The sequence below is a fragment of the Nonomuraea sp. NPDC004580 genome, assembly GCF_040609855.1.
Classification (GTDB): Bacteria; Actinomycetota; Actinomycetes; order Streptosporangiales; family Streptosporangiaceae; genus Nonomuraea; species Nonomuraea salmonea.
The window spans coordinates 1-88,449 of record NZ_JBEXLH010000035.1 but is presented as its reverse complement, the minus strand read 5'-3'; the positions used below and the strand labels follow the sequence as shown (position 1 = coordinate 88,449).

Here is an 88,449-nt window from a genome sequence, read left to right as displayed (position 1 = left end):
CGCCAGGGAGGCCGAGCACAAGTTCCGCCAGAAGGTCTCCTGGGGCGTGGTGTGCGGTGGCGAGACTGTGATGTTCACCACACTGTCGGTGCCCGCGAGCTGGGCGAGCAGTGGTGGAGCAGGCCGCGCGGCGGGAAGCTGCCGCCGCCCGACGAGGTCGTGCGCACCGCCGTCGCCATCGAGCCGTGGACCGACCTCACCGCCCTGGAGATGCTCGCCGCCTGGATCGCCGACGACGCCGCCGACCGGCTGTGGGGCGCGCCCGTCGCGCAGGTCGACCTCAACTCCTGGCAGGCCGAGGACCGCTTCGCGCTGCCGCCCGGCGTCAAGCCGGGGCAGCGGCTCGTCGTGCACTTCGACGCCGGAGGCAGGCTCGACGCGGTCGTCACCCGGCGCGCCGACGGCGACCTCGGCTCCAACCTCGACTTCCACTCCCTGCGCTACTCCCGGCCCGCCGAGGCGCAGTGGAGCTGGGGGGTCGCGGCCGGGCTCGGGCCGCACCGGCTGCCCGGCGAGGACCCCGACCCCTACGCGCGCGAGGTCTCCGGCTCGGCCGCCGGCATCCTGCGGGCCTGGGCGGTGCGCCACGGCGCCACCCGCGAGCAGCTCGGCGAGCAGTGGCGGACGGTCGGCGACGTGGTGGCCGCCATCGAGCGGGTCGACTGGATGTGGCGCAGCGGCGAGTGGTTCGGCTGGTGGCGGGGGGCGTCGGCGCTGGTGGACGACTCGGCGTACCTGACGTACCGGCTGGAGGAGCTGGCCGCCGGATGAAACAGGAATCAGGCAGGTCGGCAGGCGGTTGTGGACCGGCATGAAGGTCGAGATCTTTTCCGATGTCGTGTGCCCCTGGTGTTACATCGGGCACACCAGGTTCGACAGGGCCGCCGAGCGGTTCCGCGCCAAGGGCGGCACCATCGAGGTGACGATGCGCCCGTTCCAGCTCGACCCCGACGCCTCCAGCGACGGCGAGCCGGTGATCCCGGCGATGCAGCGCAAGTTCGGCCCCAACGCGACGCAGATGATCGACCGCGTCGTCGGCGTCGCCGCGGAGGACGGGCTTGAGCTCCGCTACGACCAGGCCATCAGCGCCGGCACGTTCGAGGCGCACCGGCTCATCGAGGTCGCCACCCGGCAGGGGCGCGGCAAGGAGATGGCCGAGCGGCTGTTCCGCGCGTACTTCACCGAGGGCCGCAACGTCGGCGACCCCGCCGCGCTGGCCGAGCTGGCGGCCGACGCGGGCGTCACCGACACCGGCGAGGGCGCCGACGAGGTGCGCGAGCAGCTCGCCAGGGCGCGCTCGCTGGGCATCAGCGGGGTGCCGCTGTTCCTGTTCGAGGGCAAGTACGCCGTGTCGGGCGCGCAGCCCGAGGACGCCTTCGCCGCCGCGATCGACGAGGTGGCCGAGCGGACCGGGCAGACCCCGATCACTCAGCTCACCGCGCCCGCCGACGGCTGCGACGACGGGACCTGCGCGGTCTGACCGCCCAGTGCGGGCCGTGCGCCGTGGCGGGCGACGTGAGAGCCCTCCCCGAGCCGGCCCGCGCGGTGGTGGCGGCGGCAGAGCACCTGATAGCGCACCGGCGCGTCGTCGGTGTCGCCGATCACGACCTGCTCACCCGTACGCACCATCGTCCCGCCCACGACGCGTGCGTTGAGCTGCCCGGGACGCCCGCACCAGCACAGCACCTCGACCTGGAGCCTGGACACCTCGTCGGCCAGCTCGAACAGCCGCTGCGCGGCGGGGAACATGACCGAGCGGAAGTCCGACGCCAGCCCGAACGCGTAGACGTCCACGCCGTGCTCGTCCACGAGGTCGGCGAGCTGCTCGATCTGCTCGACGGCGTAGAAGCAGGCCTCGTCGCAGATCAGGTAGTCGACGCGGTCGTACGCGGTGACCAGCGCGACCAGGTCGAGACCGTCCTCCACCTCGATCGCCTCGCGGCCGAGCCCGATCCTGCTGGTGACCTGCGGCTCGCCCGAGCGGTCGTGCTTGGTCAGCACCAGGCCCCGCCTGCCCTGCCGCGCGTGGTTGTAGTTCATCTGCAACGCCAGAGTGGACTTCCCGCAGTCCATGGGCCCGAAGTAGAACTTCAGCACGGCATCTCTGGCGCCCGACGGCGCTGGCGACAAGGCAGACAGATCAGTCACGGGCCGTCAGCTTAGTGGCTTGGCTTGTTCCATGACCTCGTGGGACATTTCTCCCCACGAGTTACAGGAGGAAAATCTGTGGTCACCGACAAACCAGCCTCGCTCGACGCCATGATGACGCAGGACGACCTCTCACCGGCCCAAGCCGACGCCACCCGCTGGCGCTATGGTTTCCTCGTCGTCGTGGCGGGCATCGTCGCGGTCCTCGCCGCCTTCGGCGCGGCCGTGTTCGCCAGTGCCGAGTTCGGTGCGTTGTTCGCCGGCGTGGCGGGGGTGATCGGTACCATCATCGGCGCTTATTTCGGAGTTCAGGCGGGCCAGTCGGGGAAGGCCAGGGTCGAGGCGGAACTCGCCAGGTCCCAGGAGATGGTGGTGCGCCTGGCCGCGTACGTCGGCACGGAGAACGCGCCCCGAGTCATCGACGAAGTGCTCGGCCGGCGCCGGAGCTGAGGAGCCCATGCGTAGCGTCCGTATCGGAGTGGACACCGGAGGCACGTTCACCGACGTCGTGGCGGTGGACGAGCAGACCGGTGAGATCCTCACCACGAAGACCCCCTCGACCCCGGCGAACCCCGCCGACGGCTTCATGGCCGGGCTCGGCAAGCTGGGTGGGCCGGAGGTCGCCTCGATCGTCCACGGCACCACGGTGGCCACCAACCGGCTGCTGGAAGACCGCATCGAGAGCCTCGGGTTCATCACGACCGAGGGCTTCGAGTTCATCCTGGAGATCGCCAGGCAGAGCGTGCCCGACGGTTACGGCAACTCCTACTTCTGGGTCAAGCCGCCCAGGATCGTGCCCGTGCACCTGGTGAAGACCGTCGGCGGGCGGCTCGACCACCTGGGCGAGGAGGTGCGGCCGTTCTCGGAGGAGCAGGCCGTCGAGGTGGCCCGCTGGTTCCGCGCCAAGGGCATCACCGCGATCGGGGTCTGCTTCCTGCACGCCTACGCCAACCCCGAGCACGAGCGGCGGATGCGCGAGGTGCTGGCCCGCGAGCACCCCGAGGCGGTGGTCTCGCTCTCCAGCGACGTGCTGCGCGAATACCGCGAGTACGAGCGCTCGGTCACCACGCTCGTGGACGCCGCCGTCAAGCCGGTCATGCGCGGCTACCTCGCGAACCTGTCCGGCCGCCTCGGCAGGTCGTTCTCCGTGATGAAGTCGAACGGAGGCGTGCTGTCGGCCCGCGAGGTCGTCAACCAGCCCATCACCACCGTCCTGTCGGGCCCGGCGGCCGGCGCGCTGGGCGCGGCGCTGCTCGCCGGCACGGCGGGCCACACCTCGGTGATCACCCTCGACGGCGGCGGCACCTCGACCGACGTGGCCGTGGTGATCGACGGCGAGCCGTCCATCACGACCGAGGGCACGATCGGGCGTTACCCCTGCAAGATCCCGATGATCGACATCGTCACCGTCGGCGCGGGCGGCGGCTCGATCGCCTGGATCTCGCCCGAGGGCGCGCTGAAGGTCGGCCCCCGCTCGGCCGGCGCCGACCCGGGCCCTCTCTGCTACGGCAAGGGCGGCACCGAGGTGACGGTCACCGACGCGCACGTCTTCCTCGGCCGCATCCCGCCGCACCTGCTGGGCGGGGAGATCCCGCTGGACGTGGACGCCGCGCGCGGCGGCATCGAGGCGCTGGCCGACAAGCTGGGGCTCACGCCCGAGCGCACCGCGACCGGGATCCTGGAGATCAGCGCGTTCAACCAGAGCAACGCGATCCGCAGGCTCACCGTCAAGCGGGGGCTGGACGTGCGGGACTTCCCGCTGGTGACGTTCGGCGGATCGGGGCCGCTGCTGGCGTGCCGGCTGATCGACGTCCTCGGTCTTCCGTCGGTCGTCGTGCCCCGCGACCCGGGCAACGTCTCGGCGTTCGGGCTGCTCACGGTGGACGTCAAGAACGACTACGTCCGTACGTACGTCACCCGCGACCTCTCGCTCGGCAAGGCCGTCGAGATCTTCCACGACCTGGAGCATCAGGCCGCGGAGGCCCTCGACCGCGAGGGCTTCTCCGAGCCGGTCTACCAGCGCGGCGCCGACCTGCGTTACTCCGGCCAGGCGTACGAGGTGCGGGTGCCCGCCCCGGCCGGCGAGATCGACGAGTCCTGGCACGACGAGGTCGTCTCCCGCTTCCATGACGCCCACGAGAAGCTGTACGGCTACGCCTACCGCGACGACCCCCGCCACGGCGTCGAATGGGTCAACCTGCGCGTCTCCGGCATCGGGCCCATCACCCGCCCGGTCATCCCACGCCTGGACAAGCCGGGCCCGGGAGCCACGTCGGTGCGTCCCGTGCACTTCGACGAGACCCGCGACACCCCGATCCACCAGCGCGCCGCGCTCGGTCCCGGCGCGACCGTCACGGGCCCGGCGGTGATCGAGGAGTACGGCTCCACGATCCCCGTCCACCCGGGCTTCACCGCCAAGGTCGACGAATACGGAAATGTGGAGATAAGTCGTGACTGATCCGATCCTGGTGGAGATCGTCGAGGGCACGCTCGCCTCCGTCGAGAAGGAGGTCGAGACCGCGATCGCGCGGACGGCCCGCTCGCCGATGATCCGCGACGCCCACGACTTCCGCGCCGGCATCCACGACGCCCGGCTGCGCAAGCTCACCGGCCGCTCCTACAGCGCGCTCGTCCAGCCCGTCGTCCGCGACTTCCCGATCGAGACGATGAAGCCGGGCGACGTCTACTTCCACAACGACGTCTACCTGTCGGAAGGCGGCATCGGCCACCTGCCCGACCTGTGCGTCACCGTGCCCGTCTTCCACGAGGGCGAGGTGGTCGCCTTCGTGCAGGCGTTCGGCCACCACGACGACATCGGCGGCGCGGTGCCGGGCTCCATGCCCTCCCACGCCCGCTCGGTGTACGAAGAGGGCCTCATGGTGCCGCCGATCAAACTGCGCGACCAGGGCGTGCCCAACGAGGCCGCGCTGCGCATCATGACCCGCAACTCCCGCATGCCCGACTCGCTGGCCGGCGACCTCGACGCCGAGTGCTCGGCCTGCCTGATGGGCGCGCGCAGGCTCGGCGAGCTGTTCGAGCGCTACGGCAGGCAGGCCGTCGAGGAGTGCTTCGACGCGATCATCGGCAAGACCACCGAGACGTTCCGCAGGGAACTGCTGGCGAAGATCCCCGAGGGCACGTACGTGTGGGAGGACTACGCCGAGCACGACGGCGTGGACGAGCCGCGCCTGCACGCCCAGCGCATCACGCTCACCGTGGACCACGCCGCCGAGTCACCGCTCACCATCGACTTCACCGGCACCTCGCCCCAGGCCAAGGGCCCCATCAACCACGCGGGCGACTACGCCGACGGCGTGTTCCTGAAGAAGTGGCTCGCGCCCGTGCTGCGCAACCTCGCCGACACCCCGGAGCGCATGGCGGAGCTGGAGGTCAACGAGGGCGTCGTGCCGCTGATCACGATGGTCTTCCCCGAGAAGGGCACGCTGCTCACGCCGATCTTCCCGGCTCCGACCAACGCCCGCACGTTCGTCATCCTGCGCCTGCTCGGCGTGCTGGCCGGCGTGCTGGCCAAGGCCACAGGCGGGCGCATGCCGGCCGACCAGGAGACCATCCGCTACACCGGCGTGCACGGCATGGACGCCGACGGCGTCCCCTACCTGATGCGCGAGGTGCTCGGCGGCGGCTCCGGCGGGCGCTGGTACGCCGACGGCGAGGACACCATCCACGTGGTCCCCGACTCGCGCAACATCCCCGTCGAGTTCGCCGAGGCCCGCTGGCCGCTGCGGGTCGAACGGCTCGGGCTGGCCTGCGACTCCGGCGGGCCCGGCATGTTCAGGGGCGGGCTCGGCTACGACAAGCACATCAGGATGCTGCGCAACGCCTCGTACATGTCGATCGCCGACCGGTCGATCCTGTCCTGCTGGGGCGTCAACGGCGGCCTGGCCGGGCGGCCGTTCCGCGTCGAGATCGCGGGCCGCGAGATGGAGGGGCTGGTGGACGACCATCCCGTGCTCGCCGGTGAGCTGATCAGGATCCGCACCACCGGGGGCGGCGGATGGGGATCCCCGTACGACAGGGACCCTCGGGCGGTGGCGGCCGACGTGCGCGACGGGAAGGTGTCGATCGCGGGCGCGCTCGGTGACTACGGCGTGGTGCTCGACGGCGACCGCATCGACGAGCAGGCCACGGCCGAGCTGCGAGCCCGCCTGCGTCCTCCGGCCGACCGCTTCTTCGACCGCGGGCCCGGCTACGCCAAGCTTTCCGGCGGCCGCAGCCACGCCGAGGTGGACGACCTCTGACCTTCGAGGACTCACTACGCCGCGCCCCCGGCGGACTCGCCCGCCTCGACGATGAGGCGGGTGTCCTTCTCGGCGTTGCGCACCGAGAACGACGGCGTGAAGTCGCCCTCCAGGATGGCCTTCGACTTGGCCATGGGCAGCCCCATGAGCCCCGTCCCGAGAACTGCGACAGAAACCATGAGATCACCATGCGATCACCCCCGAAGCCGTCCCGTGTGAGGATGGCGGTATGCGACCGTCCGTCATCATGGCCGTACGGCACGGCGAGAGCGAGGCCAATCTGGCCCATCGGCTCGCGGGCGACCGGCCGCTGGTCTACGAGCGCGGCGACGACGAGGTGACGGTGACCGAGCTGGGGCGGGCCCAGGCGGCGGCGTTCGGCCGGCTGCTGGCGACGCTGCCTGAGGACGAGGCGCCCGAGCTGGTGTGCTGCTCGCCCTACCGGCGGGCACGCGACACGTGGCGGATCGCCCAGGAGACGTGGGGCGCGGCGCCGCCGCCCGTCATCGTGGACGACCGGCTCAGAGACCAGGAGCAGGGCGCGTTCGCCGGGCGCAACCTGGCCGCGCTGCGCGAGCGGTTCCCTGACGAGCTGGCCCGACGGGAGGCCGCCGGAGCCTACGCCTTCCGCCCGCCCGGCGGGGAGTCACTCGCCGACGTGACGGTCAGGCTCCGCGCGTTCCTGGCCGATGACCTGGGCGGGCGCGCCGACGGGCGGCGGGTGCTGATCGTCGCGCACGACTCCGTGGTGCTGGGGCTGCGTCACGTGCTCGGCGGGCGGCCCGACACGGAGCTGTCGGCGGTGCTGGCGTTCGCGCCGGTGCTGAACGGGTCGGTGTCGGTGTGGCGGGCGGGCGAGCTGGTCCGCTTCAACGACGTCGCCCATCTCACGTCCTGATGACGAGGTCGGCGCGTTCCTTCGTACGGTCGGCCGCGAACCAGGCGCGTTCGGCCGCGAACCACTCGCGCCAGCGCGGCTCCAGCTCAGGCCCGTCGCGCTCCAGCACCCGCCGCAGCCGCTCGGCCTCGTCTGCCTCCATCCACACCGTGTACGCCAGCATCCCGGCCGCCGACGCCCGCGCCGTACCGACCCCTTCGATCACCAGCACCGGCGCGGGAGGCACGGACACCTGCTCGGCATAGACCCCGCGCACCCAGTCGTACCTGCGGAAACCGCCTGGCAGGCCGCGCTGGAGCGGCCGCAGCACCTGCGACTCCAGCAGGTGGAACCAGCCGCCCGGCCCCTCCTCCCACGGCACGGGGAAGTCGTCGCTGCCGATCACCTGGCAGCCCAGCAGGGCGCCGAGCCGCCCCGCGTACGTCGTCTTGCCCGACCCGGCGGGCCCGTCGACGGCGACCACCCGCACGGGACCGCAGGACGGCGGCAGGGTGGCGATGCGGGCAGGCAGACCGATCACCGCACCCAGGGTAGAGGAAGGGGGGTGGACGCCTGCGAGAATGTTCATTCACCCCATAACGCGCAATGGGAGGTTGGGATCGTGCTCGGACCCCTCGGTGGCCCTCTCGGTGGCTCTCTTGGTGGCCCTCTCGGTGGCCCTCTCGGTGGCTCTCTTGGTGGCCCTCTCGGTGGCTCTCTTGGTGGCCCCCTCGGTGGCATCGTCGTGCTCGATCTGTCCAGAGCGCTGGCGGGGCCGCACGCCGCTCAGCTGCTCGGCGACCTGGGCGCCCGGGTGATCAAGGTCGAGCATCCGGACGGCGGCGACGAGTCACGCGGGTGGGGCCCGCCGTTCGTCGGGCCGGATCACGACATTTCCACGTACTTTCTGGCGGCCAACCGCAACAAGCAGTCCATCGCCGTCGACCTGAAGTCCGACGAGGGCAAACGGCTCATCGAGCGGCTCGTCCGCCAGAGCGACGTCCTGGTCGAGAACTTCCGCACCGGCGTACTCGACCGCCTCGGCTTCCCGGTCGAGCGGCTGCACGAGCTCAACCCCCGCCTGGTCATCCTGTCGATCACCGGCTTCGGCCACGACGGCCCCGAGGGCGGCCGTCCTGGCTACGACCAGATCGCCCAGGGCGAGGCCGGCCTGATGTCGCTGACCGGCCCGTCGGCCGACGAGCCCTACCGCGTGGGCGCGTCCATCGCGGACCTGCTGGCCGGCATCCACGGCGCGTACGGCGTGGCCGCCGCACTCTACGAGCGCGAGCGGACCGGCGAGGGCAGGGTCGTGCGCACGTCCCTGCTCGCCGCCGTCACCGGCGTGCACTCCTACCACGGCACCGCCTGGACGGTCGGCGGGAAGGTGGCCGCCCCCACGGGCAACCACCACTCCTCCATCACCCCGTACGGCGCCTTCCGCTGCGCCGACGGCATGCTGCAGATCGCCGCCGGCAACGAGGCCCACTGGCGCAAGGTCGCCGAGCTGCTCGGCATCGACGCCGAGCAGCCACGCTACGCCACCAACCGCGACAGGTTCCTGCACCGCGACGAGCTGATCGCCGACATGGAGAAGGCGCTGTCCGCTCACGGCCGCGCCCACTGGCTGGCCGAGCTGAGCGCGGCCGGCGTGCCCGCGGGCGCGATCAGGACGCTCGACGAGGTCTACACGTGGGAGCAGACCCGTTCGCAGGGCCTGGTCGTCCAGGTCGATCACCCGGTGCTCGGCCCCATCGAGCTGCCGGGGCCGCCGCTGCGCTTCGACGGCGAGCCCCCGATGACGCACACCGCACCGCCCGCGCTCGGCCAGGACGGCCCCGCCGTGCTGGCCTGGCTCGAGGAACGCGAACGATGAGCGGCGTTCTGCGGCACCGGCTGGGGCGCTCGTGCGTCACCATTGCATCGTTGGCAGACATCTAGGGAGCGATAGTGAGCCGACCGGACGCGCGCACGCTGATTGACACGGTCCTCGACCGGGGGTCGTGGAAGTCATGGGATGCGCCGCCCGCCGATCCGGCCGAGCCAGGCTCCTCCTACGCCGACGAGCTGGCCGCGGCCCGGGTCAAGTCCGGCTACGACGAGGCCGTGATCACCGGCGAAGGGCTGCTCGACGGCCGCAGGGTGGCGGTCGCGGCGTGCGAGTTCTCGTTCATGGCGGGCTCGATCGGGGTGGCCGCCGCCGAGCGTTTCGTGGCCGCCATCGAGCGCGCCACCCGCGAGCGGCTGCCGCTGCTGGCCGCGCCCGCCTCCGGCGGCACCCGCATGCAGGAGGGCGCGCTGGCGTTCGTGCAGATGGTGAAGATCACCGCGGCGATCCAGGCGCACCGCGCGGTCGGCCTGCCGTACGTCGTCTACCTGCGGCATCCGACGACCGGCGGGGTGTTCGCTTCGTGGGGGTCGCTCGGGCACGTCACGGCGGCCGAGCCAGGGGCGCTGATCGGGTTCCTCGGGCCGCGGGTGTTCGAGTCGCTGCACGGCTACCCTTTCCCCGAAGGGGTGCAGGTCGCCGAGAACCTCCACCGCAAGGGCCTGCTCGATGCCGTCGTCTCGGCGGAGGAGGCGCGGGAGGTGGCGATCAGGGCCCTGTCGGTGCTGGCCGACGACCGTACCGGCGTGGTCGCGGGCGAGCCGCCCGAGGAGGACCTCCGGCCCGTCGAGGCGTGGGAGGCCATCACCAGGTCACGGCGTGACGACCGTCCAGGCGTACGCGCGCTGCTCAAGCTCGCCGCCACCGACGTCACCCCGCTCAGCGGCACCGGCGAGGGTGAGAACGAGCCGGGGCTGCTGCTCGCGCTGGCCAGGTTCGGCACCGCGCCGGCCGTGGTGCTCGGCCAGGACCGCCGCTTCCAGCGCACCACCTCGCCGCTCGGCCCGGCCGGGCTGCGGGTGGCCAGGCGCGGCATGCGGCTGGCCGCCGAGCTGGGCCTGCCGCTCATCACCGTGATCGACACCGCGGGCGCCGACCTGTCGAAGGCGGCCGAGGAGGGCGGGCTGGCCGCCGAGATCGCGCGCTGCCTGGCCGAGCTGGTCATGATCGACGCGCCCACGGTCTGCCTGCTGCTCGGCGAGGGCGCCGGAGGGGCCGCGCTGGCGCTGCTGCCCGCCGACCGGGTGCTGTGCGCGCAGCACGCGTGGTTGTCGCCGCTGCCGCCCGAGGGCGCCTCCGCCATTCTCTACCGCTCGGTCGACTTCGCCCCCGAGATCGCCCAGGCGCAGCGCATCCGCGCCACCGACCTGCGTGGCGACGGCATCGTGGACCGGGTCGTGCCCGAGCTGCCCGACGCCGCGTACGAGCCGCGCCAGTTCTGTGAGCGGGTGGGGCGGGCGCTGGAACACGAGATCGCCAATCTGCTGCGGCTGAGCCCGGAGGAGCGGCTGGCCGCCCGCCACGCCCGCTACCGCAACCTCCGCTGACCCCGCGCTGACCTCCCGGCGTCAGGGCACCGGGATGCGCTCGACGCGGAGGGAGAAGACCTCCTCGCGCGGCACCACGACCTCGTAGGCGCCGTGATCGACCATCCAGTAGCCCAGCGCCTCGGCCTTCATCCCGCTGTGGCCGGTGTAGGCGATGTGCAGGCCGTCGTCGTCCTCGTCGAGCACGATGCACGGCTCGCCGCCGAACGCGCCGACGGTGCGGATCAGCACCAGCCACTCCACCTTCGAGCGCGGCACCACCCGCCGCCAGTAGCCGGACGCGGGTTCGAAGCCCTCCAGCTCGGTCTCGCTGAACAGCACCACCTGGTCGCTGTCGGGGCCGAGCGCGGCGGGCAGCGTGTGCTCGCCGTAGCGGGCCACGAAGCCCGAGGCGATGGGCGTGATCTCGTCGCTCATGCGGCGGGCCGCCAGGTCAGCCCGTCGTAGTCGGCGAAGGGCCGCTCGCCATCGACGGTCACGTGGACGATCTGCGCCCCGGCCGGGATCGGCATCGGGACGGTGTGGAACTGGGGCACGACGTGCTCGGACGACGTGGTGAACCCGTTGCCCGCGAACGGTGGCGCGTCGCTCCAGTCACCGCCCATGTGGGGCCCGTAGGGCACCGCGTAGGTGTCGACGTCGCGCGCGTGCCAGCGCATGACATAGAGCTCCGGCACCTCGGCGAACAGCTCCGAGCCGTCGAAGGACAGGTCGAGCCCGTAGTAGAGCGCCTCGGGAGTGGTCAGCCGGACGCAGTCCTGCACCCGGTAGACGTAGCCCGATATGACCGTGCGCTTGCCCGACAGGTATGGCACGAGCAGACGCGGCGGGACGACCTTCTGCATCTGCGTTCCGCTCACGGGTCTACTTTACGATCGCTTGACCCCCGGATGGACCACTCCCCGGTTACAGAACGCGATGTTCGAGGCAAGGGAGGGTGGCGCGGGCGGTCGCGGTCCACTCGTGGTCGATCTCGACCACGCGGGTGCCAGGGCCGGTGCCGAGGTCGGCGCGCACCACGCCGAGCGGGTCGACCAGCATGCTGCGGCCCACGCCGTAGCCGTCGGACGACTCGGCCGGGTTGGGCGCCTGGCCGACGGCGGCGGTCCACATCGTGTTCTCCAGCGCGCGGGCCCTGACCAGGGTGATCCAGTGGTCCTCCTTGAGCGGCCCGGACCCCCAGGCGGCGATCACCGCGAACATCTCGGCGCCCTTGTCGACCAGGGCCCTGGCCAGCTCGGGGAAGCGCACGTCGTAGCAGGTGATGAGCCCCACCTTGAGCCCGGCCAGCTCGGTCACGACCGGCTCGGCGCCCGGCTCGACGAGATCGGACTCCTTCGCGCCGAACGAGTCGAACAGGTGGATCTTCCGGTACGCCGCCGTGATCGCGCCCTGCGCGTCGATGGCCACGGCCGTGTTGCGGACGCGGTCGCCGCCGGTCTCGAACGTGCCGGCGATCACCGCCAGCCCGTGGGCGCGCGCCGACTCGGCGAGGCCCGTCACGAAGGGACCGTCGAGCGGCTCGGCGAGACTCGTGACGCGCCGGCCGTAGCGGGTGAGCGTGGCCTCGGGGAAGATCGCCAGGTCGGCGCCTTCGGCGGCGGCCAGCGCCTCCCTGGCCCTCTTGAGATTGGTGGACGGGTCAGGGGAGACCGGGATCTGGCAGAGGGCGATGGTGGTCACGATTCGACTCTAGCCGGTTGGGCACCGGACGGAAGAAGGTCAGGCACCGCCAGACCCACTCCAGCGGACCGTACCGGTATCGGTCCAGCCACCACCGGCTGACCAGCACCTGCACGACCAGCGTCACCGCCGTCAGCGCGAGCACCGACCAGCGGGTGGGGTCGGCCTTCAGCAGCGGCAGGGCCAGCACGATCACGACGGTGCCGGTGACGTAGTTGGTCAGCGCCATCTTCCCGAGCGGCTCCAGCGCCGCCGACAGGCGCGGGCGCAACACGAGCAGCAGGCCCAGCGAGTACGCCGCCGCCCCCGTCACCGCCGCCAGGTTGTAGACCAGGCCGTCGCCGGTCATCCGCCCGGCCGCCGTCAGCAGCGCCGTCGCCAGCGCCGTGACCGCGAACCCCGGCAGCAGCAGCTCGCGCGGCGGCCGCAACCGCCACACCGCCATGCCGAGCAGGAACAACCCGGGGATCAGCAGCACCCCGCCGCCCACCATCAGCCCCCAGACCGTGACGACCAGGCCGAGCAGCAGCACCGGCAGCCCGCCCGGCAGGAACGAGGCGGGCAGCAGCACCAGCGCCCCGAAGAAGGCGTAGTCGGTCAGCACCTCGCCCTCGTAGAAGGCGTGCTGCACCTTGCCGAGGCAGAACAGCCAGAACAACCGGCTGAGCAGCGCCCACCGGCTGTTGCCGCGCAGGAACAGCAGGAAGCTGATGCCGAACAGCATCGAGAAGATCGGGTAGAAGCGGCTCTGGAACAGCGTCTCGATCGTCCAGTCGAGCGGGACGCGCACCTGCTTGTCGGTGTGCTGCCACGTGTTGACCAGCATGATGCCGCCCACCGCGAAGCCGCGTAGGGCGTCGAGCTCACGGATGCGCGTCACAGGAACCAGGTGAACCACCATATGAGGAATACGCCCGAGATGGCGGCCGCGGTCGTCTGCGGCCACTCGCGGTTGTGCAAAAACGCCGCCACGGTGAGCGCGGCGGAGACGACCGCGAGCCACGCGTACCACTCGGTGATCGCGGGCACGCCGACGGTCAGCGCGCCGCCGTGCTCCTTGGCGAGTTCGTAGACGGACTGGCCGGTCAGGCCCGCGAACGCCACCCCCGCCAGGCCGCCGTACGCGGGCAGCGCCCGGCCCTTGAGCGCGGCCGTGACGAGCTGGATCAGGCAGGCCAGCGCGAAGATCCCGAACGGCGCGGCCAGCCAGGGGGTGCGCGCGATCGCGTACGGGGCCGCCGTCACGTGCAGCTCGACAGGCCGCGCTTCGGGGCAGGGACCGGCCGGCCTGAGGCCCGCGACGAACGCGGCGGCCGCGCGCCGGGCGCAGGTGTCCCCGGGGAAGGCGGCGGGCAGGACGTGGACGGGCGCCCGGGGCGCGGTGCTCGCCAGGGTGACGGGCTCCGGAGCCCTGGGCAGGTTCCAAGCGTCGCACACCGCCTTGTCGCCGCTGACCGTGAAGAGCGGTGACCCGGCAGGGGGAGGCGCGTCCTGGCAGCGTACGGCGTGGTACGGCCCCGACGCGCGCCCCGCCAGCTCCTCGCCCAGCCGCTCCACGAGCGGGCGCAGCAGCTCGTCGCGCCCTTCGGCCAGGGCGTTCATCAGCGCGGGCGTGCCCGCGTCGCGCGGCGCCGCGCCGAGCAGCGCGGTCAGGTCGTAACCGCTCACCCGGGCCGCGAACTCCCTGCCGAGCAGCGGGTCGAGCGCCGTCACCGAGGCGGGCCGCGCGTTCAGCCGGGCGACCGCCCTCTCGTACGCGTCCCCCGGCCGGGCCGGCACGACCCCGGGGGCCTCCGGCGGGGGCTCCAGCACCACGGAGCGCGTCCCCGCGGGGTCGGCCGCGGCCACCGCCGCCATCACGCGCGCGGCGTGGCCGGCGCCGACGAGGTTCCATGCGTCGTACCCGAGCAGGCCGCGCAGCGCCACCACGTCGGCCACGATCTCGCCCGTCCGGTAGCCCCGCAGGTCGACGCCCTGGGCGGCGAGCCGGTCGCGGCAGCGTACGGCGGCGGCGCCCACGTCGGACGGCGGCACGCGCAACCGCCCGAGCAGCGCCTGCGCCGTCTCGGGGCAGGCCACGGCGGGCCGCGACGCCCCGCCGCCGCGCTGGTCGACCGCCACCACGTCACGCTCGGGGAACATCCCGGCCAGCTCTTCCATGAGCGGGATCGCCGACGCGCCGCCCATGAACACCACGGGGTCGGGCCGCCGGTCGGGGGCGAGCGAGTGGCGCACCGCGTACGCGACCTGGATCGTGCGGCCGGGGGAGTCTCTGCGCTCGGGCACCTCCAGGAAGCCGCAGGCCGTGCCGGCGGGCACGGGGACCCGGCAGGGCCCGGGATCGGCTCGGTCCGGTGTCACGACGGGCGGCGCGGACAGGGCGAGGGCGAGCACGACCCGAATGAACACGGCACGAGACTAATAGTGTGGAGCCGTGACCGAACCACTTGTTGCCAGGATGCGCGCCTTCGGCACGACGATTTTCGCGGAGATGAGCGCGCTCGCCGTCCAGACCGGATCGATCAACCTCGGGCAGGGCTTCCCCGACACCGACGGCCCAGCGGCGATGCTCGACAGGGCGGTGCAGGCGATCGGGGCGGGCGCCAACCAATACCCGCCCGGGCCCGGCGTGCTGGAGCTGCGGCAGGCGGTCAGCGAGCACCGGGCGGCCCACTACGGGCTCGCGTACGACCCGGTCAGCGAGATCCTGGTCACGGTGGGCGCCACGGAGGCGGTCGCGGCGAGCGTGCTCGCGCTCTGCGAGCCGGGTGACGAGGTCATCGCTTTCGAGCCCTACTACGACTCCTACGCCGCCTCGATCGCCCTGGCCCAGGCCAAGCTGGTGGCCGTCACCCTGCGCCCGGCCGAGGGCCGCTTCACCTTCGACCCCGACGAGCTGCGCGCCGCCGTCACGCCGCGCACCCGCGCGATCCTGGTCAACTCCCCGCACAACCCCACCGGCACCGTCTTCACCCGCGCCGAGCTGACCGCCATCGCCGAGCTGTGCCAGGAGCACGACCTCGTCGCCATCACCGACGAGGTGTACGAGCACCTCACGTTCGACGGGGTCGGGCACATCCCCATGGCGACGCTGCCCGGCATGCGCGAGCGCACGGTGATGATCTCCTCGGCGGGCAAGACGTTCTCGGTCACCGGCTGGAAGACCGGCTGGGTCTGCGCGCCGCCCGCCCTGGTCAGGGCGGTCTCGACGGTCAAGCAGTTCCTCACGTTCACGGCGAGCGCGCCGTGGCAGCTCGCGGTCGCCTACGGCCTGCGGCACGAGATGGACTGGGTCTCGGCGCTCGCCTCCGGCCTCCAGGACAAGCGCGACCGGCTCATGGAGGGGCTGTCGGCGGCCGGGTTCTCCGTGCTGCGGCCGGCCGGCACCTACTTCGTCCAGACCGACATCAGGCCGCTGGGCTTCACCGACGGGCTCGAGCTGACCCGGCGCCTGCCCGAGCTGGCCGGCGTGGTCGCCATCCCCACCCAGGTCTTCTACGACCACCCCGAGCGCGGCCGCCACTTCGTGCGCTTCGCCTTCTGCAAGAAGGAAGAGGTGATCGACGAGGCGGTGGCCAGGCTCAAGCGGCTGTCCGCCTGAGCGGGTCACCACTCCCGATAGAGCACCAGGTGCTCGTGGTAGAGCACGCCGTCGCGCACGTCGCCCGTCGCGGTGAAGCCCAGGTCGTCGAAATAGTCGATGTGGTCGCCCGTGACGGTGTACCTGCCGGTGTAGGCCTTGGGGCGGCCGTCGCGCTCCTCCTCGTACCGGCCGTCGGCCCGCAGCTCCTGGCGGATCCGACCGTCGGCGGTCACCCACATGCCGACGTGCGGGTGCGCCGGGAGCTGCGGGGCCGTCGCGTTCGACTTGCCGCGCGTTCCCGCGTCGGCGCAGGCCGCCATCGCGGCCATGACGCCCAGCGTGAGCAGCACTCTGCCGATCATGTACGCACTCCCTCGATCAGCGGAGACGGACCTCCCGCCCCCTGACCAGGGAGTCTGCCGGGATGCGGCGGTCCGCACGAGAGGCGGGATCCTCCTGGGAGCGCCACACCCAGGCTCCGCTAGGGGCGGGGCGACGGCTCGCCGTCCAGCGGGGTCAGCGCCGCCGTGGCCTCCTCGTGCTCCATGCCCGTGGCCTGCAGCAGGTCCACCACCACCGAGCGCAGCTGGGCGATGATGACGTGCGCGGAGAAGCCCAGGCCGTGCGGGCGCTCCCTGGCGGCCACCGCGAGGAGCGCCTGGCGGGCCAGCGTCGGGTCCCGGCCCGCGCCCAGCTCCAGCTGCAGCAGCAGCGCCGCCTCCGACACCTCGCGCATCGCCTCGGCCAGCGCCGCAGGGGGCGGGCTCGCCTCGCCGAGCGACGCCAGCGTACGCCTGACCAGCACCCGGACGTTACGCAGCGCGAGGTCGACCGGCACGGCCGCGGTCTCGTAGCGGGCCAGGCGGGCGCGGCGGTGCCAGTGCAGCGGGGAGATCATGGTGATCTCCTTGCTGGTCTCCAGCGCGGCCCCGAACTCCTCCACCGCGGCCTGCGTCTCACGCGCCTCCTCCAGCGCCTCGGCCGCCAGCTCCACGTCACGCTTCTCGATGGCCTCCGCGGCGCGCTCCATCACCGTGGACAGCGCGTCGAGCACCCCCGACAGGTGTTTCGCCGCGATCGAGAACGGGCTCGCGGGCAGCAACGCCACCGCCACGATGCCCACGATGCCGCCGGTGAGCGCGTCGGCCATCCGGTCGAGGCCGCCCACGTCCTCGCCCGGCACCAGCGTGGCCACCAGCACCGCCGACGAGCCGGCCTGCGCGACGAACAGCGCCCCGCTGTTGAGCAGCACCGCCACGGTCATCGCCAGCGCCACGATGAGCGCGAGCTGCCAGGCGCCCGAGCCGATCCAGGACACCAGCAGGTCGCCCACGCCGACGCCGAGGCTGACCCCGACGACCAGCTCGACCAGCCGGCGCAGGCGCTGGCCGAGGCCGACGCCGACGCAGATCAGCACGGAGATGGGGGCGAAGAAGGGACGGGGGTGGCCGAGCAGCTCGATGGCGATGATCCAGGCGAGGGCCGAGCCGACCGCGCACTGCGCGATGGAGGGGGCCGTGAGGCCGAAGCTGCCCAGCCGTTCCTTGACGAGATCGCTGAGCCGGGTGCGCACCCATCCTAGGATGGCGGATCTTTATGACAGTAAGGTCACGTTTGCCCCATGAAGCCCGCTTTTACCGAGGGGCTTCGTCGAGGAACGCGTCCACCACCCGCAGGAACTCCTGGCGCGCCGTCACGTGGATCAGGTGCCCCGCCTCGACCGTCACCAGCCGCGCTCCGGGGATGCGTCGCGCGACGTCCGCCGCGTCGAGCTGGCTGGCCGTCCCGCCCGACAGCACCAGCGCCGGCGTCCCGATCGTCCCGAGCCCCGCCACCCAGGCCGGGTCGGGGTCGATGAGCTGGGCTTCCGTCTGGTGCATCATCCGCCAGTCGAAGCTCGCGGGGCCGTCCTCCACGATCGGCGGCCGCCCGGTGATCGCGTACGCCTGCGGCGGGTCCTCCAGCACCAGCCGCGACACCAGGTCCGGCCGCGCGATCGTCACCCGTGTCGCCACCAGCGCGCCCAGCGAGTGCCCGATCAGCTCCACGGGCCCGGTCCTCAGGTGGTCGAGCAGCGCGGCGACGTCGTCGGCCATCTCGTGCAGGGCGTACGCGCCCGGGTGCTCGCTTTCGCCGTGCCCCCGCAGATCCGGTACGAGGACGTGGCGGCCCCTCCGAACGAAGTGCTGGGTGATGCCGTTCCAGTCGTTGTGGTCGGCGGTGCGGCCGTGCAGCAGCACGAGCGGCCGGTCATCAGGGCCGCCCTCCTCCCTGTAGCGGAGCCTGATGCCGTTGACGTGCGCGTCCCGAATCACATCCGGGACCCTACCGCCGCCACACGTTGACATCACCGCCGGTCCACGTGGGCAGACATTGACCATGAACCCCGCTGGCCGGCTCGGTAGCGTCAGCGGAAACCTGGGCAGAGGAGGGCAACGCATGCCGGACCCGATCGAAGTGCGCAAGGTGCCGATCGAGAGCGTCACCGACGCCTCCGGCCTGTCACGTCTCATCGCCGACGGGGTGATCGAGGCCGAACGGGTGCTGGCCGTCATCGGCAAGACCGAGGGCAACGGCGGCGTCAACGATTACACCCGCATCCTCGCCGACCGCGCCTTCCGCGAGGTGCTCGCCGGGAACGGGCATCCGTCGCCGGAGAGCGTGCCGCTCGTGTGGTCCGGCGGCACCGACGGCATCCTCAGCCCCCACGCCACCATCTTCGCCACCACGGCCGACGCGCCGCCGTCCGACGAGCCGCGGCTGTCGGTCGGCGTCGCGATGAGCGAGGTCATCCTGCCCGAGGACATCGGGCGGCCGGCCATGGTGGAGAAGGTCGCGGCCGGCGTACGCGAGGCCATGAAGATCGCCGGCATCGACGACCCGCGCGACGTGCACTACGTCCAGACCAAGACGCCGCTCCTCACGCTCGCGACCATCACCGACGCCAAGAGCCGCGGCCAGGACACCGCCATCGAGGAGACCGGGCCCTCGATGGACCTGTCCAACTCCACCACCGCGCTCGGCATCGCGGTCGCGCTCGGCGAGATCGAGATGCCGAGCGCCGACCAGATCCACAAGGACCTGTCCCTGTACTCGTCGGTGGCCTCCTGCTCGTCCGGCGTCGAGCTGGACCGGGCCCAGATCGTGCTGGTCGGCAACGTACGCGGGATCGGCGGGCGCTACCGCATCGGCCACAGCGTCATGAAGGACGCGCTCGACGCCGACGGCATCTGGGAGGCCGTCAAAGACGCCGGCATCCCGCTCCCCGACCGCCCCCACCCGTCGGACCTCGGGGGGCGACTGGTCAACGTCTTCATGAAATGCGAAGCCGACCCATCGGGCCGCGTCCGTGGCCGCCGCAACATCATGCTGGACGACTCCGACGTCCACTGGCACCGCCAGATCAAGGCCGCAGTCGGCGGCGTAGCCGCCTCGGTGACCGGCGACCCGGCCGTCTTCGTCTCGGTGGCAGCCGTCCACCAGGGCCCGTCGGGCGGCGGCCCAGTCGCCGCCATCGCCGACCTCGGCTAGCGCCTCAGACCGGTCTCCGGCCCCGCCACGTGCTTCGGCGCGGCCGGATCTCCGGATGGCCCGGTGCGTTCGGACGGGCTCGGTGCGTTCGGACGGGCTCGGTGCGTTCGGACGGGCTGGGTGCAGTGGTCGGGCGGGGGCGGGGTGGGTGGCGGATAGGCTCGGGCTTTGTGCCGAACATCCCGCAGCCACTCGATCCGCAAGACGACGGCTCCGCCGCCCCGGCCGTGGCCGCCGCCCTGGCCGCCTACGAGGCGGGCACGGCAGGCCCCGCCGAGGTGCTCAACGCGCTCGGCGCGGCACGCCTGCTGGTGCCGGTGGTCGCCCTGCTGACCGAGACCGAGGTCGGCGCCCACGGGCTGCGGCAGGAGAAGGAGAGCGAGATGGCGCTGCCCAAGCTCGTCGGCCAGGACGGCAGGCAGGCGGTGCTCGCGTTCACCGGCACGGAGTCGCTGGCGCGGTGGCGCCCCGACGCCCGCCCGATCCAGGCCACCACGCTCCAGGTGTGCGGGGCCGCCGTCCAGGAGCAGGCGGCTGCGGTCGTGGTGGACGTGGCGGGCCCGGTGCAGTTCGTGATCGAGGGCGACGTGCTGGCCGCCCTGGCCGCCGTCGAATCCGGCACGGTGGGCCGACTGACCGGCGTGACGGTCGCCAAGGTGACCCCCGCCCAGCCCAAGCCCAAACGCCGCTGGTTCTCCAGAAAGCCCAGCTGAGCACCCCAAGCAGCCTCCGCGAGTTGCGCTGACGCCGTGCCCGCGCATGGGTCCTGACCGCCCTCGCGCATCGCCCGCGCATGGGTCCTGACCGCCCGGCGCGTCGCGCCGGGCGTTCGCGGGATGCCGCGCCCCCGCGTCGGCCGCCTCTCGCCCCGCGCGTCGGCGTCATGCCGGTTGTGCGTATCGGCCCTCCTGGCGCGGAGGAGCGGGTTAGGTTCTGCGGCATGGTCGGGATCATGGCGGTGGTGGGGCTGGTCTGTGGGGCTCGCATCAGAGCGCTCGCGGGGTCCTACGACGAGGGGCCGACGTGGGCGCCGGCCCCGGGGGCGGTCGAGCTGACCTGTGCCGCCGTGGTGGTCGTGCTGGCGTGGCGGGCGGGGCCGCCGTACGCGTGTTTCGCCGTCATCGGCACCGCGCTGGCGGTGATCGACTGGCGGACCTGCACGTTGCCCGACGCCATTACGCTGCCCGCGTACCCGATCATGGCGCTCGCGCTCCTGCCGACCGGCGAGCTGGCGGGCGCGCTGGCAGGAGGGGCGGCGCTCATCGCGGTCTACGGCGTGTTGTGGCTGGTCAGGCCGGATGCGATGGGGTTCGGGGACGTGAAGCTGGCCGGGCTCATCGGCATGGCGTGCGGCACATTGGGCTGGGAGGCGGTCGCCGCCGCCGCGCTCGCCGGGCAGGTGCTCGGCGCCCTGTACGCCCTCGTCCTGCTGCTGACCGGGCGCGGCACGAGGCACACCCAGTTCCCGTTCGGCCCCTTCATGCTGCTCGGCGCGTTCACGACACTCTGTCTCGCTGGGTGAGCGGAGGGACAGCCCACTCGGCGGCACGTGGAAGACTTGTACGCATGTTGCGCTGGTTGACCGCCGGAGAGTCCCACGGCCCCGAACTCGTCGCCATCCTCGAGGGCCTGCCGGCCGGGGTCGAGGTGACCACGGCCGCCATCGACGAGGCCCTGCGCCGCCGCAGGCTCGGTTATGGCCGCGGCGCGCGGATGAAGTTCGAGCAGGACCAGGTGACGATCGTCGGCGGCGTACGCCACGGGCGCACCATGGGCAGCCCGGTCGCCATCCGCGTCGGCAACACCGAGTGGCCGAAGTGGGAGAAGGTCATGGCGGCCGACCCGGTCGACCCGGCCGAGCTCGAGGGGCTGGGGCGCAACGCGCCGAGGTCCCGCCCCCGCCCCGGTCATGCCGACCTGGCCGGCATGCAGAAATACGGCTTCGACGACGCCCGCAACGTCCTCGACAGGGCCAGCGCCCGCGAGACCGCGGCCCGCGTCGCGCTGGGCGAGGTCGCACGGCGCTTCCTCAAGCAGGCGCTCGGCGTCGACATCGTCAGCCACGTCACCGAGATCGGCGGCGCCCGCACCCCGGCCGAGGCGCTGCCGGGCCCCGGCGACCTCGCCAGGATCGACGACGACCCGGTCAGGTGCGCCGACCCCGAGGGCAGCGCCGCGATGGTCGCCGTCATCGACAAGGCACACAAGGAGGGCGACACGCTCGGCGGCGTCGTCGAGGTCCTCGCCTACGGCCTGCCGCCCGGCCTCGGCAGCTACACCCACTGGGACCGCAGGCTCGACTCCCGGCTGGCGGGCGCGCTCATGGGCATCCAGGCGATCAAGGGTGTCGCGGTCGGCGACGGCTTCGAGACCGCCCGCAGGCCGGGCTCCCGCGCCCACGACGAGATCGAGTACACCGACGAGGACGGCGTGCGCCGCATCACCAACCGGGCGGGCGGCGTCGAGGGCGGCATGACCAACGGCGAGATCCTGCGGGTCAGCGCCGCCATGAAACCCATCTCCACGGTGCCGCGGGCGCTGGCCACGATCGACGTCAAGACCGGCGAGGCGGCCAAGGCCCACCACGAGCGCTCCGACGTGTGCGCCGTGCCCGCGGCCGGCATCGTGGCCGAGGCGATGGTCGCGCTGGTGCTGGCCGACGCGGCGATCGAGAAGTTCGGCGGCGACTCGGTCGAGGAAGTCGCCCGCAACCTGTCCGGCTACCTCTCTTCCATGGTGATCAAATGACAGCCAAGGCCGTGCTCATTGGGCCGCCCGGGTCCGGCAAGACCACGCTAGGGCGGCTGCTCGCCGAGCGGCTCGGCGTCGGGTTCCGCGACACCGACTCCGACGTCGAGGCGGTGGCGGGCAAGCCCGTCTCCGACATCTTCGTCGAGGACGGCGAGGAGCGCTTCCGTGAGCTCGAACACGAGGCCGTGCGCCGCGCCCTCGCCGAGCACGACGGCGTCCTGTCGCTCGGCGGCGGCGCCGTGCTGCACGAGGAGACGCAGGCCCTGCTCGACGGCCAGCCCGTGGTCTACCTCCAGGTCGGGCTGGCCGACGCGGTCCAGCGGGTCGGCCTGGCGAGCGCCCGCCCGCTGCTGGTGCTCAACCCGCGCAGCCGCCTCAAGGCGCTGATGGAGGAGCGGCGGCCCATCTACGAGCGGCTGGCCGTGATGACCGTGGTGACCGACAAGCGCGAGCCGGAAGAGCTGGCCGACGAGATCGTGAAGGGCCTGCCCGGGTGAGCGCCACCAGGATCCACGTACGCGGCGACAGCCCCTATGACGTCGTGGTCGGCACCGGCGTGCTCGCCGAGCTGGCCACGCTGCTCAAGCCCGGCGTGCGCACGGTCGCGGTCATCGCCCCCGAGACGCTGCCCGAGATCACCAGGCCCGTCCGCGAGGCGCTGGCGGCGGCCGGCTACGAGGTCGCCGAGCTGACCGTGCCCGACGGCGAGCAGTGCAAGACGGTCGAGGTGGCCGCGCGGCTCTGGTCCGAGCTGGGCCGCCACGGCGTGACCCGCTCCGATGCCGTGGTGGGCGTGGGCGGCGGCGCGACCACCGACCTCGCCGGGTTCGTGGCGGCCACGTGGCTGCGCGGCGTCCAGGTCGTGCTCGTGCCCACCACGCTGCTCGCCATGGTCGACGCCGCCGTCGGCGGCAAGAACGGCATCGACACCGCCGAGGGGAAGAACCTCGTCGGCACCTTCCTGCCGCCCGCCGGCGTGCTGTGCGAGCTGTCCACGCTGGCCGGGCTGCCCAAGGCGGACTACGTCGCGGGCCTGGCCGAGATCATCAAGGGCGGCTTCATCGCCGACCCCGAGATCCTGCGGCTGGTCGAGTCCGACCCCGAGGCCGCCACCCGTCCCGACGGCCCCCACACCCGCGAGCTGATCGAGCGCAAGATCCGGGTCAAGGCCGACGTCGTGGGCGCCGACCTGCGCGAGGCCAGCCTGCGCGAGATCCTCAACTACGGCCACACGCTCGCCCACGCCATCGAGCGCGACGAGCACTACACGATCCGCCACGGCGAGGCGGTCGCCGTCGGCATGGTCTACGCCGCCGAGCTGTCCAGGCTGTCCGGCCGCGCCGACGTCGTCGCCCGCACCCGCGCCATCCTCACCTCCGTGGGCCTGCCGACCACCCACCGTGCCGACGCCTGGCCGCGGCTGCGCGACCACATGCGGCTCGACAAGAAGAACCGCGGCGCCAAGCAGCGGTTCGTCGTGCTCGACGACCTCGCCAGGCCGGGCCGCCTCGAAGATCCGGCGGAAGAGCTGCTCGAAGCCGCCTACAAGGAGATCTCCGCATGATCCTCGTCCTCAACGGCCCCAACCTGGGCCGGCTCGGCGTCCGCGAGCCCGACGTCTACGGCGCCGACACCCTGGACGACCTCGCCGCCCTCTGCCGCGACACCGGCCGCAAGCTCGGCCACCACGTCGAGGTGCGCCAGACCGACGACGAGGCCGAGATGATCGGCTGGATCCACGAGGCGTGCGACGGCCGCATCCCCGTCGTGCTCAACCCCGCCGCCTTCACCCATTACTCCTACGCGCTCAAGGACGCCATCGCCCAGCGCACCGCCCCGCTCGTCGAGGTCCACATCTCCAATCCCGCGGCGAGGGAAGAGTTTCGCCATACCTCCGTCGTGGCCGGGGTGGCGACGGGCACGATCGCCGGCTTCGGACTACAGTCATACGTCCTTGCGCTGCACGCTATCGCGGAGATGATCACCACCTCATGAGGCACTACAAGTCCTTCGTCGCGCTCGGCGACAGCTTCACAGAAGGACTGAACGATCCCGGTCCGGACGGGCACTACCGTGGCTGGGCCGACCGGGTGGCCGAGCGGCTCGCCGCCGACGACCCCTCCTTCCGCTACGCCAACCTGGCCGTGCGCGGCAAGCTGCTCGACCAGGTCGTGGGCGAGCAGGTGCCGCTGGCCGTCGAGATGGCGCCCGACCTGGTCAGCTTCTGCGCCGGGGGCAACGACCTGCTCAGGCCGGGCAGCGATCCCGACGTCATGGCCAAGACGCTCGCGCGGGCCGTACGCGACCTGCGCTCCGGCGGGGCCGACGTGCTGCTGTTCACCGGGGTCGATCCGCGTGACACGCCCATCATGCGGCGGATGCGCGGCAAGTTCGCCATCTACTACCTGCACCTGCGCTCCATCGCCGACCTCTACGGCTGCCGGCTCGTCGACCAGTGGTCGATGCAGGGGCTGCGCGACTGGCGGGCCTGGAGCGCCGACCGGCTGCACATGAACGAGGACGGTCACCGGCTGGTGGCCGCCCGGGTGCTCGACGTGCTGGGCGTGCCGTTCGAGGACTGGCGCAAGGAGTGGCCCGCTCGCACGGTCGATCCCCGCGCCCGGCGTCGCGAGGACGCCCAGTGGATGCGGGAGCACCTGGTGCCGTGGGTCTCCCGCCGCCTGCGCGGCGTCTCCTCCGGCGACGGCCTCACCGCGAAGCGCCCCGACCTCGCTCCCTGGGCCTGACCCGACCTCGCCCCTTGGGAACGAACCCGGCCCCGGGCTCCCGCGCCATCGCGGGGCCGGACGCCTTCGGGGTCAGGTGGTGGTGAGGCGCTTCAGGGCGGCGCGGGGGACCGCCGGGTCGGTGGTGCGCCAGAACGGCGGCAGCGAGCCCAGCAGGAAGCCGCTGTAGCGGGCCGTCACCAGGCGGGGATCGAGGACCGCGATGACGCCCTTGTCGTCCTGCGAGCGCAGCAGCCGGCCGACGCCCTGGGCCAGCAGCAGGGCGGCGTGGTTGGCGGCGACGGCCATGAAGCCGTTGCCGCCCTTGGCCGCCACGTGGCGCTGGCGGGCGGAGGTCAGCGGGTCGTCGGGCCGGGGGAACGGGACGCGGTCGATGATGACCAGCCGCAGCGACGGCCCCGGCACGTCGACCCCCTGCCACAGCGACAACGTGCCGAACAGGCAGGTCGGCTCGTCCTCGGCGAACTGCTTGACCAGCAGCATCGTCGAGTCGTCGCCCTGGCAGAGCAGCGGCACGTCGAGCCGGTCGCGCAGCGCCTCGGTCGCCGCCTTGGCCGCCCGCATGGAGGAGAACAACCCCAGCGTGCGCCCACCGGCCGCCTCGATCAGCTCGGCGATCTCGTCGAGGTATTGCTGCGGCAGCCCGTCGCGGCCGGGCTGGGGAAGGTGCTTGGCGACGTAGAGGATGCCGGAGCGGGGGTGGTCGAAGGGGGAGCCGACGTCGATGCCCTGCCAGTCTTTGCCCGCCTCGCCGAGCCCCCACTGCGCGGCCAGCGCGTCGAACGTGCCGCCGAGCGCCAGCGTGGCCGAGGTGAGCACGACCGTGCGCTCGCCGAACAGCTTGTCGCGCAGCATGCCGCTGACGCTGAGCGGCGCCACCCGCAGGGAGGGCGGGCGCCGGTCGGTGCCGCCGTCGAGCCAGACCACCTCGGCCCTGTCGGCCTCGGAGGCGTGGCCGTAGGCGTCGAGCATGCGGACGGCGGTGTCGTGCACCTCGTCGAGCGCCGTGAACGCGGCCTTGCGCTGGCCCGCCTTGTCGGGGTCGTCCTTGTCGGCGTTGCGCGGCCCCAGGGCGGTGATGCAGCGCCAGGCGGAGTCGCGGATGAGCTGCAGGGTCAGCCCGAGCACCTGCGGCAGCTCGTCGATGCGGCCGGGCGGGGCGGCGGCCAGCAGCGCCTTGAGGTCTTCGCCCGCCTCCATGAGCTGGTCGGCGATGGGCTGGTCGATGAGGCGGCCGACCCGGCGTACGGCGAGCATGACGGACGCCTCCGACAGCTCGGACGTCACCACGGACGTCACCCTGTCGACCAGCTCGTGCGCCTCGTCGACCACGACGACCTGGTGCTCGGGCAGCACCGGCAGCTCGCCCATGGCGTCGATGGCGAGCAGCGCGTGGTTGGTCACCACGACGTCGACCTCGCCCGCGCGGGCCCTGGCCAGCTCGGCGAAGCACTCGGCGCCGCTCGGGCAGCGGCTCGCGCCCAGGCACTCCTGCGCGCTGACCGAGAACTGCCGCCACGCCTGCTCGCTGACGCCCGGCACCAGCTCGTCGCGGTCGCCGGTCTCGGTCTCCTCGGCCCACTCCTGGATGCGCTGCACCATGCGCCCCGTCGCGCTCACCTCGCGCGGGTCGAACAGCTGGTCCTGCTCATCGTCCTCGGGCCAGCCCGCGCTCGCCTTGTAGCGGCACAGGTAGTTGCGGCGGCCCTTGAGTATCGCGTACGTGGGCTCGTGGGGCAGCTCCTTGCCCAGCGCCTCGGACAGGCGGGGCAGGTCGCGGTCGACGAGCTGGCGCTGCAGCGCGATGGTGGCCGTGGAGATCACGACGGGCGCGTCGCCGTCCATCGCGTGGCGGATCGACGGCACCAGATAGGCCAGCGACTTCCCCGTGCCCGTGCCCGCCTGGACGGCCAGGTGCTCTTCTGCGTCGATGGCGTTCTGCACGGCCCGCACCATGGTGATCTGGCCCTGGCGTTCGCTCCCTCCGAGAGCGTTTACCGCGATGCTGAGCAGTTCGTCCACTGGCGGGAGATGGGAGTCGGGCACGGCAGTAAACGCTACCCGCATTCCAGGGTCGCCGCGCCGAACGCGGTGTGATCGGCCAGACGCATCCCGGCGTTCCAGGAAACTCCCGGCGGGTTGCGTGGCACACTGGGCGATCGGAACGCCGACTGGCGGGTGGGGGACTTCACCGGATGTGACCAGAGGGGTTCCGGGAGTATATGGGAAGGCCGGTTAGGTAGGGTTTTCCGGGGTTGAGTGGACGAATAAAGGCTGGTTAAAGCAGTATGTCTGCCATGTCGGAAGTTGTCCCGTTGCCGTCGTTCGGCGAAGTCTTCTTCGATGCGCGAGGTCAGGAGCGGTGCCTGCGTGTCACGTGGCATGAGGGCACGCTCGTCCTCAGCCTGTGGCGCGGGGAGATGTGCACAGCGAGCTTCCGCATGCCGATGGAGGATGTCGGCCGGCTGCTCGACACCCTCGACGAGGGGTACGCAGAGGCGACCGGCGAGCAGCCCGCCGTGCCGGCGCACGAGCCGGGCACCGAGGTCATCCCCGGCACCGGCCAGTACCATCGGCCGCCCCAGCCTCATGAGCCCCAGGCGCAGCAGCCTCAGGGCCAGCCGTCGCCCCTGGACGACCGTCCCACGGCGGCGCTGTCGCCCAACGACGTGCTCGTGGCCCGGGGCAACCCGCCCCACCAGGACAAGCTCGTCGCCTCGTACGGTGACGCGGGCGCCCAGCGCGAGGCGTACGGCGAGACCACCGCGCCCCGCGAGCAGTACGTCGACCAGCGCAACCCCTTCACGGGCCCGCAGTACGTCGAGTCGACGGGCCCCCAGCCGAAGTACACCGGCGACCCCTACAGCGGCCCGCAGTACACCGGCGACCCGCTCAGCGACCCGCACTACGCCCAGCAGCAGGGCAGGCAGCCCGAGCCCTTCACCGGCCCGCAGTACGTCGACCAGGACCCCGTCTACCAGTTCCCCGGCGAGCAGCGCCGCCCGTCGCCGCTGAGCACCGACCCGCTGGGCTTCCCCTCGCAGGCCGCCGACCCGTACCAGCCGGCGCAGCCCCGCCACGACCAGTACGCCGCCGACGCCTACCCCTCCGACCCCTACGCGGGCCGGCGTGCCGACGGCTACCAGCAGCAGGCCCAGCGCCCGCAGCCGCAGCACCAGCAGCACCGGCCGGTGCCGGAGCCCAGCACCCAGCCCAGCACCCAGCCCAGCACCGCGGGCCTGGGCACGCCCATGCACGGCATCCCGGGAGCGGGCCGCCGCAGGCAGCCGCAGCCCGCCGCCGACGACTACGGCTCCTACCAGAACCCGCCGGCCGGCCAGGCCAATCCGGTCGATCCGCTGCTCGCGCTCGGCCGCCAGGAGCAGCAGCAGTACCCGCAGTCCGAGTCCGAGCTGACCCGCCCGTACGTCGGGGACCCCATGTTCTCCACGGGCGAGCGCCTGCGCCCTGACCAGCCCGATTACCACGAAAGAAGCGACCGCAGGGAGTGGTGACCGCCTGGTGACCGCCGCCCTCGCGTCGCCGGGTACTCTTCACCGCGAGACGATCGGCTGACACGGCCGTGACGTGGCAGAGGGGGCGCTGGTGGGGTTCGGGTTCGGCATGGGTCCGCAACTGCTGTTGCTGGCCGGTGGCGCGGTCGCCGTGGCGGCGTTCGCGCGGCGCCGGGGCTGGCCGGCCCCGTTGCTGCTGGTGGCGGCCGGCCTGCTGGTCTCGCCGATGGTGCCCGCAGTGCCGCTCGACCCCGAGCTCGTGCTCTACGTCTTCCTGCCGCCGCTGCTCTACTCCGCCGCCCTCGACAGCTCCTACCTGCGCCTGCGCGACGTCAGGAAGTCGGTCGGGCTGCTGTCGGTGGGGCTGGTGCTGTTCACCACGGTCGTGGTCGGGCTGCTCGTCCACCTCCTGCTGCCCGCCCTGCCGCTCGCGCTGGCGTTCGCGCTCGGCGCGATCGTCGCGCCGCCCGACGCGGTGGCGGCCGTCGCGGTCGGCCGCCGTCTTGGGCTGCCGCGCCGGCCGCTGACCATCCTCGTCGGCGAGAGCCTGTTCAACGACGCCACCGCGCTCACGCTCTACCGCGTCGCCATCGGCGCGGCCACCGGCGGCGCCATCAGCCTCTGGCACGGGCTGGGCGAGTTCCTGCTCGCCGCCGTGGGCGGGGCGGCGATCGGGCTGGCGCTGGCGTTCGGATGCGCGTGGGTGCTCGAACGCACCCGCGACTCGCTCGTCGACAACACGGTCATGCTGCTCGTCCCGTTCGCCGCCTACCTCGGGGCTGAGTCGGTGCACGCCTCCGGCGTGATCTCCGTGGTGATCGTGGGCCTCTATCTCGGCAACCGCATGCATCTGCGCGGGTTCGGCACCCGGCTGGTGTCCGACGCCGTGTGGCGGGTCGTCGTCTTCTTCCTCGAGTCCGTGGTGTTCGCGCTGATCGGGCTGCAGCTCGTGCCCGTGATCGAGGGCATCGCCGGTCATCAGCCGTGGCAGGTCGCGGGGTACGCGGTGGCGGTGCTGGGGGTGACGATCGCCGTCCGGTTCGTCTGGATGTTCGCATACTCGTACCTGATCACAATGATCCGCGGGGGAGAGGCGCGGCCGACCGGGCAGCAGACGGCGATCCTCAGCTGGGCGGGCATGCGCGGCGTCGTTTCGCTGGCGGCGGCGTTCGCCATCCCCGAGACCGTGCCCGAGCGCGACCGGGCGATGCTGCTGTTCCTGACGTTCACCACCGTGATCGGCACGCTGCTCATCCAGGGCACCACGTTCCCCGCGCTGATCAGGAGGCTGCGGGTGTCGAGCGAGCAGGAGCGCTACGAGGACCGGCTGGCCGAGGCGGCCGCCCAGCAGGCGGCGCTGGAGGCGGGCCTGGCCGAGCTCGACCGGCTCGTCGCCGAGCAGGGCCACGAACCGGACGAGATCCAGAAACAGGTCATCGACCAGCTCAGGGAGAAGTCGTGGCGGCGCTCGCTGACCGCCTGGGAGCGCCTCGGCGGCGGCACGGGGCCCGGCGGCGCCGAGACGCCGAGCACGCTCTACCGGCGGTTGCGGCGGCGGATGTTGCAGGCCGAGCGGGAGGTCTTCGTCCGCATGCGCGACGAGCGGCGCCTCGACGACGAGGTGCTGCGCGAGGTGATGGCGCAGCTCGACTTCGAGGAGGCCATCCTCGACCGCTGACCGAGGCCGGGCGCCCGGTGGTCAGGTCCGCGTGCCCGGTGGTCAGGTCCGCGCGCCCGGGGCCCAGGTCCGGTGCCGGGGTGGGTCAGCCCATCTGGCTGTCGACGAAGCACCAGCGCCAGTTCTCGCCCCGCTCGTACGACTGCACGACGGCGTGGCCGGTCTCGTGGAAGTGCGCGGTGGCATGCTTGGCCGGCGACGAGTCGCAGCACCCGATGTGGCCGCACTCCAGACAGCGCCGCAGGTGCACCCACCGCCCCTGATGGGCCAGGCACTCCTCGCAGCCCTCCGGCGTCTTGGCGGCGGGGTCGCCCGCCTGTGACAGATGTTCGCACGTTGCCATGTACGCGATCCTATGCTCAGCCCGGCGATCTCCCCTTGACCGGGGCCGGTGGCGAGGCGCGTAGGATGCCTGCGCACGTCGAGGAGGCTGACATGGGAGTCACAGAGGGCACGAACGCCGGGGCGCAGCGGGTACTGGTCCGCCGGGCGCTGCCGACCGAGCCCGCCGTACGCGCGTCGCAGTCCCTGTTCCTGGCCGAGGCCGAGCGCCAGGGGCTGGAGGCGGGCCGCCGCATGCTGTACGTCGGCGAGGAGCCCGCCCCCGACCACGTCGCCGCCTGCCTGCGCGTGCCACCGGGCACCGGCGTCATCGCGCGGCGCAAGCTGCTGACCGCCTCCGGCGTCCCCGTACGCATCGCCACCAGCTTCTTCCGCGCCGACCTCTTCGCCGGCACCCGCATCGCCGAGCCCGGGTTCGTCCGCCCGTCGCTGCAGTCGGCGCTGGTGGCGCTGGGCCACGCGTTCGGGCACGCCGAGGAGACGCTGGTCGCCCGCCCGCCGACCCCGTTCGAGCGCGAGACGCTGGAGCTGGCGGAGGGGGAGTGGGTCGTCCAGGTGCTGCGCACCGGCTACTCCACGGACGACGTGCCCGTCCACGTCCTGGAGACGATCTGCGCCGCCACCCGCCACGTCTTCACCGTCACCCAGGTCACAGGACACGACGAGTTCTGACCACGCTTCCCCGTTCCTACGGTTCGGTGGTGGGGGTGGGGGAGAGCGAGGTCGTGGGCGTGGGGGTGGCTCCCGTCGCTTCCTCGCCCTCGCCCTCGTCCTCGTCCTTCTCCGGCTGCTTCGGGGGGCAGCCCGTCGTGCAGCCCTCGAAGCGGCTGGTGAGGATCGGGGTGAACGGCGTGGGCCGGACCTTGCGCAGCGCCTGGATCATGGTCTCCCGCCAGATCGGCCCGGGGACGCTCGCCCCCTGCACCGAGCCGTAGTAGTGCCCGCCGATCGTCACCCCGGTCAGCTTGTACTGCTGCGACCCCCGCGGATCGCCCAGGCTGACGGCTCCGGCCAGGTCGGGGGTGAAGCCGGCGAACCAGGCCGAGGCGTACCCGTCGGTGGTGCCGGTCTTCCCGGCGGCGGGCCGGCCGATGCCGCCCGCGCCCCGCATGGTCCCCTCGGTGAACACGCCCGACAGCACCTCGGCGGTGGCGTCGGCGATGGCGGGTTCGAGTGCCTCGCGGCACTTGGGGCGGTAGCGGGTGGTCGAGCCGTCCCTGTCGGTGATGTGGGTGATGGCCATCGGCGCGCAGTAGGTTCCGCGGGCGGCGATCGCCGCGTAGGCGGCGGCCACCGTCACCGGGTCGGTCTCGTTGATGCCGAGGGTGAACGTCTCGTACTCGCGCAGCTTCTTGCCGTCCGCGCGCCGGATGCCGAGCGCCTTGGCGGTCTTGACGGTGTCGCAGAGCCCGACTCGCTGCTCCAGCTCCATGAAGAAGGTGTTGACGGAGCTCCACGTGCCGGTGCGCAGCGTCTTCCAGCCGGGCGAGCCCTCGTCGTTGGTGACGGTATGGGTGGGGTCGCCGATGCTCTGGCCTGCGCAGTTCTTGAACGTGGAGTACGCCGGCGCGCGGTAGCCGGCCCCCGCGGCGAGCCCGTCGTCCAGCTTCATGCCCTCCTTGAGCGCCGTGATCAGCGTGAACGTCTTCATCGTCGAGCCGGGCTGGAATCCGACCCCGCCCCCGTGCGCGGTGTCGGCGACCACGTTGTACGAGATCTCGTTCTTGCCGGCGTCGGGGCCGTACCGCCGGCTGGCGGCCATCGCCCTGATCGCCCCGCTGCCCGGCTGGACCAGCGCCTCGGCGGCCACGGGCCGGTCGGATGCGTGCACGTACCGCTTGATGGCGCGCTCGGCGGCGGCCTGCGCGACCGGGTCGAGCGTGGTCCTGATGGTGAGCCCGCCCCGGTTGAGCATGGCCAGCCGGGCCTTGGCGGTACGGCCGAAGTCGGGGTTGCTCAGAATCTCGTGCCGGACATAAAGGCAGAAGTACGGATATTTGCTGGCCTCGCAGCCGCCGGGCAGGCGCGTGCCCTTGTAGCCCAGCTTCGTGGCCTTGGCCGCGGCCGCCTCCTCAGCGGTGATCTTGCCCAGCTCCGCCATCCGGTTCAGCACCACGTCGCGGCGGTGCAGCAGCCGCTCCCGGTGCTCAGGGCCGAGGTTGGGGTCGGTGGCGTTCGGGTCCTGCACGGCGCCGGCCAGCGTGGCGGCCTGCGCCAGCGTCAGGTCGGCCGCGTGCACGCCGAAGAACCGCTTGGCGGCGGCCTCGACGCCGTACGCGCTCGCCCCGAAGTACGCGATGTTCAGATATTTCTCGAGAATCTGGTCCTTGGTGTACTTCTGTTCGATCCCCATCGCGTACCGCAGCTCGTTGAGCTTGCGCGCGTAGCTGGCCTCGATGGCGGCGTTCCGCTCCGCCTCGGTGCCGGCCGAGTTGAGCAGCACCTGCTTGACGTACTGCTGGGTGATGGAGGAGCCGCCCTGGCTGGTGCGGCCCGTCTGCAGGTTCGTGGCGAGGGCGCGCAGCGTGCCCTCGATGTCGATCGCCCCGTGCTCGTAGAAGCGGAAGTCCTCGATCGCCACGATCGCGGTCCGCATCTGCTCGGCGATCTCGTCGAGGCCGACGATCTCGCGGTACTCCTCGTAGAAGCGGGCGATCTCGCCGCCCTTGGCGTCCCGCACGATCGTCACCTCGGCGGGCGGCGGCTCGGCGAGATCGACCGGCTTGAGGTTCACCTCGTCCGCCGCCGCCACGAACCCGGCCCCCATGCCCCCGACGGCCGGGATCGCGATCGCGGCCACGAGCACGCCCGACCCGGCGGCGGCCGCGGCGAGGCGCAGGAGCTTCGTCCCCCGACGTCCCATCAGAGCCTGCCGAGTCCGCGGGCCAGGATGGTGGCGGTCCGAGCGATCACCTTCTCGTCGGCGGGCAGTCCCGCGGCCGTGCGGTTGGTGTAGACGGCCAGGATGATCGGCGCGCCCGAGCGGCCGGACGGCCAGGCGATCGCGACGTCGTTGCCCGCGCCGATCTCCTGGTTGGTGCCGGTCTTGTCGCCGATGGTCCACTTCTTCGGCAGGCCGGCGCGGATGCGGGCGTCACCCGTCTCGTTCGCGATGAGCCAGCGGTTGAGCTGCGCGCGGTCCTTGGGGTGCAGCGCCTTCCCCGCGGTGAGCAGGCGCAGGTCGCGGGCGAGCGCCGAGGGGGTGGTGGTGTCGCGCTTGTCCTTGGGCGTCCAGTCGTTCAGCTCGGTCTCCCAGCGGTCGAGCCGCGAGACCGGGTCCTTGAGACTGCGGAAGTACCTGGTCAGCCCGGCGGGCCCGCCGAGCTGCTTGAGCACCATGTTGCCCGCGGTGTTGTCGCTCAGCGTGATGGCGGCCTCGCAGAGCTGCGCGACCGTCAGCCCGTCCTTGACGTGCTTCTCGGTCGTGGGCGAGTTCGGCTTCACCTCGGCCTCCGTCCACTTCACCCGCTTGTTCATCAGGCCGGGCTCGGACGTGCGCGCCTTGTGCAGCACCGCCCCGCACGCCACCGCCTTGAACGTGGACAGGAGCGGGAACCGCTCACCCGATCGGTAGGCCACGGTCCTCCCCGTCGCCGTGTCGATCGCGTACGCCCCGATGCGCCCCTTGAAGGACGACTCAAGCGCTCGCAGCTCCTTGCTGACCAGCGCCTGGCCGGAGAGCTCGGCGGTCACCGCCGAGATCTCCGGCCAGGCGGTGGCCGCCGAGGCGGTGGCGGGGCTCGCGGTCGCGGCCCCGCCGGCCAGCAGCGAGAGGGTCAACGCAGTCGCCTGCACCGCGGCCGAGAGCCGCCGGGCACGAAGGTGTCGCATGCCAAGTCCTTGCCGTCGTTCGATCAGATCAGAGGGCAGGAGCAAAGCAGACGCGAAAGCGCGATGTCTAATAGCGATATCGCGAAAGCATTCATATCGCTTTCCATATCCTTGCAGGTCAGTGTCCGTTTTGCCGGAACGGCAACGTGGTTACTCGCAGCCCTAGCGAGCGGCCCATAGTGCTGGGAAAGGAGGAATGACATGAAGGACATCACCCATCGGCTGATCGAGGGGCCCGCAGGGCGCATCCACGTGGCGGAGCAGGGCGACGGCCCCCTGGCGCTGCTGGTGCACGGCTTCCCCGAGTCGTGGTACTCGTGGCGCCACCAGTTGCCCGCGCTGGCCGCCGCCGGATACCGGGCGGTGGCGATGGACGTGCGCGGCTACGGGCGGTCGGTCAAGCCGGCCAGGGTGGCGGCGTACCGGATGCTGGAGCTCGTCGCCGACTGCGTGGCCGTGGTGCGGGCGCTGGGCGGAGGGCCGGCGGTGATCGCCGGGCACGACTGGGGGTCGGGCATCGCCGCGCACAGCGCGCTGCTGCGGCCCGACCTGTTCCGGGCGGTCGCGCTGTTCAGCGTCCCGTACGCGCCGCGTGGCCCGCACCGGCCCGCCGACGCGTTCGCGGCGATGGGCGGCGAGGAGGAGTTCTACGTCAGCTACTTCCAGGAGCCAGGGCGGGCCGAGGTGGAGATCGAGTCCGACGTGCGGGGCTGGCTCGCCGGCTGCTACGCCGCGCTGTCGGCGGACGGGCTGGGCGAGAGCGCTTTCTTCCTGCCCGCGGGCGGCCGGTTGCGCGACCGCTGGCCGGAGGACGAGCTGCCGTCCTGGCTCGGCGAGGAGGACTTCGACGTCTACGCGGGCGAGTTCGAGCGCACCGGCCTGACCGGCGGGCTCAACCGCTACCGCAACGTGGACCGCGACTGGGAGGACCTCGCGGCCTGGGACGGCGCCCCCATCCTGCAGCCTTCGCTGTTCGTCGCGGGCGCGCAGGACGCGGGCGTACGGTGGCTGGCCGGCGCCATCGAGGCGTTCCCGCAGACCATGCCGGGCCTGTCGGGCAGCCACCTGATCGACGGCTGCGGCCACTGGGTGCAGCAGGAACGCCCGCAGGAGGTCAACCGATTGCTGACCGGCTGGCTGGCCACGCTTTCCTGAGCGTTCGGTCACGCCACGTGGCCGGGTGCTTGGGTAGTGTCGAGGTATGCGTTCACTCAGAAGCCGGTTCGTGCCCCTGGCCCTCTTCGCCTCGTGCGTGCTCGCGGCCGGTTGCAGTGATGTCAATAACACCATCGACAAGGCCCAGGCCTGCATCGAGGCGCCCAAGATCGTCACGGAGCTGGGCGCCCAGGTCACCAAGCTGACCGACGACCCCCAGGCCATGGACAAGGCGATCGACGACGCCGCGGCCAAGCTCAACGGCGTGGCCGACTCGGCGGCCAACACCACGCTCAAGGAGGCCAGCGACAGCCTGGCCGCCACGCTGACCGGCATCACGGTCAACGACGTCAACGACGCGGTCGACGCCGCCCAGAAGGTCGCCACCGAGAGCGCCGACTACGTCAACAAGGTCGCGCAGGCCTGCAGCTGACCCCAGGGACAATCCCGGCATCTCTAGGGGAAATGGGGACGAATTACCGTTTTTCCATGGAACCCGACCCGCGTTTCACCTTGGCCAACGAACGCACCTTCCTCACCTGGCTGAGCACGGCGCTGGCGCTCAGCGCGGGTGGGGTGGCCATCGCGGCGGTGCCGTCCGACGTGTTCGTGCCGTGGCTGCGTACGTGCCTGGCCATCGCGCTCGTCACCCTGTCCGCGCTGGCGGCCGGCATGGCATACCCCCGCTGGCGCAACATCCAGCGCGCGCTGCGCAAGCAGGCGCCGCTCCCGCCGCCCGCGCTCGCGGCCGTCTTCGGTTACGGCGTCGCCGCCGTCGCGGTGGCCGCCCTCGTCCTGATCATCCTGTCGGCGCGGGGCTGACGGCGAGGACGCCGTGGGCATCACTCCGGAAGAGGAGATCTGGGACGAGGGCCTGCAGAGCGAGCGCACCCGGCTCGCCTGGGTGCGCACCGCCGTGGCGCTGTCCACCGGCGGGCTCGGCGCCGCCGGCGTCGCGCTGCGCAGCGGCCTGCCGGCGCCCGCCATCGCCGCGTTCGCGCTGGCCGCGCTCTGCGGCGCCGTGCTGCTGATCAGGACCAGGCAGCGCTTCCGCCGCGTGCAGGCCGCCCTGCATGGCGGCCGCCCCCTCGACGCCGGGCTCGACGCGGTCGTCGCCTGGCTCGGCACGCTGAGCGTGGTCGCGGGCGCCGTGACCTTCGTGTTCACCGTTCGGTAGGGCCGGGTTGCGACACGCCGGGAGGGAGGCGGACACTCGGAAGCAGGGGGTGACCTCATGGAAGAAGAACTGCGGATCGTGCCTTTCGAGTGTCAGCGCTGCTGGCACGTGTGGGAGGAGGAATACGTCGTCAGGCACCAGGAGGACCGTCACGGCAACGCGGGTGAGATCTGGCTGCGCGCCGGGCTGCCCGTCTCGCCGCCCTCATCGGGCGCCATCTGCCCGCGATGCGGCTGCCAGCGGGCCACGACCTTCCCGGACGGCTACCTGTCACGCCATCCGGAGCTGAGGAGAGCGGCGGAGTCCGCCGTCCCCGACGAGACGCCGCTGATCAGCCCGGTACGCCCGCGGCTGTACTGAACTCCCCGAATCTCCATACAGAGCCGGCTCCGGCATCCCTGGAGGAGTGCCGGAGCCGGAACCCCTCAGCTGAGGCTCTCCAGCCACGCCTGGTGCAACCCGGCGAAGCGGCCGGACGCGGCGATGAGCTGCGCCGGCGGCCCGTCCTCGACGATGCGGCCGTGCTCCATCACCAGCACCCGGTCCGCGATCTCCACCGTGGACAGCCGGTGCGCGATGATCAGCGCGGTGCGCTCGGCCAGGATCGTCCGCAGCGCCCGCTGCACCAGCCGCTCGCTCGGCACGTCGAGGCTGGAGGTGGCCTCGTCGAGGATGAGCACGGCAGGGTCGGCGAGGAACGCCCGCGCGAACGCGACGAGCTGGCGCTGACCGGCCGACATGCGCCCGCCGCGCTTGCCCACCTCGGTGTCGTAGCCGTCGGGCAGCGACGAGATGAACTCGTGGGCGCCGATGGCCTTGGCCGCCTCGCGTACCTGGTGGTCGGTGGCGTCGGGGCGGCCGAACCTGATGTTGTCGGCCACCGTGCCGTCGAACAGGAAGTTCTCCTGCGTCACCATGACCACCGCCTGGCGCAGCGTCGGCTCGTCGAGCGTGCGCAGGTCCACGCCGTCGAGCAGCACGCGGCCCTCGGTCGGGTCGTAGAAGCGGGAGATCAGCTTGGCCAGCGTGGTCTTGCCCGCCCCGGTCGCGCCGACCAGCGCCACGCTCTGCCCGGCCGGGATGGTCAGGTCGAGGCGCGGCAGGATCGGCATCTCCTTGACGTAGGAGAACTCGACGCCGTCGAAGCGCACCTTGCCCTGCGCCCGGCCGCCCGGCAGCGCCGCCGGCTCGCGCGGCTCCGGCACGCCGGGCTCCTCCTCCAGCACGCCGGACAGCTTCTCCAGCGCCGCGCCCGCCGACTGCAGCGTGTTGTAGAACTGGCTGATCTCCTGCATCGGCTCGTAGAACTGGCGCAGGTAGAGCATGAACCCGGCCAGCACGCCGACCTCCACCTCGCCGTGCAGGGCGAGGTAGCCGCCGTAGAGCAGCACCGCGCCGATCGTCATGTTGCCGATCAGTTTGATGCCGGTCATGAACGTCGCGCCGAGGATCATGCTGCGCGCGTTCGCGTCGCGGTAGTCGTCGTTGAGCTGCTCGAAGATCTCCTGGTTACGCGGCTCCCTGCGGAACGCCTGCACCGCGCGGATGCCGATCATCGACTCCACGAAGTGCACGATCACCAGGGCGACCGTCTCCCTCGTCCGCCGGTAGACGACCGCCGACTGCCGCTGGAACCACTTGGTGAACAGCAGCAGCAGCGGCAGCGGGACCAGCGCCACGAGGCCGAGGTGCACGTCCAGCACCAGCAGCAGCACCGCCGTGCCGACCAGCGTCAGCACCGCCTTGACCAGCGCGTCGAACCCCGACTGCACCAGCTCGGCGATGGCCTCGATGTCGGAGGTCAGCCGGGAGATCACCCGGCCCGAGGTGTACTTCTCGTGGAAGCTCAGCGACAGCCGCTGGAAGTGGTCGAACACCCTCCTGCGCAGCGTCAGCAGGATGCTCTGGCCGACCGTCCCCATCAGCCGCAGGAACGCCTGGCGGGCCAGCGCCTGGGTGACCGCCGCGGCCAGGATCACCCCGACCACGGTCAGCAGCACCGTCGGGGCCTGGCCGCCGGTGATCGGCGGGATGCCCCGGTCGATGCCGACCGAGACCAGGAACGGGATCGACAGCCCGGCCGCGTTGGAGACCACGATGATCAGGACGAGCAGCGCGATCTTCCTCCGGTACGGCCGCAGCAGATCGCCGAGCAGCCGCCGCGAGCGGGCCCGCAGCAGCACCGACACCTTCTCCGACAGCTCGTCCTGGTCCTCGGAGCCGACGCCGCGCCAGGAGGCGTTCTTCTCAGGAGCCGTCGTGGTCGCCGTCGTGGTCGCCGGCGTGGTCATCGCAGCGCTCCTTCCGCCGCGTCGTCGAAGTCGGCGTCCTGCGCCAGGAGCTCGCGGTACTCCGGCACCTGCGCCAGCAGCTCGCGGTGCTGGCCGACGTGCGTGATCGTGCCGTCGCGCAGCAGCGCGACCTTGTCGGCCAGCAGCACCGTGGAGGCGCGGTGGGCGACCACGATGCCGGTCGCGTCGCGCAGGACGTGCCGTAGCGCCTCCTCGACCAGGGCCTCGGTCTCGGCGTCGAGCGCGGACAGCGTGTCGTCGAGCACGAGGATGCGCGGCTTGCTGAGCACCGCCCTGGCCAGGGCGAGCCGCTGCCGCTGCCCGCCGGACAGCGACAGGCCCTGCTCGCCGATACGGGTGTCGAGACCCCACGGCAGGTCGTACACGAACATCGCCTGCGCGGTCTGGATGGCCTGCTCCAGCTCCTCCTCGGTGGCGTCGAGCCGGCCCAGCATGAGGTTCTCGCGCACGCTCATCGAGAACAGCGTGGGCTCCTCGAACGCGGTGGCGACCACCTGGCGCAGCTGCTTGAGATCGAGCTCGCGGACGTCGTGACCGTCGATCGTGACCCGGCCGGAGGTGGGGTCGAGCAGGCGGGGCACCAGCGCGGTCAGGGTGGTCTTGCCCGACCCGGTGGCCCCGACGATGGCGACCGTCTCGCCCGGCCGCACGTCCAGCCAGACGTCCTGCAGCACGGGCTGCTCGGAGTCGGCGAAGCGGAAGCCGACGCCCTCGAAGCGCAGGTGGCCGCGCGGCTCCTCGATGACGTCCGAGCCGCTCTCGATGGCGGGGACGGTGTCCATGACCTCCATCAGCCGGTCGGCGGAGGTCATCGCCTCCTGCGCCATGACCAGCAGGTAGCCGAGGCTCGCCACCGGCCAGACCAGCTGCAGCATCAGCGTGGTGAACGCGACCAGCGCGCCCAGCGTCAGCGCGCCGGAGCCGACCGCCAGCGCGCCGAGCAGCAGCACCAGCGCCAGCGTGATGTTGGGCACGATCTCCAGGAAGGAGAAGAACTTCGCCGACAGCCGCACCTTGCTCATCGAGGAGCCGTAGACCTTGAGCGCGGCCTCGTCGTAGCGGTCGAAGACGTGGTGGCGGCGGCCGAACGCCTTGATCGTGCGGATGCCGATCGCCGACTCCTCGACGAACGTGGCGAGGTCGCCCTGCTCGTCCTGGACCTGGCGGGAGATCTTGATGTAGCGCCGCTCGAAGCGCTGGGAGGTCATCACGATCGGCACGACCGAGGCCAGCACCAGCAGGCCGAGCGGCCAGTACTTGTTGAGCAGCAGCACGGTGACGGTGACGACCTGGAGCACGTTCATGACCAGGAACAGCGCGCCGAAGCCGAGGAAGCGCCGCAGGGTCGACAGGTCCGTCGTCGCCCGTGACAGCAGCTGGCCCGACTGCCAGTCGCCGTGGAAGGCCATGGGCAGGCGCTGCAGGTGGGCGTAGAGGTCGTCGCGGATGGCGGTCTCAAGGCCGAGCACCGGCTTGACCTGGATGAAGCGCCGGAAGAAGATCAGCAGCGCTTCGAGCGCGCCCACGCCGACCGCCAGCAGGCCGAGCGGCAGCAGAGCGCCGGGTTCCTTGTCGGCCACGGGCCCGTCGATGACTCTCTCGATGATGAGGGGGAAGACGATCACCAGGCCGACGCCGACGAGTGCGGTCAGCCAGATGACGACCAGTCGTAAGACGTATGGGCGGAGGTAGGACCGCATCCGCCACAGGGAGTTGACGGAGAGCCTGGAGGAGGATCTGGAAGACGGCAGGGCAGGGCGAGGTTGGTGCGTATCGGGAGGCATCCCTTCTAGGCTAATACGTCGGATCAACCGATTTTCTGTGGCCTCAGGGTGGGTTTTCTGTACATGACGTGGGAAAACGTGAATAGTCATGCACTTTCGGCTGGTCCGTAAACCGTAGTTGACGACAGGAGGGAGGGCGGCCCATGATCGGCGAATCCGAGCTCGCACACCTGCGGCGCTGCGTCGAGCTGGCCGAGGAGGTGCGCGAGCTGCGCAGGAGTTACCACAGCGGACGGCCGACATCCGTTTGACCTGCGGTTTGCAGCCCGCGTGGCACAGTCGGACACATGGTGCACGGCCGCTCCATCAGGGCTCGGATGACGCTCGCGACGGTGGTGTCGTTCGGCGTCCTCCTGCTGGGCGGAGCGGCCCTGCTGTCGGCGACGTGGCCGTCCAGGGCCCGCGCCGACCTGGTGTCGCAGGCCGCCACCGCCAGCAGGCACCTCACCACGATCATCGACACCGAGCGCTTCGAGGGCCCCATCCCGCCGATGAACGGCATCGGGCTGCTGCAGATCGTCGACTACGAGGGCCGTGTGGTCGCCGCCAGCGCGGGCCTGCTCGGCCAGCCGCCGATCACCCGGGCCCGGCCCACCGGCGGTGACTCGCAGGTCGAGACCCGGGAGTGCCGGCCGGAAGGCTGCCTCGCCGTCGTCGGCACCAGCAACCGCGCCACCGTCTACGGCCCCGTCGTCGCCTACGCGGCCGTTCGCGAGCCGTTCCTGCTGCACTCGCCGTACCTGCGGGTCATGCTCTTCGGCTCCTCCGCGCTGCTGCTGGCGCTGATGGCCTGGGGCACCTGGTACGGCGTCGGCCGCGTGCTCGCCCCCGTCGAGCAGATCAGGCAGGGCCTGCAGAGGATCAGCGCCGAGGACCTCAGCTCCCGCGTCGCGGTGCCCGACTCGCGCGACGAGGTGGCCGAGCTGGCCGCCACCGTCAACGAGACGCTCGACCGGCTGGAGGACGCCGTGGACCGGCACCGGCGCTTCGTCTCCGACGCCTCCCACGAGCTGCGCACCCCCATCGCCGGGCTGATGGTGCGGCTGGAGGACGGGCTGTACGAGCGCGGCGAGGCCGACTGGCGGGCCGCGCTGGACGACGCCCAGCGGCTCGCCGACATCGTGCAGGACCTGCTGCTCATGGCCCGCCTGGACGCCGGGGCGCCGGTCAAGAAGAAGCGCCTCGACCTCGGCCGGCTGGTCGAGGACGAGGTCGCGCGGCGCCCCTCCCGGCTGCCCGTCACCGTACGCGCCGAGCCCGGCGTGCACGTGCGCGGCAACCGGCTGCGGCTGGCCCGCGTCCTGACCAACCTGCTGTCCAACGCCGACCGCTACGGTGACTCCAAGGTGGAGGTGCAGGTGCGGGGCAGCGGGGACGAGGCGGTGCTCGAAGTGGTGGACGACGGGCCCGGCATCCCCGAGGAGAAGCGGGAGCAGGTGTTCGAACGCTTCACCCGCCTCGACGTGACCCGCTCGCGCGACCTCGGCGGCAGCGGCCTAGGACTGCCGATCGCCCGCGACATCGCCAGGGAGCACGGCGGAGAACTCGCCATCGAAGGGCCGCAGACGCGGCTCGTCCTCCGCCTGCCCCGCGATTAGGCCCGCCTGCACCTTGACGCGCTCCTCGACGTCGGGGCGCGCGCTCAGCACCTCGTGGATCCGCTGCAGCCGGTTCGGCCCCGACCAGCGGCGGGCGGCCGTCCGCATGAGGTCGAGCACGTCGCGGCCGGGCAGCACGCGGGCGTCCTCCGCCAGCCTGCGCAGCACTTTGTCTACATAGCTCCAGGTCGGGCCCTCTGACAGCGCGGCGGCGTACAGGGCGGTGTCCGGGGTCTCGCTCAGCAGGAGGTCGAGCAGCAGCGCCACGGGGGAGCGCGGGTACGACTCCAGCGTCGGATCGACGTCCGCCGCGTAGGGGAGCAGGGCGGCGTACAGGTGACCGAGCAGCGTGTCGTCGCGGAAGGCGATCTCGCGCATGGGGATCGAGCCGCTCGACCGCATCCTGCGGGCCGGCTGCGGCCTCTCGCCCGGCCAGGTGAAGAAGACCAGGTCCGCCACGTCGATCTCGGCGTCCCGCTCTAAGGTCACCTCCAGGGTCCTGACCCCGTCGCGCAGCTCGTGGCGGACCTTGACCGTGCGGATCAGCGCGTCCCACTCGGCCCTGGTGAGCTGGGAGTGCCACAGGCGGGTCATCCTGCGCCACAGCTCGTTCGCCTGCTCCTGCTGGGCGCTCCCGAACAGCTCGGCCCCCGTCACCGGGCCGTCGGCCGCAAGGACCGCGAGCAGCATCAGGTTCGCGGCGTAGGCGGCGCAGCGGGCGGTCACGTCCGCCCGGGTGGGCTGGTAGGCGTCGTACGCCGAGCCCGGCCTGCCCTGCGGCGCCCGCGAGAACAGCTCGCACAGGTGCCTCTTGAGGATCTCGCGCCGGTCCTCCGTGAGGTCGGTCGTCAGGCGGTGGGCCAGGAAGTCCACCGTGGGGGCGCGGCCCGCCAGCGCGGCGAACGACAGCAGGGCGTGCAGGAAGCCGTCGTCCGGGGTGGCCGGGCGGCGCCGCGACTCGGCGAAGGCCAGCTGCTCCGCCATGTCCGCCAGCTCCCTGGCCACCAGGCGGGCCACCAGGTATTCGCCGAAGGTGGCGTGCAGGAACTCGTACGTCCTGAGGCGTTCGTGGTCGCGCAGCGCCTGGGTGGTGTGAATGAAGAAGAACCCGCCGATCACGCCTTCCGCCTGCGTCAACCGGCGGCGGAAACCGGATCCTCCGCTCTTCTCTGGTGAGTCCGGCAGCAGCACGTGCAGGTCCGCGTCCAGGTCGGCGTCCGCGATCCACTGCCGGCCGCGGTTGAACATCGCGAACGCCGTCACCGACAGCCGCAGCAGCTCGTCCTCCACCGCCCGTTCGAGCTCGCCGTCCGGCAGCCCTGGGCGGGTCTTGGCGACCTCCCGGGCCGCGAAACCGTGCAGGAGGCGCTCGTACAGCTCGGCCTCGGGCAGGTCCTCGCGCATGAGGCGCAGCGCGTTGGCGTCGGCGTCGTAGAGGGCCAGCAAGGACAGCAGGAGCGGCTGACCGGCCAGCTTCGGCACGGCGAGCACTCTTTCGAGGGGCATGGGCTGCAGGTCGCGGTCGCGGAAGTACGTCTGGTTGGCGTCGTTCCAGACGGTGACCCACTGCGCGATCTGCTCGTCGTCGAAGGGCTCCAGACGGATGACGTAGGAGTCGTCCGGCACGCGGGCGCGGTCAGCCACCGCCGTTCTGGAGGTGACGATGACCGCCAGTGCCCGGCCCTTCTCGGCTTGTGCGCGCTGGAACTCGGCGACTCGCTCCAGGTAGTCGCTCTGGTTGACACCGGTCGCCTGGAGCAGCTCGTCGAAGCCGTCCAGCATCACTACGGGGAGCGCGCCGCCGCCCGCGTGCACGAAGTCGGGCCATGACATGTCCTCGTCCAGCGCGGTCCTGATGCCGTGCTCGATCTGTGTCAGGACGCCGGAGTCAGCGGGCACCCCGCGCAGCTCGACCCTGAGCGGCAGGAACTCGTTCGCCGGCAGGCGGGCGGCGAGCACGCGGGTCAGCACGGACTTGCCCGCGCCTGGCTGGCCCAGCACGAGCAGCGGGGCATCGGCGGCCAGGGGGAGCGTCAGGTAGGCGGCCAGGAAGGAGGTCAGGTCGTCGCGGCGGTCGAGCTCCGCCCACATTCTCTCCTCGGCCGCCGGCATGCCCGTCCGGAGGCAGCGGTATGCCGGGTCCACATAGCCCTGCTCAAGGGTGGGGAGGGTCATCCCGGCAGGCGTGCGCGTGGAGGACATCATCGGGTGCCGGAGCGCGGCCCGGTTCGCCATGGTCAGTGCGGTCAGCCGGTCCGACGGGCAGCGGACCTGCGAGATCGAGGCCAGCCGCCGCTCGATCCCGGCCAGGCCGTGCGCCAGCTCCCTGATCTCGGCCCTGGTGGCCTGATGATCGGCACGGTCGATCCAGCAGGCGACCTCGGGGAACTCGGCGGCCATCCGGCGGAACAGCTCCTCGTAGCGGCGCAGCGCGAGGGCCGGTATGCCGGCGCGCAGCCGGGCCCGCGTGGTCGCGTCCCAGCGGTCCCAGCAGGCGAGCCCGGACAGGATGTCGAACAGCTCCTCCGTGAAGTTGCGGTAGTCGTTGCGGAGGAGCCCGATCATGCGCTCATGGGGAAATCTGGGACCGGGAGGCGTCACCGGGGCGTCGGCCAGAGCGTGCAGCCGGTCATCCGTGCCGAGGATGCGGCGCTGGTCCTCAAGAGTCAGATCGCGGAGCACTTCCATCTCGGCGAGCGCCTCTAAATAGGCGACCATCACGATGACCGTGTGGGCCGCGGTCAGCCGTTGCGTGGTGTCGTACCGGCTCAGGCCCTTGATCTTGTCGCGCGTGCGGCGCAGGAAGGTGTCACCGAGCCGCACCGCTTCGCCGCGGGCGTCGAAGAGGTCGATCTCGCCGAGGCCGAACAGGGCCAACGAGGAGGCTTTGTCGAGGAGGCCGGAGATCGCCGTGGGGCCGCCCAGCAGGGCGACGGCGTCGCGATAGGTCAGCAGGTGCCGCACTCGTCACAGTCTGCCGGAGTGTGGGGTGATCGCGTTCCTAGAATGAGTCATGCCCACTGAGCCTCTTTCCCGAGCGCGTATCGTCGCCGCCGCCGTCGAGCTGATCGAGCGGGAGGGCGCCGACGCGATCTCCATGCGGCGCGTGGCGGCCGGGCTGGGGGTCGGCGTGATGTCGCTCTACAACCACGTGCCCAACAAGGACGCCCTGCTCGACGGGGTCGCCGAGGCGGTGCTGAGCGAGATCGAGTTCACCGACGACCCCGAGGCGCCGTGGAGCGAGCGCGTACGCGGCCAGGCGCGGGCGTTCCGGCAGATCGCCCACCACTACCCGCGCTGCACGATGCTGGTGGTCAGCAGGCAGCTGCACTCCACGGCCGGGCTGCTGCCGGTCGAGCGGGCGCTGGCGACGCTGCGTGACGCGGGGTTCGACGGGGCCGGCGCGGTGCGGGTGCTGCGCATGTTCATCGCCTACATCGTGGGCTCGCTGCTGCGGGAGGTGGGGGTGACGCCGACGTTCGCGCCGGCGCAGACCAGGACGATCAGCGCGGACGGAGTCGATCCCGCGCTGTTCCCCGAGGTGACGTCACTGGCGGGACTGCTGGGGGAGTGTGATCACGAGGCGGAGTTCGAGTTCGGGCTGGACATGTTGATCAGGGCCGTCGAGGAGCGGGCTGGGCGTAGGGAGGGCACCCGGTAGCGGTACGGCACCGGATGCCCTCCTGGGCCTCCTAGTACCAGTTGTGCGATCTGAAGTGTCCCCAGGCGCCGCAAGGCCTGCCGTACCTCCCCTTGATGTAGGCCAGGCCCCACCGGATCTGCGTCTCCGGGTTGTGCTTCCAGTCGCGGCCCGCGCCGCGCATCTTGCCGGCCGGGAGGGCCTGCGGGATGCCGTACGCGCCGGATGAGCTGTTACGTGCCCGGTGGTTCCAGCCGCTCTCCCTGGTCCACAGGTTGTCGAGGCAGCGGAACTCGCGCAGGTTCCACGAGCGCTGGACGACGTGCCCCAGGGCGATCTTCTTGTTCCTGTTCTCCGGCCGGACGGCCGTGATCTTCGGCTGGGCCGACGTGGTCCAGGTCCTGGTCTTGATCGGCATCGGCATGGTCTCGGCCCTGGCCGGAGTGCCGCCGATGACGGTGAATGCGCTGACGGTGATGAGTGTGCCCGTGAGCACGCGTGTGCTGTCCAAATCGATCCTTGCCATCGGGCCGCGTGCGGACGGGCGCGCTCGGTGCGCGCCCTGCCTGCCCGCGCCCGTGGCTCGGGCGCGGAGGGTCCGCGTGGCCCTCCGGGATCCTGTTGCCGCCCGATCGTGCTGGGCGGCCCGAAGGGCACCGCGACGTGTCCTTTAGCACGATTCCTATTACGCACAGTCACCGTCGGTCACTTACAGTGACACGCGAAGGACGGGTGTTTGTGTGTTCGTTGCGGATAAAAGGCCCGCTCGCTGGAGCGGGATTGCCCGGCCCGCCTCCCGGCTGGACGGGGCTTGCCGTAAAAAGCGCGCGAGCCTGGGGTTTGGCTCAGTACCAATGGTGGGACTGGAAGTGGCCCCAGGCCCGGCACGGCGACTTGTAGCGCTGCTTGATGTAGCCGAGCCCCCAGTGGATCTGCGTGCGCGGGTTGGTGCGCCAGTCGCGCCCTGAGGAGGCCATCTTGTGGCCGGGCAGCGCCTGCGGGATGCCGTAGGCGCCTGAGCTGCGGTTGCCCGCGCGGTGGTTCCAGCCGCTCTCGCGGGTCCAGAGTTTCACCAGGCACCTGTACTGGCCGATGTCCCAGCCTCGCTTGGCCACCATGGTCCGAGCGATGGACTTGTTCCTGCCGCTGGTCTGGGAGCTCTGCGCCTGTGCGGCCGAGGCGCCGCCGGCCGCCACGAGCGTGGCGGTCAGCACCAGGACGCCGGTACGGCGGAGCATGGGCATGCGGGTTCCCTTTCGAGGGGGTTCATGGACCGCGCCACAGTGCCCGAGCGAATCTCTTGACAGCGAATTGACCAAGAAAACGAAGCTCGTCAGTAAAGATCACGATATATACCTTCTTCAGGGGGTTTGTCCGAAAAATGAGGACTGTGTCACAAATCTGGCCCTGACTCGTTCTGTAGGGTCGGATCATGAGCCTCAGTGACATCCCGCTCCGCACCCTCGACGACGCCCCCACCACGCTCGGCGCCCTCGCCTCCGGCGGCCCCGCCCTGATCGTGAACGTGGCCTCCCGCTGCGGCCTGACCCCTCAGTACGCCGCCCTCGTCGAGCTCCAGCGCCAGTACGGCCCCCGCGGCCTCACCGTCGTCGGCATGCCCTGCAACCAGTTCGCCGGCCAGGAGCCCGGCACCGCCGAGGAGATCCAGCAGTTCTGCGCCGCCACGTACGGCGTGGACTTTCCGCTCCTGGAGAAGGCCGACGTCAACGGCCCGGGCCGGCATCCGCTCTACGCCGAGCTGACCCAGGCGGCCGACGAGCAGGGCGAGGCCGGCGACGTGCAGTGGAACTTCGAGAAGTTCCTCGTGGACGGCGAGGGCCAGGTCGTGGCCCGCTTCCGCCCCCGCACCGCCCCCGACGACCCGGCAGTCGTCGCGGCGATCGAGAAGCTGCTCTGACGCGGCGGTCGCCAAGCGTTACGAAGTCATGACGCTACGCGCGCGGGCCGGTGGGTAGTCATCCCCATTGTCGCTGGACCGGCCCGCAGGGGAGCGTGATGACGATCAATCCGTACGCCGGCAACCCGTACGCGGGATCGCCCTTCACCTACGCCGCCGAGCCCTCCGCGTCGCCGTACGCGATCGTCGAGCTGATGCCCGGCGCGCGCAACCTGTGCGAATACGCCGGGGTCGCCCGGGGTGACCGGGTGCTGCTGATGATGGAGCACACGGTGGACCCGGTGGTCGTGCAGGCCATCGCCGCCGCCGCGGCGCTGCGCGACGCGGACGTGCGCATCCTGTCGGTGCCGCCGTTCAGTGCGGGCGGCTGGGACCGCGAGGCGCCGCTGCAGATCGAGACGGCCGCCTTCCACGAGGCCGACGTGGTGATCGCCGGCACGTGGTGGGGCGAGGTGCACAGCGAGCCGCTGTTCTTCGACCAGATCAGGGCACGCTCGGCCCGCTTCGTGTCGCTGCACATGACCGCCACGGCCGGCGCGCTGCTGACCGGGGCCAGGCTGCCGGTCGAGGTCTTCTACGCGCTGGTGGCCAGGGCGCTGCGGCAGCTCGCCACGGCCTCCTCGATCAGGGTGACCTCGGTGCGGGGCACCGACCTGACGTTCGCCGGGTTCACCTTCGAGGACCCGGGGCCCGGCGGGCTGCGGCCGGGCGACTGGCGGCCGTTCCCCTACGGGGGCGTCAACTTCTGGCCCACCGAGACCGAGGGCATGCTCGTCGTCGAGGACTCCACCGTCACCGGCGTCCCCGAGGAGCCGCTGCGCATCACGCTCGAAGGCAACCTGGTCCGCAAGATCGAGGGCGGCGCCGCCGCCGTGCAGCTGCGCAGGTACGCGCCTGAGGGCTTCTACATGCGGCACGCGCTGTTCGGGCTCAACCCGAAGGTGCGGCTGGCCGGCGGCACCCAGTTCGAGCGGGAGAAGCACGCAGGCGCCTTCTACTGCGGGCTCGACGGGCTGACCGGCGGCCTGCCGGTGACCAGCGGGCCCGGGTTCGCCCACTGCGACTGCCAGGTGGACCGGCCGACCGTGGTGGTGGACGGCGAGCTGTTCGTCGAGCACGGGCGGCTGCTGCTGCTCGACGAGCCGGAGATCAGGCGGGCGGCGGCCAGGTTCGGCCCGCCCGAGGTGATCCTGGACGACAACCCGGTGCTGATCCTGCCCCGCCGCTACACGGGCGGCGCCGGGTAGGGAGGCCACGCGCGGCCCCGGCTCGGAGCGAGCCGAGGGGTTCAGTGGCGGGGGCCGCAGCTGCCGCGCACGATCAGCTGCGTGGGCAGCACCACCGAACGCGGCCGCCGGCCGCCCGACCGCAGCACCAGCTCGGCAGCCCGATAGCCCATGTCGCGCCCCGGCTGGGCGACGACGGTCAGCGGCGGTGAGCACAGCTCGGCCCAGGGGACGTCGTCGTACATGATGAGCGAGACGTCTCGTGGCACCCGCAGGTCGAGCTCCCTGGCCGCGAGCACGGCCGCCTCGCCGAGCACGTTGCCGCCCGCGACCACGGCCGACAGGTCGGGGCGGCTCTGGAACAGGCCGGAGGCGGCGGCGTAGGCGGAGTCGCGGCTGCCGGTGCCGAACACGATCAGCTCCTCGTCCACCGGCTCGCCCACCGCCTCCCTGAACGCCGCGGCCCGCCGGTCATGGCCGGGCCCGCCGATGAACGCGATGCGCCGGTGGCCGAGGCCGCGCAGGTAGCGCACCGCCGTACGGATGCCTGACCGGTCGTCGGCCGTCACGGACGGCACGTCCAGCGACCGGGAACGCGCGGGGGCGGGGGCGGCCCCGTCGAGCAGCATGAGGTCGTTGACCGCCCGCACCGCCGGGTCGTCGTCATCGGCGGACGGCACGGCGGGCAGCCGGTCGGCGAAGACCACCGTCATGCCCGCGCGGAGCGCCGGCGCCCAGCTCTCCTCGTCGCCCGACGGGACCGCGATGAGCCTGTCGACGCTCTGCTCCAGCAGCATGCCGATCAGCTCCGACTCCTGCTCGGGGTCGCCCGCCGTCGAGCCGAGCACGACCGGCTCGCCGGCCGAACGGGCGCAGGCGAGCACGCCCTCGGCGAGCTGGGCGTGGAAGGTGTCGGTCAGGTCGGGCACGAGCAGGCCCATGCCGCCGGTGCGGCGCTGGCGCAGGTTGCGCCCGAGCGCGCTGGGGCGGTAGTCGAGCTGCGCCGCGACGGCCAGGACGCGCTCGCGGGTCTGCGGGCTGGCCGAGCCGCCGGACAGCACCCGGGAGACGGTGGCGACGCCCACGCCGGCCGCCTCGGCCACATCCTTGATGGTCGCCCGCTTCTCCATGGAAACGATTCCATCATGGTTTCCGGTAAAGAGGAAGATGTGCGAAGAACAAGGGCTGGTCACGCCGTAACCCTTGACACTCATGTCCGTTTCGGGTGAGATGCTTGAAAACGTATCCACGTGAGTGGGAAACGGGACCAACATCCGGGCCACAGCCCTGGAGCGCGAAGGAATGTCATGGCATCCATCGTTCTGACGAACGTCGACAAGGTCTACGCCGGTGGCGTCAAGGCCGTGAACGGACTCAACCTTGAAATCAAGGACGGCGAGTTCATGGTGCTCGTCGGCCCGTCCGGTTGCGGTAAGTCGACCGCGCTCCGGATGATCGCGGGCCTGGAGGACATCAGCGGCGGCGAGATCGCCATCGGCGACAAGGTGGTCAACCACCTCCCGCCGAAGGACCGCGACATCGCGATGGTCTTCCAGAACTACGCGCTCTACCCGCACATGACGGTCGAGGAGAACCTCGCCTTCGGCCTCAAGCTTCGCAAGATGCCGAAGCCGGAGATCCAGAAGCGGGTCAACGACGCCGCCAAGATGCTCGGCCTCGAGACCTACCTCAAGCGCAAGCCGGCCGCTCTCTCCGGTGGTCAGCGCCAGCGTGTCGCCATGGGCCGCGCCATCGTGCGTGAGCCGCAGGCGTTCCTCATGGACGAGCCGCTGTCCAACCTGGACGCCAAGCTCCGTGTCTCCATGCGCGCCTCGCTCAACCAGATGCACGAGCGCCTCGGCGTCACCACCGTCTACGTCACGCACGACCAGGTCGAGGCCATGACCCTCGGCGACCGCGTCTGCGTGCTGCGCGACGGCATCCTGCAGCAGGTCGACACCCCGCAGAACCTGTTCGACAAGCCCGTCAACCTGTTCGTGGCCGGCTTCATGGGCTCGCCCGCGATGAACTTCGTCACCGCCGAGCTGGTGCGCGGCGACGGCGGCCCCGCGGTGACCTTCGCCGACATCAAGCTGTCGATCCCCGAGTCGACCTTCTCCGAGAAGCCGGGCCTCGACCAGTACGTCGGCAAGAAGATCATCCTCGGCATCCGCCCCTCCGACTTCGAGGACGCCGCCTCCGCCGGCAACCACGCCAACGGCTGGGCCACGCTGCCCGTCAAGGCGGAGGTCACCGAGGAGCTGGGCTCCGAGATCAACGTCCTGTTCCTGATCGACGCCCCGCCGGTCGAGCACAAGGACACCGTGGCCGCCGCCGACGCCGGTGACGACGAGGACAGCACGCTGCCGCTGGCGGGCGACAAGTCCCTGTGGACCGCCCGCGTCAACGCCCGCAGCCACGTGCGCCCCGGCCAGCAGATCGACCTGGTCGTCGACACGCACAACCTGCACTTCTTCGACTCGTCCTCGGGTCTGGCCATCGGCCACGAGGCCAACCGCTGAGGCGCTGACCTCCCATTCCCGGCCGCGGGCGACGCCCGCGACCGTCCGGGCCCCCACCGCGACCCCCTCCCGCGGCGGGGGCCCGCCTTTTGCCAGCGTCCCATCTTCAGCGTCCGGTCCTCAGCGTCCGGTCCTCAGCGTCCGGTCCTCAGCGTCCGGTTCTCATGTCCGACCTTCAGCGTCCGATCCGCTGCGACACCATCGCCTGCACGCTGCGCGGGATGAGCCGCCCGATCGCCACGACGGCCTTGTAGCGCAGGTCGGGGATCGACACCCGCTTGCCGAGCGCGAGGTCGCGCATCGCATCGCGCACCACGTCGTCGGCCTTGAGCCACATGAAGCCGGGAATGGCCGAGGAGTCCATCGAGGCCCGCTGGTGGAACTCCGTCCTGACGAAACCCGGGCACAACGCCATGATCTTGATGCGCGGGTCGCGCAGCTCGGCGGCGGCCGACTCGCTGAAGTTCACCACCCACGCCTTCGAGGCGCTGTAGGTGCCCCGCGTGAAGAACGCCGCCACCGACGCCACGTTCACGATCGCACCGCGCTCGCGCTCGCGCATGCCGGGCAGCGCCGCCAGCGTCAGCCGCAGCACCGCCTCGCAGTGCACCTTGAGCATGCGCGCCTCGCGCTCGACCGGCACGTCGGGGAAATGGCCGGGGTTGCCGAACCCGGCGTTGTTGATCAGCAGATCGACGCCGTCGCGCAGCCGCGCCTCGACCTTGGCCAGGCCCTCGTCCGTCGCCAGGTCGGCGGGCAGCACCTCGACCGGCACGCCGTACCTCAGCTTGAGCTGGTCGGCGGTGCGGATCAGGCGGAGCTCGTCGCGGGCCACGAGGACGAGCGAAAAGGCGTCGGCGGCCAGGCGCCGGGCGAAGGCGGCGCCGATTCCTGAGGTGGCGCCGGTGATCAGTGCGGTAGGCATGTCTGAACCCTAACGTTCGTGGCAGGATGAAGGCCGTGCGCCTCGTCGTGGCCGTGTTCTCGTTCGCGCTCCTGCCCGGTGCCCTGCTGGCCTGCACGCCGGCCGCCCCGGCCCCGGTGACGCCGTCGGCCGCCCAGAGCCCGGAGAGCTCCGAGGCCGCCACCCCTTCGCCGCCGTCCAGCGGCGAGCTGCGGTTCACCGAGATCGCCACGCTGGAGCAGCCGGTGGCGATGGCCGTACGCGAGGACGACGACCGCCTCTACGTCGCCGAGCAGACCGGCCGGCTGCGCACCTCCGACGGCGCGACGGTGGTCGACCTGTCCCGCGAGGTCAGCACCGGCAACGAGCAGGGCCTGCTCGGCGTCGCCTTCCACCCCTCGGGCCGCTGGCTCTACCTCGACTGGACCGACGCCCGCGGCGACACCCACGTCACCGAGTGGGCCTACGACGGCTCCAAGGCCACCGCCAGGCGCGACGTGCTCAAGGTCGACCAGCCCTACGCCAATCACAACGGCGGCCAGCTCGCCTTCGGCCCCGACGGCCACCTCTACATCGCGCTCGGCGACGGCGGCAGCGGCGGCGACCCCGAGGGCAACGGCCAGGACCTGGGCACGCTGCTGGGCAAGATCCTGCGCATCGACCCGCGCGGCGACGAACCGTACGCGGTGCCGCGCGACAACCCGTTCGTCGGCAAGTCCGGCGCGCGGCCGGAGATCTGGGCGTACGGGCTGCGCAACCCCTGGCGCTTCACCTTCGACCGCGGGAGCGGCGACCTGTGGATCGGCGACGTCGGCCAGAACGCCTGGGAGGAGGTCGACCGCGAGCCGGCCGGCTCGAAGGGCGGCGCCAACTACGGCTGGAACCTGCGCGAGGGCAGGAGCCCGTTCCGCGACGGCGAGGCCGCCGACCTGGTCGAGCCGGTGATCGTCTACTCGCTGCAGGAAGGCGGTAACTGCTCGGTCATCGCCGGCCACGTCTACCGCGGCACGAAGATCCCGTGGCTGCGCGGCCACTTCCTGTACGGCGACTTCTGCGCCGGATGGGTGAAGGCCGCGCCCGTCGACGATCTCGACGCCGCGGCCGACGTGGGGAAGGTGGAGCAGCTGTCGTCGTTCGGCGAGGGCCCCGACGGCGAGCTCTACGCGCTCAGCCTGAGGGGTCCGCTCTATCGCGTCGATCCTGCCTGACCCGCTCGATCAACGACTCCACCTGGTCGTTCAGCTTCGCGCCACGGGCCCATCCGGCGTAGTGGGTGAGGAAGACGACCACCTCGCGCAGCTCCGGCTCGTTCAGCTCGCCGGCGCGCAGGGCCACGTCGAGCTGGATCTCGGTCGCCTCGTGCAGGCCCTGACCGACCAGCAGGCCGAACAGGAGCAGCCGGCGCTCCCTGACCGACAGCACCGGGCGCGACCAGACCTCGGCGAACAGCCGCTCGGCCGTCATGCCGAAGGAGTCGACGGTCTCCATGGCGGGTTCTGTCATTGTTCACTCCGCGGGTGTCGGAAGGGATCCTCATATCTTTCGCTACTTCCCGAGATGAACCAATGGGAGGTTGCATGAACGTTGGAGTCCCGAGCAACCGGTTTCGCGGGCGTCACCGGCCGATCTGTAACAAGTGAAGCCAATCTACGGCCAAGATTTGGTCAAGATTTACTCCTGTGCATCGGGCCTCATTTCACCAGAAAGCGGGCACAACCACTCCGTTGGTCCGCTAAGCGGAGGTAAGCCCTGGTGAACAAGACACGGGGGTTGATCGCGCTGTTGGCCGCGATCCTGACGCTGTCCGCGTGCGGGCAGCCGGAGTTCACCTACGTGCGGGACAAGGGCGGCACCACCTACTTCAAGGTGCCGGCCTCCTTCAAGCAGCTCGACGCGTACCCCATCGAGCTGTACCTGTCGGGCGACCATCCCCACTCGCAGGCGGCGCTGCTGCGGGCCCAGCGGGTCTGGTCGGCGGCCTTCGACCAGTCGGCGCAACCCTCGGTCGCCCACCTGCTCGGCTCGGCCGACCCGTTCGTCTACGCCACCGTGCACCTGCTCACCGCCGAACAGCGCGACGCGATCTCCCTCAACCGGCTGCGGGACTTCATCCTGCCGGTGACGGAGCAGACGCGCGCGCTCTACGCGCAGCGAGCCATGGCGACCGGCCAGGCGCCCCTGTTCAACCGCTTCGAGGCCCTCAGCGACGACGTCCTCAGCCTGGACGGCGGCGCCAGGGGTGTGCACGTCCGCTTCAACTACCAGATCGGCGCGTACGTCCAGACGTTCGACCACACCGCCATCCTCGACGAGAAGGGCGCCACGGTCTCCGTCATGCTCATCGGCTGCCGCTCCACCTGCTACCGCGAGCGCGCCGCCGAGTTCGACAAGATCGCGAGTTCTTTCAAGCTGCTCCGGCTGCCTGGATGAGGGAGCCCGTCCATGACGACCACCCACCACGAAGGGCTGCGCGCGCCCGGCAGCGGCCCGACCGACCCGGACTCCGTGACCAGGAAGAAGATGCAGTTCTGGGACCGGAGCAAGTTCCTCATCGTCCTCGTGCTGGCCTACCTCATCCTCACCTGGAAGGTGATGGCGGACTTCGAGGGCGTCATCACCTTCCCCGAGGCGGCGCGGAGCATCGCGCGGTCGTACCAGTGGATCTTCTGGCTGCTCGGCGCGGAGATCGTCAGGCAGGCCCACTTCCTCATCAGCGAGCGCTCGCCCGGCTACCACCGCTTCTGGAGCAGGACGGTCTTCGGCGGGTTCGAACGCTGGACGCACCGCCGTTTCGACGACTGGACGCGCTTCCGGCTCGCCAGGGCGCTGAAGATCGCCTTCTTCGTCACGCTGGTCGCGCTCGTGCTCGGCGCGGTGCTCGACGTCAGCCCGTTCGCCGCGCTGCTGCAGGCGCCGGCGCTGGTGTGGCAGGCCCTGCCGTTCCTCTTCCAGATCCTCTTCCTGTTCTTCTTCATCATCATCCAGTTCGTCGGGCTGTTCTGGTTCCTGTCCAGGGGCGGCGTCGAGACGTACTTCCCCGACGACATCAAGACCCGCTTCCACGACGTGTGGGGGCAGGACCACGTCGTCGAGCGGGTCCGCGAGAACATCGTCTTCCTCGAACGGCCCGACGAGATCGAACGGCGCGGCGGGTACGTGCCGAGCGGCCTGCTGCTGTGGGGGCCGCCCGGCACCGGCAAGACGCTCATGGCCGAGGCCGTGGCCGGGGAAACCGGCAAGCCGTACGTGTTCGTGGACCCGGGCGCGTTCACGAACATGTTCATGGGCATCGGCATCCTCAAGGTCAAGGGCCTGTTCAGGAAGCTGCGCAAGCTCGCGCTGCGCTACGGCGGCGTCATCGTCTTCTTCGACGAGGCCGACTCGCTCGGCAAGCGCGGCCGCCTCGCCCAGCAGGGGCCGCCCGGGCAGGGCGGCGGCTTCTCCGGCTGTCACGGCATGACCTACCTGTCCGAGCCCACCCGGCAGCTGCTCGCCTTCCGCCCCCGCCGCCATGGTGACGAGGAGGAGCCCGGGCGGCGCAGCCGGTTCTTCATGGGCGGCGGCATGATGAACAGCGGCGACCCCGGCACCTTGCAGGCCCTGCTCACCGAGCTGTCCGGCCTGAAGAAGCCGCGCGGCTTCTTCAACCGCCTGGTACGCCGGCTACTCGGCATGCGCCCCAAGCCGCCGCCCAAATACCGCATCCTCGTCATGATGGCCACGAACCGGCCCGACGCGCTCGACGAGGCGCTGCTGCGGCCCGGCCGCATCGACCGCATCTACAAGGTCGGCTACCCGTCCAAGGCCGGGCGGGTGCGCACCTACCAGGGCTACTTCGACAAGGTGTCGCACGAGCTGACCGCCGAGCAGATCGACAAGCTCGCCACCATCACCCCGTACGCCACCGGCGCCACCATCAAGGACCTGGTCAACGAGTCGCTCATCACCGCCATCAGGGACGGCAGGGAGATCATCACCTGGTCCGACGTGCTGCGCGCCAAGCGGCTCAAGCAGCTCGGCCCGCCCGAGGACGTCGAGTACATCGAGCGCGAGCGGCACGCCGTGGCCGTGCACGAGGCGTGCCACGCCGTCGTCGCGTACGTGACCCGCTTCCACCTCGAGATCGACATCGCCACCATCGAGAAGGGCGCCGACTACCTCGGCATGGTCGCCTCGATCAAGCCCGAGGACCAGTTCACCCGGTGGAAGTCCGAGCACGAGGCCGACATCATGGTCTCCCTGGCCTCACTGGCCGGTGAGCGGATGTTCTTCGGCGAGGACAACTCCTCCGGGGTCTCCGGCGACCTCTACTCCGCCACGTACCTGACGGCCATGATGGAGTCGTACTGGGGGATGGGCTCCGGCGTCACCTCCCTGCCCGCGCTCCAGGAGCTGGAGATCACGGGCGGCAAGGCGGTGCGCAGGCCGGGCGGCGGCGGCTCCATCGGCATCACCGACCGCGAGCCGGTCAGGCGCCCGGCCGACCTGACGCCCGACGTGCTGGGGGAGCGCATCGAGTTCAACCTCGTGCGGCTGCTCGATCAGACCGAGGAGCTGCTGCGGCGGCACCGGCGCGAGGTGCTGTGCCTGGCGCACGCGCTGGAGACGCACAAGACGCTCAACGGTGACGACGTCGTGGCGGTCGTCCGCGGCGAGCGCGGCCCGCTCATCGACGGCACGGTGTACGCCTCGGAGGCGTTCTACGAGGAGCTGGAGGAGTACCACAGGGACGCCGCCCAGGCCCACAAGGACCACAGCCCGATCGCCCGCACCCTCCCCACGCCGCTCGCCACCGCCATCCCGCCTCCCACCAGCCCGCCTCCCACCAGCCCGCCGGCCCAGCTTCCCCCGCCCGCCGCATACGGCCCGGCCATCACGCCTCCCGACCTGTACGGGTGGGAAGGGCCGGTCGCGGTGCCCGATCCGGCAGCAGGCGTCTCGGGGCCGGTCATCGTGCCGCCGGTCGGGTCGATCGGGGAGCCGCAGGATCGGCCCGAGTTCGTGCCGTGGGCCGCCGCGGGACCGCCGCTCGCCCAGCCCGTCGCTCAGCCGTCCGTCGCGGTGAGCGCGGGGCCGGGACGTGGGCGGAGGGTGTGGCTCGTCGTCGGGAGCCTGCTGGTGCTCGTGGCGCTGTCCCTGCTCACCGCGCTGGCCGTCACGGGCGTGCTGTCGGGCGCCACCGGCAGCACCGGCGCCGTGGGGGGCCGCACGGGCGCCACCCCGGCCGTCAGCGGGGCCGTCAGCGGGGGCGGCGGCGGGGGCGGTGGCGGGGGCGGCGCGGTGACCGCGCCTGGCATCGCCTCACCGGGCCTGCTGCTCCTGCTGTTCGTGGTGATCGTGGCGGTGATCGTCGGCACCGGGCTGACGTATGTGGCCGTCAAGGGCATCCGTACGGCCCAGGCCAAGGCGGAGCGGGAACGCGACCAGGCGCACGCCCGCGCCCAGCTCCTGGCCGCCGCGATGGACCCGGACATCGCCATGCGCCTGCTCGGCTACGACGGCACCGACCCCGGCCGCCGTACCTGACGGCCTGACGCGCCCGGGCCACCCGGCCCGGGCGCGTCAGTGTGCGGACCACCCGGCCCCGGCGCGTCAGCGTCCGGCGACCACGATCATCCGCCGGCTGTCGATCGTCAGCGGCCCGCCCTCCGCGCCGAAGGGGTGCACGCTCGTGAACCCGGCGGCGAGCATCAGGTCACGCAGCTCGGGAAAGGTGAACAGCCGCACGAAGTAGGGGACCGTCCTGACGCGTCCGTCGCGGACGATCGTCCGCTCGACCACGTTCCTGCCGGTCTCCAGGTCGAGGCGGTGCCGCTCGACGACCAGGTCTCCGTCGCGCTCGACCACGGTGGACGCCTGGTAGCCGCGGACGACGGCCGCGTAGTTGTTGAGGTCGATCGCGATCCGGCCGCCCGGCTTGAGCGCCGCGGCCGCCCGCGCGAGCACGCGCTGGTTGTCGGAGTCACTGAAGTAGCCGAAGGCCGTGGACCAGCAGACGATGCGGTCGAACCGTCGCGTCCACGGCAGGCGCCGCATGTCGCCGTGGACGTAATCGGCCCCGCCGCCCGCACGGGCCCGCTCCAGGAAGACCCGCGAGGAGTCGAGACCGGTCACCCGGCAGCCACGGCGAACGAGCGGGCCGGCGATCCGCCCGTGGCCACAGGCGAGGTCGAGCACCTCCAGGCCGGGCCGCAGATCGAGCAGCCGCCAGATCAGGCCGGCGTCGGCGTCGGCGCGGGCGTCGAGCTGCTCGGCGAAGAAGTAGAGGTAGTCGTCATCGAAGAGACCTTCGGCGTCGAACGTCGGCTCGGTCATGGTGCTCCGTCACCGGGTCATCGCGACGGCGGCGAGCTCGGGGGCGGGACGGCCGTCCAGGATGGCGCGGGCCATGGCGTCCCCCACGTACGGGCCCATCGTCAGTCCGGCCGCCCCGAAGCCCGTAACGACGTGCACCCCGGGAGACCCCGGCAGCGCGCCCGCGATCGGGAGGTCCTCCGACGGGAGCGGGCGCAGCCCCACCCGGGTCTCGATGAGCGTGGCGCCGGCGAGCCCGGGGGCGAGGCGGAGGGCGTCCGAGAGGACCTGCCACTGGCCCTGCGCGGTCACCCGCGCGTCGAAGCCGCTGCCGCTCTCCCTGGTCGCCCCCACCGCCACCCGCGAGTCGTCGAAGCCCACCAGGTAGTGGTGGGACAGCGGGTGCACAGACGGCCAGCCGCCGGTGTCGGCGCCGTCGAGGCGCAGGTGGGTGATCTGGCCGCGCTGCGGCTCGACGGGCAGGCGCACGCCGTACGGTTCGAGCAGCCGGTTCGTCCACGCGCCAGCGGCCACCAGCACGTCGTCCGCCGCCAGCCGTTCGGAACCCACCTCGACCTCCGGCGCCCCCTGCGGGCGGGGCAGCAGCCTGGCCTCGCCGCTCACCCGGCGAGCGCCGTAGTGGGCCGCGCCCTGGAGCAGCGCGTCCCGCAGGGTGCGGCCGTCCACCCGGCCGCCGCCGGTGATGAGCACGCCTTCGAGGCCGGGCGCGAGCACGGGGACCAGCGCGCGTACCTCGTCGCTGCCGAGACTTCGCACGTCGCCGACGATCGCGCCGGCCGTGCGGGCGCGCGCCTCCACGCGGGCCCGCGCCTCGGCCAGCCGCGCCGGGTCCTCGTGGACGAGCAGCGAACCGGTCCGCCGGTGGTCGGTTCGCCGCACCCCCGCCTCCGCCAGCAGCTCGATGAGTTCCGGATAGTAGGCGGCGCCGGCGGCGTACAGGTCGTAGAACGGGCCCTCGGCCGTGGAGACCCACGGCGAGATGATGCCCGCGCCCGCCGCGGTGGCCTGCCCGGCCAGGCCCGGGTCGACGACCGTGACGGCCGCTCCCCGCCGGGCCAGCGCGAAGGCGGCGCTCGCGCCGGCGATGCCGCCGCCGATGACGATGACGTGGTGTGACACCCGAAAGGTCCTCTCTGTGGGCTCTTTCCCGCGAGGCTATCGAGTTCGGAGAACGCGGTACCGGGTACCACCTGCGACGACGAGTACGCGCAAGGCCGGCGCAAGCCCCCACGACGCCCGGCACCCGTAGGGGAGCCCGATGGACGTATCCGCAGCGGTGTGGTGGCTGACGATCCTGGGGATCGTCGCGTTGCTGGCGTTCGACTTCTTCTTCCACGTCCGCCACGCGCACGTGCCCGCCCTGCGCGAGGCCGCCGTCTGGTCCGCCCTGTACGTCGGCATCGCGTTGCTGTTCGGCGTCGGCGTGTGGTGGTTCGGCGGCTCGGACGCGGGCGCCGAGTACTTCGCCGGTTACGTCACCGAGAAGGCGCTCTCGGTGGACAACCTGTTCGTCTTCCTCGTCATCATGGCCAGCTTCAAGGTGCCGCGCGCCGACCAGCAGAAGGCGCTGCTGTTCGGCATCGTGTTCTCGCTGCTCGCGCGGACGGGGTTCATCCTGGTCGGTGCCGCGCTGATCAACCTGTTCGCCTGGGTGTTCTACGTCTTCGGCCTCATCTTGCTGCTCACGGCGGGCAACCTGCTCAAGCCGGAGGGGGAGGAGAGCCACTCGCCCGACAACCTCATGGTGCGGGTGGCCCGCGGGCTGCTGCGGACGAGCGACGAGTACGACGGCGACAAGTTGTTCACCGTACGGGACGGGCGCCGGGTGATGACCCCGATGCTGCTCGTCATGATCGCCATCGGCGGCACCGACATCCTGTTCGCACTCGACTCGATCCCCGCCATCTTCGGCCTCACCCAGAACGTCTACATCGTCTTCACCGCGACCGCGTTCTCCCTGCTGGGCCTGCGCCAGCTCTACTTCCTCATCGACGGCCTGCTGGACCGGCTCATCTACCTCAGCTACGGCCTGGCCGCCATCCTCGGCTTCATCGGCGTCAAGCTGATCCTGCACGCGCTGCACGAGAACAACGTGCCGTTCATCAACGACGGGCAGCCGGTCAAGGTGGTCGAGATCAGCATCGGGCTGTCCCTGACGGTGATCATCGGCGTGCTGCTGGTCACCGTGGTCGCCTCGCTGGCCAGCCCCAGGGGCCGGGCCCGCAACGTGGTGTCCCTGGTGCGCCGGCACGCCCAGCAGTACCTGGACGTCGAGCACGACCCCGAGGTGCGCGAGGAGATCTACCGGCGGCTGCTCTCCGAGGAGGCCAGGCTGGCCGACCTGCCGCCCAAGCACCGCGACCTCGCCGCGGACGAGCGGCTGGCCGCACTGCTGCGCCGCGCGCACGCGGAGCACGACCGCGCCTGAGCGGCGCTCAGACGCGGATGCCGAGCCGGGCGATCGGCTCGACCAGCTCCTCCTCCTCGTACGCGAAATGCGACGACAGCACCCGCACCAGCCGGTCCACCTCGGCCCTGACCTGCTCGATCGCGGCCGGGTCCGCCAGCAGCGCCACGCACGCGGCGTCGAGCCGGTCGAGCAGCTCGGCGATCACCTCGTGCTCCTGCTCCAGCTTCTTGACCACCGGCGCCAGCGTCGAGTCGCGCTCCAAGACGGCGGGGAACATCGACTCGTCCTCGATCGTGTGGTGCACGGTCAGCAGCCGGTTGAACGTGGCGCAGAACGTGCCGAGCGTCCAGTGGTTCTGCCGCACGCTCAGCCGGTTGATCGCCGAGCGCAGCGCGCCGGTGCCGGCGTGGCCCGCGGCCACCTGCTCCACCGCGTCCTGGACCTGCCGCAGCTCCTGCCGGTAGCCGTCGTGCACCTGCACGAGGTGACGGCCGAGCCGGACCTGCTCGGGCGTCAGCGCCGCCGGGTCCTGCCTGGGCGCGTGCGGCCGGCCCGCCTCGTCAAGGTCGTCGAGCGGGGTCAGCGTGACGGGCCGCTCGGTGATGGGCCGCTCGGGAATGGGCCGCTCGGTGATGGGCCGCTCGGGAATGGGCCGCTCGGGAATGGGCTCGGCTTCACCGCGCTCCTTGGTCACGGCCTCGCGTACGGCAGGCGCCACCTCTTCGGCGAACGTGCGCAGGTCCCGCTCGGCGTCCTCACCTGGCGCCAGCACGAACCCGGTCATCCCCACCTCGAACACCAGCTCCGTCAGCTGCTCGGCCCACAGCGCGGCGGGCCCGTCGAGGAACCCGCGCCCCGGCAGCGGCGAGAACGTCCCGCCCACGTTGTAGATCCGGCGGATGCCTGCCGGGTCGCGCCCCGCGTCCTCGGCGGCGGCGTCCAGCACCTTCGTCTGGCGGGCCACCGCGTCGGGCGGGCTGTAGAAGGAGGAGGGCAGCCAGCCGTCGCCCATCCGCCCGGTCAGCTCCAGCATCCTGCGCTTGATCGCGCCGATCCAGATGCCGATCGGATGCGCGGGGAACGGCCCCGGAGCGGCTCCGTCGAGCCGGTGATGGTTGCCCTCGAACACGACGGGCTCGCCCGGCGTCCAGAGCGCCCGCAGCACCGTGACGGCCTCGGCCAGCGCCTCGATCGACTCGCCAGGCGACAGGCGGCGCCCGCCCATCGCGGCGATCGCGTCCCAGAACGCCCCCGCGCCCAGCCCCAGCTCCACCCGGCCGCCGCTGAGCAGGTCGAGCGAGGCGGCGGCGCGCGCCAGCACGGCCGGGGGCCGCAGCGGCAGGTTGACCACGTCGGGGACCAGCCGGATTCGCTCGGTGCGGGCCGCGATGACCGACAGCAGCGTCCAGGTGTCCAGGAACCCCGCCTGGTACGGATGGTCCTGGACCCCGACCAGGTCCAGGCCGAGCCGGTCGGCCAGCGTCACGTGGCGCAGCAGCCGCTCGCGCCCCTCGGCCTCCGGCGACAGGAACGCGCCGAACCACAGATCATGCATGTCCATCCCCCCGAGTCGATGGTCGCACGGCTCCGTGAACCGCCGCCCGCTGCCCTCCGTCTTACGGATGTGCACCGGCTCCGCGCGCCCCTGGCCGCCCTCCTCCTCGCCTGCGCCGCCTGCTCGACCACGGTGGAGTGCACGGCGATCGGCACTCCCGTCGGCGTGGGCGTCGCCGTACGAGCGCCGCTCGCGGCCCGGGCCCAGGAGGCCGGCCTGGAGGTCTGCTGGGACGGCTCCTGCCGCCGGGCGCGCGCCGAGCTGTTCCCCGCCACGCGGGCGGGCGAGCAGACCTGCTCCGGTGACACCTGCTCGGTGACGGCCGTGCCGACCGGCGACAAGCACGGCTTCGGCGCCTTCGCCGGGCTGCCCGCACGGCCGGTGGAGGTCAGGCTGACGCTGCGGGACGCGGAGGCGAAGCCGCTGCTCGAACGTACGGTGCGGGTCACCCCCAAGGAGCGCTTCCCCAACGGGCCCCAGTGCGGTGCCGGCGGGCCCAACACCACTGTCACGGTCATGCCTGATGGGAGCGTACGGACGGAGACCTGATTAACACGACGTTCACATTCGGGCAAAAAGCGGGAAACGGCTGTCCGTAAGACTCGGCGTGGCTGAGAAGAACCCCGAAAGGACCGCCGTGAGCTACAAGGCTGAGTACATCTGGATCGACGGCACCGAGCCCACCGCCATGATGCGCTCGAAGACGAAGATCCTGACCGACGGAGCCGAGCCGCCGGTCTGGGGTTTCGACGGCTCCAGCACCAACCAGGCCGAGGGCCACTCCTCCGACCGCGTGCTGCGCCCCGTCTTCGTCTGCCCCGACCCCATCCGCGGCGGCGACAACAAGCTCGTGCTGTGCGAGGTCGAGGAGATCGACGGCACGCCGCACTCCAGCAACACCCGCGCCCAGCTGCGCCCGGTCGCCGAGCAGTACGCCGACCAGGAGTCCTGGTTCGGCATCGAGCAGGAGTACACCTTCTTCAAGGGCAGCCGCCCGCTCGGCTTCCCCGAGGGCGGCTTCCCCGCCCCGCAGGGCCACTACTACTGCGGCGTCGGCGCCGAGGCCGTGTTCGGCCGCGACATCGTCGAGCTCCACCTCGACCGCTGCCTCGCCGCCGGCCTGAAGATCTCCGGCATCAACGCCGAGGTCATGCCCGGCCAGTGGGAGTTCCAGATCGGCCCGGCCGGTCCCGTCGAGGCCGCCGACCACATGTGGGTCGCCCGCTACCTGCTCTACAGGACGGCCGAGGAGTTCGGCGTCGAGGCCACCCTCGACCCCAAGCCCGCCCGCGGCGACTGGAACGGCGCCGGCGCCCACACCAACTTCTCCACCCGCGCCATGCGCGAGGGCTACGACGCCATCATCACCGCCTGCGAGGCGCTCGGTGAGGGCGACAAGCCGATGGAGCACGTCTCCCAGTACGGCGCCGACATCGAGCTGCGCCTGACCGGCCACCACGAGACCGCCCCGTGGAACAAGTACTCCTACGGCGTGTCCAACCGCGGTGCGTCCGTGCGCATCCCGTGGCAGGTCGAGGTGGACAAGAAAGGCTACATCGAGGACCGCCGCCCCAACGCCAACGTCGACCCGTACGTGGTCACCCGCCTGCTGGTGAGCACCTGCTGCGCCGCCCTGGAGAAGGCCGGCCAGGTCTGATCCCGCTCACGAGAAGAGCCCCTCGCATCAGCGAGGGGCTCTTCTCGTCTCACGCCAGGCGGAAGTCCAGGTCGGGGACGATCTCCGCGACGTCCATCTGCGCCTTCTGCAGCCGGCCCGAGTGATCCCAGTTCATCGCCTGCCAGCGGGTGAACTGGTCGAGCACCCACATGCCCGACTGGCGGCTGCCGTTGCCCGACTTGCCGTTGCCGCCGAACGGCAGGTGCGCCTCGGCGCCCGAGGTGGAGTTGTTGACGCTGACCATGCCCGCCGAGACGCCCTCGCGGAAGCGGAAGGCGTGCCGGGCGTCGGTCGTGTAGATCGAGCTGGACAGGCCGTAACCGGGCAGGTTGGCCAGCTCGATCGCCTCGTCCATGGTCGCGAACGAGGCCACCCCGACGATCGGGCCGAACGTCTCCTCCATGAACAGCCGGTCACCGGGCCGCACCCCGTCGACCACCACCGGGTGGTAGTAGAGCCCATCGCCGCCGTCGAAGCCGCCGCGCGGGCTGTCCTTCGTGATGCGTCCCGTCGCGCCCGTCACCACGCGGTGGTGCGGCTCGATCCAGGTCAGGTACTCCTCGTAGCGGTCGGCGAACTTGCGGTCGAGCAGCGGCCCGGCCAGGACCTCCTCGCGCGGGTCGCCGATCCTGGCCGACTCCACCGCCCGCGCGAACCGCTCCACGAACGCGTCGTGGACGCTCTCGTGCACGATCACCGTGCCGAGGCTCGTACAGCGCTGGCCCGCCGTGCCGAAGCCCGAGAACAGCGCGCCCTCCACGGCCAGGTCGAGGTCCGCGTCCGGCATGATCACCATCGGGTTCTTGCCGCCCAGCTCCAGGCAGGCCGACTGCAGGTGCCGCCCGGCCAGCTCGCCGACCTTCCTGCCCACCTCGGTGGAGCCGGTGAAGCCCACCTTCTGCACGCTGCCCGCGCCCAGCGCCAGCTCCAGGCCCCTGAAGGTCTCGGCGCCGTCGGCGAAGACGACGTTCAGCACGCCGTCGGGCAGGCCGGCCGCCACGAACAGCTGGTACATCGCGTGCGCGGACGCGGCGGCGTACTCGGCGGGCTTCCACACCACCGCGTTGCCGCACAGCAGCGCCGGCACGAGGTACCACGACGGGACCGCCACCGGGAAGTTCCCCGCCGTGATCACCGCCGCGACCCCGACCGGGGTGCGGAAGGTGAACAGGTTCTTGTCCGGCATCTCCGACGGGACGGTCTGCCCGTACAGCCTGCGGCCCTCGCCCAGGAAGAAGTCGCAGGTGTCGACGATCTCCCTGACCTCGCCCAGCGCCTCACCGTACGGCTTGCCGATCTCCTCGGTCACCAGGGCCGCGAGCCGCTCGGCGTTGGCCTCCACCAGGCGCCCGATGGAGGCGATCACCCGGCCGCGCACCGGCGCGGGCACCTTGGCCCACTCGCGCTGGGCCTCCTTGGCCGTACGGCAGGCGGCGGCGAACGTGTCGGCGTCGGCCAGCCCGACTCTCGCCACGACCTCGCCGGTGCGGGCGGGGTTGACGGAGTCGTACGTGGACGCGGCCTCCGCGTCCTTGCCCCCCACGATGGAAACGATCTGACGGCTCACCGCTGCCCTCCTCATAGTTCCTCCGGCCAGACAATCATCTCGCCGCAAAAAACCCAAGGTGACCCGACGCTGACCACCTCGCCCCAGCCGTCACCAGGCCCTGGGAAGCCATATCCGGCGCTGGAAACCAGGCAGGAGTGACACGCGGCGCCGAGAGGCAGGCCCAGACCGAGCCCGCCGGCCGCGGCCATCGCGACGTACGCCGGTGGCGTCGGGTGTCAGGCGGAGAAGTCGGCGAAGTCGAAGCCGGGGGAGACCACGCAGCTCACCAGCACCGCCTCGCCCCCGGCCGGGCGCGCCGACTGCCAGACCCCGCCCGGCACGACCGCCTGCGGCACCTGGCCGTCCTCGACGTCCTGCCCCAGGGTGACGACGGAGCCGCCGATGGTCAGCGCCAGCGGCCCGCCCCGATGCCACAGCCACAGCTCCGTCGAGCGCACCACGTGCGGCACGGACTCCTCGCCCGGGTGCAGCAGGAAGTAGATGGCGGTGGCGCTGGCACGCTCCCCCGGATAGCCGTCCGGCGTGAACGTCACCGGCGACCGCCACGTCTCCCTGAACCAGCCGCCCTCGGGATGCGGCAGCAGGTCGAGAGCGGCGGCGACGGGCGGACGCTCGACGAAGGCGACGGGGGCGCCGGTGACGTCTCTGCGCAGGAAGCGTCCGTCGAGAACGAGCTGACCGTCGAGCGGACTGGCCAGCGCCGCCGCCTCGTCGGCCACTTCGACGCACGGGCCGTCGGGGTAGATCCGCAACTCCACAGAGCGAGTCTAGGCGCCCGCGCGACACATGGATCGGGCCGGTCCGGGCGGAGGGCGTCGTGGGGCTGGTCACGGGTGGGAAACGAGGCCGGGAATTGTCGGTGCGGCTGGCTAGTCTGCGGCAGGTGATCGAACGGTGGAGCCGTGATCAGGTCCTCGCCCTCGCCCCTGACGCCTCGTCCCGCAAAGCGGCGCAGGGCGTGGCCACGCCCGCCAAATGGCCGGTGCGCGGCCACACGGGCAGGGTCGTCTACGGCGAGTGCAAGGGCAGCGGGTCCACGCCCTACCTGGCGTGCGTCGACCTGAGCGAGCCCGCCTACCGGTGCAGCTGCCCGAGCCGCAAGTTCCCGTGCAAGCACGCGCTGGGGCTCCTGCTCCTGTGGTCCGACGAGGCGGTCCCGGCCGAGACGGGCGCGCCGCAGTGGGTGACGGAGTGGCTCGGCAGCCGCGCCGAACGCGCCGCCAAGTCCGCCGCCCGCGCCGCGACCGCCGCCGACACAACGGCCGCTGACACAACGGCCGCCGAACAGACCGCCGCCGGGAAGGCCGCCGCTGAGCAGGTCGACGCCGATTGGGTCGCCGCTGAGCAGACCGCCGCTGGGGCAACCCTTGCGGGCCCTGATGGCGGCGGCGCGGTCGGTGACGATGAGGCATCGAGCGAGGCCGGTGGAGTGGGGAGCGGTGCCCAGCAGGTGAGTGCGGGCGGGCGGGGTGGCTCGCGTGCGACCGGGGCGGAGTCCGTACGGCATGGGCGGGTTGCCGCTGGGCTGGCCGAGCTGGAGCGGTGGTTGGCCGACCAGGTGCGGCAGGGGCTGGCGGTGGTGGCCGAGCATGACTGGGAGGGGCTGGCCAAGCGGCTCATCGACGCGCAGGCGCCGGGCGTCGCGGGCGTGGTGTCGCGGTTGTCGCGCGTACGGGCCGAGGAGGGGTGGCCGGGGCGGTTGCTGGAGGAGTACGCCCTGCTCAGTCTGCTAGCCGTCGCCTACCGCAGGAGGGCTGAGCTGCCGCCGGACCTCGCGCGTACGGTTCTCATCCGGGTCGGGTTCCCCGTGACCAAGGAGGAGGTGCTGACGGGGCCGGTGGTCCGGGATGTGTGGCATGTCCTGGGGCGGCGTGACGAGACCCAGGACCGGTTGACCGCGCGCCGGGTGTGGCTGCGCGGCCGCCGTACGCGACGGGCCGCCCTCATCCTGTCCTTCGCGCCGCAGGGGCAGCCGCTCGACGCCTCCCTGGTGACAGGCACCGCCATCGACGCCGACCTGTCCTACTACCCGGGCGCCGCCCCGCTCCGCGCCCTGGTGGCGACCCGCCACACTCCGGCCATGTCCGCCGAGGGGCCTGAGCACGTGCCCTCCGGGATGACGCCCGCCGAAGCCCTCGACGAGATCGCCCGCGCGCTCGCCGAGGACCCGTGGACGGAGTCGTGGCCGCTCGTTCTCACGGGCGTGATCCCCGACCGGCGCACCATCGGCGGCCTGCCGCTGCATCCGCGCTCCCACGACCCCTGGCGCCTCATCGCCGTCTCCGGCGGGCACCCGCTCACCGTGGCCGCCGAATGGACGCCGTCCGGCCTGCGCCCCCTGGCCACCTGGGACGACGAAGGAACGACGGTGATCCTGTGACCGGCTGGGACGACCTCGCTTCGACCGCGCTCGTGGGCACCGACCGCCGCCCATACCCCGGCGACCTGCTGGAAGCAGCCGCCGTGGAGTCCGTACGCCGGCGAGCGGGCACCAGAACCCCCGGCGAGCCGCCACAACCCTCCGCGCCCGGCGAGGGCCGTGTACCCGGTGAGGCGGATGCCGCCGATGCGGGGCGGGTGGCCGGGCGTGCGGCTCCGGAGGAGCGGGGGCTTGTGGGGAGGCGGGCGGCGGAGCGGTTGCGGCGGATTCTCGGGGGTGAGCATGAGCGGCTGCTGCCCGAGTGGCTGGCCGCCGCGGCTGCGACCGGCCGGATCGTGCCACCGTACGTGCTGCCCGACCTGCTGGAGCGCGGGCGGCGGGATCGGTCGATGCGGGCGCATCTGGGCGTGCTGGCCGGGCAGCGGGGGCGCTGGCTGGCCGGGCTCAACCCCGGCTGGGACTACCTGCTGGAGGAGCCGACGGGCGAGACGTGGGAGCTGGGCGGCGCGGCCGACCGGCGGGCCCATCTGACGGCGCTCAGGGCGGCCGATCCCGCCCAGGCCAGGGAGCTGCTGGAGAGCACGTGGGAGCAGGAGTCGCCGGACGATCGGGCCGGGTTCGTGGAGGTGCTGGCCGAGGGGCTGAGCATGGACGACGAGCCGTTTCTGGAGGAGGCGCTCGACGACCGCCGCAGGGAGGTGCGCCAGGCCGCCGCCAACCTGCTGACCCGCCTGCCGGAGTCCCGCATGTCCCGGCGCATGGCGGAAAGGCTGCGCGCCCGCGTGACGATCACCGGCGACGCCATCGCCGTCCAGGCCCCCACGGCCTGCGACAAGGAGATGGAACGCGACGGCGTGCGCCAGAAGCCGCCCCGCGGCACCGGCGAGCGCGCCTGGTGGCTGCAGCAGATCATCGCCCGCGCCCCGCTCTCCGTCTGGGAGCACCCGCCCGCCCGGCTGCTCGCCATGAAGATCCCCGACTGGGACGTCGAGGTGAAGGGCGCCTGGGTGCGCGCGGCGGTGCTGCAGCGCGACCCGGAGTGGGCGCGGGCCATGTTCGGCTGGGACCCGATCGCCGACCTGCTCGTGGCCCTGCCGCCCGCGGAGCAGCAGGAGCTGGCGGCCAGGTTCGTCGCGGAGCACGACCTCGACAGCCAGCTCATCATGGTGCTCGGCGGGGTGTCGTCCCATTGGGGCGCGGGCCTGGCGACGGCCGTCCTCCGCAAGATCGTGAAAGTGAACACCACGCAGCCGTGGAACCTCGCCGAGCTGGTCAAGCTGGCCGGCGAGCACATCGACCCCGACCTGCACGAGCTGGCCGAAGACTTCTCCCCGGCCGAACCCGTCCAGAAGGTCGCCGCCCTGCTGCGTTTCCGCGCTGACATGCACAAGGAGCTCCACCGATGACCGTTCTGCGCCCGCACGCGGAAGACCAGTACGCCGAGGAGCTGGCCGTCCTCGCCAAGGACGACGACCGGCCGAGGCCGCCGGGCTGGAAGCTGTCGCCGTGGGCCGTCACCACGTACATCCTGGGCGACGGCGACCGCATCACCCCCAAATACGTGGGCGCGCGCCGCATCGTCGAGGTCGCGGTCGCCACCCTCGCCACCGACCGCGCGCTGCTGCTGCTCGGCGTGCCCGGCACCGCGAAGACCTGGCTGTCCGAGCACCTCGCCGCCGCCATCAGCGGCGACTCGACGCTGCTCGTGCAGGGCACGGCCGGCACGGCGGAGGAGGCCATCCGTTACGGCTGGAACTACGCGCGGCTGCTGGCCGAGGGCCCGTCGCTCGAAGCGCTCACCCCGTCGCCGGTCATGCGGGCCATGGCCGAGGGCCGGGTGGCCCGCGTCGAAGAGCTCACCCGCATGCCGTCCGACGTCCAGGACGCGCTGATCACCGTGCTGTCGGAGAAGACGCTGCCCATCCCCGAGCTCAACAGGGAGGTCCAGGCCGAGCGCGGCTTCAACGTCATCGCCACCGCCAACGACCGCGACCGGGGCGTCAACGAGCTGTCCAGCGCGCTGCGCCGCCGGTTCAACACCGTCGTGCTGCCGGTGCCCGCCACCGCCGACGAGGAGGTCGACATCGTCGCCCGCCGCGTCGCCCAGCTCGGCCGTTCGCTGGAACTGCCCGAGACGACGACGGGGCAGGCGGAGATCCGGCGGGTGGTGACCGTGTTCAGGGAGCTGCGCGCGGGGATGACCGAGGACGGCCGCACCAAGCTCAAGTCGCCCAGCGGCACCCTGTCGACCGCCGAGGCCATCTCGGTGCTGACCAGCGGCATCGCCCTGGCCGCCCACTTCGGCGACGGGGTGCTGCGGGCGTCCGACGTGGCGGCCGGGATCGTCGGGGCGGTGGTGCAGGAGCCGGTGTCGGATCGGGTGGTGTGGCGGGAATACCTGGAGACGGTCGTGCGCGAGCGTACGGACTGGCACGACTTCTACCGCGCCTGCCGCGAGGTGTCATGACCACCCAGAGGGTCTCCGTGCTCGGGGTGCGGCATCACGGGCCAGGGTCGGCGCGGGCCGTGCGGCGGGAGCTGGAGCGGTTGCGGCCCGGCGCGATCCTCATCGAGGGGCCGCCCGAGGCCGACGCGCTCGTCGCGCACGCCTGCGGGCTCGAGCCGCCGGTCGCGTTGCTGGCGCACGTGCCCGGGGCGCCGTCGCGGGCGGCGTTCTGGCCGTTCGCCGCGTTCTCGCCGGAGTGGCAGGCGATCAGGTACGGCACGGCGGCCGGCGTCCCCGTCCGCTTCTGCGACCTGCCCGCCGCCCACTCGCTCGCCGCGACCGACGAGCCAGCCGCCCCTGGCGCGGCGCCCGTCGATCCCATCGGGGCGCTGGCCGCGGCGGCCGGCTACGACGATCCCGAGCGCTGGTGGGAGGACGTGGTCGAGCACCGGGGCGGTGACACGCCGTTCGCGGTGATCGCCGAGGCCATGTCCGCCGTACGCGAGGGGCACCGGCCGGACGAGCGGGAGGCCGCGCGCGAGGCGTCCATGCGCAAGACCATCCGCGCGGCCATCAAGCAGGGCCACGACCGGATCGCGGTGATCTGCGGCGCCTGGCACGTGCCCGCGCTGACGGGGCCCTTCCCGTCCGCCACCGCCGACAACGCGCTGCTGCGCGGCCTGCCGAGGGCGAAGGTCGAGCTGACGTGGGTGCCGTGGACGTACGGGCGGCTGGCGTCGTGGAGCGGCTACGGCGCGGGCATCACCTCGCCGGGCTGGTACCACCACCTGTTCGAGGCCGGGGACCGGCCGATCGAGCGGTGGCTGGCGCAGGCGGCGGCGGTGCTGCGCGACGAGGGGCCGGCGGTGTCGTCGGCGCACGTCATCGAGTCCGTACGGCTGGCCGAGAGCCTCGCCGCCCTGCGCGGCCGCCCGCTGGCGGGGCTGGGTGAGGTCACCGAGGCGGCCAGGGCGGTGCTGTGCGAGGGCGACGACCTGGCGGTCGAGCTGATCCAGCGGCGCATGGTGGTCGGTGACCGGCTCGGGCACGTCCCCGACGGCATCCCGATGGTGCCGCTCCAGCGCGACCTGCGCGACCGGCAGCGCAGGCTCAAGCTCAAGCCCGAGGCGCTCGACCGGGAGATCGACCTCGATCTGCGCAAACCGCTCGACCTCGACCGCAGTCACCTGCTGCACCGGCTGCGGCTGCTGGCGGTCGGCTGGGGCACGCCGGGGCAGGCGCGCGGGAAGGGCACGTTCAGGGAGACGTGGACGCTGCGCTGGCGGCCCGAGCACGACCTCGCGCTCATCGAGCACGCCGCCCTCGGCACCACCGTGGTCGCCGCCGCCGGGCGGCGCGCCCGCGACCTCGCGGCGTCCGGGTCGGCGGCGCTGGCGGACCTGACGGGGCTGGTGGAGCAGTGCCTGCTGGCCGACCTGCCGGAGGCGTTGCCGGACGTGCTGGCCGCCCTGTCGGCCAAGGCGGCGCTCGACACCGACGTCACCCGGCTGATGGCGGCGCTGCCCGCGATGGTGCGGGCACACCGCTACGGCGACGTGCGCGGCACCCCGGCGGAGGGGCTGGCGGTGATCGTCCGGTCGATGCTCGAACGGATCTGCGTCGGGCTCCCGGTCGCCGTGACGGGGCTGGACGACGACGCGGCGGCCGACCTGCTCAAACACGTGGACGCCGTGCACTCGGCGGTCGCCCTCCTCGACGCCGACAGACCTGCCGTAGAAGGGGCGCCTCGGGGCCGGTGGATGGCGACGCTGCGCGCGATCAGCGAACGCCAGGACCTGCACGGCCTGATCGAAGGCCGGCTCATGAGAATCCTCCTGGACGCGGGTGAGCTGCACGACGCCGGTGACCGGATGTCGAGGGCGATGTCCCGGGGCCAGGCGCCGGCGCGGGCGGCGGCGTGGGTGGAGGGGTTCCTGGCGGGCGGCGGGTTGCTGCTGGTGCACGACCCCCGCCTGCTGGGGCTGGTCGATGAGTGGCTGACCGGGCTGTCCTGCGAGCAGTTCACCGACGTGCTGCCGCTGCTGCGCCGCACGTTCGGCGCGTTCGCGCCCCCCGAGCGCCGGGCCGTGGGGGAGCGCCTGCGCTCAGCGGGCCGCGACGACGGGCCTGGCCGGCACGACGTGGACGACCACCGCGCCGCCCCGGCGGTGGCGACCGTCCTGTCGATCCTGGGAAGAACGGCGCAGAACGCGACCGGGGGAGGGGGCAGGGCCGGTGAGTGAGCGGGATGAGCGGATGCGCCGGTGGCGGCTGGTGCTCGGCGGCGGGGCCGCCGACGGCACCGGGTGCGCGCTCGACGGTGAGGACGCGCAGATGGACGGCGCGCTGGCGGCGCTCTACGACCAGAGCGGCCGGGACGGCGGGGCCAGGGGCGGCGAGGGCGGACGGGCGGACCGGCGGGAAGGAGGGCTGGGGGCGTCGGCGCCGCGGGTGGCGCGGTGGCTGGGCGATGTCCGGACGTACTTCCCGTCCACCGTCGTCCAGGTCATGCAGAAGGACGCGATCGAGCGGCTCAACCTGACCAGGCTGCTGCTCGAACCCGAGATGCTCGAGGCCGTGGAGCCCGACGTGCACCTGGTGGGCACCCTGCTCGCGCTCAACAAGGTGATGCCAGAGCAGACAAAAGAGTCGGCCAGGGCGGTGGTGCGCACGGTGGTGGCGGAGCTGGAGCGCCGGCTGACCCAGAAGACGCGGGCCGCCGTGTCGGGGGCGCTCGACAGGTCGGCCAGGACATACCGGCCGAAGCGCACGGCCGACATCGACTGGGACCGTACGATCCGGGCGAACCTGAAGAACTACCTGCCGGAGAAGAACACCGTCGTCCCCTCGCGCCTGGTGGGCTACGCGCGCCGGCAGCGGTCGCTGCAGCGGGAGGTGGTGCTGTGCATCGACCAGAGCGGGTCGATGGCGGCCTCGGTGGTGTACGCGAGCGTGTTCGGCGCCGTGCTGGCGTCGATGCGGTCGCTGAAGACGTCGCTGGTCGTGTTCGACACGGCGGTGACCGACCTGACCGACCGGCTGCACGACCCGGTGGAGCTGCTGTTCGGCACCCAGCTCGGCGGCGGCACCGACATCAACAGGGCCATCGCCTACAGCCAGGGCCTCATCACCCGCCCGGCCGACTCGATCTTCGTGCTGATCAGCGACCTGTACGAGGGCGGGATCAGGGAGGAGATGCTGCGCAGGGTGGCGGCGATGACGCAGGCCGGCGTCCAGGTGATCGTGCTGCTCGCGCTGTCCGACGAGGGGGCGCCCTTCTACGACCACGAGAACGCGGCCGCGCTGGCCGCGATGGGTGTGCCCGCGTTCGCCTGCACACCCGACGCCTTCCCCGATCTCATGGCCGCGGCCATCGAGCGGCGCGACATCGCCCGCTGGGCCGAGCACCACACCGCCGCACCCTGACCCGCCTCACGCGGCCTGCTGCTCAGGACGGGCGTGCCGGGGCAGCAGGTACGACAGCCCGAACGTCAGCGCCAGCAGCCCCACCTCGACCCACACGGTGACCTGCATGGCGGCGCCGAAGCTCCACTGCCCGGCCAGCATGTTGAAGAACAGCGTGCCGAGCAGCGCGGTGCCGAACGCGCCGCCGAGCTGCTGGATGCCGGTCAGCGTGCCGGAGGCGGAGCCCGACTCGTGCGGCTCGACGCCGGCGAGCACGATGTCGAAGAACGGCGCCATGGTGAGCCCCATGCCGATGCCGGCCAGCGCGAGCCCGGGGGCGAGCTGCAGTGTGCCGACGTCGGTGCCGGCCAGGTGAATGGTCAGGGCGAGCGTGGCCGCGCCGGCGGCCATGACGACGGTGCCGATCTGCAGCAGGCCGCGCCCCAGCTTCTCCTGCAGGCCCGACATGGCGATGCCGAAGCCGACGACGCCGCCGAGCGCCTGCGGCAGCGCGGCCAGGCCGGCTTCGAGCGGGCTGAAGCCGAGGCCGAGCTGGGTGTAGAGGCTGAAGACGAGGCTGAAGCCGATCATGCCGGAGAAGAACGCGAGCCCGGCGACGAGCCCGCCGGTGAAGGCCCGCCTGCGGAACAGGCTGGGCGTGACGAGCGGGTCGCGGCCCGAGGCGGCGCGGCGGGCCTCGTACCGGCCGAAGAGGGCGAACACCGCGATCGACGCGGCCATCGACACGAACGTCCAGGCCGGCCAGCCCAGCTCGCGGCCCTGGATGAGCGGGAAGACGAGCAGGAACGCGGCGACCGAGACGAGCCCGACGCCGGGCAGGTCGAGGCGGGTGGCGCCGGCGGAGCGGTATTCGGGCAGGTAGCGCAGCGCGGCGAGGACGGCGGCCAGGCCGAGGGGCAGGTTGATCAGGAAGATCATGCGCCAGCCGGTGCCGAAGAAGTCGGCGTCGACCAGCCAGCCGGCCAGCACGGGACCGCCCACGGACGAGATCGTCATGACGGGCCCGAACATGCCGAACGCCTTGCCCATCTCGTGCGGCGGGAACATCTCCTTGATCAGCCCCAGCCCCTGCGGGATCATCACCGCGCCGAACAGGCCCTGCAACACGCGGCTGGCGATCAGCATCTCGGGGCTGACCGCGACGCCGCACAGCAGCGAGGCCGCGGTGAAGCCGCAGGCGCCGATCACGAACATGCGCTTCTTGCCGTAGAGGTCGCCGAGACGCCCGCCGGTGATCAGGCCGACGGCCATCGCCAGCGTGTAGCCGGCGCCGAGCCACTGCACGAGGCTGTCGGAGCCGCCCAGCTCCTTCTGCACGGTGGGGGCGGCGATCGTGGTGACGAGCGCGTCCAGGAGGTCCATGACCTCGGCCGCCAGGATCACGAACAGGGCGACCCAGCGCCATCGGTAGGGCTGTAGCTCGGTCTGCGCCGAAGGTGCGGTCACGGTCATGGGGCGACTCCTTGCATAACGGTGTTCGTAGGGACGAACGGCGTTCGTCAACGAACACCGTTTTAGTGGCGAACGGTGTTCGTGTCAAGTACACTGTTCGCCATGGTGGATCGCAAAGGAGCGGACGGCGTCCCGGCGCCGCCGTGGCGCAAGACGCGCAAGCCGGTGCAGCCGAGACGGCAGCTCAGCCAGGACCTCATCGTCGAGACCGGGATGCGCATCCTCGACGCCGAGGGGCTCGACGCGCTCAGCATGAGAAGGGTGGCGCAGGAGCTCGACACCGGCCCCGCCTCGCTCTACGCCCACGTCGCCAACAAGGAGGAGCTGCTGGAGCTGCTCTACGACCGGGTGCTCGGCGAGATCGTGCTCCCCGAACGCGATCCGGGCCGCTGGAAGGAGCAGTTGCGGGCGTACGCGCTGGAGGCGCACCGCGTGCTCGGCGCGCACGGCGACGTCGCCAGGGCGGCGCTGGCCACCATCCCCACGGGCGAGAACTCCGTACGCGCGGGCGAGTTCGTGTACGGGCTGCTCGTCGAGGCCGGCATGCCGCCCAGGGAGGCGGCCATCGCCATCGACCGGCTCTCGCTCTACATCGTCGGCGACGCCTACGAGGGGTCGCTGCACTACGCCAGAATGCGCGCGGCCGGCTACGACAACAGGGAAGACTACTTCAACGCGTTCAGCGACCAGATCTCGGCCTACTACCGCGCGCTCCCGGCCGAGCAGTTCCCCCACGTCACCGAGCACGTCGACGACCTCGTGGACGCCGAGGGCGAGGAACGCTTCCGCTACGGGCTCGACCTCATCCTCGACGGCATCGAGGCCCGCATGCCCGAAGGCTGAGCCTGCCTTAGGCCCAATTGCCTAGGGCCGATGCCCGATGTGCCGGGCAGGGGCCGCGCCGTACGTTTTCGCACATGACGACGATTGTGGAGAAGACCGCGGCGGCCCCTCCGGGTGCGCTGTCCGCCCCCTACCGGGCCTTGAGCATCGGACTGGTCGCGCTCGTGACGCTGGTGGCGTTCGAGGCGATGGCGGTGGCCACCGCCATGCCCGTGGTGGCGCGCGACCTCGACGGCATGCCCCTGTACAACCTGGCCTTCAGCGCCACCCTGGCGGCCAGCGTGATCGCGACCGTGCTGGGCGGGCGATGGAGTGACGTACGCGGGCCGCTGCCGCCCATCGCGGTCGGCGTGGCCACCTTCGTGGCGGGCCTGCTGCTCGCGGGGTTCGCGCCGATCATGGAGGTGTTCGTGGCCGGCCGGTTCGTGCAGGGGCTCGGCGCCGGGCTGATCCAGGTGGCCCTGTACGTGCTCGTCGCCCGCGCCTACCCGCCCGCGATGCATCCCCGCGTGTTCGCCCTGTTCTCGGCGGCCTGGGTGGTGCCCTCGATGGTCGGCCCGGCGATCGCCGGTTTCGTGGTGGAGAACACCGACTGGCGGTGGATCTTCCTCGGGGTGACGCTGATCGTGATCCCGGCGGCGCTGCTGCTGTGGCGCGGCGCCGCGGGGCGTACCGGTGAGGACGACCCCGTCGCAGGACCCGCGCCCGGCCTCGGACGCAAGCTCGTCTGGGCCACGCTCACCGCCGTCGCCGCCGCACTCCTGCAGTATGGCGGCGCGCTCAAGACGGCCGGCCTGCCCCTGCTCGCGGCGGGCATCGTGCTGCTCGCCGTGTCCCTGCCCAAGCTGCTGCTGCCCGGCTCGATGCGGGCCGCCCGCGGCCTGCCCACCGCGCCCGTCCTGCGCGGCCTGGCCTTCGGCGCGCTGACCGCCACCGAGGTGTTCATCCCGCTCATGCTGATGAACGAACGCGGCCTGACCGCCACCGGCGCCGGCGTCGTGCTCACGATCGGCGCGCTCGGCTGGTCCACCGGCTCCTGGATCAAGGGCCGCGGCATGGTCGGCAACATGGCCGCCATCAGGGGCGGCGCCGCGATGATCGCCACCGGCATCGGGCTGGTGACGCTCGTCCTGCTCGACTCCATGCCGATCGCGGTCGCGTACGTCGCCATGGCCATCGCCGGTCTCGGCATCGGCGCGCTGCACCCGACGGTGTCCGTGCTGGTGCTGGAGATGTCCAAGGAGGGCGAGGAGGGCGGCAACAGCGCGGCCGTCGGCGTCGGCGAGTCGGTGTTCACCGTGGTGGCGGTCGCGATCAGCGGCGCCCTGTTCACCGCCGCCGGCGAGAGCTACCTCATCGGCCTCGCCTTCACCGCGCTGCTGGCCGTCGGAGCCTTCGTGCTGGCCCCGCGTTTTGTGCACGCTTCCGCACCGGGCACTATGGAGGGAGCCGCGCCATAAGAGGGGGATGCATGCCGCGAGTCCGGGAGCTTGAGGTTTTCCGGCTTGTCCTGCCCTTGGGCAGGAGGTCGGAGAGCCTGCTCGTCAAGCTCACCGACCACGGGGGCATGACCGGATGGGGCGAGGCGACCGCACCCCCGGCCAAGACCTGGTCGAGGCTGGAGGAGACGCTGGCGGCGCTGCTCATCGGCGTCGACTGGGAACACCCCGACACCCTGCCGAGCGGCGACAGCGCCGTCGACATGGCCTGCTGGGACCTGTGGACCAAGATGCGCGGGGTGCCGCTCGCCGAGGCGATCGGCGGCACCCGCACCTCCCTCATGGCGACCGTCCGGCTGTCGCCCGACTCGTCGGTCGAGGGCCTGGTCACCCGGGTCAACCAGCAGATCTGCGCCGGTTACGGACATGTCACCCTCGACGTACGGCCCGGCTGGGACGTCGAGCCCGTACGCGCGGTGCGGCAGGCGTACCCGGCGCTGACCCTGGCCGTCGACTGCGGCAACGCCTACACCGACCTCGACCAGCTCGTCGCCCTCGACTCCTACGGCCTCGAGGTCATCGAACGCCCCTTCGCCACCACCGACGTCCACTCCCACGCCTCGCTCCAGGACCAGGTGACCGCGTCCGTGGCGGTCGAGGTCGCCTCGGCCGCCGAGCTCGACGACTACCTCACCCTGCGCGCGGCCCGCGTGCTGCTGCTGCGGCCGGCCGCGTTCCCTTCGCTGTCGGAGGCCCGCCGCGCCCACGACCGCGCCGCCGCGGCCGGATGGGACATCCAGTGCACCGGCGGTCAGGGCGCCGGCCTGGCCAGGGCCGCCACCGTCGCGGTGGCCAGCCTGCCGGGGTGCACGCTGCCGTGCGACGTGACGCAGCCGCCCCGCCAGAACCAGATCGTCACGCCCGTGGTGGGCGCGAACGGCGGCGTCATCGCGGTGCCGCTGACACAGTCGGGGCTCGGCCACGAGATCGACGAGGACCGCCTCCGCCGCATGACCAAGGAGTCCTTCCACGCCTGACCTTGTGGCGCCGGGCGGAGCGGCCGGTCATGGCGCGGTCGTGGGGTTGCGCGCTCGTCCCATCACTGCTCGCTCCGGCACCGCGCCCTGCCGGGCCGGGGTCCGGCCGGGATCAGAAATGCAGCGAGCGGGCCAGGTGCACGCCGGTGATGATGTCGGCGATGCCGGACAAGCGGGACCCGGCCTCGATGAGCACGTCACGGACGCCGTGCGTCCGGTCCACGAGCCCGCTCGTGGGTGTGCCGGCGGCGACGATCAGCGCGAGCGCGGACAGGGCGAGCAGGCGGCGGTGCATGACGGACCTCCCGAGGTACGGCGACACCGCCCAGGAGATCATGAGGGCCGCCGCGCCCGGCGGATACGCCACAGAGCCGAGGCGGGTTCTTTACCGATCAGCTCCGGGCCGAGGGGCCGCAGCCCTGCGTGAGGCCCTGCACGGGGTCGTCCCCGTCCTGCTTGGCCGACTTCTTCTTCGGCGCGGGCGTCTTCGACGGCGAAGCCGACGGTGAGATGGACGGTGAGATGGACGGTGAGATGGACGGTGAGATGGACGGTGAGATGGACGGGGAGGTGGACGGTGAGGCTGGGGCCGGTGAAGCCGACGGTGAGGCGGAGGCCGCGACGGGCCCCTCGGGACGGGACGACTCGCGGATCGCCTTCTGAGCCAGGGAGCGGATCTCGTCCCAGTCGGGGTAGCCGGTGTTGATCAGCGGCGGCACGAACTGCAGGCTGGTCACCTCGGCGTTCTTCACCTTCAGCGCCAGCGGCACGAGGTGCTGCAGCATCGGCTGCGGAACGTCGGTCCTGATCAGGTTCTTGGTGGCTCGCGCGACCTGGTTGAACCTGGTCAGAATCGTCGCCGGGTCGGCCTGGTCGAGCAGCGCGCCGATCACGCAGCGCTGGCGGCGCATGCGGGTGTAGTCGTCGCTGAAGGTGCGCGAGCGGGCGTACCACATGGCGTCGGCGCCCTTGAGGCGGCGCGTGCCGGCCTTGACCAGGCCCTCGTTGTACTTGCCGAAGACGACGTCCTGCTCGACGGTGATCGTGATGCCGCCGATCGCGTCGATCAGGCGGGCGAAGCCCCACATGTTGACCAGGGCGTACCAGTCGACGTCGAGGCCGAGCGTGTAGCCGATGGTGTCCATCAGCACCTTGGGCCCCTGGTGCTGCTTGCCGCCGAACAACTCGGGGTGGGCGTCGGCGTACTCCCACACGCTGTTGAGCAGGTCGCTGCTGCCGCCGCCGGCGTCCTTCGGCAGGTCGAAGCCGCCGGGAAAGCGGCGGGCCATCGGCGTGCCGGGACGGAAGCGCACGTCCTCGAGGTTGCGCGGCAGACTGAACAGCACGGTGTTGCCGCTCCGCACGTCGATGCTGGCCAGGTGCATGCTGTCGGTACGCACACCGGTCCTGTTGTCGTCGGCGTCGCCGCCCAGCAGCAGGATGTTGACCCGCTCGCGCCCGGCCCACGGGTCCTCTGGCTCGGGTTCGGGGGCCGGCGGCTGATCGGCGAGCTCGGGGGGCTGGAAGATGTGGCCGAGCGCCTGCCGGTAGGTGTTCGCGGAGTGGGCGGCGTACCCGAACGGCACCACGACCACGATGGCGAGCAGCCCGGCCAGCGTGCCGGTGAGCGCCTGCCCCGCCGGGCCGAGCCGCCCGGGCCGCAGCACCACGAACGAGTGCACGATCAGCGTGAACCAGGCCGCGCCCAGCAGTCCCGTGCCGATCATGACGGCGGTGATCCACGAGTTCTGGGTGGCCGAGCCGAGCAGCGTGCCGAGATCGCTGGTCAGCACGACCGCGAGCACGGCCAGCAGCATGGCGGCGTAGCAGGAGATGAGGACGAGGCCGGTCCTGCGCCGGCCGGCGCGCAGATGAGCGGCCCCGGGCGCGAGTGCCGCCAGCACGAGCCACCCGAGGACCGCCGCGGCGCTCCCTGGTTCCTTCGCCTGCTCCACGCCTTCCCCGTTTCCCCGCGTGTTCCACCATAGGCGCGAAGCCCTCGAACCCGGTGGTCGACCGCGCGGCGCGGTCGTCCCCGGGCTTCATCGAGGCGGCAGCCTATGCTCCGTATACGAAATATGACGTTATCTGGGGATGAATTTCAGCGACCGAATAAGATTCTAGGCATGGGCTTCTCAGAGATCGAGTACGGGGTGACCGATCGCATCGCCACCGTGACATTGAAGCGTCCCGACCGGCTGAACGCCTTCACCTTTACGATGCGCGGAGAGTTGATCGAGGCTTTCGACCTGGCCGACGCCGATGACGACGTCCGCGCGGTGGTGGTCACCGGGGCCGGCCGGGCGTTCTGCGCCGGGGCCGACCTGGGCGGCGGCGCAGGCACGTTCAAGGGCAAGGAGTGGGGCGAGACCGTGGACGGCGTGCCGCGCGACGGCGGCGGCACGGTCGCGCTGCGCATCGCCCGCTCGCTCAAGCCCGTCATCGGCGCGATCAACGGCCCGGCCGTCGGCGTCGGCGTCACGATGACGCTGCCCATGGACGTCCGGCTCGCCTCGGAGGACGCCAGGTTCGGGTTCGTGTTCGCGCGGCGCGGCATCGTCACCGAGGCGGCGTCGAGCTGGTTCCTGCCCAGGATCGTCGGCATCGCCCAGGCCATGGAGTGGGCCGCCACCGGCCGCGTCTTCCCCGCCTCCGAGGCGCTCGAAGGGCGGCTGGTCTCGCGCGTCCATCCAGCGGACGAGCTGCTGCCCGCCGCGTACGCGCTGGCCAGGGAGATCGCCGACAACACCGCGGCCGTCTCGGTCGCCGCCATCCGCCGCCTCATGTGGTCGGGCCTGTCGGCCGCCTCGCCCTGGGAGGCGCACGCCGCCGACTCCCGCCTCATGACGGAGCTCGGCGGCGCGCCCGACACGGTCGAGGGCGTCACCGCCTTCCTCGACAAGCGGCAGCCGGACTTCCCGATGCGGGTGAGCACCGACCTGCCCTCCGGTGTGCCCTCCTGGCCCGACGATCCCTATCGTGTCTAGCATGTACGAGATCACCGTGCTGCCCATGCCCGACGACTTCGAGGGCGAGGTCGTCGCGACGCTGGTGTCCAGGAAGGCCGAGCCCGCCTCCCGCAGGGCGGTGCTCTACCTCCACGGCTTCACCGACTACTTCTTCCAGGACCACCTGGCCGACCACTACGTCCAGCGCGGCATCGACTTCTACGCGCTCGACCTGCGCAAATACGGCCGATCCCTGTTGCCGCACCAGACCAGGGGCCTGGTCAGGAGCGTCACCGAATACTTCCCCGAGATCGACGAGGCCGTCCGCGTCATCAGGCGCGACCACGACGAGCTGACCATCAACGCCCACTCCACCGGCGGGCTCGTCGCGTCCCTGTGGGCCGACCGGGTCCGCGGGCGGGGCCTGGTGCAGGGGCTCGTGCTCAACAGCCCGTTCTTCGACCTCAACGTGCCCACCCACCTGCGGCTGGCCGCCGACCTGCTCAAGACGCCGCTGTCGTACACGCGGTGGGTGCTGCCGCTGCCCTCCAGCAACGTCTACGGCCGCACCCTGCACCGCAGCGAGCACGGCGAATGGGACTACGACCTGGAGCTCAAGCCGCTCGGCGGCTTCTCCGTGCACGCCATGTGGCTGGCCGCCATCCGGCGCGCCCAGCGGCGGCTGCACGGCGGGCTCTCCGTGGACGTGCCGGTGCTCGTGCTCGCCTCAAGCAACGGCCTGCGCGTACGCGACTTCGTCCCCGAGGCCCGCTCGGCCGACATCGTGCTCGACCCCTGCCACATCGCCCGCTGGTCCACCTCGGTCGGGCCGCACGTGACCTGCGTGCGCATCCAGGACGGCGTCCACGACCTCGTGCTGTCCGCCGAGCCCGTACGCAAGCAGGTCTTCGCCGAGATCGACCGCTGGATGGCCGCCTTCATTCACCAGGGGAAGGAGAACAGCCCGTAGTAGGCGGCGGCCACGAGCAGCAGCCCTGTGCCGCCCAGCACGCCGGCCACGGACACGTACTGCCAGCGGGTCGGCTGCAGCCCCTCGCGCAGCGCCGACACGTACGCCGCCACCGCCGTGACCTCCTGGATCAGCATGAGCACGGCCAGCAGCCGCACCACCAGCCAGCCGGCCAGCACGGCCGGCCAGGCGCCCGCCTGGTTGACCGAGAACAGCACCAGCAGCGTGATGAACGCGACCACCGAGGCCAGCAGCCCGAGCCCGGTCCACGCCATCCGGGTCAGGCGCCGCCTGATCGGCGGCCACAGGCGGGCGTTGGTCTCGACCGGGGTCTGGTGGCGGTGCCGCAGGCGGACCACCATGGCCGCCACCGGGCCCGCCACGTAGCCGACGGCGGCCAGGCAGATCGTCAGGCCGAGCATCGTGCCGCCCGCGTACCAGGGGGCGGCCGGCACGTCGCTCGCCTCGAACCGCTGCACCGGCGTCGCGCCCGCCATGTGCACCGCCGGCTTCGCCGTGCGCGGCAGGCCCTTGATCCAGTTGGCCAGGGTCTCCAGGTAGCCGCTGGTGAAGTCGCCGCCGTTGACCCGCATGGCGTGATCGCCCTTGGCCATGAACCGGATCGTGTAGTCGTCGTTGCCCGCCTTGCCGAGCGCCGTGATGAGCGCCTTGGTGGACTCGACGAAGGGGATCGAGGGGTCTGTGGTGCCGTAGAACGCCAGGACCGGCTGCTTGACCTGGCTTAATGCGGGAATCGCGTCGTAGCGCAGGAAGTCGAACCCGACCCCGCCCATCGCCCTGGTCAGCAGGTCGCGTACGCCGGCGGGGGCCCGCAGCCGCAGCAGCTGCTCGTTCAGCGCCCAGGCGACCTGGCGCAGCGGGGAGACGTTGGGGGACGACACCAGCACGATGAACCCGACCGACGTGCTCTTGGCCGCCGCGATCGGCACCACCCAGCCGCCCTCGGACACGCCCCACACGCCCACCCGCGCGGGATCGACCTCGGGCCGCGTCCGCAGGTACTCGACCATGCGCAGCGCGTCGTCCGCCAGCAGGCCGAAGTCGCGGCGGCGGAAGTCGTAGCCGATCGTGCGCTTGTCGAACGCGATCGTCACCACGCCCGCCTTCGCCAGGAACTCCGCCTGCGGCGTGAACTCCTCACGCGAGCCGTTGCCCGACCCGGACACGAACACCATCGCCGGGTGCCGCCCAGGCGTGAGCGGCACCCGCAGCGTGCCCTGGAGCCGCTGGGCCTCCGCCGGGATGGAGATCTTCTCCTCGCGGATCGCGCCGGCGGCGATCACCGGCCTCAGCTCCTCGACGGGCTGAGGCGGGATCGCCTGGAAAGCTGGATCGACCTTGAGCGGCGGCGGGTCGAATGCGGGCGGCAGCACGTACCCGACCGTCGCGAGAGCCACCAGCACCAGACCGGCGGCGACGCTCAAGGTGCCACGGCCAGTGCGCATCGGCCTCCCCATGTGCGTTGGTTTGCCCGCTGATCTTTCAGCCTACTCCCGGCGCGTGGGACGGGAGAGGCCGCATTTGTCAGTGAGAGCTGTTAGCTTCCTGCGACATGCGGATCCTGCACACCTCCGACTGGCACCTCGGGCGCTCCTTCCACCGCGAGAGCCTGCTCGCCGGGCAGGCCGCGTTCGTCGATCACCTGGTCGAGACCGTGCGGGCCGAGCGGGTCGACGTCGTGGCGGTGGCCGGCGACGTCTACGACCGAGCGCTGCCGCCCGTCGACGCCGTCGCCCTGCTCGACGAGGCGCTCGCCCGGCTGCGCGCCGCCGGGGCCCGGGTGGTGCTGATCAGCGGCAACCACGACTCGGCGCTGCGGCTGCGGTTCGGCTCCGCGCTGTTCGAGGCGGCGGGCGTCCACGTGCGCACCTCGCCCGACCAGTCGTGGGAGCCCGTCCTGGTCGACGACGTCGCCTTCTACGGCATCCCCTACATCGAGCCCGAGCTGGTCCGCGCCCAGTGGGAGCTGCCCGACCGCAGCCACACCGCCGCCATCACCCACGCCATGACCCGCATCAGGGCCGGCGCCGCCCGCCACCGCGCATCGGTGGTGCTGTCCCACTGCTTCGTGACCGGCGGGCAGGCCAGCGACAGCGAGCGCGACATCAGCGTCGGCGGGGTCGCCCACGTGCCGCTGGCGGCGTTCGACGGCGCCGACTACGTCGCGCTCGGCCACCTGCACGGGCGGCAGCGCATGTCCGAGACCGTGCGCTACTCGGGCTCGCCGCTGGCCTACTCCTTCTCCGAGGCCGGCCACGTCAAGGGCTCCTGGCTGGTGACGCTGGGGGAGGAGGTGGAGTTCGTGCCCGCTCCCGTGCCCCGTCCCGTCGGGCGGCTGCGCGGCGAGATCGACGACCTGCTCACCCACCCCCGCCACGCCCCCTACGAGGACCACTGGCTGCAGATCATCCTCACCGACCCCGTGCGCCCCAAGTCCGCGATGGACCGCCTGCGTGCCCGCTTCCCCCACACCCTCGCGCTGTCCTTCGAGCCCGTGGGCGCCGTCCCCGCGGCGCAGCCCGTACGCCTCAGCGGGCGGCCCGAGGCGGAGGTCGCGCTCGACTTCGTCAAGGAGGTCCGCGGCGAGCCTGCCGCACCCGAGGAGGAAGACCTGCTAAGACAGGCCATCGAGGCGTCCAGGGCGAAGGAGACGATGGCGTAGATGCGGCCGCACCGGCTCACGCTGACGGCGTTCGGCTCCTTCCCCGGCACCGAGACCGTCGACTTCGACGCATTGGCCGAGGCCGGGCTCTTCCTCGTCCACGGGCCCACCGGGGCGGGCAAGACCACCGTCCTCGACGCGCTCTGCTTCGCCCTCTACGGTCAGGTGCCCGGCCAGCGCAACAGCGCCCGCAGCCTGCGCTGCGACCACGCCCCGCCCGGCACCGGCCCTTCGGTGACCCTTGAGGTGACCCTCCGGGGCCGTTTACTGCGCATCCAGCGCTCACCCGCCTGGCAGCGGCCCAAGCTGCGCGGCACGGGCGTCACCGAGGAGAAGTCCAAGGTCGTGCTGTCGGAGTGGCAGGGCGCCGGCTGGCACGGCCTCACCACCCGCCTCGACGAGGCCGGCGACCTCGTCGGGCAGCTGCTCGGCATGAACGCCGACCAGTTCTGCCAGGTGGCCATGCTGCCGCAGGGCGACTTCGCCCGCTTCCTGCGCGCCGCCGGCGACGAACGCGCCAAACTCCTCGAACGCCTCTTCACCGTCAAGATCTTCACCTCGGCCGAGTCGTGGCTGGCGGAACACCGCAAACAGTCCTGGCGCGAAGCCCAGGACCTCCGCCAGGAGGTCGACTTCGCCGTCAAACGCCTGGAGGAAGCCGCCGGCCCCACCCTCCTGCACTCCCTCACCCCGGACCCTGAGCCCACCGAGCCCGTGGCCTCAGCCGCCGGGGAGGCGCCGTCGCCGGAGGAGGAGCCGTTGCCGTGGGCGGGCGCGCTGCTCGACGCCGCGCGGGCCGTCGTGACGCGGGCCGAGGAGGAGCACGCCGCGGCAGGCGTCGCCGTACGCGCCGCGCGCACCCGCTTCGAGCAGGCCGCCGCCCTGGCCGAGCGCCAGCGCCGCTACGCCGAGGCGCTCACCCTGCGCCGCACCCTCGACGAGCGGGCCGACGAGCGCGCCGACCTCCAAGCCATCCTCGACGACGCCGCCAGAGCCGACCGCGTCGTCCCCCTGATCACGGCCGCCCGCCAGCGCATGGAGGCCGCCACCAAGGCCCGCACCCTGGCCGCCGACGCCCTCGCCCGCGCCCGCCCCCTCCTGTCCTCCTCCGACCCCTCCGCCTTGGACGGGGCTCCCGACGGGCGGTATGGCGATCAGCGGCGGATCGAGGAGGGTGGGCCGAACGTCGGGGAGCTCGCGGCGCTGGAGAGGGCGCGGCAGGACGAGATCGCGCGGCTGCAGGAGCTGCTCACCGAGGAGGCCCGGCTCTCCGTGGTCAGGCGCGACCTGCTGCGGGTCGAGGACGAGCTGGCCGAGCTGCTGCGCGCCGACGAACGCGTGACCGCGCGGCTGGCCGAGCTGCCGGCCCTCATCGAGCGGGCCGAGGCGGGCCTGGCGGTCGCGCGTACGGACGCGGCCAGGATTTCGGCGGCCAAGGCCGCACGCGACGCGGCCGCGCACCTCATCGAGATCGACGGCGAGCTGGCCGCCCTGGCGATGGAGCTGGACGGGCTGGCGCAGCGGGAGGCCGAGGTGGCCGCCGCCGAGGCCGAGCTGCCCGCCCGGCTCGCCGAGACAGAGGCCGCGCTGGCCGACGTACGCGCCCAGGCCGCCGCCATCCCCGCCCAGACGGCCGCGCTGGAGTCGGCCAGGGCCGCGCTGGAGGCGACCCACCGCCGCGAGACGCTCGCCGGCGAGCTCGAAGCGGCGAGGGCCGCGCACCAGGTGCTCGTCGACCAGGCCCAGGCCGCCCGCGAACGCTGGCTCGACCTGCGCCAGGCCCGCATCGACGGCATGGCGGCCGAGCTGGCGCGCGACCTCGCCGACGGGCAGCCGTGCGCGGTCTGCGGCTCCGAGCACCACCCCCAACCGGCCGCGCCCGCGCCCAGTGCCCCTTCGGCCGACGACGAGCGCGAGGCCGAGGCCGCCCATGACGCCGCCCTGAGCGAACGCGAGGCCGCCGAACGTACCCTGGCCTCCCTGGAGTCCCGCCACGCCGACGTGTCCGCCGCCACCGAAGGTCTGGACGTGGCGACCGCGGAGGAGCACGTGGAGCAGGCCGAGCAGGAGCTGGCCCGCATCCAGGCGGTCGCCGACCGCGAGCCGGCCTTGGCCTCCGCGCTCGAACGGGTCGAGGACGACCGCGAACGCGTCCGCGACCGGGCGCGTGAGATCGCCGAGGCCCTCGCCGCCAACCGAGCCCACCGGGCACAGCGGCAGGCCGAGCGGGCACGCGTACGCGCTCAGCTCGACCTGGATCCCGAGCCTGAGCGAGCGCAGGGAGAGGGCGTATCGGCGCGGCTGGATCCCGACGACGCCATGGCCGGGCGGGAGCAGGTGGCGCGGCTCGGCGTGGAGCTTGAGGCTGAGGTGGTGCTGGCGGCGGCTGAGCGTGAGTTGCGCAGGCTTCAGGAGTCGGCGGACGGGGAGCCTCGGCTGGCGGAGGAGGCCGCGCGGCTCGGGCGCGAGCGTGGCGAGCTGGAGGAGCAGGGACGCCGGGTGGCGGCGCGCCTCGCGGCCGCGCGTACCCGGCATGAGGAGCTGAGCGGCGACGCGGGACGGCTCACCGCGCGGCTCGACGCGGCGCGCGGCGGCGACGCCACGCTGACCGCCCGCCTGTCCCGGCTGAACGACGAGGCCGAGCTGCTGCGTGAGGCGCTGGAGGCGACACAGGCGGCGGT

At 72.0% G+C, this 88,449-nt stretch carries 80 protein-coding genes; 48 read left to right on the top strand and 32 right to left on the bottom strand.

Going from position 1 to position 88,449, the window contains the following annotated elements:
• Positions 1-771 (top strand): hypothetical protein (locus ABZW11_RS29850; RefSeq protein ID WP_355424036.1); only part of this gene is annotated, 771 nt, incomplete at its 5' end.
• Between the two features lie 40 nt (positions 772-811).
• Entirely contained in the window at positions 812-1,480 is a 669-nt protein-coding gene (locus ABZW11_RS29845) for a DsbA family oxidoreductase (RefSeq protein ID WP_355424033.1), read from the top strand.
• Here ABZW11_RS29845 and ABZW11_RS29840 read toward each other — a convergent pair.
• The gene (locus tag ABZW11_RS29840) at positions 1,429-2,148 is read right to left on the bottom strand and encodes a thymidine kinase (protein ID WP_355424030.1); all 720 of its coding nucleotides are present in this window, start codon (positions 2,146-2,148) and stop codon (positions 1,429-1,431) included. The two genes, ABZW11_RS29845 and ABZW11_RS29840, sit on opposite strands and share 52 nt — an antisense overlap.
• Before the next feature lie 78 nt (positions 2,149-2,226).
• Between ABZW11_RS29840 and ABZW11_RS29835 the strand changes: the two genes are divergently transcribed.
• Genes ABZW11_RS29835 through ABZW11_RS29825 form a run of 3 tightly spaced genes read left to right on the top strand, consistent with a single transcriptional unit; the run spans position 2,227 to position 6,407 of the window.
• A complete protein-coding gene (locus ABZW11_RS29835) occupies positions 2,227-2,598 on the top strand; it encodes a hypothetical protein (RefSeq protein ID WP_355424027.1) in 372 nt (123 codons plus the stop codon).
• A 7-nt stretch (positions 2,599-2,605) separates the two neighbouring features.
• Positions 2,606-4,606, top strand: a complete 2,001-nt coding sequence (locus tag ABZW11_RS29830) for a hydantoinase/oxoprolinase family protein (protein ID WP_355424024.1) — start codon at positions 2,606-2,608, stop codon at positions 4,604-4,606.
• Complete coding sequence (locus ABZW11_RS29825) at positions 4,599-6,407, top strand: hydantoinase B/oxoprolinase family protein (protein ID WP_355424022.1); 1,809 nt, start codon at positions 4,599-4,601, stop codon at positions 6,405-6,407. The genes ABZW11_RS29830 and ABZW11_RS29825 overlap by 8 nt, the downstream gene beginning before the upstream one ends.
• Positions 6,408-6,421: 14 nt before the next feature.
• On the opposite strand, the gene ABZW11_RS29820 is transcribed toward ABZW11_RS29825, so the two are convergent.
• A complete protein-coding gene (locus ABZW11_RS29820) occupies positions 6,422-6,586 on the bottom strand; it encodes a hypothetical protein (RefSeq protein WP_355424019.1) in 165 nt (54 codons plus the stop codon).
• A 50-nt stretch (positions 6,587-6,636) separates the two neighbouring features.
• Between ABZW11_RS29820 and ABZW11_RS29815 the strand changes: the two genes are divergently transcribed.
• Entirely contained in the window at positions 6,637-7,305 is a 669-nt protein-coding gene (locus ABZW11_RS29815) for a histidine phosphatase family protein (RefSeq protein ID WP_355424016.1), read from the top strand.
• Here the strand turns inward: ABZW11_RS29815 and ABZW11_RS29810 are convergent.
• Positions 7,295-7,825 carry a hypothetical protein gene (locus ABZW11_RS29810; RefSeq protein WP_355424013.1) on the bottom strand — a complete coding sequence of 177 codons (531 nt, stop codon included), beginning with the start codon at positions 7,823-7,825 and terminating at the stop codon, positions 7,295-7,297. The genes ABZW11_RS29815 and ABZW11_RS29810 overlap by 11 nt on opposite strands.
• Positions 7,826-8,023: 198 nt before the next feature.
• Between ABZW11_RS29810 and ABZW11_RS29805 the strand changes: the two genes are divergently transcribed.
• Complete coding sequence (locus ABZW11_RS29805; RefSeq protein WP_355424042.1) at positions 8,024-9,160, top strand: CoA transferase; 1,137 nt, start codon at positions 8,024-8,026, stop codon at positions 9,158-9,160.
• Between the two features lie 74 nt (positions 9,161-9,234).
• Complete coding sequence (locus ABZW11_RS29800; protein ID WP_355424010.1) at positions 9,235-10,719, top strand: carboxyl transferase domain-containing protein; 1,485 nt, start codon at positions 9,235-9,237, stop codon at positions 10,717-10,719.
• A 21-nt stretch (positions 10,720-10,740) separates the two neighbouring features.
• Here ABZW11_RS29800 and ABZW11_RS29795 read toward each other — a convergent pair whose 3' ends face one another.
• From ABZW11_RS29795 to ABZW11_RS29775, 5 genes are read right to left on the bottom strand one after another with little or no spacing between them, the layout of a single operon-like run.
• Entirely contained in the window at positions 10,741-11,136 is a 396-nt protein-coding gene (locus ABZW11_RS29795; protein WP_355424007.1) for a hypothetical protein, read from the bottom strand.
• Complete coding sequence (locus tag ABZW11_RS29790) at positions 11,133-11,579, bottom strand: hypothetical protein (protein ID WP_355424004.1); 447 nt, start codon at positions 11,577-11,579, stop codon at positions 11,133-11,135. The genes ABZW11_RS29795 and ABZW11_RS29790 overlap by 4 nt, the downstream gene beginning before the upstream one ends.
• 46 nt (positions 11,580-11,625) lie before the next feature.
• Positions 11,626-12,402, bottom strand: a complete 777-nt coding sequence (locus ABZW11_RS29785) for a carbon-nitrogen hydrolase family protein (RefSeq protein WP_355424001.1) — start codon at positions 12,400-12,402, stop codon at positions 11,626-11,628.
• Positions 12,362-13,282 (bottom strand): DUF418 domain-containing protein, encoded by a 921-nt coding sequence (locus ABZW11_RS29780; RefSeq protein ID WP_355423999.1) that lies wholly within the window; start codon positions 13,280-13,282, stop codon positions 12,362-12,364. The genes ABZW11_RS29785 and ABZW11_RS29780 overlap by 41 nt, the downstream gene beginning before the upstream one ends.
• Entirely contained in the window at positions 13,279-14,811 is a 1,533-nt protein-coding gene (locus ABZW11_RS29775) for a hypothetical protein (protein WP_355423996.1), read from the bottom strand. Before ABZW11_RS29775 ends, ABZW11_RS29780 begins: the two co-directional genes overlap by 4 nt.
• A 25-nt stretch (positions 14,812-14,836) precedes the next feature.
• On the opposite strand from ABZW11_RS29775, the gene ABZW11_RS29770 reads away from it, so the two are divergent.
• On the top strand, positions 14,837-16,003 hold the full coding sequence (locus tag ABZW11_RS29770; protein WP_355423993.1) for a pyridoxal phosphate-dependent aminotransferase: 1,167 nt from the start codon (positions 14,837-14,839) through the stop codon (positions 16,001-16,003).
• A gap of 5 nt (positions 16,004-16,008) precedes the next feature.
• Here the strand turns inward: ABZW11_RS29770 and ABZW11_RS29765 are convergent, their stop codons facing one another.
• The 3 genes from ABZW11_RS29765 to ABZW11_RS29755 all read right to left on the bottom strand — a co-directional run bounded on the left by ABZW11_RS29765 (position 16,009) and on the right by ABZW11_RS29755 (position 18,300).
• Entirely contained in the window at positions 16,009-16,347 is a 339-nt protein-coding gene (locus ABZW11_RS29765) for an Atu4866 domain-containing protein (protein WP_355423990.1), read from the bottom strand.
• Between the two features lie 119 nt (positions 16,348-16,466).
• Positions 16,467-17,558, bottom strand: coding sequence for an FUSC family protein (locus ABZW11_RS29760; protein WP_355423987.1), 1,092 nt, complete (start codon positions 17,556-17,558; stop codon positions 16,467-16,469).
• A gap of 61 nt (positions 17,559-17,619) precedes the next feature.
• Entirely contained in the window at positions 17,620-18,300 is a 681-nt protein-coding gene (locus tag ABZW11_RS29755) for an alpha/beta fold hydrolase (RefSeq protein WP_355423984.1), read from the bottom strand.
• Positions 18,301-18,424: 124 nt separating this feature from the next.
• Here ABZW11_RS29755 and ABZW11_RS29750 point away from each other — a divergent pair, with 124 nt between their 5' ends.
• The 8 genes from ABZW11_RS29750 (at position 18,425) to ABZW11_RS29715 (ending at position 25,014) form a co-directional block, all read left to right on the top strand.
• Positions 18,425-19,516 (top strand): ring-opening amidohydrolase, encoded by a 1,092-nt coding sequence (locus ABZW11_RS29750; protein WP_355423981.1) that lies wholly within the window; start codon positions 18,425-18,427, stop codon positions 19,514-19,516.
• Positions 19,517-19,686: 170 nt separating this feature from the next.
• Positions 19,687-20,229, top strand: coding sequence for an SseB family protein (locus ABZW11_RS29745; RefSeq protein WP_355423978.1), 543 nt, complete (start codon positions 19,687-19,689; stop codon positions 20,227-20,229).
• A 227-nt stretch (positions 20,230-20,456) separates the two neighbouring features.
• The gene (locus tag ABZW11_RS29740) at positions 20,457-21,038 is read left to right on the top strand and encodes an A24 family peptidase (protein WP_355423974.1); all 582 of its coding nucleotides are present in this window, start codon (positions 20,457-20,459) and stop codon (positions 21,036-21,038) included.
• A gap of 44 nt (positions 21,039-21,082) precedes the next feature.
• Positions 21,083-22,264: a chorismate synthase gene (aroC, locus tag ABZW11_RS29735; protein ID WP_355423971.1), complete on the top strand. Its 1,182-nt coding sequence runs from the start codon at positions 21,083-21,085 to the stop codon at positions 22,262-22,264.
• Positions 22,261-22,764, top strand: coding sequence for a shikimate kinase (locus ABZW11_RS29730; RefSeq protein ID WP_355423968.1), 504 nt, complete (start codon positions 22,261-22,263; stop codon positions 22,762-22,764). Before aroC ends, ABZW11_RS29730 begins: the two co-directional genes overlap by 4 nt.
• Positions 22,761-23,831: a 3-dehydroquinate synthase gene (gene aroB, locus ABZW11_RS29725; RefSeq protein ID WP_355423965.1), complete on the top strand. Its 1,071-nt coding sequence runs from the start codon at positions 22,761-22,763 to the stop codon at positions 23,829-23,831. Before ABZW11_RS29730 ends, aroB begins: the two co-directional genes overlap by 4 nt.
• The gene (gene aroQ / locus ABZW11_RS29720) at positions 23,828-24,262 is read left to right on the top strand and encodes a type II 3-dehydroquinate dehydratase (RefSeq protein WP_345387107.1); all 435 of its coding nucleotides are present in this window, start codon (positions 23,828-23,830) and stop codon (positions 24,260-24,262) included. The genes aroB and aroQ overlap by 4 nt, the downstream gene beginning before the upstream one ends.
• A complete protein-coding gene (locus tag ABZW11_RS29715; protein WP_355423962.1) occupies positions 24,259-25,014 on the top strand; it encodes an SGNH/GDSL hydrolase family protein in 756 nt (251 codons plus the stop codon). Before aroQ ends, ABZW11_RS29715 begins: the two co-directional genes overlap by 4 nt.
• A gap of 72 nt (positions 25,015-25,086) precedes the next feature.
• Here ABZW11_RS29715 and ABZW11_RS29710 read toward each other — a convergent pair whose 3' ends face one another.
• The gene (locus tag ABZW11_RS29710) at positions 25,087-27,081 is read right to left on the bottom strand and encodes an ATP-dependent DNA helicase (protein WP_355423959.1); all 1,995 of its coding nucleotides are present in this window, start codon (positions 27,079-27,081) and stop codon (positions 25,087-25,089) included.
• 230 nt (positions 27,082-27,311) lie between these two features.
• On the opposite strand from ABZW11_RS29710, the gene ABZW11_RS29705 reads away from it, so the two are divergent.
• Entirely contained in the window at positions 27,312-28,529 is a 1,218-nt protein-coding gene (locus ABZW11_RS29705) for a hypothetical protein (protein ID WP_355423956.1), read from the top strand.
• A gap of 73 nt (positions 28,530-28,602) precedes the next feature.
• Entirely contained in the window at positions 28,603-30,207 is a 1,605-nt protein-coding gene (locus ABZW11_RS29700; RefSeq protein ID WP_355423953.1) for a Na+/H+ antiporter, read from the top strand.
• A gap of 85 nt (positions 30,208-30,292) precedes the next feature.
• Here ABZW11_RS29700 and ABZW11_RS29695 read toward each other — a convergent pair whose 3' ends face one another.
• Entirely contained in the window at positions 30,293-30,550 is a 258-nt protein-coding gene (locus ABZW11_RS29695; RefSeq protein WP_355423951.1) for a UBP-type zinc finger domain-containing protein, read from the bottom strand.
• A gap of 92 nt (positions 30,551-30,642) precedes the next feature.
• Here ABZW11_RS29695 and ABZW11_RS29690 point away from each other — a divergent pair, with 92 nt between their 5' ends.
• Positions 30,643-31,221, top strand: a complete 579-nt coding sequence (locus ABZW11_RS29690; RefSeq protein WP_355423949.1) for a UTRA domain-containing protein — start codon at positions 30,643-30,645, stop codon at positions 31,219-31,221.
• Between the two features lie 16 nt (positions 31,222-31,237).
• Here ABZW11_RS29690 and ABZW11_RS29685 read toward each other — a convergent pair whose 3' ends face one another.
• Positions 31,238-33,412 carry a transglycosylase domain-containing protein gene (locus ABZW11_RS29685; RefSeq protein WP_355423947.1) on the bottom strand — a complete coding sequence of 725 codons (2,175 nt, stop codon included), beginning with the start codon at positions 33,410-33,412 and terminating at the stop codon, positions 31,238-31,240.
• Positions 33,412-34,380: a class A beta-lactamase gene (gene bla / locus ABZW11_RS29680; RefSeq protein ID WP_355423944.1), complete on the bottom strand. Its 969-nt coding sequence runs from the start codon at positions 34,378-34,380 to the stop codon at positions 33,412-33,414. Before bla ends, ABZW11_RS29685 begins: the two co-directional genes overlap by 1 nt.
• Before the next feature lie 201 nt (positions 34,381-34,581).
• On the opposite strand from bla, the gene ABZW11_RS29675 reads away from it, so the two are divergent.
• Genes ABZW11_RS29675 through ABZW11_RS29655 form a run of 5 tightly spaced genes read left to right on the top strand, consistent with a single transcriptional unit; the run spans position 34,582 to position 37,072 of the window.
• A complete protein-coding gene (locus ABZW11_RS29675) occupies positions 34,582-35,535 on the top strand; it encodes an alpha/beta hydrolase (RefSeq protein WP_355423941.1) in 954 nt (317 codons plus the stop codon).
• A 46-nt stretch (positions 35,536-35,581) separates the two neighbouring features.
• Entirely contained in the window at positions 35,582-35,968 is a 387-nt protein-coding gene (locus tag ABZW11_RS29670) for a hypothetical protein (RefSeq protein ID WP_355423938.1), read from the top strand.
• 56 nt (positions 35,969-36,024) lie between these two features.
• Positions 36,025-36,357 (top strand): DUF202 domain-containing protein, encoded by a 333-nt coding sequence (locus ABZW11_RS29665; protein ID WP_345387087.1) that lies wholly within the window; start codon positions 36,025-36,027, stop codon positions 36,355-36,357.
• A gap of 13 nt (positions 36,358-36,370) precedes the next feature.
• Complete coding sequence (locus ABZW11_RS29660) at positions 36,371-36,712, top strand: DUF202 domain-containing protein (RefSeq protein WP_355423935.1); 342 nt, start codon at positions 36,371-36,373, stop codon at positions 36,710-36,712.
• Positions 36,713-36,769: 57 nt separating this feature from the next.
• Positions 36,770-37,072 carry a hypothetical protein gene (locus ABZW11_RS29655; RefSeq protein WP_355423932.1) on the top strand — a complete coding sequence of 101 codons (303 nt, stop codon included), beginning with the start codon at positions 36,770-36,772 and terminating at the stop codon, positions 37,070-37,072.
• Between the two features lie 65 nt (positions 37,073-37,137).
• Here ABZW11_RS29655 and ABZW11_RS29650 read toward each other — a convergent pair whose 3' ends face one another.
• Both ABZW11_RS29650 and ABZW11_RS29645 read right to left on the bottom strand, forming a co-directional pair.
• Positions 37,138-39,003, bottom strand: coding sequence for an ABC transporter ATP-binding protein (locus tag ABZW11_RS29650; RefSeq protein ID WP_355423929.1), 1,866 nt, complete (start codon positions 39,001-39,003; stop codon positions 37,138-37,140).
• Entirely contained in the window at positions 39,000-40,724 is a 1,725-nt protein-coding gene (locus ABZW11_RS29645) for an ABC transporter ATP-binding protein (RefSeq protein ID WP_355423926.1), read from the bottom strand. Before ABZW11_RS29645 ends, ABZW11_RS29650 begins: the two co-directional genes overlap by 4 nt.
• A 401-nt stretch (positions 40,725-41,125) precedes the next feature.
• On the opposite strand from ABZW11_RS29645, the gene ABZW11_RS29640 reads away from it, so the two are divergent.
• Positions 41,126-42,406: a HAMP domain-containing sensor histidine kinase gene (locus ABZW11_RS29640; protein WP_355423923.1), complete on the top strand. Its 1,281-nt coding sequence runs from the start codon at positions 41,126-41,128 to the stop codon at positions 42,404-42,406.
• Here ABZW11_RS29640 and ABZW11_RS29635 read toward each other — a convergent pair.
• A complete protein-coding gene (locus ABZW11_RS29635) occupies positions 42,305-45,370 on the bottom strand; it encodes a hypothetical protein (RefSeq protein WP_355423921.1) in 3,066 nt (1,021 codons plus the stop codon). The two genes, ABZW11_RS29640 and ABZW11_RS29635, sit on opposite strands and share 102 nt — an antisense overlap.
• Before the next feature lie 49 nt (positions 45,371-45,419).
• Here ABZW11_RS29635 and ABZW11_RS29630 point away from each other — a divergent pair, with 49 nt between their 5' ends.
• Entirely contained in the window at positions 45,420-46,067 is a 648-nt protein-coding gene (locus tag ABZW11_RS29630; RefSeq protein ID WP_355423918.1) for a TetR/AcrR family transcriptional regulator C-terminal domain-containing protein, read from the top strand.
• 31 nt (positions 46,068-46,098) lie between these two features.
• Here ABZW11_RS29630 and ABZW11_RS29625 read toward each other — a convergent pair whose 3' ends face one another.
• Both ABZW11_RS29625 and ABZW11_RS29620 read right to left on the bottom strand, forming a co-directional pair.
• On the bottom strand, positions 46,099-46,557 hold the full coding sequence (locus tag ABZW11_RS29625) for a lytic transglycosylase domain-containing protein (protein ID WP_355423915.1): 459 nt from the start codon (positions 46,555-46,557) through the stop codon (positions 46,099-46,101).
• Between the two features lie 334 nt (positions 46,558-46,891).
• The gene (locus tag ABZW11_RS29620; protein ID WP_345387068.1) at positions 46,892-47,290 is read right to left on the bottom strand and encodes a transglycosylase SLT domain-containing protein; all 399 of its coding nucleotides are present in this window, start codon (positions 47,288-47,290) and stop codon (positions 46,892-46,894) included.
• 188 nt (positions 47,291-47,478) lie between these two features.
• Between ABZW11_RS29620 and ABZW11_RS29615 the strand changes: the two genes are divergently transcribed.
• Together ABZW11_RS29615 and ABZW11_RS29610 are read left to right on the top strand one after the other, a co-directional pair.
• Positions 47,479-47,964, top strand: a complete 486-nt coding sequence (locus ABZW11_RS29615) for a glutathione peroxidase (RefSeq protein ID WP_355423911.1) — start codon at positions 47,479-47,481, stop codon at positions 47,962-47,964.
• Between the two features lie 98 nt (positions 47,965-48,062).
• A complete protein-coding gene (locus tag ABZW11_RS29610; RefSeq protein WP_355423909.1) occupies positions 48,063-49,211 on the top strand; it encodes a hypothetical protein in 1,149 nt (382 codons plus the stop codon).
• 41 nt (positions 49,212-49,252) lie between these two features.
• Here ABZW11_RS29610 and ABZW11_RS29605 read toward each other — a convergent pair whose 3' ends face one another.
• Positions 49,253-50,320 (bottom strand): LacI family DNA-binding transcriptional regulator, encoded by a 1,068-nt coding sequence (locus tag ABZW11_RS29605; RefSeq protein ID WP_355423906.1) that lies wholly within the window; start codon positions 50,318-50,320, stop codon positions 49,253-49,255.
• A 177-nt stretch (positions 50,321-50,497) separates the two neighbouring features.
• Here ABZW11_RS29605 and ugpC point away from each other — a divergent pair, with 177 nt between their 5' ends.
• Complete coding sequence (gene ugpC, locus ABZW11_RS29600; protein ID WP_355423903.1) at positions 50,498-51,712, top strand: sn-glycerol-3-phosphate ABC transporter ATP-binding protein UgpC; 1,215 nt, start codon at positions 50,498-50,500, stop codon at positions 51,710-51,712.
• 175 nt (positions 51,713-51,887) lie between these two features.
• On the opposite strand, the gene ABZW11_RS29595 is transcribed toward ugpC, so the two are convergent.
• Positions 51,888-52,637, bottom strand: coding sequence for an SDR family oxidoreductase (locus tag ABZW11_RS29595; protein WP_355423900.1), 750 nt, complete (start codon positions 52,635-52,637; stop codon positions 51,888-51,890).
• 26 nt (positions 52,638-52,663) lie between these two features.
• Between ABZW11_RS29595 and ABZW11_RS29590 the strand changes: the two genes are divergently transcribed.
• Positions 52,664-53,824: a PQQ-dependent sugar dehydrogenase gene (locus ABZW11_RS29590; protein ID WP_355423897.1), complete on the top strand. Its 1,161-nt coding sequence runs from the start codon at positions 52,664-52,666 to the stop codon at positions 53,822-53,824.
• On the opposite strand, the gene ABZW11_RS29585 is transcribed toward ABZW11_RS29590, so the two are convergent.
• Positions 53,784-54,119, bottom strand: coding sequence for a carboxymuconolactone decarboxylase family protein (locus ABZW11_RS29585; protein ID WP_355423894.1), 336 nt, complete (start codon positions 54,117-54,119; stop codon positions 53,784-53,786). The genes ABZW11_RS29590 and ABZW11_RS29585 overlap by 41 nt on opposite strands.
• 249 nt (positions 54,120-54,368) lie before the next feature.
• On the opposite strand from ABZW11_RS29585, the gene ABZW11_RS29580 reads away from it, so the two are divergent.
• Both ABZW11_RS29580 and ABZW11_RS29575 read left to right on the top strand, forming a co-directional pair.
• Positions 54,369-55,046 carry a hypothetical protein gene (locus tag ABZW11_RS29580; RefSeq protein WP_355423891.1) on the top strand — a complete coding sequence of 226 codons (678 nt, stop codon included), beginning with the start codon at positions 54,369-54,371 and terminating at the stop codon, positions 55,044-55,046.
• Positions 55,047-55,058: 12 nt separating this feature from the next.
• Entirely contained in the window at positions 55,059-58,142 is a 3,084-nt protein-coding gene (locus tag ABZW11_RS29575; protein ID WP_355423888.1) for an AAA family ATPase, read from the top strand.
• Between the two features lie 66 nt (positions 58,143-58,208).
• Here ABZW11_RS29575 and ABZW11_RS29570 read toward each other — a convergent pair whose 3' ends face one another.
• Positions 58,209-58,931 carry a class I SAM-dependent methyltransferase gene (locus tag ABZW11_RS29570; RefSeq protein WP_355423885.1) on the bottom strand — a complete coding sequence of 241 codons (723 nt, stop codon included), beginning with the start codon at positions 58,929-58,931 and terminating at the stop codon, positions 58,209-58,211.
• Positions 58,932-58,940: 9 nt separating this feature from the next.
• Entirely contained in the window at positions 58,941-60,050 is a 1,110-nt protein-coding gene (locus ABZW11_RS29565) for an FAD-dependent oxidoreductase (RefSeq protein WP_355423882.1), read from the bottom strand.
• 139 nt (positions 60,051-60,189) lie between these two features.
• Here ABZW11_RS29565 and ABZW11_RS29560 point away from each other — a divergent pair, with 139 nt between their 5' ends.
• Positions 60,190-61,359, top strand: a complete 1,170-nt coding sequence (locus ABZW11_RS29560; protein ID WP_355423879.1) for a TerC family protein — start codon at positions 60,190-60,192, stop codon at positions 61,357-61,359.
• Positions 61,360-61,366: 7 nt separating this feature from the next.
• Here ABZW11_RS29560 and ABZW11_RS29555 read toward each other — a convergent pair whose 3' ends face one another.
• Positions 61,367-62,902 carry an LLM class flavin-dependent oxidoreductase gene (locus tag ABZW11_RS29555; RefSeq protein WP_355423876.1) on the bottom strand — a complete coding sequence of 512 codons (1,536 nt, stop codon included), beginning with the start codon at positions 62,900-62,902 and terminating at the stop codon, positions 61,367-61,369.
• Between the two features lie 63 nt (positions 62,903-62,965).
• On the opposite strand from ABZW11_RS29555, the gene ABZW11_RS29550 reads away from it, so the two are divergent.
• Both ABZW11_RS29550 and glnII read left to right on the top strand, forming a co-directional pair.
• A complete protein-coding gene (locus ABZW11_RS29550) occupies positions 62,966-63,445 on the top strand; it encodes a hypothetical protein (RefSeq protein ID WP_355423873.1) in 480 nt (159 codons plus the stop codon).
• Positions 63,446-63,533: 88 nt separating this feature from the next.
• Positions 63,534-64,553 (top strand): glutamine synthetase, encoded by a 1,020-nt coding sequence (glnII, locus tag ABZW11_RS29545; protein ID WP_355423870.1) that lies wholly within the window; start codon positions 63,534-63,536, stop codon positions 64,551-64,553.
• 49 nt (positions 64,554-64,602) lie between these two features.
• On the opposite strand, the gene ABZW11_RS29540 is transcribed toward glnII, so the two are convergent.
• Positions 64,603-66,141: an aldehyde dehydrogenase family protein gene (locus tag ABZW11_RS29540; protein ID WP_355423867.1), complete on the bottom strand. Its 1,539-nt coding sequence runs from the start codon at positions 66,139-66,141 to the stop codon at positions 64,603-64,605.
• 218 nt (positions 66,142-66,359) lie between these two features.
• On the bottom strand, positions 66,360-66,902 hold the full coding sequence (locus ABZW11_RS29535) for a cupin domain-containing protein (RefSeq protein ID WP_355423864.1): 543 nt from the start codon (positions 66,900-66,902) through the stop codon (positions 66,360-66,362).
• Between the two features lie 125 nt (positions 66,903-67,027).
• On the opposite strand from ABZW11_RS29535, the gene ABZW11_RS29530 reads away from it, so the two are divergent.
• Genes ABZW11_RS29530 through ABZW11_RS29510 form a run of 5 tightly spaced genes read left to right on the top strand, consistent with a single transcriptional unit; the run spans position 67,028 to position 74,396 of the window.
• Positions 67,028-68,524 carry an SWIM zinc finger family protein gene (locus tag ABZW11_RS29530; RefSeq protein WP_355423861.1) on the top strand — a complete coding sequence of 499 codons (1,497 nt, stop codon included), beginning with the start codon at positions 67,028-67,030 and terminating at the stop codon, positions 68,522-68,524.
• Positions 68,521-69,930 (top strand): DUF5691 domain-containing protein, encoded by a 1,410-nt coding sequence (locus tag ABZW11_RS29525; RefSeq protein WP_355423858.1) that lies wholly within the window; start codon positions 68,521-68,523, stop codon positions 69,928-69,930. The genes ABZW11_RS29530 and ABZW11_RS29525 overlap by 4 nt, the downstream gene beginning before the upstream one ends.
• Positions 69,927-70,991 carry an AAA family ATPase gene (locus ABZW11_RS29520; RefSeq protein WP_355423855.1) on the top strand — a complete coding sequence of 355 codons (1,065 nt, stop codon included), beginning with the start codon at positions 69,927-69,929 and terminating at the stop codon, positions 70,989-70,991. The genes ABZW11_RS29525 and ABZW11_RS29520 overlap by 4 nt, the downstream gene beginning before the upstream one ends.
• Complete coding sequence (locus ABZW11_RS29515) at positions 70,988-73,213, top strand: DUF5682 family protein (RefSeq protein WP_355423852.1); 2,226 nt, start codon at positions 70,988-70,990, stop codon at positions 73,211-73,213. Before ABZW11_RS29520 ends, ABZW11_RS29515 begins: the two co-directional genes overlap by 4 nt.
• Before the next feature lie 13 nt (positions 73,214-73,226).
• On the top strand, positions 73,227-74,396 hold the full coding sequence (locus ABZW11_RS29510; protein WP_355424039.1) for a VWA domain-containing protein: 1,170 nt from the start codon (positions 73,227-73,229) through the stop codon (positions 74,394-74,396).
• Positions 74,397-74,402: 6 nt separating this feature from the next.
• Here ABZW11_RS29510 and ABZW11_RS29505 read toward each other — a convergent pair whose 3' ends face one another.
• Positions 74,403-75,848 carry an MFS transporter gene (locus tag ABZW11_RS29505; protein WP_355423850.1) on the bottom strand — a complete coding sequence of 482 codons (1,446 nt, stop codon included), beginning with the start codon at positions 75,846-75,848 and terminating at the stop codon, positions 74,403-74,405.
• Positions 75,849-75,950: 102 nt separating this feature from the next.
• On the opposite strand from ABZW11_RS29505, the gene ABZW11_RS29500 reads away from it, so the two are divergent.
• From ABZW11_RS29500 to ABZW11_RS29490, 3 genes are all read left to right on the top strand, one after another.
• Entirely contained in the window at positions 75,951-76,691 is a 741-nt protein-coding gene (locus tag ABZW11_RS29500) for a TetR/AcrR family transcriptional regulator (protein WP_355423847.1), read from the top strand.
• Between the two features lie 74 nt (positions 76,692-76,765).
• Complete coding sequence (locus ABZW11_RS29495) at positions 76,766-78,151, top strand: MFS transporter (protein WP_355423845.1); 1,386 nt, start codon at positions 76,766-76,768, stop codon at positions 78,149-78,151.
• An 11-nt stretch (positions 78,152-78,162) separates the two neighbouring features.
• The gene (locus tag ABZW11_RS29490; RefSeq protein WP_355423843.1) at positions 78,163-79,167 is read left to right on the top strand and encodes an enolase C-terminal domain-like protein; all 1,005 of its coding nucleotides are present in this window, start codon (positions 78,163-78,165) and stop codon (positions 79,165-79,167) included.
• Between the two features lie 112 nt (positions 79,168-79,279).
• On the opposite strand, the gene ABZW11_RS29485 is transcribed toward ABZW11_RS29490, so the two are convergent.
• Positions 79,280-79,534, bottom strand: coding sequence for a hypothetical protein (locus ABZW11_RS29485; protein WP_355423840.1), 255 nt, complete (start codon positions 79,532-79,534; stop codon positions 79,280-79,282).
• A gap of 25 nt (positions 79,535-79,559) precedes the next feature.
• Entirely contained in the window at positions 79,560-81,122 is a 1,563-nt protein-coding gene (locus ABZW11_RS29480; RefSeq protein ID WP_355423837.1) for an LCP family protein, read from the bottom strand.
• Between the two features lie 171 nt (positions 81,123-81,293).
• Between ABZW11_RS29480 and ABZW11_RS29475 the strand changes: the two genes are divergently transcribed.
• Positions 81,294-82,154, top strand: a complete 861-nt coding sequence (locus tag ABZW11_RS29475) for an enoyl-CoA hydratase-related protein (protein ID WP_355423834.1) — start codon at positions 81,294-81,296, stop codon at positions 82,152-82,154.
• 1 nt (position 82,155) lies between these two features.
• On the top strand, positions 82,156-83,085 hold the full coding sequence (locus tag ABZW11_RS29470) for an alpha/beta hydrolase (protein ID WP_355423831.1): 930 nt from the start codon (positions 82,156-82,158) through the stop codon (positions 83,083-83,085).
• Here the strand turns inward: ABZW11_RS29470 and ABZW11_RS29465 are convergent.
• Positions 83,058-84,551, bottom strand: a complete 1,494-nt coding sequence (locus tag ABZW11_RS29465; protein ID WP_355423828.1) for a prolyl oligopeptidase family serine peptidase — start codon at positions 84,549-84,551, stop codon at positions 83,058-83,060. The two genes, ABZW11_RS29470 and ABZW11_RS29465, sit on opposite strands and share 28 nt — an antisense overlap.
• 107 nt (positions 84,552-84,658) lie before the next feature.
• Here ABZW11_RS29465 and ABZW11_RS29460 point away from each other — a divergent pair, with 107 nt between their 5' ends.
• Both ABZW11_RS29460 and ABZW11_RS29455 read left to right on the top strand, forming a co-directional pair.
• Entirely contained in the window at positions 84,659-85,768 is a 1,110-nt protein-coding gene (locus tag ABZW11_RS29460) for an exonuclease SbcCD subunit D (protein WP_355423825.1), read from the top strand.
• Positions 85,769-88,449: AAA family ATPase (locus ABZW11_RS29455; RefSeq protein ID WP_355423822.1), on the top strand; the 2,681-nt coding region annotated here is incomplete at its 3' end.

What these genes read in the sequence shown, in the direction of transcription:
- ABZW11_RS29845 (WP_355424033.1), top strand. Translation starts at nt 812, where the DNA reads ATGAAGGTCGAGATCTTTTCCGATGTCGTGTGCCCCTGGTGTTACATC.
- ABZW11_RS29830 (WP_355424024.1), top strand. Translation starts at nt 2,606, where the DNA reads ATGCGTAGCGTCCGTATCGGAGTGGACACCGGAGGCACGTTCACCGAC.
- ABZW11_RS29820 (WP_355424019.1), bottom strand. Translation starts at nt 6,586, where the DNA reads ATGGTTTCTGTCGCAGTTCTCGGGACGGGGCTCATGGGGCTGCCCATG.
- ABZW11_RS29815 (WP_355424016.1), top strand. Translation starts at nt 6,637, where the DNA reads ATGCGACCGTCCGTCATCATGGCCGTACGGCACGGCGAGAGCGAGGCC.
- ABZW11_RS29795 (WP_355424007.1), bottom strand. Translation starts at nt 11,136, where the DNA reads ATGAGCGACGAGATCACGCCCATCGCCTCGGGCTTCGTGGCCCGCTAC.
- ABZW11_RS29765 (WP_355423990.1), bottom strand. Translation starts at nt 16,347, where the DNA reads ATGATCGGCAGAGTGCTGCTCACGCTGGGCGTCATGGCCGCGATGGCG.
- ABZW11_RS29750 (WP_355423981.1), top strand. Translation starts at nt 18,425, where the DNA reads ATGCCGGACCCGATCGAAGTGCGCAAGGTGCCGATCGAGAGCGTCACC.
- ABZW11_RS29740 (WP_355423974.1), top strand. Translation starts at nt 20,457, where the DNA reads ATGGTCGGGATCATGGCGGTGGTGGGGCTGGTCTGTGGGGCTCGCATC.
- aroC (WP_355423971.1), top strand. Translation starts at nt 21,083, where the DNA reads ATGTTGCGCTGGTTGACCGCCGGAGAGTCCCACGGCCCCGAACTCGTC.
- ABZW11_RS29730 (WP_355423968.1), top strand. Translation starts at nt 22,261, where the DNA reads ATGACAGCCAAGGCCGTGCTCATTGGGCCGCCCGGGTCCGGCAAGACC.
- aroQ (WP_345387107.1), top strand. Translation starts at nt 23,828, where the DNA reads ATGATCCTCGTCCTCAACGGCCCCAACCTGGGCCGGCTCGGCGTCCGC.
- ABZW11_RS29715 (WP_355423962.1), top strand. Translation starts at nt 24,259, where the DNA reads ATGAGGCACTACAAGTCCTTCGTCGCGCTCGGCGACAGCTTCACAGAA.
- ABZW11_RS29710 (WP_355423959.1), bottom strand. Translation starts at nt 27,081, where the DNA reads ATGCGGGTAGCGTTTACTGCCGTGCCCGACTCCCATCTCCCGCCAGTG.
- ABZW11_RS29705 (WP_355423956.1), top strand. Translation starts at nt 27,312, where the DNA reads ATGTCGGAAGTTGTCCCGTTGCCGTCGTTCGGCGAAGTCTTCTTCGAT.
- ABZW11_RS29695 (WP_355423951.1), bottom strand. Translation starts at nt 30,550, where the DNA reads ATGGCAACGTGCGAACATCTGTCACAGGCGGGCGACCCCGCCGCCAAG.
- ABZW11_RS29690 (WP_355423949.1), top strand. Translation starts at nt 30,643, where the DNA reads ATGGGAGTCACAGAGGGCACGAACGCCGGGGCGCAGCGGGTACTGGTC.
- ABZW11_RS29685 (WP_355423947.1), bottom strand. Translation starts at nt 33,412, where the DNA reads ATGGGACGTCGGGGGACGAAGCTCCTGCGCCTCGCCGCGGCCGCCGCC.
- bla (WP_355423944.1), bottom strand. Translation starts at nt 34,380, where the DNA reads ATGCGACACCTTCGTGCCCGGCGGCTCTCGGCCGCGGTGCAGGCGACT.
- ABZW11_RS29675 (WP_355423941.1), top strand. Translation starts at nt 34,582, where the DNA reads ATGAAGGACATCACCCATCGGCTGATCGAGGGGCCCGCAGGGCGCATC.
- ABZW11_RS29670 (WP_355423938.1), top strand. Translation starts at nt 35,582, where the DNA reads ATGCGTTCACTCAGAAGCCGGTTCGTGCCCCTGGCCCTCTTCGCCTCG.
- ABZW11_RS29665 (WP_345387087.1), top strand. Translation starts at nt 36,025, where the DNA reads ATGGAACCCGACCCGCGTTTCACCTTGGCCAACGAACGCACCTTCCTC.
- ABZW11_RS29655 (WP_355423932.1), top strand. Translation starts at nt 36,770, where the DNA reads ATGGAAGAAGAACTGCGGATCGTGCCTTTCGAGTGTCAGCGCTGCTGG.
- ABZW11_RS29650 (WP_355423929.1), bottom strand. Translation starts at nt 39,003, where the DNA reads ATGACCACGCCGGCGACCACGACGGCGACCACGACGGCTCCTGAGAAG.
- ABZW11_RS29645 (WP_355423926.1), bottom strand. Translation starts at nt 40,724, where the DNA reads ATGCGGTCCTACCTCCGCCCATACGTCTTACGACTGGTCGTCATCTGG.
- ABZW11_RS29640 (WP_355423923.1), top strand. Translation starts at nt 41,126, where the DNA reads ATGACGCTCGCGACGGTGGTGTCGTTCGGCGTCCTCCTGCTGGGCGGA.
- ABZW11_RS29630 (WP_355423918.1), top strand. Translation starts at nt 45,420, where the DNA reads ATGCCCACTGAGCCTCTTTCCCGAGCGCGTATCGTCGCCGCCGCCGTC.
- ABZW11_RS29620 (WP_345387068.1), bottom strand. Translation starts at nt 47,290, where the DNA reads ATGCCCATGCTCCGCCGTACCGGCGTCCTGGTGCTGACCGCCACGCTC.
- ABZW11_RS29615 (WP_355423911.1), top strand. Translation starts at nt 47,479, where the DNA reads ATGAGCCTCAGTGACATCCCGCTCCGCACCCTCGACGACGCCCCCACC.
- ABZW11_RS29610 (WP_355423909.1), top strand. Translation starts at nt 48,063, where the DNA reads ATGACGATCAATCCGTACGCCGGCAACCCGTACGCGGGATCGCCCTTC.
- ABZW11_RS29605 (WP_355423906.1), bottom strand. Translation starts at nt 50,320, where the DNA reads ATGGAGAAGCGGGCGACCATCAAGGATGTGGCCGAGGCGGCCGGCGTG.
- ugpC (WP_355423903.1), top strand. Translation starts at nt 50,498, where the DNA reads ATGGCATCCATCGTTCTGACGAACGTCGACAAGGTCTACGCCGGTGGC.
- ABZW11_RS29595 (WP_355423900.1), bottom strand. Translation starts at nt 52,637, where the DNA reads ATGCCTACCGCACTGATCACCGGCGCCACCTCAGGAATCGGCGCCGCC.
- ABZW11_RS29590 (WP_355423897.1), top strand. Translation starts at nt 52,664, where the DNA reads ATGAAGGCCGTGCGCCTCGTCGTGGCCGTGTTCTCGTTCGCGCTCCTG.
- ABZW11_RS29585 (WP_355423894.1), bottom strand. Translation starts at nt 54,119, where the DNA reads ATGACAGAACCCGCCATGGAGACCGTCGACTCCTTCGGCATGACGGCC.
- ABZW11_RS29575 (WP_355423888.1), top strand. Translation starts at nt 55,059, where the DNA reads ATGACGACCACCCACCACGAAGGGCTGCGCGCGCCCGGCAGCGGCCCG.
- ABZW11_RS29570 (WP_355423885.1), bottom strand. Translation starts at nt 58,931, where the DNA reads ATGACCGAGCCGACGTTCGACGCCGAAGGTCTCTTCGATGACGACTAC.
- ABZW11_RS29560 (WP_355423879.1), top strand. Translation starts at nt 60,190, where the DNA reads ATGGACGTATCCGCAGCGGTGTGGTGGCTGACGATCCTGGGGATCGTC.
- ABZW11_RS29555 (WP_355423876.1), bottom strand. Translation starts at nt 62,902, where the DNA reads ATGGACATGCATGATCTGTGGTTCGGCGCGTTCCTGTCGCCGGAGGCC.
- ABZW11_RS29520 (WP_355423855.1), top strand. Translation starts at nt 69,927, where the DNA reads ATGACCGTTCTGCGCCCGCACGCGGAAGACCAGTACGCCGAGGAGCTG.
- ABZW11_RS29515 (WP_355423852.1), top strand. Translation starts at nt 70,988, where the DNA reads ATGACCACCCAGAGGGTCTCCGTGCTCGGGGTGCGGCATCACGGGCCA.
- ABZW11_RS29510 (WP_355424039.1), top strand. Translation starts at nt 73,227, where the DNA reads ATGCGCCGGTGGCGGCTGGTGCTCGGCGGCGGGGCCGCCGACGGCACC.
- ABZW11_RS29505 (WP_355423850.1), bottom strand. Translation starts at nt 75,848, where the DNA reads ATGACCGTGACCGCACCTTCGGCGCAGACCGAGCTACAGCCCTACCGA.
- ABZW11_RS29500 (WP_355423847.1), top strand. Translation starts at nt 75,951, where the DNA reads ATGGTGGATCGCAAAGGAGCGGACGGCGTCCCGGCGCCGCCGTGGCGC.
- ABZW11_RS29495 (WP_355423845.1), top strand. Translation starts at nt 76,766, where the DNA reads ATGACGACGATTGTGGAGAAGACCGCGGCGGCCCCTCCGGGTGCGCTG.
- ABZW11_RS29490 (WP_355423843.1), top strand. Translation starts at nt 78,163, where the DNA reads ATGCCGCGAGTCCGGGAGCTTGAGGTTTTCCGGCTTGTCCTGCCCTTG.
- ABZW11_RS29475 (WP_355423834.1), top strand. Translation starts at nt 81,294, where the DNA reads ATGGGCTTCTCAGAGATCGAGTACGGGGTGACCGATCGCATCGCCACC.
- ABZW11_RS29470 (WP_355423831.1), top strand. Translation starts at nt 82,156, where the DNA reads ATGTACGAGATCACCGTGCTGCCCATGCCCGACGACTTCGAGGGCGAG.
- ABZW11_RS29465 (WP_355423828.1), bottom strand. Translation starts at nt 84,551, where the DNA reads ATGCGCACTGGCCGTGGCACCTTGAGCGTCGCCGCCGGTCTGGTGCTG.
- ABZW11_RS29460 (WP_355423825.1), top strand. Translation starts at nt 84,659, where the DNA reads ATGCGGATCCTGCACACCTCCGACTGGCACCTCGGGCGCTCCTTCCAC.